117 protein-coding genes, 2 rRNA genes, 16 pseudogenes and 4 riboswitches (2 of these 139 cut by a window edge) are annotated in these 114829 nt (G+C 41.6%); of the genes and pseudogenes, 41 read left to right on the top strand and 94 right to left on the bottom strand.

The genetic code is table 11. The annotated features are described in order from the left end of the window. The 11 genes and pseudogenes from QNH10_RS06615 to QNH10_RS06565 form a co-directional block, all read right to left on the bottom strand. Positions 1-885: ribosomal RNA gene (locus tag QNH10_RS06615) — 23S ribosomal RNA — on the bottom strand; it reaches 2044 nt to the left of the window's first position. Between the two features lie 269 nt (positions 886-1154). After that, a 16S ribosomal RNA gene (locus tag QNH10_RS06610) occupies positions 1155-2704 on the bottom strand. The 16S and 23S rRNA genes sit together here, the layout of an rRNA operon. Positions 2705-3040: 336 nt before the next feature. Next, positions 3041-4375, bottom strand: coding sequence for an NCS2 family permease (locus QNH10_RS06605; RefSeq protein ID WP_283733985.1), 1335 nt, complete (start codon positions 4373-4375; stop codon positions 3041-3043). A gap of 113 nt (positions 4376-4488) precedes the next feature. Beyond that, a riboswitch (purine riboswitch) is annotated at positions 4489-4590 on the bottom strand. Next, entirely contained in the window at positions 4586-5971 is a 1386-nt protein-coding gene (gene guaA / locus QNH10_RS06600; RefSeq protein ID WP_283733984.1) for a glutamine-hydrolyzing GMP synthase, read from the bottom strand. It overlaps the preceding riboswitch by 5 nt. Positions 5972-6081: 110 nt before the next feature. Then, a riboswitch (purine riboswitch) is annotated at positions 6082-6182 on the bottom strand. A 31-nt stretch (positions 6183-6213) separates the two neighbouring features. Continuing rightward, positions 6214-7281 (bottom strand): DUF4129 domain-containing transglutaminase family protein, encoded by a 1068-nt coding sequence (locus QNH10_RS06595; RefSeq protein ID WP_283733983.1) that lies wholly within the window; start codon positions 7279-7281, stop codon positions 6214-6216. Between the two features lies 1 nt (position 7282). Next, positions 7283-8407, bottom strand: a complete 1125-nt coding sequence (locus QNH10_RS06590; protein WP_283733982.1) for a transglutaminaseTgpA domain-containing protein — start codon at positions 8405-8407, stop codon at positions 7283-7285. Further along, the gene (locus QNH10_RS06585) at positions 8404-8673 is read right to left on the bottom strand and encodes a hypothetical protein (RefSeq protein WP_283733981.1); all 270 of its coding nucleotides are present in this window, start codon (positions 8671-8673) and stop codon (positions 8404-8406) included. The genes QNH10_RS06590 and QNH10_RS06585 overlap by 4 nt, the downstream gene beginning before the upstream one ends. A 46-nt stretch (positions 8674-8719) precedes the next feature. Next, complete coding sequence (locus QNH10_RS06580; protein WP_283733980.1) at positions 8720-9616, bottom strand: DUF58 domain-containing protein; 897 nt, start codon at positions 9614-9616, stop codon at positions 8720-8722. Next, positions 9613-10563 (bottom strand): AAA family ATPase, encoded by a 951-nt coding sequence (locus tag QNH10_RS06575; RefSeq protein WP_283733979.1) that lies wholly within the window; start codon positions 10561-10563, stop codon positions 9613-9615. Before QNH10_RS06575 ends, QNH10_RS06580 begins: the two co-directional genes overlap by 4 nt. Before the next feature lie 158 nt (positions 10564-10721). Next, positions 10722-11546 carry an NAD(+) synthase gene (nadE, locus tag QNH10_RS06570; protein WP_283733978.1) on the bottom strand — a complete coding sequence of 275 codons (825 nt, stop codon included), beginning with the start codon at positions 11544-11546 and terminating at the stop codon, positions 10722-10724. A gap of 11 nt (positions 11547-11557) precedes the next feature. Next, positions 11558-13026, bottom strand: a pseudogene (locus QNH10_RS06565) (nicotinate phosphoribosyltransferase). A gap of 160 nt (positions 13027-13186) precedes the next feature. Between QNH10_RS06565 and QNH10_RS06560 the strand changes: the two are divergent. The 4 genes and pseudogenes from QNH10_RS06560 (at position 13187) to QNH10_RS06545 (ending at position 15584) form a co-directional block, all read left to right on the top strand. Then, a pseudogene (locus QNH10_RS06560) lies at positions 13187-13914 on the top strand (ABC transporter ATP-binding protein). After that, the gene (locus tag QNH10_RS06555; RefSeq protein WP_283733977.1) at positions 13911-14672 is read left to right on the top strand and encodes an ABC transporter permease; all 762 of its coding nucleotides are present in this window, start codon (positions 13911-13913) and stop codon (positions 14670-14672) included. The pseudogene QNH10_RS06560 and the gene QNH10_RS06555 overlap by 4 nt, the downstream one beginning before the upstream one ends. 79 nt (positions 14673-14751) lie before the next feature. After that, positions 14752-15210 (top strand): hypothetical protein, encoded by a 459-nt coding sequence (locus tag QNH10_RS06550; protein ID WP_283733976.1) that lies wholly within the window; start codon positions 14752-14754, stop codon positions 15208-15210. Further along, positions 15195-15584, top strand: coding sequence for a CPBP family intramembrane glutamic endopeptidase (locus tag QNH10_RS06545; protein WP_283733975.1), 390 nt, complete (start codon positions 15195-15197; stop codon positions 15582-15584). Before QNH10_RS06550 ends, QNH10_RS06545 begins: the two co-directional genes overlap by 16 nt. A 29-nt stretch (positions 15585-15613) precedes the next feature. On the opposite strand, the gene QNH10_RS06540 is transcribed toward QNH10_RS06545, so the two are convergent. Together QNH10_RS06540 and QNH10_RS06535 are read right to left on the bottom strand one after the other, a co-directional pair. Continuing rightward, on the bottom strand, positions 15614-15928 hold the full coding sequence (locus tag QNH10_RS06540) for a DMT family transporter (protein ID WP_283733974.1): 315 nt from the start codon (positions 15926-15928) through the stop codon (positions 15614-15616). Between the two features lies 1 nt (position 15929). Continuing rightward, positions 15930-16267 (bottom strand): annotated as a pseudogene (locus QNH10_RS06535) (DMT family transporter). A gap of 137 nt (positions 16268-16404) precedes the next feature. Next, a riboswitch (SAM riboswitch) is annotated at positions 16405-16509 on the top strand. 80 nt (positions 16510-16589) lie between these two features. Here QNH10_RS06535 and QNH10_RS06530 point away from each other — a divergent pair. Next, positions 16590-17798 (top strand): methionine biosynthesis PLP-dependent protein, encoded by a 1209-nt coding sequence (locus QNH10_RS06530; protein WP_283734579.1) that lies wholly within the window; start codon positions 16590-16592, stop codon positions 17796-17798. Here the strand turns inward: QNH10_RS06530 and QNH10_RS06525 are convergent. Continuing rightward, on the bottom strand, positions 17763-18332 hold the full coding sequence (locus QNH10_RS06525) for an NADPH-dependent FMN reductase (RefSeq protein WP_283733973.1): 570 nt from the start codon (positions 18330-18332) through the stop codon (positions 17763-17765). The two genes, QNH10_RS06530 and QNH10_RS06525, sit on opposite strands and share 36 nt — an antisense overlap. A gap of 281 nt (positions 18333-18613) precedes the next feature. Between QNH10_RS06525 and QNH10_RS06520 the strand changes: the two genes are divergently transcribed. Further along, on the top strand, positions 18614-19438 hold the full coding sequence (locus QNH10_RS06520) for a squalene/phytoene synthase family protein (RefSeq protein WP_283734578.1): 825 nt from the start codon (positions 18614-18616) through the stop codon (positions 19436-19438). A gap of 100 nt (positions 19439-19538) precedes the next feature. Further along, positions 19539-19754 (top strand): small, acid-soluble spore protein tlp, encoded by a 216-nt coding sequence (locus tag QNH10_RS06515; RefSeq protein WP_283733972.1) that lies wholly within the window; start codon positions 19539-19541, stop codon positions 19752-19754. A gap of 48 nt (positions 19755-19802) precedes the next feature. Here QNH10_RS06515 and QNH10_RS06510 read toward each other — a convergent pair. Both QNH10_RS06510 and QNH10_RS06505 read right to left on the bottom strand, forming a co-directional pair. Further along, positions 19803-21358: pseudogene (locus QNH10_RS06510) on the bottom strand (ABC-F family ATP-binding cassette domain-containing protein). A gap of 89 nt (positions 21359-21447) precedes the next feature. Next, positions 21448-21963 carry a hypothetical protein gene (locus QNH10_RS06505; RefSeq protein ID WP_283733971.1) on the bottom strand — a complete coding sequence of 172 codons (516 nt, stop codon included), beginning with the start codon at positions 21961-21963 and terminating at the stop codon, positions 21448-21450. A 110-nt stretch (positions 21964-22073) separates the two neighbouring features. Continuing rightward, positions 22074-22173, top strand: a riboswitch (purine riboswitch). A 73-nt stretch (positions 22174-22246) separates the two neighbouring features. On the opposite strand from QNH10_RS06505, the gene QNH10_RS06500 reads away from it, so the two are divergent. Continuing rightward, positions 22247-23431 (top strand): MFS transporter, encoded by a 1185-nt coding sequence (locus QNH10_RS06500; protein ID WP_283733970.1) that lies wholly within the window; start codon positions 22247-22249, stop codon positions 23429-23431. Here QNH10_RS06500 and QNH10_RS06495 read toward each other — a convergent pair. The 3 genes from QNH10_RS06495 to QNH10_RS06485 form a co-directional block, all read right to left on the bottom strand. Further along, positions 23352-23894 (bottom strand): hypothetical protein, encoded by a 543-nt coding sequence (locus QNH10_RS06495; RefSeq protein ID WP_283733969.1) that lies wholly within the window; start codon positions 23892-23894, stop codon positions 23352-23354. The two genes, QNH10_RS06500 and QNH10_RS06495, sit on opposite strands and share 80 nt — an antisense overlap. Further along, positions 23891-25192 (bottom strand): sulfate adenylyltransferase, encoded by a 1302-nt coding sequence (locus QNH10_RS06490; RefSeq protein WP_283733968.1) that lies wholly within the window; start codon positions 25190-25192, stop codon positions 23891-23893. Before QNH10_RS06490 ends, QNH10_RS06495 begins: the two co-directional genes overlap by 4 nt. A gap of 71 nt (positions 25193-25263) precedes the next feature. Then, positions 25264-25638, bottom strand: coding sequence for a spore germination protein GerW family protein (locus QNH10_RS06485; RefSeq protein ID WP_283733967.1), 375 nt, complete (start codon positions 25636-25638; stop codon positions 25264-25266). Positions 25639-25795: 157 nt separating this feature from the next. Here QNH10_RS06485 and QNH10_RS06480 point away from each other — a divergent pair, with 157 nt between their 5' ends. Next, a complete protein-coding gene (locus QNH10_RS06480; protein WP_283733966.1) occupies positions 25796-27046 on the top strand; it encodes a dicarboxylate/amino acid:cation symporter in 1251 nt (416 codons plus the stop codon). A 157-nt stretch (positions 27047-27203) separates the two neighbouring features. Here QNH10_RS06480 and QNH10_RS06475 read toward each other — a convergent pair whose 3' ends face one another. From QNH10_RS06475 to QNH10_RS06460, 4 genes and pseudogenes are all read right to left on the bottom strand, one after another. Next, positions 27204-28220: an LLM class flavin-dependent oxidoreductase gene (locus QNH10_RS06475; protein ID WP_283733965.1), complete on the bottom strand. Its 1017-nt coding sequence runs from the start codon at positions 28218-28220 to the stop codon at positions 27204-27206. A 118-nt stretch (positions 28221-28338) separates the two neighbouring features. Then, a pseudogene (locus tag QNH10_RS06470) lies at positions 28339-29521 on the bottom strand (NupC/NupG family nucleoside CNT transporter). A 406-nt stretch (positions 29522-29927) separates the two neighbouring features. After that, positions 29928-30791: a TolB-like translocation protein gene (locus QNH10_RS06465; protein ID WP_283733964.1), complete on the bottom strand. Its 864-nt coding sequence runs from the start codon at positions 30789-30791 to the stop codon at positions 29928-29930. A 16-nt stretch (positions 30792-30807) separates the two neighbouring features. Then, positions 30808-31509: a hypothetical protein gene (locus QNH10_RS06460; RefSeq protein WP_283733963.1), complete on the bottom strand. Its 702-nt coding sequence runs from the start codon at positions 31507-31509 to the stop codon at positions 30808-30810. 140 nt (positions 31510-31649) lie between these two features. On the opposite strand from QNH10_RS06460, the gene QNH10_RS06455 reads away from it, so the two are divergent. Then, complete coding sequence (locus tag QNH10_RS06455) at positions 31650-32456, top strand: MBL fold metallo-hydrolase (RefSeq protein ID WP_283733962.1); 807 nt, start codon at positions 31650-31652, stop codon at positions 32454-32456. Between the two features lie 44 nt (positions 32457-32500). Here the strand turns inward: QNH10_RS06455 and QNH10_RS06450 are convergent, their stop codons facing one another. From QNH10_RS06450 to QNH10_RS06440, 3 genes are all read right to left on the bottom strand, one after another. After that, on the bottom strand, positions 32501-32647 hold the full coding sequence (locus QNH10_RS06450; RefSeq protein ID WP_283733961.1) for a YjcZ family sporulation protein: 147 nt from the start codon (positions 32645-32647) through the stop codon (positions 32501-32503). A gap of 68 nt (positions 32648-32715) precedes the next feature. Beyond that, positions 32716-34149, bottom strand: a complete 1434-nt coding sequence (locus QNH10_RS06445) for a serine hydrolase domain-containing protein (protein WP_283733960.1) — start codon at positions 34147-34149, stop codon at positions 32716-32718. Positions 34150-34318: 169 nt separating this feature from the next. Beyond that, a complete protein-coding gene (locus QNH10_RS06440; protein ID WP_283733959.1) occupies positions 34319-34762 on the bottom strand; it encodes an SRPBCC family protein in 444 nt (147 codons plus the stop codon). A gap of 112 nt (positions 34763-34874) precedes the next feature. On the opposite strand from QNH10_RS06440, the gene QNH10_RS06435 reads away from it, so the two are divergent. Continuing rightward, entirely contained in the window at positions 34875-35198 is a 324-nt protein-coding gene (locus QNH10_RS06435; RefSeq protein ID WP_283733958.1) for an ArsR/SmtB family transcription factor, read from the top strand. 15 nt (positions 35199-35213) lie between these two features. Then, complete coding sequence (locus tag QNH10_RS06430; RefSeq protein WP_283733957.1) at positions 35214-35426, top strand: hypothetical protein; 213 nt, start codon at positions 35214-35216, stop codon at positions 35424-35426. A 48-nt stretch (positions 35427-35474) separates the two neighbouring features. On the opposite strand, the pseudogene QNH10_RS06425 reads toward QNH10_RS06430, so the two are convergent. After that, a pseudogene (locus QNH10_RS06425) lies at positions 35475-37051 on the bottom strand (FAD-dependent oxidoreductase). A 292-nt stretch (positions 37052-37343) separates the two neighbouring features. Between QNH10_RS06425 and QNH10_RS06420 the strand changes: the two are divergent. The 4 genes and pseudogenes from QNH10_RS06420 to QNH10_RS06410 all read left to right on the top strand — a co-directional run bounded on the left by QNH10_RS06420 (position 37344) and on the right by QNH10_RS06410 (position 40010). Then, entirely contained in the window at positions 37344-37814 is a 471-nt protein-coding gene (locus QNH10_RS06420; RefSeq protein WP_283733956.1) for a DinB family protein, read from the top strand. 76 nt (positions 37815-37890) lie between these two features. Beyond that, complete coding sequence (locus QNH10_RS21065) at positions 37891-38064, top strand: RAxF-45 family protein (RefSeq protein ID WP_430541098.1); 174 nt, start codon at positions 37891-37893, stop codon at positions 38062-38064. 115 nt (positions 38065-38179) lie between these two features. Continuing rightward, a pseudogene (gene abc-f / locus QNH10_RS06415) lies at positions 38180-39842 on the top strand (ribosomal protection-like ABC-F family protein); the annotation flags it as partial. After that, the gene (locus tag QNH10_RS06410) at positions 39816-40010 is read left to right on the top strand and encodes a hypothetical protein (RefSeq protein ID WP_283734718.1); all 195 of its coding nucleotides are present in this window, start codon (positions 39816-39818) and stop codon (positions 40008-40010) included. The pseudogene abc-f and the gene QNH10_RS06410, both read left to right, overlap by 27 nt. Before the next feature lie 68 nt (positions 40011-40078). Here the strand turns inward: QNH10_RS06410 and QNH10_RS06405 are convergent, their stop codons facing one another. From QNH10_RS06405 to QNH10_RS06395, 3 genes are all read right to left on the bottom strand, one after another. Further along, the gene (locus tag QNH10_RS06405) at positions 40079-40225 is read right to left on the bottom strand and encodes a hypothetical protein (protein ID WP_283733955.1); all 147 of its coding nucleotides are present in this window, start codon (positions 40223-40225) and stop codon (positions 40079-40081) included. A gap of 230 nt (positions 40226-40455) precedes the next feature. After that, a complete protein-coding gene (locus tag QNH10_RS06400) occupies positions 40456-40911 on the bottom strand; it encodes a DIP1984 family protein (RefSeq protein WP_283733954.1) in 456 nt (151 codons plus the stop codon). A gap of 37 nt (positions 40912-40948) precedes the next feature. Then, positions 40949-42535 (bottom strand): M2 family metallopeptidase, encoded by a 1587-nt coding sequence (locus QNH10_RS06395; protein ID WP_283733953.1) that lies wholly within the window; start codon positions 42533-42535, stop codon positions 40949-40951. A gap of 156 nt (positions 42536-42691) precedes the next feature. Between QNH10_RS06395 and QNH10_RS06390 the strand changes: the two genes are divergently transcribed. Beyond that, positions 42692-42853, top strand: coding sequence for a hypothetical protein (locus QNH10_RS06390; protein ID WP_283733952.1), 162 nt, complete (start codon positions 42692-42694; stop codon positions 42851-42853). A gap of 156 nt (positions 42854-43009) precedes the next feature. After that, complete coding sequence (locus QNH10_RS06385) at positions 43010-43282, top strand: hypothetical protein (protein WP_283733951.1); 273 nt, start codon at positions 43010-43012, stop codon at positions 43280-43282. A 12-nt stretch (positions 43283-43294) separates the two neighbouring features. On the opposite strand, the gene QNH10_RS06380 is transcribed toward QNH10_RS06385, so the two are convergent. The 15 genes and pseudogenes from QNH10_RS06380 to QNH10_RS06310 form a co-directional block, all read right to left on the bottom strand. Continuing rightward, positions 43295-43666, bottom strand: coding sequence for a nuclear transport factor 2 family protein (locus tag QNH10_RS06380; protein WP_283733950.1), 372 nt, complete (start codon positions 43664-43666; stop codon positions 43295-43297). Between the two features lie 15 nt (positions 43667-43681). Beyond that, a complete protein-coding gene (locus QNH10_RS06375) occupies positions 43682-44461 on the bottom strand; it encodes a phosphotransferase enzyme family protein (RefSeq protein ID WP_283733949.1) in 780 nt (259 codons plus the stop codon). A 20-nt stretch (positions 44462-44481) separates the two neighbouring features. Continuing rightward, positions 44482-44679, bottom strand: a complete 198-nt coding sequence (locus QNH10_RS06370) for a hypothetical protein (protein WP_283733948.1) — start codon at positions 44677-44679, stop codon at positions 44482-44484. Between the two features lie 136 nt (positions 44680-44815). After that, positions 44816-45352 (bottom strand): DUF5412 family protein, encoded by a 537-nt coding sequence (locus QNH10_RS06365; protein ID WP_283733947.1) that lies wholly within the window; start codon positions 45350-45352, stop codon positions 44816-44818. Positions 45353-45387: 35 nt separating this feature from the next. Then, positions 45388-46234 (bottom strand): annotated as a pseudogene (locus QNH10_RS06360) (DUF817 domain-containing protein). 28 nt (positions 46235-46262) lie between these two features. Beyond that, entirely contained in the window at positions 46263-46475 is a 213-nt protein-coding gene (locus QNH10_RS06355; RefSeq protein WP_283733946.1) for a helix-turn-helix domain-containing protein, read from the bottom strand. A 9-nt stretch (positions 46476-46484) separates the two neighbouring features. Further along, on the bottom strand, positions 46485-46961 hold the full coding sequence (locus QNH10_RS06350) for a DUF2975 domain-containing protein (protein ID WP_430541097.1): 477 nt from the start codon (positions 46959-46961) through the stop codon (positions 46485-46487). Positions 46962-47108: 147 nt separating this feature from the next. After that, the gene (locus tag QNH10_RS06345) at positions 47109-48317 is read right to left on the bottom strand and encodes an RtcB family protein (RefSeq protein WP_283733945.1); all 1209 of its coding nucleotides are present in this window, start codon (positions 48315-48317) and stop codon (positions 47109-47111) included. A 117-nt stretch (positions 48318-48434) separates the two neighbouring features. Further along, the gene (locus tag QNH10_RS06340) at positions 48435-48848 is read right to left on the bottom strand and encodes a YuzC family spore coat inner layer protein (RefSeq protein ID WP_283733944.1); all 414 of its coding nucleotides are present in this window, start codon (positions 48846-48848) and stop codon (positions 48435-48437) included. A 462-nt stretch (positions 48849-49310) separates the two neighbouring features. Beyond that, a pseudogene (locus QNH10_RS06335) lies at positions 49311-50116 on the bottom strand (YqhG family protein). Positions 50117-50133: 17 nt separating this feature from the next. Beyond that, positions 50134-51670 (bottom strand): annotated as a pseudogene (locus tag QNH10_RS06330) (DEAD/DEAH box helicase). Between the two features lie 292 nt (positions 51671-51962). Next, positions 51963-53357, bottom strand: coding sequence for a 23S rRNA (uracil(1939)-C(5))-methyltransferase RlmD (gene rlmD, locus QNH10_RS06325; protein ID WP_283733943.1), 1395 nt, complete (start codon positions 53355-53357; stop codon positions 51963-51965). 199 nt (positions 53358-53556) lie between these two features. Then, complete coding sequence (gene aspA / locus QNH10_RS06320; RefSeq protein WP_283733942.1) at positions 53557-54972, bottom strand: aspartate ammonia-lyase; 1416 nt, start codon at positions 54970-54972, stop codon at positions 53557-53559. A 216-nt stretch (positions 54973-55188) separates the two neighbouring features. Beyond that, positions 55189-55593, bottom strand: a complete 405-nt coding sequence (locus QNH10_RS06315) for a DUF1259 domain-containing protein (RefSeq protein ID WP_283733941.1) — start codon at positions 55591-55593, stop codon at positions 55189-55191. Positions 55594-55728: 135 nt separating this feature from the next. After that, positions 55729-56160 (bottom strand): hypothetical protein, encoded by a 432-nt coding sequence (locus tag QNH10_RS06310; protein WP_283733940.1) that lies wholly within the window; start codon positions 56158-56160, stop codon positions 55729-55731. Positions 56161-56362: 202 nt separating this feature from the next. Here QNH10_RS06310 and QNH10_RS06305 point away from each other — a divergent pair, with 202 nt between their 5' ends. The 6 genes and pseudogenes from QNH10_RS06305 to QNH10_RS06280 all read left to right on the top strand — a co-directional run bounded on the left by QNH10_RS06305 (position 56363) and on the right by QNH10_RS06280 (position 60856). Further along, a complete protein-coding gene (locus tag QNH10_RS06305) occupies positions 56363-56833 on the top strand; it encodes a hypothetical protein (RefSeq protein WP_283733939.1) in 471 nt (156 codons plus the stop codon). Positions 56834-56938: 105 nt separating this feature from the next. Beyond that, complete coding sequence (locus QNH10_RS06300) at positions 56939-58036, top strand: hypothetical protein (protein WP_283733938.1); 1098 nt, start codon at positions 56939-56941, stop codon at positions 58034-58036. Between the two features lie 343 nt (positions 58037-58379). After that, positions 58380-58547, top strand: coding sequence for a hypothetical protein (locus tag QNH10_RS06295; RefSeq protein WP_283733937.1), 168 nt, complete (start codon positions 58380-58382; stop codon positions 58545-58547). A 16-nt stretch (positions 58548-58563) separates the two neighbouring features. Then, positions 58564-58977 (top strand): hypothetical protein, encoded by a 414-nt coding sequence (locus QNH10_RS06290; protein WP_283733936.1) that lies wholly within the window; start codon positions 58564-58566, stop codon positions 58975-58977. Next, positions 58956-59240 (top strand): hypothetical protein, encoded by a 285-nt coding sequence (locus QNH10_RS06285; RefSeq protein ID WP_283733935.1) that lies wholly within the window; start codon positions 58956-58958, stop codon positions 59238-59240. Before QNH10_RS06290 ends, QNH10_RS06285 begins: the two co-directional genes overlap by 22 nt. Before the next feature lie 262 nt (positions 59241-59502). Beyond that, positions 59503-60856: pseudogene (locus QNH10_RS06280) on the top strand (arsenic transporter). Between the two features lie 493 nt (positions 60857-61349). Here QNH10_RS06280 and QNH10_RS06275 read toward each other — a convergent pair. Then, a complete protein-coding gene (locus QNH10_RS06275; RefSeq protein ID WP_283733934.1) occupies positions 61350-61550 on the bottom strand; it encodes a hypothetical protein in 201 nt (66 codons plus the stop codon). 121 nt (positions 61551-61671) lie between these two features. Between QNH10_RS06275 and QNH10_RS06270 the strand changes: the two genes are divergently transcribed. After that, positions 61672-62325 carry a cupin domain-containing protein gene (locus QNH10_RS06270; protein WP_381426435.1) on the top strand — a complete coding sequence of 218 codons (654 nt, stop codon included), beginning with the start codon at positions 61672-61674 and terminating at the stop codon, positions 62323-62325. Between the two features lie 61 nt (positions 62326-62386). Here the strand turns inward: QNH10_RS06270 and QNH10_RS06265 are convergent, their stop codons facing one another. Then, positions 62387-62887: an LURP-one-related/scramblase family protein gene (locus QNH10_RS06265; protein ID WP_283733932.1), complete on the bottom strand. Its 501-nt coding sequence runs from the start codon at positions 62885-62887 to the stop codon at positions 62387-62389. 163 nt (positions 62888-63050) lie between these two features. On the opposite strand from QNH10_RS06265, the gene QNH10_RS06260 reads away from it, so the two are divergent. Further along, complete coding sequence (locus tag QNH10_RS06260; protein WP_283734577.1) at positions 63051-64070, top strand: C40 family peptidase; 1020 nt, start codon at positions 63051-63053, stop codon at positions 64068-64070. Between the two features lie 30 nt (positions 64071-64100). After that, entirely contained in the window at positions 64101-64652 is a 552-nt protein-coding gene (locus QNH10_RS06255; RefSeq protein WP_283733931.1) for a hypothetical protein, read from the top strand. A 188-nt stretch (positions 64653-64840) separates the two neighbouring features. Here QNH10_RS06255 and QNH10_RS21060 read toward each other — a convergent pair. From QNH10_RS21060 to QNH10_RS06215, 8 genes and pseudogenes are all read right to left on the bottom strand, one after another. Next, a pseudogene (locus QNH10_RS21060) lies at positions 64841-65460 on the bottom strand (NUDIX hydrolase). Positions 65461-65742: 282 nt separating this feature from the next. Continuing rightward, a complete protein-coding gene (locus tag QNH10_RS06245; RefSeq protein ID WP_283733930.1) occupies positions 65743-67020 on the bottom strand; it encodes a TRAP transporter large permease in 1278 nt (425 codons plus the stop codon). Next, positions 67017-67514, bottom strand: coding sequence for a TRAP transporter small permease (locus QNH10_RS06240; protein WP_283733929.1), 498 nt, complete (start codon positions 67512-67514; stop codon positions 67017-67019). Before QNH10_RS06240 ends, QNH10_RS06245 begins: the two co-directional genes overlap by 4 nt. Positions 67515-67533: 19 nt before the next feature. After that, the gene (locus QNH10_RS06235; RefSeq protein WP_283733928.1) at positions 67534-68565 is read right to left on the bottom strand and encodes a TRAP transporter substrate-binding protein; all 1032 of its coding nucleotides are present in this window, start codon (positions 68563-68565) and stop codon (positions 67534-67536) included. Positions 68566-68692: 127 nt separating this feature from the next. Further along, a complete protein-coding gene (locus tag QNH10_RS06230; RefSeq protein ID WP_283733927.1) occupies positions 68693-69469 on the bottom strand; it encodes a hydroxymethylglutaryl-CoA lyase in 777 nt (258 codons plus the stop codon). Next, on the bottom strand, positions 69469-70674 hold the full coding sequence (locus QNH10_RS06225; RefSeq protein ID WP_283733926.1) for a CaiB/BaiF CoA transferase family protein: 1206 nt from the start codon (positions 70672-70674) through the stop codon (positions 69469-69471). Before QNH10_RS06225 ends, QNH10_RS06230 begins: the two co-directional genes overlap by 1 nt. Before the next feature lie 14 nt (positions 70675-70688). Further along, positions 70689-71348 (bottom strand): GntR family transcriptional regulator, encoded by a 660-nt coding sequence (locus QNH10_RS06220; RefSeq protein ID WP_283733925.1) that lies wholly within the window; start codon positions 71346-71348, stop codon positions 70689-70691. A gap of 227 nt (positions 71349-71575) precedes the next feature. Further along, the gene (locus tag QNH10_RS06215; RefSeq protein WP_283733924.1) at positions 71576-72076 is read right to left on the bottom strand and encodes a GNAT family N-acetyltransferase; all 501 of its coding nucleotides are present in this window, start codon (positions 72074-72076) and stop codon (positions 71576-71578) included. Between the two features lie 122 nt (positions 72077-72198). Between QNH10_RS06215 and QNH10_RS06210 the strand changes: the two genes are divergently transcribed. Beyond that, the gene (locus QNH10_RS06210) at positions 72199-73344 is read left to right on the top strand and encodes a glycosyl hydrolase family 18 protein (RefSeq protein WP_283733923.1); all 1146 of its coding nucleotides are present in this window, start codon (positions 72199-72201) and stop codon (positions 73342-73344) included. A 107-nt stretch (positions 73345-73451) separates the two neighbouring features. Here the strand turns inward: QNH10_RS06210 and QNH10_RS06205 are convergent, their stop codons facing one another. The 9 genes from QNH10_RS06205 to QNH10_RS06165 form a co-directional block, all read right to left on the bottom strand. Further along, on the bottom strand, positions 73452-74114 hold the full coding sequence (locus QNH10_RS06205; RefSeq protein WP_283733922.1) for a CBS domain-containing protein: 663 nt from the start codon (positions 74112-74114) through the stop codon (positions 73452-73454). A gap of 65 nt (positions 74115-74179) precedes the next feature. Continuing rightward, positions 74180-74854 carry a DNA alkylation repair protein gene (locus tag QNH10_RS06200; RefSeq protein ID WP_283733921.1) on the bottom strand — a complete coding sequence of 225 codons (675 nt, stop codon included), beginning with the start codon at positions 74852-74854 and terminating at the stop codon, positions 74180-74182. A gap of 14 nt (positions 74855-74868) precedes the next feature. Beyond that, positions 74869-75384 carry a nucleoside deaminase gene (locus QNH10_RS06195; RefSeq protein ID WP_283733920.1) on the bottom strand — a complete coding sequence of 172 codons (516 nt, stop codon included), beginning with the start codon at positions 75382-75384 and terminating at the stop codon, positions 74869-74871. A gap of 61 nt (positions 75385-75445) precedes the next feature. Next, positions 75446-76024 carry a hypothetical protein gene (locus QNH10_RS06190; RefSeq protein WP_283733919.1) on the bottom strand — a complete coding sequence of 193 codons (579 nt, stop codon included), beginning with the start codon at positions 76022-76024 and terminating at the stop codon, positions 75446-75448. 65 nt (positions 76025-76089) lie between these two features. Then, positions 76090-76434 carry a hypothetical protein gene (locus QNH10_RS06185; protein WP_283733918.1) on the bottom strand — a complete coding sequence of 115 codons (345 nt, stop codon included), beginning with the start codon at positions 76432-76434 and terminating at the stop codon, positions 76090-76092. Positions 76435-76497: 63 nt separating this feature from the next. Next, positions 76498-76746 carry a hypothetical protein gene (locus QNH10_RS06180; RefSeq protein WP_283733917.1) on the bottom strand — a complete coding sequence of 83 codons (249 nt, stop codon included), beginning with the start codon at positions 76744-76746 and terminating at the stop codon, positions 76498-76500. A gap of 1 nt (position 76747) precedes the next feature. Next, on the bottom strand, positions 76748-77629 hold the full coding sequence (locus tag QNH10_RS06175) for an ABC-2 transporter permease (protein WP_283733916.1): 882 nt from the start codon (positions 77627-77629) through the stop codon (positions 76748-76750). After that, positions 77620-77847 (bottom strand): hypothetical protein, encoded by a 228-nt coding sequence (locus tag QNH10_RS06170; RefSeq protein WP_283733915.1) that lies wholly within the window; start codon positions 77845-77847, stop codon positions 77620-77622. The genes QNH10_RS06175 and QNH10_RS06170 overlap by 10 nt, the downstream gene beginning before the upstream one ends. Then, a complete protein-coding gene (locus QNH10_RS06165; protein WP_283733914.1) occupies positions 77844-78674 on the bottom strand; it encodes an ABC transporter ATP-binding protein in 831 nt (276 codons plus the stop codon). The genes QNH10_RS06170 and QNH10_RS06165 overlap by 4 nt, the downstream gene beginning before the upstream one ends. Before the next feature lie 313 nt (positions 78675-78987). Between QNH10_RS06165 and QNH10_RS06160 the strand changes: the two genes are divergently transcribed. Then, the gene (locus QNH10_RS06160) at positions 78988-79377 is read left to right on the top strand and encodes a hypothetical protein (protein ID WP_283733913.1); all 390 of its coding nucleotides are present in this window, start codon (positions 78988-78990) and stop codon (positions 79375-79377) included. Positions 79378-79489: 112 nt separating this feature from the next. On the opposite strand, the gene QNH10_RS06155 is transcribed toward QNH10_RS06160, so the two are convergent. Continuing rightward, entirely contained in the window at positions 79490-80098 is a 609-nt protein-coding gene (locus QNH10_RS06155; RefSeq protein ID WP_283733912.1) for a DUF2935 domain-containing protein, read from the bottom strand. Between the two features lie 384 nt (positions 80099-80482). On the opposite strand from QNH10_RS06155, the gene QNH10_RS06150 reads away from it, so the two are divergent. After that, positions 80483-81274 (top strand): YheC/YheD family protein, encoded by a 792-nt coding sequence (locus tag QNH10_RS06150; RefSeq protein ID WP_283733911.1) that lies wholly within the window; start codon positions 80483-80485, stop codon positions 81272-81274. A 100-nt stretch (positions 81275-81374) separates the two neighbouring features. After that, positions 81375-81557 (top strand): hypothetical protein, encoded by a 183-nt coding sequence (locus tag QNH10_RS06145; RefSeq protein ID WP_283733910.1) that lies wholly within the window; start codon positions 81375-81377, stop codon positions 81555-81557. Between the two features lie 85 nt (positions 81558-81642). Here the strand turns inward: QNH10_RS06145 and QNH10_RS06140 are convergent, their stop codons facing one another. Both QNH10_RS06140 and QNH10_RS06135 read right to left on the bottom strand, forming a co-directional pair. Then, entirely contained in the window at positions 81643-82101 is a 459-nt protein-coding gene (locus QNH10_RS06140; RefSeq protein WP_283733909.1) for a hypothetical protein, read from the bottom strand. Positions 82102-82375: 274 nt separating this feature from the next. Beyond that, positions 82376-82576, bottom strand: a complete 201-nt coding sequence (locus QNH10_RS06135) for a cold-shock protein (protein ID WP_283733908.1) — start codon at positions 82574-82576, stop codon at positions 82376-82378. Positions 82577-82925: 349 nt separating this feature from the next. On the opposite strand from QNH10_RS06135, the gene QNH10_RS06130 reads away from it, so the two are divergent. Both QNH10_RS06130 and QNH10_RS06125 read left to right on the top strand, forming a co-directional pair. Beyond that, positions 82926-83669, top strand: a complete 744-nt coding sequence (locus QNH10_RS06130; RefSeq protein WP_283733907.1) for a hypothetical protein — start codon at positions 82926-82928, stop codon at positions 83667-83669. 5 nt (positions 83670-83674) lie between these two features. Further along, complete coding sequence (locus QNH10_RS06125) at positions 83675-83854, top strand: hypothetical protein (RefSeq protein WP_283733906.1); 180 nt, start codon at positions 83675-83677, stop codon at positions 83852-83854. 71 nt (positions 83855-83925) lie between these two features. Here the strand turns inward: QNH10_RS06125 and QNH10_RS06120 are convergent, their stop codons facing one another. After that, positions 83926-84369, bottom strand: a complete 444-nt coding sequence (locus QNH10_RS06120) for an SgcJ/EcaC family oxidoreductase (RefSeq protein WP_283733905.1) — start codon at positions 84367-84369, stop codon at positions 83926-83928. Positions 84370-84588: 219 nt separating this feature from the next. On the opposite strand from QNH10_RS06120, the gene QNH10_RS06115 reads away from it, so the two are divergent. From QNH10_RS06115 to QNH10_RS06110, 3 genes are all read left to right on the top strand, one after another. After that, entirely contained in the window at positions 84589-85263 is a 675-nt protein-coding gene (locus QNH10_RS06115) for a GDSL-type esterase/lipase family protein (protein ID WP_283733904.1), read from the top strand. 130 nt (positions 85264-85393) lie between these two features. Next, entirely contained in the window at positions 85394-85600 is a 207-nt protein-coding gene (locus QNH10_RS20515) for a hypothetical protein (RefSeq protein WP_347178007.1), read from the top strand. 44 nt (positions 85601-85644) lie between these two features. Further along, positions 85645-86118 (top strand): YybI family spore inner coat protein, encoded by a 474-nt coding sequence (locus QNH10_RS06110; RefSeq protein WP_347178006.1) that lies wholly within the window; start codon positions 85645-85647, stop codon positions 86116-86118. Between the two features lie 86 nt (positions 86119-86204). Here QNH10_RS06110 and queF read toward each other — a convergent pair whose 3' ends face one another. The 17 genes and pseudogenes from queF to QNH10_RS06025 form a co-directional block, all read right to left on the bottom strand. Beyond that, the gene (gene queF / locus QNH10_RS06105) at positions 86205-86693 is read right to left on the bottom strand and encodes a preQ(1) synthase (RefSeq protein WP_283733903.1); all 489 of its coding nucleotides are present in this window, start codon (positions 86691-86693) and stop codon (positions 86205-86207) included. Between the two features lie 17 nt (positions 86694-86710). After that, complete coding sequence (locus QNH10_RS06100; protein WP_283733902.1) at positions 86711-87301, bottom strand: VUT family protein; 591 nt, start codon at positions 87299-87301, stop codon at positions 86711-86713. Next, positions 87294-87944, bottom strand: a complete 651-nt coding sequence (gene queC / locus QNH10_RS06095; RefSeq protein WP_283733901.1) for a 7-cyano-7-deazaguanine synthase QueC — start codon at positions 87942-87944, stop codon at positions 87294-87296. The genes QNH10_RS06100 and queC overlap by 8 nt, the downstream gene beginning before the upstream one ends. A 167-nt stretch (positions 87945-88111) precedes the next feature. Continuing rightward, positions 88112-89425, bottom strand: a complete 1314-nt coding sequence (locus tag QNH10_RS06090) for an MBL fold metallo-hydrolase (RefSeq protein ID WP_283733900.1) — start codon at positions 89423-89425, stop codon at positions 88112-88114. After that, positions 89422-90759, bottom strand: a complete 1338-nt coding sequence (locus QNH10_RS06085; RefSeq protein WP_283733899.1) for an ABC transporter substrate-binding protein — start codon at positions 90757-90759, stop codon at positions 89422-89424. The genes QNH10_RS06090 and QNH10_RS06085 overlap by 4 nt, the downstream gene beginning before the upstream one ends. A gap of 95 nt (positions 90760-90854) precedes the next feature. Next, positions 90855-91379: a carbohydrate ABC transporter permease gene (locus QNH10_RS06080; RefSeq protein ID WP_283733898.1), complete on the bottom strand. Its 525-nt coding sequence runs from the start codon at positions 91377-91379 to the stop codon at positions 90855-90857. Further along, on the bottom strand, positions 91349-91678 hold the full coding sequence (locus QNH10_RS06075; protein WP_283733897.1) for an ABC transporter permease family protein: 330 nt from the start codon (positions 91676-91678) through the stop codon (positions 91349-91351). Before QNH10_RS06075 ends, QNH10_RS06080 begins: the two co-directional genes overlap by 31 nt. 12 nt (positions 91679-91690) lie before the next feature. Then, a complete protein-coding gene (locus QNH10_RS06070; RefSeq protein ID WP_283733896.1) occupies positions 91691-92569 on the bottom strand; it encodes a carbohydrate ABC transporter permease in 879 nt (292 codons plus the stop codon). Between the two features lie 7 nt (positions 92570-92576). Further along, positions 92577-93620 (bottom strand): ABC transporter ATP-binding protein, encoded by a 1044-nt coding sequence (locus QNH10_RS06065; protein ID WP_283733895.1) that lies wholly within the window; start codon positions 93618-93620, stop codon positions 92577-92579. 143 nt (positions 93621-93763) lie between these two features. Next, positions 93764-95317: a bifunctional metallophosphatase/5'-nucleotidase gene (locus QNH10_RS06060; RefSeq protein ID WP_283733894.1), complete on the bottom strand. Its 1554-nt coding sequence runs from the start codon at positions 95315-95317 to the stop codon at positions 93764-93766. A 363-nt stretch (positions 95318-95680) separates the two neighbouring features. Next, a complete protein-coding gene (locus QNH10_RS06055; RefSeq protein ID WP_283733893.1) occupies positions 95681-96028 on the bottom strand; it encodes a YciI family protein in 348 nt (115 codons plus the stop codon). A 37-nt stretch (positions 96029-96065) separates the two neighbouring features. Continuing rightward, positions 96066-96449 (bottom strand): YkvA family protein, encoded by a 384-nt coding sequence (locus tag QNH10_RS06050; RefSeq protein ID WP_283733892.1) that lies wholly within the window; start codon positions 96447-96449, stop codon positions 96066-96068. A gap of 317 nt (positions 96450-96766) precedes the next feature. Then, positions 96767-98879 (bottom strand): annotated as a pseudogene (locus QNH10_RS06045) (ATP-dependent Clp protease ATP-binding subunit). Between the two features lie 183 nt (positions 98880-99062). Then, positions 99063-99743 (bottom strand): hydantoinase/carbamoylase family amidase, encoded by a 681-nt coding sequence (locus QNH10_RS06040; RefSeq protein WP_283733891.1) that lies wholly within the window; start codon positions 99741-99743, stop codon positions 99063-99065. Beyond that, positions 99671-100063 (bottom strand): M20/M25/M40 family metallo-hydrolase, encoded by a 393-nt coding sequence (locus QNH10_RS06035; protein WP_283734576.1) that lies wholly within the window; start codon positions 100061-100063, stop codon positions 99671-99673. Before QNH10_RS06035 ends, QNH10_RS06040 begins: the two co-directional genes overlap by 73 nt. A gap of 535 nt (positions 100064-100598) precedes the next feature. After that, a complete protein-coding gene (locus QNH10_RS06030) occupies positions 100599-101012 on the bottom strand; it encodes a universal stress protein (RefSeq protein ID WP_283733890.1) in 414 nt (137 codons plus the stop codon). Between the two features lie 24 nt (positions 101013-101036). After that, entirely contained in the window at positions 101037-102446 is a 1410-nt protein-coding gene (locus tag QNH10_RS06025) for a SulP family inorganic anion transporter (RefSeq protein WP_283733889.1), read from the bottom strand. Between the two features lie 201 nt (positions 102447-102647). Here QNH10_RS06025 and QNH10_RS06020 point away from each other — a divergent pair, with 201 nt between their 5' ends. The 4 genes and pseudogenes from QNH10_RS06020 (at position 102648) to QNH10_RS06000 (ending at position 108131) form a co-directional block, all read left to right on the top strand. Then, positions 102648-104198, top strand: coding sequence for an NlpC/P60 family protein (locus tag QNH10_RS06020; RefSeq protein ID WP_283733888.1), 1551 nt, complete (start codon positions 102648-102650; stop codon positions 104196-104198). A gap of 168 nt (positions 104199-104366) precedes the next feature. After that, a pseudogene (locus QNH10_RS06010) lies at positions 104367-105829 on the top strand (spore germination protein). Further along, on the top strand, positions 105822-106916 hold the full coding sequence (locus QNH10_RS06005; protein WP_283733885.1) for a GerAB/ArcD/ProY family transporter: 1095 nt from the start codon (positions 105822-105824) through the stop codon (positions 106914-106916). Before QNH10_RS06010 ends, QNH10_RS06005 begins: the two are co-directional and overlap by 8 nt. Before the next feature lie 87 nt (positions 106917-107003). After that, entirely contained in the window at positions 107004-108131 is a 1128-nt protein-coding gene (locus tag QNH10_RS06000; RefSeq protein ID WP_283733884.1) for a Ger(x)C family spore germination protein, read from the top strand. Positions 108132-108344: 213 nt separating this feature from the next. Here the strand turns inward: QNH10_RS06000 and QNH10_RS05995 are convergent. Both QNH10_RS05995 and QNH10_RS05990 read right to left on the bottom strand, forming a co-directional pair. Further along, a pseudogene (locus QNH10_RS05995) lies at positions 108345-108936 on the bottom strand (NADPH-dependent FMN reductase). A 17-nt stretch (positions 108937-108953) separates the two neighbouring features. Then, positions 108954-109937 (bottom strand): ring-cleaving dioxygenase, encoded by a 984-nt coding sequence (locus QNH10_RS05990; RefSeq protein WP_283733883.1) that lies wholly within the window; start codon positions 109935-109937, stop codon positions 108954-108956. A 188-nt stretch (positions 109938-110125) separates the two neighbouring features. Here QNH10_RS05990 and QNH10_RS05985 point away from each other — a divergent pair, with 188 nt between their 5' ends. Continuing rightward, positions 110126-110413 (top strand): hypothetical protein, encoded by a 288-nt coding sequence (locus tag QNH10_RS05985; RefSeq protein WP_283733882.1) that lies wholly within the window; start codon positions 110126-110128, stop codon positions 110411-110413. Here QNH10_RS05985 and QNH10_RS05980 read toward each other — a convergent pair. The 7 genes and pseudogenes from QNH10_RS05980 to QNH10_RS05950 form a co-directional block, all read right to left on the bottom strand. Next, positions 110410-111422: pseudogene (locus tag QNH10_RS05980) on the bottom strand (S66 family peptidase). The gene QNH10_RS05985 and the pseudogene QNH10_RS05980 sit on opposite strands and share 4 nt — an antisense overlap. Before the next feature lie 119 nt (positions 111423-111541). After that, on the bottom strand, positions 111542-112252 hold the full coding sequence (locus QNH10_RS05975) for a hypothetical protein (protein WP_283733881.1): 711 nt from the start codon (positions 112250-112252) through the stop codon (positions 111542-111544). Then, complete coding sequence (locus tag QNH10_RS05970) at positions 112204-112407, bottom strand: hypothetical protein (protein ID WP_283733880.1); 204 nt, start codon at positions 112405-112407, stop codon at positions 112204-112206. Before QNH10_RS05970 ends, QNH10_RS05975 begins: the two co-directional genes overlap by 49 nt. Positions 112408-112690: 283 nt before the next feature. Continuing rightward, a complete protein-coding gene (locus tag QNH10_RS05965) occupies positions 112691-113143 on the bottom strand; it encodes a hypothetical protein (protein ID WP_283733879.1) in 453 nt (150 codons plus the stop codon). Positions 113144-113179: 36 nt separating this feature from the next. Then, on the bottom strand, positions 113180-113683 hold the full coding sequence (locus tag QNH10_RS05960) for a sigma-70 family RNA polymerase sigma factor (RefSeq protein WP_283733878.1): 504 nt from the start codon (positions 113681-113683) through the stop codon (positions 113180-113182). Positions 113684-113786: 103 nt separating this feature from the next. Then, positions 113787-114395 (bottom strand): FMN-binding negative transcriptional regulator, encoded by a 609-nt coding sequence (locus tag QNH10_RS05955; RefSeq protein ID WP_283733877.1) that lies wholly within the window; start codon positions 114393-114395, stop codon positions 113787-113789. 22 nt (positions 114396-114417) lie between these two features. Further along, positions 114418-114829, bottom strand: the 3' end of a protein-coding gene (locus QNH10_RS05950) for a GNAT family N-acetyltransferase (RefSeq protein ID WP_283733876.1). 473 nt of this gene lie beyond the right edge of the window; 412 of the gene's 885 nt are visible here — the last part of the coding sequence; the start codon falls outside the window, past its right edge; it ends in the stop codon at positions 114418-114420.

The raw sequence follows: 114829 nt of genomic DNA, 5'->3' as shown, positions 1-114829 counted from the left end.
AGGCTAGCCCTAAAGCTATTTCGGAGAGAACCAGCTATCTCCAGGTTCGATTGGAATTTCACCGCTACCCACACCTCATCCCCGCACTTTTCAACGTACGTGGGTTCGGGCCTCCAGTAAGTGTTACCTTACCTTCACCCTGGACATGGGTAGATCACCTGGTTTCGGGTCTACGACCCCATACTCATTCGCCCTATTCAGACTCGCTTTCGCTGCGGCTCCGCATTCTCTGCTTAACCTTGCATGGAATCGTAACTCGCCGGTTCATTCTACAAAAGGCACGCCATCACCCATTAACGGGCTCTGACAACTTGTAGGCACACGGTTTCAGGATCTTTTTCACTCCCCTTCCGGGGTGCTTTTCACCTTTCCCTCACGGTACTGGTTCACTATCGGTCACTAGAGAGTATTTAGCCTTGGGAGATGGTCCTCCCGGATTCCGACGGAATTTCACGTGTTCCGCCGTACTCAGGATCCACTCTGGAGAGAACGAACTTTCGACTACGGGGCTATTACCCGCTATGGCGGACCTTTCCAGATCGCTTCGTCTAATTCGTTCCTTTGTAACTCCGTATAGAGTGTCCTACAACCCCAGGAAGCAAGCTTCCTGGTTTGGGCTCTTCCCGTTTCGCTCGCCGCTACTAAGGGAATCGATTTTTCTTTCTCTTCCTCCGGGTACTTAGATGTTTCAGTTCTCCGGGTGTGCCTCGTTTACGCTATGTATTCACGTAAACGTACTGCCCCATTAAAGGCAGTGGGTTTCCCCATTCGGAAATCTTCGGATCACAGCTTACTTACAGCTCCCCGAAGCATATCGGTGTTAGTGCCGTCCTTCTTAGGCTTCTAGTGCCAAGGCATCCGCCGTGCGCCCTTTCTAACTTAACCTTTATATGGTTTTCAACACATAAACTGCGTCTAAACCACTGGTTGATTACCATTGTATAGCGATATACGTTGATAATCGTTAAAAAAGTATAAATCAATCACAAAAGTGATCGACTCGGTTGATTACTTGATGTTTTGTTGCTTCAATGTCGTTTTATCCAGTTTTCAAAGAACAAGTTTTGAAAGTCATCATAGAAGATGAACCTTCAAAACTGAACGCAAAACGTCAACGTATGAACCCAAGGTTCATATTCCGTAATTATCCTTAGAAAGGAGGTGATCCAGCCGCACCTTCCGATACGGCTACCTTGTACGACTTCACCCCAATCATCTGTCCCACCTTCGGCGGCTGGCTCCCGTAAGGGTTACCCCACCGACTTCGGGTGTTACAAACTCTCGTGGTGTGACGGGCGGTGTGTACAAGACCCGGGAACGTATTCACCGTGGCATGCTGATCCACGATTACTAGCGATTCCGGCTTCATGCAGGCGAGTTGCAGCCTGCAATCCGAACTGGGAACGATTTTATGGGATTGGCTCCCCCTCGCGGGTTCGCAGCCCTTTGTATCGTCCATTGTAGCACGTGTGTAGCCCAGGTCATAAGGGGCATGATGATTTGACGTCATCCCCACCTTCCTCCGGTTTGTCACCGGCAGTCACCTTAGAGTGCCCAACTGAATGCTGGCAACTAAGATCAAGGGTTGCGCTCGTTGCGGGACTTAACCCAACATCTCACGACACGAGCTGACGACAACCATGCACCACCTGTCACCGCTGTCCCCGAAGGGAAAGACATGTCTCCATGCCGGTCAGCGGGATGTCAAGACCTGGTAAGGTTCTTCGCGTTGCTTCGAATTAAACCACATGCTCCACCGCTTGTGCGGGTCCCCGTCAATTCCTTTGAGTTTCAGCCTTGCGGCCGTACTCCCCAGGCGGAGTGCTTAATGCGTTAGCTGCAGCACTAAGGGGCGGAAACCCCCTAACACTTAGCACTCATCGTTTACGGCGTGGACTACCAGGGTATCTAATCCTGTTGCTCCCCACGCTTTCGCGCCTCAACGTCAGTTACAGACCAGAAAGTCGCCTTCGCCACTGGTGTTCCTCCACATCTCTACGCATTTCACCGCTACACGTGGAATTCCACTTTCCTCTTCTGTACTCAAGTCCTCCAGTTTCCAATGACCCTCCACGGTTGAGCCGTGGGCTTTCACATCAGACTTAAAGGACCGTCTGCGCGCGCTTTACGCCCAATAATTCCGGACAACGCTTGCCACCTACGTATTACCGCGGCTGCTGGCACGTAGTTAGCCGTGGCTTTCTAACGAGGTACCGTCAAGGTACGGGCAGTTACTCCCGTACTTGTTCTTCCCTCGCAACAGAGCTTTACGATCCGAAAACCTTCTTCGCTCACGCGGCGTTGCTCCATCAGACTTTCGTCCATTGTGGAAGATTCCCTACTGCTGCCTCCCGTAGGAGTCTGGGCCGTGTCTCAGTCCCAGTGTGGCCGATCACCCTCTCAGGTCGGCTACGCATCGTCGCCTTGGTAGGCCATTACCCCACCAACAAGCTAATGCGCCGCGGGCCCATCCTGCAGTGACAGCCGAAACCGTCTTTCAGAGTTCTTCCATGCGGAAGAACCGATTATTCGGTATTAGCCCCGGTTTCCCGGAGTTATCCCCATCTGCAGGGCAGGTTGCCCACGTGTTACTCACCCGTCCGCCGCTAATATCAGGGAGCAAGCTCCCTTCAATCCGCTCGACTTGCATGTATTAGGCACGCCGCCAGCGTTCGTCCTGAGCCAGGATCAAACTCTCCATGAAAGAGAAATTCGAATAGCTCGAGTTTCTTGCTGGCATCATTTAAGATGTCAATTTCGAATCCGAAGATTCGTTTTGTTCTTTTCACCGACAGGGTCGGCTCCAGAACTTTATTTGTTGACGTTTTGCTGTTCAGTTTTCAAGGTTCATTTGTTTGTCTATTGCTGTCGGTTTTTGTCGTGCTCCCGACTGCTTTATTACTATACCAAATCAATTTAACTTCGTCAACACTTTTACTAAACTTTTTATCCAACCCCCCCCCTATCTTAGGAAACCCTTTATGTATGCAGATTACGACATATATAAAAGAACGGCTCAATAGAACCGTTCCGACAAAACTTACTTTATAAATATGAAGTAAAGAATAAAGATAATAAACATTGCATACATGATCGGATGGATTTCTTTTCGTCTACCAGCTAACAGCATAGTGATTGGGTAGAAGATGAACCCGATTGCGATACCTGTTGCGATACTGTAAGACAACGGCATGAAGATAATGACGAAAAATGCAGGGATTGCGATTTCGAATTTAGTCCATTCAATATTTCCAAGAGCCGACACCATAAGAACACCAACAATAATTAAAGCCGGAGCTGTAACTGCCGGTGTAATGATAAAGAGCAATGGTGAGAAGAACAAGGCTAAAATGAAAAGCAAGCCTGTTACAATAGAAGCAAACCCTGTTCGTGCACCCGCAGCGACACCCGCTGATGATTCAACATAAGATGTTGTCGTTGATGTACCGAAAATTGCTCCCGTTACAGTAGCCATTGAGTCTGCAAGCAACGCTCTTCCTGCACGTGGCAATTTGTCTTCCTTCATTAAACCTGCTTGAGTAGCAACCGCAACAAGCGTTCCTGCAGTATCAAAGAAGTCGACGAATAAGAATGTAATGACAATAACAAGGAATTGAGTTGTCATTAAAGACATAGGGTCTTGGAAAAACACATCAAAAGCCGCTCCGAAAGTCGGAGAAACATCTGGAACCTTATCTACAATTTTTGTTGGGACATCAATTAACTTCACAAACATCCCTAAAATGGTAGTCATGATCATTCCGTAGAAGATGGCACCATTGACTTTTTTCACCATCATGATCACCGTAACGACCAATCCAAAAATGGCAAGCAATGTAGGGCCCGCGGATAAATCTCCAAGTGCAACAAGGGTGTTTGGATCCCCTACAATGATATCGGCATTTTGAAGACCAAGGAATGTGATAAATAATCCGATACCCGCTCCAACCGCGTACTTCAATTGAGCAGGAATTGCATTAATGATCAGTTCACGTAATCCGGATAATGATAAGATGATAAAAATAATTCCTGAAAATAGAACGCCAGTCAAACCTACTTGCCATGGAATTCCGTAAGTTAATACGACTGTAAAAGCGAAGAACGCATTCAATCCCATACCAGGTGCAAGTCCAATCGGGTATCTTGCGATCAAACCCATAAATAAGGAACCGACTGCTGCGGCAAGTGCTGTCGCGACGAAAACGGCGCCTTTATCCATGCGCATCGCTTCAGGTAAATCTGGAACAGCTTCCAATGAAAGCATGATCGGATTAACCGCCAATATATAAGCCATCGCCAAAAACGTTGTTAATCCCCCAATAAATTCCCTGCGGTAATTCGTCCCTAACTTTTCGAACTCAAAGTATTTCTTCATAATTAACCGTCCTTTTAATATATTCAAAGTTTCATAGTGTCTTAAATAAAAAAAGAAGCATACGACACGTACTCGTATACTTCCCTAATGACAGTTAATTTAAAAGGATTTCTCCTATCTAATTCAACTATCGTAGTCGAAACATTTAAGGTGTTTCGGTAGAGACTTATGGGCCATATTCCCAAGATTATACGATGTGTTTATTAAGTTTTACTCCCACTCGATTGTGCCAGGTGGCTTTCCTGTAATATCGTAGACTACACGGTTGACGTGGTCTACTTCAGTTGTAATTCGCGTGCTAATTTTTTCAAGAATATCCCAAGGGATTCTTGCCCAATCTGCAGTCATGCCATCTACGGAATGTACCGCGCGAAGACCTACAGCGTAATCATAAGAACGTTTTTCGTTTCTGACGCCAACGCTTCGGATATCAGGTAGGATTGCAAAGTACTGCCAAATTTCACGATCAAGACCGGCTTTAGCAATTTCATCACGAAGAATCCAGTCTGCTTCACGGACAATGTCAAGCTTCTCTTCCGTGATTTCTCCTAAAACGCGAACTCCAAGTCCCGGTCCCGGGAATGGCTGGCGATGTACGATTTCGGAGGGAAGACCAAGTTCAGCACCGACTGCGCGCACTTCATCTTTGAACAGCGCCTTCAATGGCTCGATTAATTCGAATTCCATATCTTCAGGTAGACCGCCTACATTATGATGGGATTTGATGACTTCTTTTGTCGCAGTTCCACTCTCGATAATATCTGCATAAATTGTACCTTGTGCAAGGAAGTCAATTCCTTCAAGCTTCGCTGATTCCTCATCGAATACATATATGAATTCATTGCCGATGATTTTACGTTTTTGCTCTGGATCAGTTACGCCTTTCAGCTTGTCCAAGAAGCGTGTACGTGCATCCACTTTAATGAAGTTCATATGGAACTGATTGCTGAACGTATCTACAACACTTTCAACTTCAAATTTACGAAGAAGACCATGGTCAACAAAAATACAAGTCAACTGGTCACCGATTGCACGGTGGATCAATGCAGCAACAACCGATGAGTCGACGCCGCCACTTAGTGCGCAAAGGACTTTACGATCGCCAACTTGGGAACGGATCTTTTCAACTTCGATTTCAATTAAGGTTTGCATCGACCAACTTGCATTTGTTTCGCAAATGTCTTCAACAAAATGTTGGATTTTTCCTTTCAGATTGTCTGTTTTTTCGGCATCCGGATGCAGGCGCATGCCATAAAGTTGTTTTTCTTCATCGATTGAAGAGAAACCGTCTAACAGTTCTGAAGCTCCTCCAAAATGCTTCACAATGAATTGTGCCCCTGATTCGATTCCAAGGACAGGGATGCCTAAGTCGAACAATGAGGAATCAATGCTAAACATGTCTTCCTTTTCGCCACCGGCAAGAATAATTCCGACAGCTTGCATGCTTTTAAGTTCTTCAGCTGTTACTGTATGAGGGTGTAATTCACTGTAAACGCCTAACTCACGTATCGTCCGCGTGATCAGTTGGTTATATTTGCTACCGAAATCAATTACTACAATCTTTTCTTGTTCGATCAATAAAGGAGCCGTTGACAATTGATCCACCTCTTCCAAAGTAGTTTCCGATGCCTTTAAAATCAGTAAAGACGCGTTAGAAAGTACTTCCTTTCCACGCGTCTTACCATTCTACAATAGGCATAAATAGACAAATCCATCCATGCCATCATAGACAAGTCATTCACGGTGACTTGGTAGAACGTCCGAACCATATTATCAGACTTATACGAGGGCTATCGGTTGTTCATTTTTTCCTATCATACCCCTCGATTCAGTAAAAATCAACCAGTAGCTCTAATGATTAAATCTTCCCATATTTCCTGTAAACTTGCCCAATCTTGATGATTTGTATATCCGCCGTAAAGCCCTTGCTCATACACTTCGGTTAGTTTACCCATTTGTCTTCCGCCGAAGTAAGTATCAACAGTCTTTGCATATTCCGCAAGCGTCATGCTATCGGTTCTCATAATACCGAAACGTTCCAATTGCTTAAGTAGGCTTTTGTATTGTTTCGTGAATTGAACCCAATTCGGCTTTCTTTTTCGAAGGGAATGAACTAACAGCTTCGGAACCCACTTTCCGCGATTCCTGTAAATTAGCCAAACAATAAACAACAACGAGAGGATGCTTATAATTCCAACCCAAGCGTGTTTTTGCAAGTAATCGCCTACTGATTTCATGAAAGAACCAAAACCACCCAAGTCTTTTGCTTTAGCCACTGGTGTTTCATCCTGTTTTGGCTCCGGTCTTTCGCGTTCTTCCAAATTTGGAATTTCTGTGTCACTTATATCCGATTCAAGGTCATATTGGATATCGGCAGGATTAGAAAATCCGATGGTCGGTTCAAAAGGTACCCAACCGAATCCTGGAATATAAGCCTCCACCCATGAGTGTGCCTCATTGTTGGTGATTTTATATTCGATTTTCCCATTCGAGTTTGCCTTTCCTTCGCCCGGCGCAAAACCCTTTACCCATCTTGCAGGAATATCGACCGACCTTAGCATGACGACCATCGATGTTGAAAAGTTGTCGCAGTACCCTCTTTTCGTATCAAATAGGAACTGATCCACGTAGTCCTCATTTCCTCTTGGGATAGCTACATTTTGCTGATCATAGGAAAATCCGCTTCTTGTAAAATATCGTTCAATTGATTTGGCTTTTTCATAAACGCTCTCTTCTTTTCCTGTAATATCCATCGCGAGCTCCCGGACGCGTTCTGGTAATTGTTCAGGAAGCTGCAGGTATTCGGAGAGTTCCGGTACTTCGGAATCAGAATGATAGTTCTCCATTGTCACTTCACGCAACGCCTTCAGACTATAGGTTCGCTCAGTAAAATCGACACTAAACAATCTAAGTCATAATTTCCCCATCCTTTATCGCCCACAGCTGGCCGGTCTCCTCTTGCTTTTTAAGCAATACGTCTGTCCTTGCATGAACTATGGATGTCCCGTATGGATAAACGAGATAAGGCAATTGCTCCCTCATGCTAATTTCTGCATGTAGATTATTGTCGGCTTCAGAATAATCAACCTGTTGCAGAATAGCACCGGGTACATAAGTGACAGGCGGGTTTTCTACTAACTGTTGCTCCCAACCTTTTGAGGTATACGTATTTTTCGTTTCAATCCTCCAATACTGCTTCCGTGGGACCGTGGCTGTAAAGACTAACGTATCGTCTTCTGAAAAGGCACCGCCAAGCCTTGAATCATCGGAATCGTATCCACTTTTCGCGGCAGAGCCACCAGTTCCGCTCCCTTCGCCAAGAACTGCTGACTTCAAGAAAGGAATTGGATCCGCCCAGACTGGGTCTTTTTCAGGCATGAAACTTGCGAATGTACTGCTTACAATTACCGCAAATAATAAAGGGACTGAAAAGGCCGCGAACATTCCTGTATTCAATCTCCTGTCATGTTTTTCAGTTAAACGCGAAATGGTCAATAAACCGATTAATAATAGACCGGTAACCATAATGCGGAAAATTGCCGCGTCCGCAACATATGAACTGAATGTATCCAACACAGAGATGAAAAAGACCGTCATCGCATAAAAAAGCAGTATGCTCTTTCGCACTTCTATCCAATGTCGGATCAAGTAAATTGTCATCCATAAAAGTATGAAAAAGAGGACAGTCCGCATTGGATTTGTGATGCTCTGCCAATCACCACTAACAACAATTGAAAAGTTCGATAATAGATCCTTCGCTAAAAGGTTCGTGGATTCTTTTGTTAAAAAAATGGTGTGAAAAAAAACAAAATGAATCGACCAGAAAAGATAAAGGATACTCAATGGAACAGTTAGCCACCACTTCATCCCTATTAATCTAAAAAGAAAGGATAGTCCGATGAACCAAAGAAAAATCCCTATATATTCGGTATCCGTCAGTTCAATGACTGGCAATAGCCATTCCCATAGCAAAATAAAGGCGAGCGCATACATAAGTATAAGAAAGCGAATATCCGTCTTTCCGTCTTTCATAAATTCGCCACCTCCTTGAACGCATCGGAAAATTGCATTTTACCTAAGACATGAATTGTGATTCCCTTCGATTCCGCGTATCTAATCTGTTCCTGTAATCGCTCTGAAACCGGAACAGTTTTGTTTACGACAACAAAGCAAATGACGGATTTTCGATTTTTAACAAACCCCATCACTGATTGAACAAAAGGCCAATCCGGACTTCCAGTTACGAGGACAACACTTCCAGCAACAGCTGTAAATGTAAATGATTCTAATGGATTCACGTCCTCCGCAGGTATCGGCCTCACTTTTGCCAAATGCACAAAAACATCATGCAGCTGATCCGCAGAGTTGATGAATGGAAATACGGATGTTTCTGCCCCCGCTGAAAACGAATGCGATATTCGATTGTGTACCTGAGGCTTCCTCTACTATGGACGCCGTTAGTTCAACTTGTTCTTCGAAGGTTTCCGATTCCCGGTTGTCAAGCATTATGATAAGATCCTCCGACTGCCGGTCTTCAAATTCCTTCGTCATCAGATTTTGAGTGCGTGCGAATGATTTCCAATGAATCCAAGTGACCCGGTCACCTGCTTGATAATCCCGTACTCCCGTCGCCATCGTTGTATCCTTTATAAGAGAGAATGGAGACGCAAGCGATCCACGGTCATACTGGGCATTGATCGGGGCGTAATGCATCGGTGTCGTATTTGGGAAGACAAGGATTGTATCCTTTAAATCTATAAATCCTCTTTTTTGAATCCAGCCAAAAAAATCAGTTACTTCTATTTCGATTCCCTCGACAATATGTTCCCCTCTTGGCATACGTTCGATTTCATAAGACCATTCAACTTCTTTTTTAAATCCGAAGATAAAAATATGCTTTGTCCGGTTGTTTGCATTCGCCGCCAACTCGGAATCTACCCATTGTTCACTGGCTACGGTATAGAGCAATGGAAAAGGAAACGAACGATGAAGTTTAACGGTAACCGTTAGCTTCCCTCCACTCTTAACAACATGCGAACGTGTAATGCGTTCCGCCTTTATCGTATTAATCGGATAGACAAAGAGAATGATTGAATACAAAAGGAAGGGAGTCAACATATAAAATATCGTCCAGCTTACTTTCCCACCTTGAAACATCGCAAAAACATACACAGAAAAGAAGAGGCTGACGATGAACGCAAAGCGACCTGTCATCGATAGCAGTTTTCTTCCTTTGTTCATTTCAATTTTACCCGTTCAATCGGAACGCTAACTCGTGTAAGAATTCTCTCCACGATTTCATTCGCAGTTATTCCTTCATATTTTGCCTCTGATTTAAGGATAATACGATGGCCAAAAACAAACGGCGCCAAATACTTTACATCATCAGGCGTCACATATGTTCTTCCTTTAATCAGTGCATAGGCCTGGCAAGATTTCATGAGTGCAAGTGACCCACGCGGGCTGACTCCAAGGTACACATAAGGGTTATTGCGGGTTTCCGAGGCGCAATCGACAATATATGTTTTGATGGTGTCATCGACATTCACTTCTTTGACGGCTTGTTGAAGCTCAGTCAATTCCAGGATTGTTAGAACGGTTTCCAAATGGTCGATCGGTACAGTTTTTTCTGCACGAGCTAAAACTTGCACCTCCTCAAGCCTTTTTGGATATCCCATCTTTAATTTGAACAAAAATCGGTCCAATTGCGCCTCCGGCAATGGGTATGTCCCTTCGTACTCTATAGGATTCTGAGTGGCCATTACGAAAAACGGCTGTGGAATCCGAATAGTTTCCCCGTCTACAGTGACGGAAGATTCCTCCATGCTTTCAAGCAAAGCAGCTTGTGTTTTCGGAGAAGTACGATTGATCTCATCTGCTAAAACGATATTTCCTACAATCGGTCCCGGCCTGAACTCGAATTCCATCTCCTTTGGATTGTAGATCGAAACGCCCAGGACATCGGATGGCAATAAATCCGGTGTGAACTGTATTCGTTTAAAAGTGGCTCCTATCGATTTAGCCAATGCTTTTACCATCATCGTTTTCCCGACACCCGGCACGTCCTCAAGGAGTACATGGCCACCTGCGAGTAGAGCGGTTAAACTTAACTCCGCGATGTCCCGTTTACCGATCATTACCTTTTCGATATTCGCTAAAACTTTATCAATCTTATGTGCATGTGTCATTCTATTTCCTCCGTTTTTAGATTCTCTCTATTTAACATGTCCGAAAATTTACAAAATGTATCCTTATAATACAATAATTCTATAAAACCCACAACTACCGAAGAGTTTACACAATAAGAAAACCCGCTATCGAAATTAGGCGATAGCGGGTTTTGTATTCATTTCCAAAAATCATCAAAAATCGTAATAGGCATATGCCTCTTATGTTCAGACTTACGGTAAAGCTTTTCAATTGTTTCAAGTGCCAGCTTGGAAACTTGTTTCCCCTCAAGAAAATCATCAATCTCTTCGTAGGTGACACCGAGGGCAATTTCATCTGGCAAAGCAGGCTTGTCGTCTTCAAGGTCTGCAGTCGGTACTTTGATGTACAAATGCTCCGGGCATCCGAGTTCTTTCAATAATCGTCGGCCTTGCCGTTTGTTCAACCGGTAGATTGGCATCAGGTCCGCTGCCCCGTCCCCGAATTTCGTATAGAAACCAGTTAGAGCTTCTGCCGCATGGTCCGTACCTAACACGACACAACCAAGTGTGGCTGCTATGGAAAATTGGACTTTCATGCGTTCCCGGGCCTTTTCATTTCCTTTTGTATAATCGGAAATGACGATGCCTGCTTGAGCAAGCGCTCGTTCACTGGCGTCCACTGCTTCCTTAACGTCTACAGTGTATGTTACTGACGGCTTCATGAATTCAAGTGCATCTTGGGCGTCATCCTCGTCAAACTGTTTGCCATATGGGAGCCTTACGGCAATGAATTTATAACGGTCTGTCTGATTTTCCACATTCAATTCATCGACTGCCATTTGTGCAAGCTTCCCAACAAGCGTCGAATCCTGACCTCCTGAAATGCCAAGTACGAAGCCGTTGACAAATGTATTTTTCTTGGCATATTCCTTCATAAAGTCAATTGATTTACGAATTTCTTCTTGTGGATCAATATCGGGCTTGCTCTTTAGCTGAGCAATTACCTCTTCTTGGAATGTCATGTCTGGACCTCCTATTTCATCAAGAACTCATCGACCATCTCTTGTACTTCACGGATATTGCGCATTTTGTTATCCCAACATTTTTGACTTAGGTCAACAGGGTATTCTTCAGGATTCAAGGAGCGCTTATATTCATCCCATAATAAGTTCAAGTTTTCATGTGCATAGTTACGCATTTCATCCAATGAAGGATTCGTATAAATCACTTTCCCGCCTTCAACCACTTTTGTATGTAGATCGATGGCATCGAAGTTCGTCACAAATTTCGAGATGAATGTATGCACAGGATGGAACATTTTAATCCTTTTTTCGACCGTTGGATCTTCGTCATGCATTGTAATATAGTCGCCTTCAGCTTTACCATTCTCGCGATCAATGATGCGATACAGTTTTTTCTGGCCCGGAGTCGTCACTTTTTCAACATTGTTCGAAATCTTGATCGTATCTTCCATCTCACCATTTTCATTTTCAATAGCCACTATTTTATAGACCGCACCAAGTGCAGGTTGGTCGTAGGCTGTGATCAGCTTTGTTCCGATCCCCATGTATCGACCTTTGCCCCTTGGGCTTTCAAGTTCAGGATGGTGTATTCATCAAGATCATTTGATACGACGATTTTCGCATCAGGGAATCCTGCTGCATCAAGCATACGGCGCGCCTCTTTCGAAAGAAATGAGATGTCGCCACTGTCGAGTCGAATGCCGATGAAATTGATTTTATCCCCAAGCTCTTTAGCAACTTGGATAGCTGTCGGAATGCCAATTTTCAACGTATTGTACGTATCAACAAGAAACACACAATCCTTATGGCGTTTAGCGTATGAATGAAATGCCTCGTATTCACTTTTATATGCTTGGACCATAGCATGTGCATGTGTTCCAGCGACCGGAATGCCAAAACGTTTCCCAGCACGTACATTACTTGTCGCTTCAACTCCGCCGATGACAGCGGCACGCGCTCCCCAAACCGCAGCATCCATTTCATGTGCACGGCGGCTTCCGAACTCCATGACAACATCATCTTTAACAACTTGTTTGATACGGCTCGCTTTTGTCGCTATCAATGTCTGGAAGTTGACGATGTTTAAAAGTGCCGTTTCAACAAGCTGTGCTTCAGCGAGAGTCGTTTCCACCCGAAGGATTGGTTCATTGGCAAATACAAGTTCCCCTTCTTTCATGGAGTAAACGTCGCCAGTGAAACGTAGGTCTTTTAGATAGGTGAGGAAATCATCTTGAAAACCAAGTTCGTCCCTCAAATATACGATATCGCTTTCACTGAAATGAAAATCTCTTAAATAATCAAGGATCCGTTCAAGACCTGCAAAAATCGCGTAGCCATTCCCGAACGGCAAGTTCCTGAAGAAAAGTTCGAACACCGCTTTCCTTTCATGAATACCGTCCGCCCAATAGGATTCCGTCATATTAATTTGATAAAGATCGGTATGTAATGCCAAACTGTCGTCTGTATAAATCGAGCTCATGCCAAATCTCCTTCTTCCGCTTTCTAATGCTTACAGTATACACTATTTACCCAATTTCAAATGGGAAATAACATAAAGTAAAACTACATTGGATAGGTTGTCCTTATTCATTTATGGTAAAGTCTAAGGAAATCGTGCAAAAAACGGAGGTATGACCTTGATGTCTGCTTATAAGCCAGCACTCCATTTCAACCATGTTAGTTACACAATTCATGACAATTCCATCTTGAAAGATATTACCGGCTCCTTTCCAATGGGGAAAATCACGACTTTGGTCGGTCCTTCCGGTGCAGGGAAAACAACATTACTCAAGTTATGCAATGGCCTTCTTTCCCCGAATGAGGGTGAAATCTATGTTGAAGATCAACCAATCAAAGACATGGATCCTAATAGGTTGCGTCGCCATGTGGGTATTGTACTGCAAAACTCCCCGATGATTAAAGGGACAGTCTATGATAATCTGGCGCTCCCCTACATTTGCAAGGATTGGACTTACCAAGGGAAATTGCAATTGAACTGCTTGAATCGGTAGGATTGGGTTTACAGTTTTTAGATTTTAATGTAAATGATTTATCGGGTGGACAACGTCAAAAAGTATCGATTGGCAGGACTTTGGCCAATCAATCCGGGGTTCTTTTGTTAGATGAAATAACCTCCGCCTTGGATCGAGTTTCTTTGCAAGAAATAGAAGTTTTGATTCGAAGGATTCAACAAGAGCGGGACGTTTCAATCATCTGGATTACTCATAACTTGGAGCAGGCAATGAGGATGGCGGATTACGTTTGGGTATTAATGGACGGTAATCTGATTGAGGCGGGCAATGCCAATCTATTGAAAACTTCAAAGAACGTGAAAGTACAAGGGTTTTTAAAGGGGGAAGGAAATTGAGCTACTATGCATTATCCTTAACCCTTATTTTCGTACTGATTCCATTGCTTCTTTCTAAAACACTGAAATTGGGGCTTGAAAAGGATACGATCGTTGCCACTGTACGATCGATTATCCAGTTATTGCTTGTCGGCTATGTACTTAAGTTCGTCTTCGATTCGGAGAACTTTTTATTCATCATCTTAATGGTAGTTCTAATGATTGCCGCTGCGACGCAAAATGCTCGAAAGAAAGGGAAAGGGATTCGGGGCATTACATGGAAACTGATTGTTACATTTATAACCGTTGAACTGCTAACGCAAGGTCTTTTAATCGGCCTGCAAATTGTTCCACCCACCGCTCAATTCATCATTTCAATTAGCGGCATGTTAATCGGCAATTCAATGGTACTCTCCATTCTTTTCCTGAATCGTTTTTCTTCGGAAATTGAATCTAATAGCGATGAAATAGAGTTGATCCTTTCTCTTGGAGGGACGCCGAAGCAGGCCATTCATCAACAGCTCATCAATGCCATTAAATCAAGCTTGATTCCAACGATAGAAAGCCAGAAAACGATTGGTCTTGTTCAGCTACCTGGTATGATGAGCGGTCAAATAATAGCTGGCGCCGACCCTATGCAGGCAGTGCAATTCCAACTGATCATCCTCTTTCTTCTATTGGCAACGGCTGCCGTTACAAGTATCATGTTAGGATTTCTCTCTTACCCAACATTGTTTAATGGGAGGATGCAAATGATCAGAGCGAAACGGTTAAAATGAGATAGACTATTTTATCGATTCATATAACATAGTGACATATCATTCCAGTTCGCCTAAGATTAATCAAGGGGGTGTTTTCTTGTTTGAAGAGATGAAAATCCGTTATTTATTCGCGTTATCGGTTGTAAGTTTACTTGTTTTAGTTGTATTTACAGTTGGGGTCGGAGTTAACGAGGAGTTCTTCGGAGCTGCTGCAAATATCGTTATTTATGCGATTATACCTGCAATTTTTTTCGGGTATTATTTCAATAAGTATCCGAACGTGATTCGGGATACGGTTTTCTTCAAGGGGATAAAACCGTGGGGTCCAGCCATAGTTGGCATCGTCATTGTATCTATCGTACTCTCTTTAAGTTCATTTTGGTTGCTCGTCTTTGTCGTTGACCCAATACTCCCGGCATTTGCTGATTTTCTAATGACTGAAGTGCCAATGCCTACGAATCCCGTCTTATTGGTAACTGAAATTATTGCTATCACCATCTTGGGCCCGATTGTCGAGGAATTCGCTTCCGGGGAGTTTTCTTGCATCGCTTCATGAAGAAAACATCAATGTGGGGCGGTATTTTGATATCGAGCATCCTTTTCGGGGTTTTGCATGCCGATATGATCGGCGCTTTCCTATTCGGACTTATCGCATGTCTACTTTACTTGCGAACCGGAAACCTTTTACTACCGATTTTGATGCATATATTGAACAACACGCTTGCTGTGATCTCTTCATTTTTGCCAGCCTCATGGTTCGATGGCGTGGTTATCGCAACGCGTGAGGATATTATTAACAATGCTAGCACATTGTCTGTCCTACTTGTTATCAGTTCAATTTTAACTGCCTATATCGTAGTAAAATTAGGAAAAGGTTTATCGAAGAAAAGAGAAGAAGCAATGAGTGCACTTGAAACGATATCCGAGTGAGCGAAAGGGCGACTGAATCGCCCTTTTTTTCATCCAAATAATTTCAACCCGACTGCCCCACCGATGATTAAGCATAAGAAAAGGATCCGTTTCCATCCAGCTGCTTCCTTGAAAAACAAAATGCCCATCAAGACAGCCCCCGCAGCACCTAATCCAGTCCAAACTGGGTACGCAGTCCCCATCGGAATTTCACGCATCGCAAGCGATAGAAAATAAAATCCTATTGAAAATGTAGCGACAATTACTATCAATCGTTGCCATGACCTCTTTTGCAAATATAAGTTAATGGACATGACTCCGAAAATCTCGCCTAAACTGGCGATGACAAGATAAACCCATGCCATTTCATTCGCCCCCCTCTTCCACCGGGATTGACTCAACGGAAGTCATCTTTATCCCAATAACACCGACGATAATAATTGCAATGAAAAACACCTTCATGATGGAAAGCTCCGCATTGAAAAACAGAAAATCGACCAACACAATCGCCGCAGCTCCAGAACCGGTGAAAACCGCATAAACTGTCCCCGACGGCAGCTTCTCACATGCTTTTATAATTGCGTAAAAGCTGATGATGATCGCAACAACAGTCCCGCCCACTCTATGGCGGAGTCGGAATACCTAAGTCCAATCACCCAAAACACTTCGATGATCGCCGCCAATAAAACATAAAGCCAAGCCAATAAAAATCCCCCTCACCACTCAACATGACCCCATTATAGCAAATCATTTATAAAGTTATTTTCAGAGCTCTCTTGCAATCTATACAGAATCATGGTAATTTTAGATAAATCATTTTTCCAACAATTATATATTTTGTTTCTTATCAAGAGAGACGGAGGGATTTGGCCCGACGAAGTCTCAGCAACCAGCTCGATTTGGCATGGTGCTAATTCCAAAAGACGACCCGTCTTGAAGATAAGAAGATTGATCTCAACAACCGTTGAAGGCCCTCTTCTTATTCGAAGAGGGCCTTTTTATATCGATAAACCAAAGGAGATGGACATGTTGACAAATCATAGCATAAACACGAAATTGGTACAGTTAGGAAATCATAGCGATCCGAGAACAGGAGCAGTCAATCCCCCAATCCACTTCTCCACCGCCTACAAACATGACGGCTTAGGGCTCTCCACAGGATACGACTACACAAGGACGAAAAACCCAACACGGACAATCCTCGAAGAAGGAATTGCCAATTTGGAAAACGGCGACCGAGGCTACGCATGCAGTTCCGGGATGGCAGCTATCCAACTTTCCCTCTCCATCTTCAAGCCTGGAGATGAACTGATTGCACCTGACGACATATACGGAGGTACCTATCGTCTGTTCAAACAATATGCCAATATATATGGCATTACGACATTCTATACTTCATTTCAAAATGTAGAAGAAACAGAGAGGCTTATCACAGAGAACACAAAAGCACTTTTTATCGAAACACCGACGAATCCGCTTATGCTGGAAATAGATATTGAAAAATACGCGGCGCTTGCGAAGAAACACGGGTTGCTGTTAATCGTCGATAATACGTTTTTAACGCCTTTCTATCAGCGCCCAATTGAACTTGGTGCGGATATCGTCATCCATAGCGCGACAAAATACATCGGTGGTCATAATGATGTATTGGCCGGACTTGTTGTTGCGAAAGGGGAAGAATTATGCAATCTTTTAGGCGAAAACCATAATGCGATTGGCGCCACGCTATCCCCTTTCGATTCATGGCTTGTCGTCCGCGGATTAAAGACATTGCATGTACGGATGAAACAACATGACGCAAATGCAAAGGAGCTCGTCGCCTATTTGGAAAATGAACCGCTTATAGCGGATGTCCTTTATGCAGGAAAAGGTGGAATGATTTCCTTCCGACTTCAAAACAGCGAATGGATCGGTCCGTTTCTCAAGAACTTACACCTTATTACTTTTGCTGAAAGCCTCGGCGGTGTAGAAAGCCTCATTACATATCCGACGACACAAACCCATGCTGATATCCCTGAGGAGGAAAGGGAAAAACGTGGAGTGGACAAACGGCTATTGCGTTTTTCCGTAGGGTTGGAAGAAGCTGAAGATTTAATTGACGACTTAAAGCAAGCCCTAACAGCAGCTTCAAAATCCCCCGTTTTTCTAACTAATAAAAAAGGCCGCCTTGAGCAACTCAAGGCAGGCCATTTTTTAAAATTATGCTTGAAGTTCAGCAAACGCTTTAGTCTTTGAATAAAACTCGATAAAGTTGTTCACAACTTTATCCAAGAAATCAATCGTCGCTTGGTCTGTCAATTGTCCAATCTCATCGACTTTTTGTTGAATCGAACCAATGAATACATCATTTCCAGGCAAAAGTGCAGGTGAAAGCATCGGGTTAGAAAGTATTTGTTTTAAGTGTATTTGTGCACGCACTGTACCTAACACTCCCGCCGAAGCCCCGATCATGAATGCAGGCTTATCTTTTATAGCGAAGTTGCTTCGTGATAGCCAGTCGACGGCATTTTTCAATACGCCAGGAATCGAGTAATTGTATTCGGGAACAGCGAAAAGAATTGCGTCCGAATCCCTTATGTTATCCATGAATTCAGTAACGATTTCCGGAGGATTGCTTTCCAAGTCCACTGAAAACATCGTTAGGTCATTGATGAAAACAGGAGTGATTTCCAATTTTCCTACATACTTTTTCCTTAAAAATTCAACCACACCTAAATTGACTGATTTAGAACTTGTACTACCTATAATCGCCTTAACCTTAATAGTCATCTTATAAAATCTCCTTTATACATATCGTTTCCAGACCAAGGCAAGGTATGCATTAGAGCATATGCCATGAATCGAAAACTTTCCTTAGATAATATCTCATATTCAAAATACTTTCTCAACAAATTTAGTTGGACCTTAACTTTATTTTTTGTTCATTTGTAAAAATATTCTTTTAGATATTTCCTATCTATAGAATTGGCAAGTCCCTTAATGAATAGTGTATGATAATCATAATAACGCATGAGACGTATTTTCTTTTTTAGTAATGAAGGAGGATCCAACTGATGAACGAGGCAAAATTGCAAAAAGAAGCAATGCATATACTGAAGCTTACGAGCAGGACCTTTTATATACCGATTAAATTGCTGAATCCAACGTTGCGCAAGACAGTGGGCTCCGCCTACTTATGTATGCGTGCGATTGATGAAATCGAGGATCACGAGGAATTGCAGCCAGATAGCAAGCAGTATTTACTTCGGTCTACGAGTAAGCTTTTGCAGAACGATATATTTGATGTAGCCGCATACAGGGATTTACTGAAGCCGTATGAAAGTCTATTGCCTGAAGTCACGCTAAGGCTTGGCGATTGGCTCACCGTCTGTCCAGCCGGCATCGTTGAAAAAGTAAAAGAGTCGACTAGCATAATGGCGGACGGCATGGCGAAGTGGGTCGAAAAGAATTTTGTAATCAAAACGAAGGAAGATCTTGACGAATATACCTATTATGTCGCAGGCCTTGTTGGTGTGATGTTATCCGATATTTGGGAGCAATTTGATGGCACGAAAACGGATCGGGAACTTGCTATCGGGTACGGCCGCGGCCTACAGGCGGTGAACATGCTTCGCAATCAGGACGAAGATGCAGATCGCGGTGTGCATTTCATCCCGGATGGTTGGACACGAAAAGAGTTGTTCGAATACGCGGAAGCCAATTTGAAAAAAGCGGATGAGTATATCGAGTCCATTTCAAATAAAAACATTCTGTTGTTCTGCAAAATTCCACTGGCGCTGGCAAATAGAACGATAAACGCTATGCAAAGCGGACAAGAGAAAATGAACCGCAAAGAAGTTGAATCCACTGTGGAAGCGATTTTGAATGAACAATAATAAAACGACTTGGCCTTCTGAAGCCAAGTCGTTTTTATTCGTACATAATTACCCGTACCAAGGAAAGACTATTTCATTGAATAAAGAAGGAGGAATGAACATGCCTAGACCATTACCGAATGACTCTGCCGATAACGAGGAACGTCTGAAGAAGACGATCAGCAATATGGAGGCGGCAAATGAAGCCGCGAAAACTGCAGAGGGCAGTGAACTTGCTTCCATCAAGGAAAAGAACCAACACCGTAAGGAAGCGATAGCTGGGTTGGAAGAGGAAATCCATCAGGAAAACAAATCTAAGATCAACGGCTATATTTAAAAATAAGCACCCGAACGAATCGTTTGGGTGCCTATCTATTTATTTCAATCAAAACATCTTTGTCGTCCAATTTTCCCCATTCCAAACGCCCGTCACAACGCCTTCGTAGAAATCAGGTTCATGTGAAATGAGCAAAACGCTTCCCTTGTATTCTTTCAAAGCACGTTTCAATTCATTTTTCGCATCGACATCAAGGTGATTTGTCGGCTCATCCAAGACAAGTAGATTTGTTTCACGGTTAATGAGCTTACAAAGACGAACCTTAGCCCGTTCTCCACCACTTAATACTTTCACTTTGCTTTCGATATGTTTCGTCGTCAAACCACATCTCGCCAACGCAGCGCGAACTTCATACTGAGTGAAATGAGGGAACTCATCCCACACTTCTTCCAAGCATGTACGGTTATTTTCCGTCTTCATCTCTTGCTCGAAATACCCAATTTCAAGATGTTCCCAAGTTCGACGGAACCTGCAAGTGATGGAATTTCACCAAGGATACTTCGCAAAAGTGTCGTCTTCCCGATACCATTCGCCCCCGACAAAGCAATCTTCTGCCCACGCTCCATCGTCAAATCCAACTCTTTTGAAAGTGGCTCATCATATCCAATAACAAGACCTTTCGTTTGGAATAAATAACGACCAGGCGTACGGGCAAGTTTAAAGTCGAATTGTGGCTTCGGCTTTTCCGCATCCAGTTCGATGACTTCCATCTTATCAAGCTTTTTTTGCCGGGACATTGCCATTCGGCTTGTCGCAGCATTCGCTTTATTACGCGCGACAAAGTCCTTAAGATTCGCAATTTCCTTCTGCTGCTTCTTGAATGCGGCTTCCACTTGTTGCTTTTTCATCTCATGCACACGTAAAAACTCATCATAATCCCCTGCATAACGGGTAATCTGCTGATTTTCCATATGATAGATCAAGTTAATGACGCTGTTCAGGAATGGAATATCATGTGAAATGAGGATGAACGCATTCTCATAGTTCTGCAAATAATTACGCAGCCATTCGATATGCTCGACATCTAAATAGTTCGTCGGCTCATCAAGTAGAAGGATGTCAGGCTTCTCAAGAAGCAGTTTAGCTAACAAAACTTTGGTCCGTTGTCCACCGCTTAGATCATGGACGTCACGCTCAAGCCCGAATTCATCAAGGCCAAGTCCATTTGCCACTTCATCCACTTTCGAATCGATGATGTAAAAATCATTATTCGTCAGCTCATCCTGCATCTGACCTGTTTCTTCAAGAAGTTTTTCAAGTTCATCTGCATCGACTTCGCCCATCTTAGCGAATAGTGCATTCATTTCTGCTTCAAGATCATACAGGTATTGAAACGCTGTTCTGAGTACATCACGGATGCTCATCCCTTGCTGCAAAACGACATGTTGGTCCAAATAGCCAACCCGCATTCGCTTTGCCCAAGTGACATTTCCCGCATCGGGCTCAAGCTTTCGGGTGATGATATTCATGAATGTGGATTTTCCTTCCCCATTCGCACCGATTAGTCCAATGTGTTCTCCTTGTAGCAAACGGAATGATACATCCTCAAAAATCGCCCGATCCCCGAACCCATGACTTAAATTTGTTACTGTTAATAAACTCATATGTTGTACACCTTTTCCTTCGTTAAATTTGCATATGTCCCTCATTATATAGCGATTTCTTTATTCGGGATAGGTATTATTTATCTAAATCAAATGCTATTTAGTACGCCTAATGTTAGGAGGACACTATGTAGGAAATCAGGAATCTCCTGCATATGCTCTTCGTTGATTTTCGTATTGAATTTCACTTCGATCAAGTTGAGGTAACCAGGTGATTCATCTCCGTATTCGAAACTTAACGTTTGGGTGACTTTGATGTCATTTTCCCAAATGACATTTAATGCTTCCTCTATTTGCCGGCATTGCTCATCCACCTGTTGAACAGATTTCGTGAAATGCAATGTCAATGAGCAGCCGGGATCTTTATCCGGAGTTTCCAATATCTCATCTGCCAGATCTTGTAAAGAGGTCTGCAATACAACTTCCGCCGATACATCCTTCTGATGGAGAAGCGTAAATTGAATGGAAAGTTTCCTTGTAAGAGTGGCGAAGTCCATCAGATCCGATCGATTACGTATTGTAACTTCTCGATCAATCGTATCTAAATCATAAATTTTATTTTCAAATGCTACTTTTAAATTTTCAAAAACTGTCGGATCATACATAAGGGTACCTCCAATGAATGTCGTATACATTTCTTAATATAATCATATCGAGTCGCGAAAAGGAAATTTTTCTTGAACTATTTGTCGAATCATGTTAGATTGGAGAATGGAAAATTTCATACGATTATATATGTATAACCTCAATAATATGGTTTGAGGGTCTCTACCAGGAACCGTTAAATCCTGATTACAAAAGTAAAACTTACTTTGTAATCGGGTTTTTTTATTTTCCGAAAATTATTTCGCGGAATGCGCACAGTATAGATGAGTAGGAGGAATTTCAATGGATTTTAGAGTAATCATTCTTGCCATTTCTACGATTACAGTCGGTCTCGTTGAATTGATTGTCGGAGGCATTTTGCCGATTATTGCAGATGATTTAAACGTTTCAATCGGGACAGCCGGGCAGCTCATATCGGTCTACGCCCTCGTGTTTGCCATTGCTGGACCGGTTTTATTATCTTTGACTGTGAAAATTGAAAGGAAAAAACTTTATTTATATACAATGGCTGTCTTTTTTGTCGGTAATATTATGACCTTTTTCAGTCCCACTTTTACATTTGTCATGATTGCCCGTGTTATCACTTCCATGAGTGCAGCACTTCTTATCGTTCTTTCCTTGACGATTACAGCGCGGATTGTCGATGCCCCTCGCCGTGCGAAGGCGCTCGGTTATATTGTTATGGGAATTAGTTCTTCCCTCGTATTGGGTGTGCCACTCGGTATTCTCATTACGAATGCGTTCGGATGGCGCAGCGTCTTTTTAGGGATAGCCGTTCTTTCAATCGGTTCTTTCATTCTGATTTTTTTCTACCTTGAGAAGGTTCCAAGCGGTGAAGTTCAGCCACTTTCTGCGCAAATAAAAGCACTTGCGAATAAAAAAATAGTTTTTGCGCATTTGGCGACGATGTTCATGTTAGCCGGTCATTATACTGTTTATGCATACTTGACACCATTCTTGGAGACAAATTTTAGCCTGAACCAATACTGGATCAGCATCTGCTATTTCCTTTTCGGGATTGCAGCGGTCGGAGGGGGTGCACTTGGGGGTAATCTTGCAAACTGGATTGGTTCGAAGAAAAGCATCCTCATTATAATTGGCGCTTTCGCTTTGGTTCTTTTCATATTGCCCTATTCGACATTCTCATTCACGGTCTTCATTGTCATCTTGATGTTTTGGGGCACTTTGAGCTGGGCTCTTTCGCCACCGCAACAAGATTATATTATCCAGACAGACCCTGCTTCTTCTGACATCCATCAAAGCCTCAACAATTCTGCTTTACAGATTGGGATTGCGGTAGGTTCGGGAATTGGCGGTTTCGTATTGGGCCAAACTGATTCGGTTACCAGCACAGCGACTGTCGGAGGCGTTGTTGTCATTATCGCTTTCATCTGTGCAGTAATCTCCTTATCCATCGGGCGTAGCAAGATGAAACATGTGAAAGAAACTTCAGTTGATTATCAATAAAAGATGAAAAGAATTCCACCAGGCTTCTCCTGGTGGAATTCTTTTTTTTCCGTAGGCTCGTCACTTCCGCGATAACGTTTATAGGGCAGTGCATTCCAGGAACGATAATCAAAATCATTCGCCGAAGCGCTTTCGGGATATCCTTAAGAATCTTTTCAGCGACATCTAACTCTCGTTCCGCTTCTCCCTTGTCCTGGTACATGAATTCGTCTGAAGCTGTGACAGGAGCTTGTTTCACCTTCTCCTTAAGATCATTAATGACCATTTCCTGCTGGGCAATTAATGATTCGCGGGCATTCATCACCCATTCAGGTTGCATATTTCGGTTCGTATCGCCTACGCTGCTATATTCTTCGAAAATCTCACGATAAATCCTATCTGCATTTGCACGGACATCTAAATTTGCTGCCTCAAGATCGAAATTCGTCAACTCTTCCACTGTCAAAGGCGTTTTGCGCTTCATGCCACCAAGCCTTGTTTGATTGAGGTAGAACGGAAACATGCTTTTAATCGTTTTACCGACTGGTGAAATGGAGTTCTCGAATTCATCGAGCCCTTTCGGTTGGACGCCTTGAATGGCAATTCTTGCGGATTCCGACGCACAATTTCTTTCGGTGGCATAATTCCGTGGCGAAGCATTTCCCGAATGCCTGTGCCGGAAATATTGATGCGATATTTTTCGTCATGCGGGCAAGATTGCGCTGTCGCTGGAGTGTCACAACGTGTGCAATAGAAGACTTCATGGAATAACCTAACCTCGATCCCAAGTTCTTCGGGCTTGAATTGATCAAAAATACTATGGCTTGCGTATTTATCGTAATAATCCCCGATTCCGGCATGATCCCGGCCAATTAGCGCATGTGTACAGCCGTAATTTTTCATAATCAATGCGTGCAGCACGGTTTCACGAGGACCAGCGAAGATATATGTCACACGGAGTGGTGCTAGTATTGAACGACCTTTTGGATAATATGTATCCAATACTGCGCGATAGGAAAGCATCCGGAATTCATGACGCGTATACTCACGCTTCGCCATCTCGACTAATGGCTGCAAAAGCAACCCGTCAATTTCTTCCAATGCATTTTTATGAATATATTCATGACCTCGGTGCAATGGATTCGCCCCTGTTATGAAGCCTGCAGTGGAGCGGAACTTTTTCACTTCATAAAATTCATGCCATGTATCTTTCGGTTCCAAACGCAGCTTTTCAAAGGGACCCCAATCGACGCGGTTAAGTAAACGGATCTTACCACCCAACGCGACATTCCCCATCCTTCTATAAATCGCGTCAACTCCGGGATGATTGCGATCCGTTGTGCCAAACAAATGGGCGGCGCGATAGTCTTTATCGTATGCAAAGATATCTTCAATCTTAAGAATGGCCACCGGTTCATTAATTTCGTTGGATAATGTCACTTCATCTCCAACAGAAAGCGACTTTATGATCTCGCTATTTCGGTTACCCGTCGGTGCGAAACTGAGTGGAACTGGCCAAACCGTCCCATCTGTTAGGCGTCCTTTCTCCAAAACGGATTTATAATCGTCTTCGTTCATGAAGCCTTCATTTGGTGATAATACACCCGTCGCAATCATCTCAAGCGTGATGACCGCCTCAAGATCCACCATAATTGACGGAAGCTGCTTTGCCCTAACAAGTTCGTCGTCCCTTTCTTGACCAGTCAACACCTTATCAACTAATTTACCGCCATGAGGCTGTTGCGGATAATTGGCAAATTTGTTTTCAGTGATATTCAACATTCCCTCTCCCCCATTAAGAACAAATTAGTATGCGTAAAAGGCCCTTTTAGGAAGAGCCTCAGCGTTTCATATCAATGCTTTTTGAATTTCCCCATATTCCTTCCAATCAGCCAAAAAAGACCACAAGTCATTAGTGTCAATACAACCGTCATCTTGCTTCGCGTCGATTTGAACTTCACATGTTCCGGAGTAACTTCATACACGCCGACAGGGTTAATCTGGAATCCACCACCGCCGCCATTATTTCCTGCGCCGTCTCCACCCCCGCCGAAACCATACCTAACCTTTGCAACAGGAATTACTTTTGTCAATCCGACTTCAATCGGATCACCATACACAAGCGTTACATCCCTATGTTTTGCAAATTTTTTGAATAACGTCGCTACCGGCGTCTCAATATGCTCCTTTTGCTTTTCAACAGCCTGCTCTAACTCTTTCAACATCATCGCAACATCCCTCCCTGCTATACCTATTCGCCATCCGCCTCAGACATTCCTTTTGATTTTTAGGGTAAAGGAAAGGAAAGCATTTTATTTGGACACACTTTACGTAGTAACTAAACGATTCACTATTCAAATTTACCAAAGGAAGGAGAACCGCTTGATGAAAAAATTTTGGAAATCATACCTTCATGCTTCACTAATCCTAAAAATATCAATTGCCCTTGTACTTGGCGTAATCACGGGTTTCATTTTAGGAGAGCAGGCCATCGTGCTTGCGCCATTAGGGGACTTGCTCCTTCGATTGCTTACATTCCTCATCATCCCACTCATTCTGTTCACGTTAATCGTCGGGGTGAATCAAACAAATATCGCAAACCTTGGACGAATGGGTAGCAAAGTATTCATTTATTACACAGTAAGTTCGGCTGCTGCTATTGTTGTCGGTTTATTTGTCGCAAGCATCCTTCATCCAGGTTCGGGTATGAAGCTGACGGGCAATGAAACATTCGATGTCCCAGAAAATCCTGGTATCGTCAATGTATTACTGAATATCGTGCCTTCAAATATAATTACTGCCTTTACGGAAATGAACCTTCTTGGAATCATCTTCACAGCACTTGTCTTTGGGATTGCAATATCAGCAATGCGTTCTTCCAAGAACCATGTTGAACTTGGGAATTCACTTCTACAAACCTTTACTGCTTTGAATGAAGCATCATTAATTGTATTGAAAGCGATTCTTCAATATGTGCCAGTTGGGATATTTGCGATTATGGCAAAAACAGTGGGAAGCCAAGGAATTGATACGCTCATATCTCTTGGAGGAATGATTGGGGTCTTTTATATTGCATTGATCATCCATATTTGCCTTTACATCATCCTTCTTCTCCTTTTCAAGATCAATCCTGGTCACTTCTTCAAGCATGCTCGGACGCCAATGCTTACGGCATTTGTCACGCAAAGTAGTACTGGTACGCTGCCACTTACATTGAATGCGGCCAAAAACATGGGCATATCAAGGAGTTTATATAGTTTCAGCATTCCTCTTGGCGCAACGGTAAATATGGATGGGGCTGCTATACGGATTGCCGTTTCAGCTGTATTTGCTGCCAATATTGTTGGGACGCCACTGAGTTTTGGTGATATGTTGATGGTAGTGCTTATTGGGACACTCGCTTCTATTGGGACGGCAGGCGTTCCCGGGGCCGGTATCGTCATGATTGCGACTGTATTTGTGCAACTTGGACTACCGATGGAGGCGGTTGCACTATTGACTGCGATTGACGCACTTGTGGGGATGGGTGCGACCGCGTTGAATGTGACAGGAGATTTAGTCGGTACCGCGTTAATTGACCAACATGAGAAAAAGCATGGGTTGGATAAAGGTATAGAAAAAACCGAGAGCATGTGAAGTTCTCGGTTTTTTGCTTGATTCATGGGATTTATGCGTGGCTGACAACGATTTTGCGTGATTCAGCGTGTTTATGCGTGGCTGGATCGGATTATGCGTAATTCAATCGATTTATGCGTGATTTAGCCAATTTATGCGTGTTTGCATAATACCTGACTTACCCCATCATGTCAGCGACAAGTTCGTAGGAACGGAGTCTTTTTTCGTGATTGTAAATTCCCGAACTGATGATGAGTTCATTGGCTTTTGTCGCTTCAATGAATGCTGCCAATTTCCGCTTGACCGTTTCGGGACTTCCGACGATTGTCGAAGGCCATTCTAATAGCTCACCAATTGCGGCTCTCTCGACGTCTGAGAAGAATGTATCTATGTCATCGACTGGCGGCATAAGCTTCGATGAAACACCTTTTCGGATGTTCAAGAATTGTTGTTGATAGGAAGTTGCCAAATGTTGTGCTTCATCATCAGTTTCCGCGGCAATGATGTTGACTCCAAGCATGACGTATGGCTCTTGAAGTGCTTTTGATGGACGGAAAAGCTGATGATAGAGCTGCAATGCATGCATTAAATATTGAGGTGCAAAATGACTTGCGAATGAAAATGGAAGCCCGAGATCTGCAGCAAGCCGTGCACTGAAGTCACTTGATCCTAAAAGCCAGATCGGGATATCTTGGCCTTCGCCTGGAATTGCGCGGACGCGAGCAGATGGATCGTACTCGAAAAACTGACGCAACTCGGCCAATTGCTGCGGGAACTCATTGCCGCTACTATTTAAAGTTCGACGTAATGCGTAAGCCGTTGCTTGGTCGCTTCCTGGTGCACGTCCAAGTCCAAGGTCAATTCGATTAGGGTACATCGCTTCAAGAGTCCCGAACTGCTCCGCGATTACAAGAGGTGCATGATTCGGAAGCATGACACCGCCTGAACCGACACGGATTGTTTCTGTTGCGCCTGCCACATGTCCGATAATGACAGATGTCGCAGAACTGGCGACGCCCGGCATATTATGATGTTCGGCAAGCCAGAAGCGGTTATAGCCCCATTTTTCTGCATGTTGAGCAAGATCCACACTGTTTTTAAAAGATTGGCCCACGGTACTTCCCTCATTGATCAGCGCGAGATCAAGAATTGAAAGCGGGATACTGTTAAACTTCTTTGCTGAAGGGTTGATCAACTTCGCTCACTCCCCAATATTATATTTTATATTCTCTTCATCATAATATCGTTTCGACATACCGATATCCAATTAACGAACTCAAAAAGCCGGACATCATAATGATGTCCGACTTTGATTACCCTAACATAATTCCTGTAATTGCGGCTGTCAAAAGGCTGACCAAAGTTGCGCCGTAAAGCAACTTGATACCAAACTTTGCAACAAGGTTCCCCTTCTCTTCATGCAACCCTTTCACCGCACCGGAGATATTCCGATTGACGAAAAGTTGGCGAAGGAGACAAGGAATACAGAGATGATGCCTACTGTCCTTTCAGAAAGGGAGGAGGCGATATTGCCCAAGTCGATCATCGCAACGAACTCGTTCGTCAATAGCTTAGTTGCCATGATTGTTCCGGCTTGGATGACTTCAGAAGCCGGGATGCCGACAAGGAAGGCTAACGGTGCAAAAACGTAACCAAGTGCGACCTGGAAGGTGATGCCGAATGCACCTTCGAAGATGCCGTTCACCATGCCGATTAATGCTACGAATCCGACGAGCATTGCGCCAACGACGATTGCGACTTTAAAGCCGTCGAGTATATACTCCCTAACATTTCAAAGAAGGACTGCTTTCTTTCTTCCTTCGTCTCGATTCTGTCCTCTTCAGGAGTGACTTCGTATGGGTTAATAATATTCGCGATAATGAACCCACCGAATAAATTCAATACAAGTGCAGTAACAACATACTTCGGATCGATCATCGTCATGTACGCACCAAGAATCGATGCCGAAACGGTGGACATGGCAGATGTACACATTGTGTATAGACGGTGTTCGGGTATGTTAGGCAGCAGTTTTTTAACTGAAATAAAAACTTCAGATTGCCCAAATATGGCAGAGGCTACGCCGTTGAATGACTCTAACTTTCCGAGTCCGTTGATCCTGCTTAATAGCAATCCAAGGAAGTGGATGATGAGAGGCAAGAGTTTAATGTATTGCGCGATACCGATGAGAGCAGATACAAAAACGATTGGCAATAGGACATTCAAGAAGAAGGGGCTCATCCCTTCATTCGCCATTCCTCCGAATACAAAATTGATTCCTTCAGCTGCAAAAGCTAAAAGATAATCGAAGATGCTGGAAATCCCTCGGATGATGAATAGCCCAAATTCGGTATTCAACAGAAGGAAAGCAAAAACAAGTTGCAGGACAACCATTGTTACTACTGGTCTGATCTTTATCTTTTTCTTGCCATTGCTCACTAAGTACGCAAGGATAAAAATAACAAGCAATGCCACAATAAAGATGATGAAATTCAAAGTAAATACTCCTCTCTAGATGCCTTAAAATATTGTTATGGAGCGGAAAAATATGTAAACATTCTCTTTCCGATTAACACTTTTATAAATAAAGTGCTCTTCATTATAAACCGTAAAAACAGATCTGGCACCTATCTCAAATTAGAAAGAAACTTCCGCATATCATTAGTTATTCGACAACTTTCCGTTTATATACAAAAAAACGGTGACAAGCAAGGAACATATTCACTGTTCCGTTGCCTGCCACCGTTCGATTACCATTTAATTTCTTTTACGTCTTTGCCATCGACACTCATTTGGTAGATATAGAAGTTGGGTTGACGTCCTCCAAAATTACGGTCAACGAGGAAATAGATCTTCCCGTCCGGACCTAAAAGTGGTTTAGATGCAAATTCCTTTAGGTTGGTCAGTTGTTTCGTCTCATAGGTCTTATAGTTGAACTTGAATAATTCATATTCAAATATCCCATTTTTCCCGTACCGCCAACAGCTTGATAAACTATCTTTTCTCTTTCTGGTAAAATGAGGAAGTCATATATATCCTCTTCACCGACAGGATTACTTACGACCGTTTTCTTATTGGGCTCGTTGAGTGGGATTTGAAAAATACGTTGTTTGGAAGCAAATAGTTCTTCAGCTGTTTCTACGTTTTCATCATCGTCCATTTGGACAAACACAGACTCGTCGGTTGCCGACACTTGGAGCGATTGCATATTATACTTCTTCAACTCCGTGTAACGATTTTGCGTCTTGTCAGTTAAATCGTAGCTATAAACGTCAAAATCATGGGGGTGCTTGCCCGTAATTGGTGAGTAATTTGTATAGACACCAGCCTGCAGGTAAAACAGGAGGTTGGAATTTTTCGGATCAAATGCAAGTTCAGTTATTATATTTTCGGATGAAAACAAGGACTCATCCGAATACATTTCCATATTCAATATGCGTATTTCGCTACCGCCGCCCGCATCCAGCTCTTTGTCGGAAAGTATGTAGGCGAGATTCTTACCGTCTTTACTGAAACTGATATCGAGAATCGTTTCTTCAACAGAAAACTGGACGACTGGCCCATTCCTTCCATCGGTCAGATAAATGCCTGCTTTGCCATCCTCAAATTCGATATAAGCGATTGTACCGTCAACGGATACATCAAATACACCGCTTAAACCTTGTTGCTTCTCATTCTCGGATTTATCGAAAACCAGACCAAGTACTATGAAAATTGCGGTTACAACTCCGATTATACCGAGCAGTACACCATGTTTTTTATTCATTATCCTTCCCCATTCCTTACATCCCAATTATCCAAAGTACGATTCCTGTTACAATCACTGCTGTTTGGATGAATACAATGGCGTATGCCGCGGCTTTCTGTTGATTTGCCAATAACTTCATTTGCAGCGCATAAGACAGAATCCAGCCGATAATCGGTACGAATAGCATCAAAAATCCTAGTGTTGCCTTTCCTGAGAACAACAGAAATGCCCATAAGAAGAACAGGGTAACGAAGACTAAGAATATTCCCGTTGTGATATTAATGAAATGCAATCGTCTCGCATCTTTCATCAATGGTTTGTGTGTCGATGGAAAATCATAGATAGTCGTCCGATAGACAAGAACTATGGCTAATAGCAATAACAGTGCAGCAATGATTGACAATCCGGTGGAATAAGGCCGATCTAAATCAGATGCTAGCAAAAATCCATAGAAATTGATAAAAATATGGACGAGCAACAAACTGTTCATCCAAAAACGACGATTCCATTTTGCTAAAGGGCGTACCGTAACAATAAGTATAGTTGTACTAATAAGGACAGCTAAAATAAGCCATAAGATATGTGCATCTCCCATAATGAATAATTGGCATGCATATACACTATAGGCGAAGAGCAATGATGTTAGTGATAGCGTCAGCATCATCCCTTTTTTAGAAGGGGGCACCGCTTCTATCAACTTTTCTCCGACTTCCCGTTCCGTCCCGAATTTAGTCATCGCGCTTCGAATAGCCTCCTCTTCAATGTTATTCGTCTGACAAGTAATTCCATTATACGATACTGCATATCTAATTTGAAACATAATGAGTAGTCATTCACTTCGTGATAATCTATGAGTAGATGAAAAGGGGTGGTAGGATGTTTTTAAAACGGGAGTCAGTCGTAGATAAACAGAGTAATGTCCGATTCATAAACGGGAGGTTGTCCTTTGCAAGTGTGCGGTTGAATGTTCATTGCTTTGAAGTTGACGGCGTGTTGATCGATACAGGCGCCCATGCATTGTCTAAAGAGTTCAATGCATTTTTTACAGAAGCTGACGTGGATCAGGTCGTCGTCACCCATTCCCATGAAGACCATACTGGAGGTGCAGCACATTTACAAAAGATATATGGATTGCCGATTTTAATGAATGGAATATCGATTGAGGAATGTCGTCAGAAGGCGGATTATCCATTGTATCGCCAGTTATTTTGGGGGAAGAGGCGACCGTTTCAAGCGAAGCCCATCGGGGAAACTTTCACCTCCAGGAACGCAACATGGGATGTAATTGAAACACCAGGACACGCAAAGGATCATCTATCTTTTTTGAATCAGGAAACGGGACAACTCTTTTCCGGCGATCTGTATGTACATCCCAAAACGAAGCTTATTTTACGCGAGGAGAGCATTCCACAAATTATCTCGTCACTTCAACATGTTTTAACTTATGACTTTGAAGAGTTATTTTGCTGCCATGCGGGCTATGTGAAAGATGGTCGTCGGGCTTTGCTCAATAAGCTTAGTTACTTACAAGAACTACGGGATAGAATATATTCGCTCGAAAAACAAGGATATGGTGAACAGGAAATTCACTCCCTCATTTTCAAAAAGAAATACCCCATGACAAGATTTTCTTCAGGTGAATGGGATTCAATCTATATTGTCCGATCAATTCTCAACAAATAAATAGGTGCACATTTTTAAATGTGCACCTCCTTGTAGACTACCTATTAACAGTAACCGTATCCTCCACCATAGCCGCCATATCCATCGCACCAATACGACGCTCCGACAATAATCAAAAGGATGAACAATACAACGATTAACGTGAACCCCGAACCGCACTCTTTACCCACACCGCCAACTTCTTTCGACATTTTATCAACACCCCCAAATCACTTTATGCACTTATACTATGTGACATAAACACAGCTGTACATGACAGTCACCCATGTGATTCAGTGTGCGAAATTTCAGGATTTGCCTTCATAATATGCCTGCCGCCATATACAATCCGCTCAATTTCGCCATTTGGTTGTTCGATAAACTGCAACACTCCATCATTTTCATCTTCATCAATAAAAATATTTTTCCCTATGCACTTTAACGTCCGGATCACTTCATTCGATTCGACACTTAGCCGATCGTCATTTAGTGTCACCTTCACATTCATCCCTTCGCTCGAAATATAGGAGCCTACAAATTTACTAAGTTCATCCACTCCAATTTCTTGGACTTCAACTGTTTCAGATGAGGCTGCGAGTTCCCTACCTTCCGTTATGTTCATGACACTCATCAGTAAATCTCCGGCGGGAACATCAGAGACGTTTGTCAAAATAACACCCGCTTTTTTCTTCTCGACAATTGCACACATGTATGAAGAAACACCCTTCAATCCACCTCCATGGCTGACCAAAGTGGAGCCGAAATAGTCAGGAATGATTCGCAATCCATAGCCATAACATCTGTTAGGCTCGTACTCTACATGCGGATGAATCATCTGCTCGATGCTTTCCTTCGACAAGATCCGCGTTCCGGCCACAACACCTTCATTCCAATACATTTCCAAATACCGTAAAATATCACTAACTGTCGACTTCAAATAACCGACTGAACGCATCGAAGGCGCATCCCACCAGAGCGGAGCTTCGTAAACATGCGACCCATCCTTCGCTTTCATGTAAAGAGTCGTTACACTCTCTTTTTCATCCAATAACTCCATATCGAAGAAGCTGTTTTTCATCCCCGCAGGTTTCAAAATTGTTTCCTCTATAAATTTCTCATAAGGCTGTCCACTCACCTTGCTTGTAATAACGCCAAGCAATCCATATGAATCATTGGAATAGCTATAAAATCGCCCAGGTTCGCCAAGCCATTCAAACTCATCGTTAGCCATAAAGCTTAACATCTCGTCATATGTCTCAATATGAGGACCAGGATTATTCAACAAATCTAATCCATAATCCTTCGCGGACGGATCCTGCTCAATGCTATTTTTCCGTGCATACACATGCGTAGCAAGCGGCGGATAGCCCGCTGTATGCGTCATCAGATGGTGAAGCGTAATCTGCTCCACTTGCGTCTTAGGCTTCTTCAACTCAGGAAGATACTCAACGATTCGATCATGCACCGATAACTTCCCGTCCTCCTGAAGCTTCATAATACCGGCACTCGTAAACGACTTCGTCATCGAAGCAATGCCAAAAACCGTATCCCCCGTTACTAAAAGCCGCTTCGCTACATTCCGATACCCAAAACCTTTCTCATAGCTTTTCTGTCCATTTTCGCTAACACCAATCATCGCCCCCGGAATTAAATGCTTCTTCACATACACCTCAGCATGCTTTTCAAACGATTCCATTGCAATGATCCCTTTCATTTGAATCCCCCCATAAGAAATAATCTCTAAACATCCCCAAATACGCATAAATTTAGCGAATCACTCATAAATCCCCCGAAACAAGCATAATCCGCAGCAAACGCGTATAATTCCCTACAAAAGTCCATAAAACGCTTCAAACAAGCATAAATGCTCGCAATCTATTAGTTCAGTGAACCAGCGAAGCCCTCAACGTAGTAATTCCATTCTCCAAATACCCTTTCAGGCAAGTGAGCATATACACCCAGCCTCCTGTTTGCCCCACCATTTTACTTACAACATCAGGATCATCCGCTCTTAATCCAGATTCAGTCACTTCAAGGATTGTGCTCTCCTCATCTACTGCATTAAACACAAGCCTAACGGTCGTTTCTTGATCTTGACCTCCCCAAATGAAAACAATTTCCTTATTCTCCTTGACACTCAATACATGGATATCCCCTTCGGCACCATATTCCTCGTACCTCCAAGTGATTGTCTTACCTTGTTCAACCCTGCTTGTACCTGAAGAAAACCAGTAGCCGCCCATCTTCTCAGGGTCTACAATTGCCTCAAATACTACATCCACCGGTTTATATATTTTCATTTTTGACGTCACATTCGTATTCATCATCTTCAACTTCCCTTCATATCCAATCTATTTTCCTTTGTACATATTCGATTTATTCTTAAGAAATCCTTTTTTTGTTTGTACTTTCCAACGACCTGTAATATAATACTTACATATGATACATTTAAATGAAGGCGATGACTTATTAGCGGTTTTAGAAGCCCTCTCCAACCCGCACCGCTTGAAAATTATCGCGGTGTTGTCGGAAGGGCGACAATACGTCAGCGAATTGGCGCGTCTACTTGGAATGAGTAGGCCTCTGCTGTATTTGCATCTACAAAAGTTAGAGGAGGTCCAATTGGTCACAAGCAATATGGAGATTTTAGAAAGTGGCAAAGCGGCGAAATTTTACGCGCTTACATCATTCCATTTTGAATTGAACGAGGATTTGGTCCACCGTTTAGCGCAAACGCTTACGATGTCGAAGAAAAACAAATAAAGGAGGGAAATTCAATTGGGATATTTAGGTTTATTAATGGCACTTTTACCCATAATTATCTTTATTGCAATAATCATTTTTATCGTGAAAACAGTAAAAGGCTTTGAAAAAAGAGCCGAAGAAAAACTGGCACTTGAACGAGAACAAAATGCAATTCTTCAACAAAAAATGAGTGAGATGAATACCCGGATTACTTCAATTGAAAAGATGCTAAAGGAAGTTGAATAAATGAGAAACAACCCATCTCAGCATAATGCCGAGATGGGTTGTTATCATTTAATACCCCGAGTCTTCCGAGGTCAAATTATCCATCATCGTATAATCATACTTCTGCAATGGTTTCTCAGCAGGTCCCTCAATCACTTCACCAGTAAATTTGAATCTTGAGCCATGGCATGGGCAGTCCCACGTCTTGTCACCGTTATTCCATTCGACTTCACAACCGATATGCGTGCAAGTTGTATCCACAATATGGACCTTCCCGTCATCATCACGGTATGCTCCCTTTCGGTGCCCGTCGAGTGTGATGACCGCACCCTCACCCTTCGCCAAATCTTCCGGTTTCGTATTCGGGGAATCGAGCTTCCCTTTGATTAATTGACCAACGACGTTAGCATTTTGAACGAGGAAATTCTTCAAGCTTGGGTGCGCATAAAAGCGGGATGGAGTATACAGTTTCTCAAACTTATTTTCCTTTCCTGTTACCATATCCCTGAAAAGCAATGCCGCTGCTGTTCCATTCGACATCCCCATTTCCGGAAGCCAGTTGCAATCAGGATATTTGGATTCCCAGACGTTATCTCGCCGATATATGGCAGTTTATCCAACGTGACCAAATCCTGAGCTGACCATCTGTTCGTAATCTCCTTGAGCCCTAAAACTTCTTCGCCAAACATCTCCAATGCCCGATAATGATCCATCGTCTCCACCGGACTTTGACCGGTTTTATGATTCTCACCGACGATGAGCACCAATTCTTCGCCGTTGTCCATAATCGACCGTAAAGAACGGGTCGGTTCATCCGCGCTTATGAAGATACCCGGCGGGAACTTTTTTTGTGATTTAACTGCGAGGGCATATGATCGATCTGCATACATCCTCGTAGAATAAAGACCCGTTCCTTCGTAAAACGGAAAATGGGTGCAAATTAAAACATGCTTCGCCGATATTCGCTTCTCTTCACGTGTCAGGACAACCGGACGCTCACCCGTTTCAATATTAACTGCAACCGTATCCTCAAAAATCTGTCCACCGCTTTTTTGGAATAAATCAATAAGATGCACCAAGTACTTTGTCACATGAAATTGTGCCTGATCCTTCATGACAAGTACGTTTTTCACATCAATATCAAAAGGCATGCTATCGACTAATCCGCCTCTGATCTGTAGCCTCTGATACGCTTCCGCTTCCTTTTTAATCTTTTCGGCATATTTATCGCTGACCGAGTAAATATACGCATCCACACTTGTGAAATCACAGTCGATTCCATTTTTCTCAACCGTTTCTTTTATGAATTCCAAGGCTTCCATATTCGCTTCATAATATAATCTCGCCGTATTCCTACCCATATTATGAATGAATTCATCATAAATCAGATCATGCTGCGCTGTAATTTTAGCTGTCGTGTTCCCGGTCGTCCCGTTCAACACTTTATCCGCTTCAATCATAGCGACTTTCAGACCAACACTCGCCAATAAATAGGCTGATGTAATACCCGTGATGCCCGCTCCAACGACAATAACGTCCACATCAATATCTTCCTGTAAACTTGGAAAGGTTGGAAACTCGACACTCGTCCTCCAATATGGCTCCGGATGCTCTGGAAGTTTTCCATTCAGTTGATCATTACTCATTCTTAATCCTCCTGTACTATGTACTGAACATAGGCTTCCCATTTGTCGGGAGTACATATACCTGTTGGATTGAGATAAAGGGAAGAATCTGCCCCTGTAAAATGGATATAGCTTTGAATTATTAGAGACAACAGCTGACGTACTACGATTGCAGGAATCAAAGTCATTTTATACGCCCGTGACCAAGCCCTTCCTCAGTTTTGGTCATTGGTATTTTTTCGCCCTCAAAAGTATGACACTCCCCTCCCCATTCGCTATACTTGTTTAGGAGAAGAAAAAAGGAGTGGTTCATATGTATCGTAAAGTTGAAGATTACGTTGAAGATTGGAACGCCTCAGCTAACGGAACACTAAATGTCATTAAAGCAATAACGAATGACAAATTAGATCAGGCAATCGTCGAGGGGCATAGTACTCTTGGCTGGTTGGCGTGGCATTTAGTGGGATCAGTCGGCTTTTTTGGTGGCTTATCTGGATTGAAAATCGAAGTACCTGCACATACTGAGCCGGTACCTACAGATGTGACAGAAATCGTTGCAGCATATGAAAAAGTGATGGCATCCATGGAAAATGAAATAGCGAACCTTACAGATGACTCGTTGACTGAAAGAGTTCCTGCATTCGGAACTGAAATTTCGCGCGGTAAGTTGCTACGCACATTTATCGATCACCAAACGCATCACCGCGGACAAATGACAGTGTTGTTGAGACAAGCTGGTCTTGCTGTTCCTGGTGTAATGGGTCCGACGAAGGAAATGCAATAAGTAAATCCGCCACCCCCTTTGAATGTTACTTTCAAAGGGGTTATTTTTCAGCAATTTAAAAAACTAATTGCTTTGAATGAAAAACTATGTTAAACTTTTCTCACTATTAGCGAGCGGAGGTGAGGATGGAATGTTGGACACTGTGTATGCACGTGAGACTCTATTGGAATATTTAGCCACTTCATGTGCGATTACTCATGAAATTGCCCACAACGGGATAGGTATGCCCTTTTTTAGACAATTTCAGTAATCACACAGCTGTTTGGCACTTCATTCCTTACATGAATTTTAAGGAGAAGATCGCATAAACGCGGTCTTTTTTTGTTGCCGAATTTCGTGTGTAAAACGAGAGGAAGCGGAAAACGATGATATGTACAGTACAAAATATAAGCAAGATGCTTGGCGGAAATACTATTTTTGAAGATTTATCTTTGGACGTTAAAACCGGTGAAAGATTGGGTGTCGTTGGACGTAATGGAAGTGGGAAGACGACTTTATTCAAACTGATTGCAGGAGTTGAAACGCCTGATAGTGGGTTCATTCATTTTAAAAAAGGGATGACTATCGGGTATTTGGCGCAAATCCCATCATTCGCAAAAACGACGACAGGATTGGATGTCCTTTACACAGCATTTGAGGGTTTAAAGGAAATGCAATCTCAAATGACCGATCTTGAGATTAATATGGCTAACGCAGGTCCCGACGAAATGGAAAAGCTTTTAAAACGTTACGGTGATTTGCAGGAAACATTCACGAATCGCGATGGGTATTCGATGGATTCCGAAGTCGCCAGTATAATCACCGGCTTACAATTAGGTCCGTTTGTTAACAGGACTTTCGATCAATTGAGCGGTGGTGAGCAAACGAAAATCATGCTTGGACGGCTTTTATTGACGAAACCAGATCTGCTGCTGTTAGATGAACCGACAAACCATCTCGATCTTTTTGCAGTGGAATGGCTTGAAGAGTTTTTGAACGCATATGCGGGCACAGTTGTCATTGTTTCGCATGACCGATATTTTCTTGATTCTGTTGTCACTAAAATTGCCGACTTGGAAGATGGTGAGATTCGGATTTATCATGGTGATTATTCGTCTTTTGTCATAGAAAAAGAACAACAACTGTTGAGGGAGTTTCAGGAATACGAAGAACAGCAGAAGAAAATTCGGAAGATGAAAGAAGCTATCAAACGGTTGCGCATATGGGCGAATGAAGCGAATCCTCCGAATGCGGGACTTCACAGGCAAGCGCGCAATATGGAACGTGCGCTAGAACGAATGGAAAAGGTTCGCAAGCCGTTGATCGACCCGAAGAAAATGGCTTTGACATTCGAAGCTGCACCTCGAAGCGGGAAAGAAGAAGTCGTTGTAATGGAGGCAGTGTCGAAATCTTTCGGCGAACAGAAGTTGCTTACGAATGCAAATCTGCATGTTTACTGGAAAGACCGGATGGCAATTGTCGGGCGCAACGGCACCGGAAAATCAACCATTTTGAAAGCCCTTTTAGGTGAATTACCTGTGGACAGCGGGATGAGCAAATTAGGAAGTAATGTGAAGGTCGGAAGCTTGTCTCAACACTTTGAAATCGACAATCCAAAGGCTCGATTGATAGATGTGTTTCGAGATGAGGTGAGTGTCACTGAAGGCGACGCAAGGCATATTCTTGCAAAATTCATGTTTTACGGTCCTGATGTATTTAAGCGGATTGCTGATTTGAGCGGCGGCGAGAGAATGCGGTTGCGGCTAGCGCAATTAATGCATCAGGACATTAACTTCCTTGTGTTAGATGAACCGACAAACCATCTGGATATCGAATCGCGCGAAGTTTTGGAGGAAGCACTTGAAGATTTCCCTGGCACAATTCTTGCCGTTTCACATGATAGGTATTTCTTGAATAAACTTCCCCAGAACGGCGTGGCTTGAAAACGGGACCTTAACAACTTTTGAGGGACCTTTTGATTGGGCTCGTGAAAAATGGCGGGAATTTGTTAGTACGGAAGAAGTGAAACCGGCGACTACCGTCAAAAAGAAAGTGCATGCCGCAAAGCCGCTGGATTTGGAAACCGAAATCTTGAAATTGGAAGCCGAAATTGCTTCTTTAAGGGGGCAGGCAAGTGATAGGCAAGTATCTTTGATAACGGATTTAGAGAATAAGTTGGCATCCTATTATGATGTATGGCTTGCTGACGCGGAATAAGGATTGATTCAGAAAAACGTCACGGCATCTTGGTGTCGGGACGTTTTTTCTTGATTCAATAGATAGGCCTAAGGTAATGATACGACGATATATCCGTTGATTTGACCGATAACTTTCGGGAAGTGACCGATAACTCCCGGAAACTGACCGATAACTCTCCGAAAGTGACCGATAACTACTTTACCAATCAAAAAAGCACCTATGCCCTCAAGCATAGATGCCTTCCTCCCCTATTAAGGAGCCCCATCCCACCCTCACTGACTTCGCAAATTAGTGCATGGTCGTTACAATAACAATCTATTTGTACAAATGTCACGGTACTGGGCTTCAATTGTTCATGACGGATTCGAACCGATTGGTATACCCCATCTACCTACCATTGAGTCCGACTTTCCCAGTCGGCGGGTTTGCACTCACCTTTACGAAAAACAGTTACCGACTTACATTAGATTAAATCGATACTCCAATTCAATCCTTGAATCTTCGTGTCCATTTCCCTAAACTCTTTTGATAATTGGTCCACCTGCTTTTGAATTGCCTTGACGTCCACCGTGCTGATGATTTTGATCTCAGTGCGGCTATATCGATCATTTCTGACAGACGCTTCTTCCGCAATTTTCCCTAACATCAACCGTTTATCCCAGATTTGATCACGCTCTGCCAAAGCATCCGCAAGCGTGCGTGTTTCGTCGAATTGAATGGAACAATTCGTTTTATTGATGCGCTTGATTAAAAACGTTAATTCTTTCATAATGCCGTCTAACTCAGCAAGCATCGCGTTCGGATCCTCCGAGGGTTCCTCTCCCTCTTGGATTTTTAGGTTCATGCTGATCCGTCTTTTCAGCTGCTCGATTCTCTTCTGGTAATCCGCCCGCGTTATCAATGCCTCTGCAAGCTTCATCCAATCCCCTCCTTCATTCGAATCGGCTTTGATTTAATCAAACCAAAACTTTCTCTACAAATTGCTCAATAAAATATTGTGGATTCAACTTCTCGCCAGTCGTTCTTTCAATCTTGTCATTCCACGAATAAAGCGCACCCGGTTTAAAATACTCATCCATTAAATACGCCCCGACTTCCGGTGTAAACATGTCTTCGGAGATATTTTTTTCAATATAAGCATGTAGTTGAGAAGTCGTCAGTTCACCCAATAAGTAGTTTTGATAATAAACCGGAGCAAGCGTAAAGTGGATTTTCGCTGCCCAATGTGGGTAGTCTTGCCCCTCAGGTGGGTTGACAAATTGCACGTTTTTGACGATTTCCCACCATAAATTATTCAAATCCTGGTCAGGGTTTTCGTATAGCTCGCGCTCAAAGAATGAAAACGCCATGATCCAGCGTCCTGCGATAAGCATTTGCTTACGCAAGGATTCATTGATAAGCGGCTTTAATTCCTCTACTTCAGCAGCGTCGAGTCCTAAGAACTGCTGGAGCCAAGCTGGATCTTTTCCGAATCGACCATATAACATTGCAATCGCTTCTGTTGTCAGCGTATGCGCGCAAGATCTTAACAGGAATGGAAGTGTCGGATCAACGTATTTGAAATAAACGGCATGTCCGAATTCATGTAGCATTGTAGTCGACCAATAATCAGACGGAGCGTTATTGCATAATACGCGGATGTCGCCTTCGCGGTTAAGGTCCGTGCAAAATGCGTGCTGATTCTTTTTGTCTCGAGGATATAGATCGCTGTTCGCCAACATATCCGTAATATCCATCCCCATGCTCTTGAACGTTTCAATCGTCAATTGCTCGAGATCCTTCCCATCGTAGAACGGATCCAAGTCCAAATCCTTGGATGGCGGTGCCTCCTGGAAGAATGGGTCGGCATAATGCCAAGGTCGAAGATTGTCTACCTCAACACCAAAACGCCCTGCCAATTCCCTGTCCATCTCTTGTTTCATCTGGCGGAATGGCTCATCGGAAAGTTCCTTCAGCTTATGGAAGATCGAAAAGATCTCGTCGCGGTCAAGTTCTTGATTCTCGAAACTCATTTGGTGATAGTTTTCGTATCCTAATGAACGCGCGACTTCGTTCCGTTTTCTGACAAGGGTTAATAGCTTTTCCTCTACTTCCTTCCCAATCTGCTTACTCGCATGCCACGCTTCTTCACGTTCAGCTGAATCATTGCTCTTGATCAAAATCTGTCGAACGTCATTTTCGGATACTGATTTTCCATCAATTGTTGCACGGAATGTATTAAATATGCCGATCAATTCCGTAGAGCGCTCCACCAATTCTTTTAAATCATCTGCCGGAATCTGTTTTCCTACCATGTACGTATGAAGAGTTTCTAGCTGGCGACGCTGAATTGTCGTTAAATCGTCTTGGGCAAGGTACGCCTTTACTTGCTCAAAAAGCTCCGGATTTGAAAGATAGACGTTCGTTGCATTCTGCGCCTCGGCCGTCTTTTTATTCCATTCATCTTCTCCAGTCGTTGAAGCCATCCAGGAACTATTTGCTCTTGTAATGTGAAAATCCCTAATTGCATTATTTTGCTCCTCTAAAAACTGTTCAACTGTCATGCGCTCTTCCCCTTTTCTATTTCGTTCTTACATTATTCGACAAGTGTAGTGAAAGTTCCTTTTATGAAAGTGGATTGGAATGCATACATCCTTCATTCCCGAGCATAGTAGACGTAGGAGGTGACGATTTCATGAAAAACAATAAAAAGACGATGAATGAAAGGACTCATAATAGTTTTCGAACAGTATAAAAGAGGTCTAAACACGAACAGCAATACGAATAACCCTGGTGAAAACCGCACTCAAGAACTTGCAGAGGACTTTGACGTGAAAGGCGATATATACGATACACCACTAAAACGCGAAAAAGAGAAATAAGAGTCAAGCTTACATCAGAAAGCCATCCTTGGCTTTCTGTTTTATTTTGCCCGATTGTGATTCATTATTTGGATTGTCCTACTACGTTCTAAATTCCTGCCCCCTTCATAGAATGAATGGAATCTACTATTAAACTATCAAAAAGGGGACAAGAATATGTATTCCATTCACTTCTATGAAAATAAAACATATGTACTCAATCAAGCATTAAGAACAATTCCTGCTATCGATGAGAATGTAAGAATTAAAGGGCGGAATGGCAAAGTGGTCGATGTTCAGCAAATGGATGAAAACCGATATTTTGTCTTTGTTGAATTCGAGGTAATTGTAGATAGAAGCAAAAAGGTAGAGAGTGATCCGAAAGAGAAGAAGATAAATAGAGATTTATGGGCAGGCAATCATAAATTGTATGATTGCCTGCCCATTTAGTTGGTTCTATTATTAAAATATACCATTCTCGTTTGGTGAATCTTCCTGTACTGCTTGCCCGACATCCCACATTTCAACAATTTTACCTGCTTCAAAACGGAATATATGGACAGCGGCCCCTCCGAAATCCTCAGGATTTTGTTTAATATGGGAAAACACCATTACCCGATTTCCCTCTTCAATCGATTGTTTTACTTCAAGTGTCTTGTTTGGGCTCATGCCATCATTCTCTTTCATCGCTTGCTTCAATGACTCCATGTCCCCGGGAAAGTATGGGTTATGATGACGAAGATCCGGACTTACATACGTCTCATACGCCTCGTCAATCTTTCCCGCGACGACTAACTGAAGAAAATTTACTGCTTGTTCTTTTAATAGATCCATATTATTTGCACCCTCTCAATTAAATAAATACTTCACTTTTTCGAGCTCTTCTTTGTATGGAATAATTCCCGTGATACAATTCCCTTTTAACTCTTCTAGTTTATTTGCCTGCCAGTCCATCATATCATCAGGAGCCCACTTTAAAACAAATAGCAAATAAAGATAAACTTCTCGCATCTGTAAACAAACTTGAAGTTGTTCATACATATCCGCATTCAGTTGTCTTTTCATAGAATAACCCTTCAAAAAAGATGAGAGAAATTCATACGGAAAGTTTTTAGACTCAGGGTGGAATGACATTCCCGTCCATAAAGCATGATAGATGGAGACCGCCAGATCCTGCATATAAAAGTGATACGTGCAATCATCAAAATCATAGAAAACAAAGCCATTTTTATTCAGATGAAAATTACCCTGGTGTAGATCATTATGGATTAACCCAAACGTTTCAGGGGTCCTGCTCCACGTAGCCATTTCATTTATTAGTTGTTCAAGTTTACCTTTTAGCCACGCATCAGCAATGGTAGTTTTCTTCCTCTCTTCACTGTCCAAATAGACGTGACGATTGATCCCGGATATTTTCACATTATGCATGTAAGCTATTTGCCTACCCCATTCATGGAAGAATTCCTGATCCCATTCATCGGGATTCATAACATCTATTGGACTGCCATCCGTATGCTCAAAAAAGGCAACCCAATATGCATTTTCATCGGTAGCTAATTCGAAAATCATATCGTATCCAGGAATTTTTTTGGGCTTTGCCACCTGTGCCCCTGCATCACTTAGGGCCATAATCCAATCAAGCTCCGACTTTATTTCCTCTTTGTCCTGCAACTGTGCAAACTGAGACGGGCTACAAGTTTTTCATTATTAGTTGTAATGATAAAAACATAATTATGGTACCCATCCGACGCAGGGACTATTTCCACCTCTTCATTGTCAAACAGATCTTTCAGCTTGTTAATTAAGACTTCTTTTTCTCCTTGCATCATAGCCAATTCCCACTCCATAACATAATTGCTTTCCACCTGTCGTACCGTTTAAATTCGACACTAAATGTTGAAATCCTTTTAAGGATGAATCAAAAAATCCGTTGCAGGGAAAATCCCACAACGGATTGCTTTTGATTTTTATTAACAACAAGAGTTAGTCTTGATAACATGTATCATATTCATTTTTCATGAACCAACTTCGACACGCTAATCCCCTGTCATGATAAATCTCATGCTCTACATCCAATTTGATGCTATTGCTTTTATAAGGTCCCGCGTTGGTAATGAATATCGTTTTGTCATCTACCCAGTCAATAAGAATATTGTCATTTGCATCGCTATAATAAATTACTTTTTTGTTATTATCTTCATTATGGTTTGTTATCTCCACCCACATATTCACACCCCCCGCTGCACCACCATATGGTTCGTAATACGCATTAGCAGTATATTTCCCAGTGGGTGACACAACAGGACCTGGTCCGTTTTGGATGTACTTTTCATCGATATCGTCAAATGTAAAGAAATAGACTTCAAATACATAGATTGAGAACACCAATACAATCCCAACTAACATTGCAACCATTAACTTTTTAGGAAATGGTTTCTTTTTAATTAATGAAATTATTATCCTAACTGTAAGGATTAAAAATATAATTACCATAACGAAGGAAATTAAAAGACCAAACAAAATTAAAATAATAGCCACCCCTTTTTATAAGCCATTTACTCCCCAGTATTTTGTGTCTTTCCTTTTACAAGTTTCAAAGTAGCGACGATGAGAAAGCTAACAATCACTAATAAAAGCCATGAACTCACCTTCCCTAAGTGGACGAGACTCCATGCATCGGATTGGTTCGGATATTTCCAAGCTCCGAAAAATGTTGCGATATTTTCAGCAATCCAGATGAAAAATCCGATGAGCACAAAAGATAGAGCAATCGGCATTCGATACCTTTTTCCACCAACAACGTAAGTGACCCATGAACGCCAAAAAACGATAATCACAAGACCAGATAACCACCAACGCACGTCAATCCAAAAATGATGCCAAAAAAGTTCAAGTAAATTGCGGACGCAAGAGGGACGACTACCCAAAAAGGTGGCCATTTAATAAGTTCCACATCCACCCTACGCCACGCCTGGCAAAGATAGCTCGCTACACTTGCATACATGAATCCGCTATACAAAGGCACCCCCATCACTTTGGAATACCCTTCCTCCGGATAAGCCCAGGAGCCCATATTCACCTTGAATAGTTCGAGTGCCAGACCGATGAGGTGAAACAATGTAATGACCTTCAGTTCATCCCGTGTTTCTATCCCGAACGGACCATCCACCATTGTATCAAAACGAAAATGATGAGCAGCCAATCATACCGTGGCAGAAAAGGGAGTGGGAGAAATTGTGTAATAGCCAAAGAGGCAAAAATTACGACAGGAAACAGGCAGGATAGTGCCTGTTCCCAACCAAAACGAAGAAGTTGTTGGGATGCTCTTCTAACCCTAATCACAAAAGGACTTTTTTTAGATAGACGTAAATCCTGCTTCGAATAATCGCTAATTTGGCTCATAAGTTCACCACCAGATCATTTCTTTTTCTTACTCTTCACCTTTTTGATACTCCAAAATATCCCCTGGCTGACAGTCTAACGCCTTGCAGATTCCTTCCAACGTTGATAATCGGATTGCCTTCGCCTTGCCATTTTTTAAAATGGAGAGATTGGCCATCGTAATCCCAACCTTTTCCGACAGTTCTGTTACACTCATTTTTCTTTTCGCTAACATCACGTCAATGTTTATAATAATCGCCATGTTTTCACCTCAGACCGTAAATTCGTTTTCTGATTTAATTTCAATGGCATCTGTCAGAAGTTTTTGAAGTACAGCAGCAAAAACCGCAATGACAAATGAAGCAAAGATGATAACCAATCCGATTAAAATAATGCCCGGTGCATCATCCATTTCCCCATGAGATAAAAAAGTGGCATGCCTATCACGTATACGCCACAGATAATAAGTGCACAGTATTTGATATTCTTTAATGCTTTCACAGATAAATCCGAGAAGGCTTCTCCCTATCGATATACCCAACAGCTTAAAGGCCTGGTATAAAGCAAAGTAAAAAGGGATTGCCGACGCATATAAATCGATCACTACAAGGTATCTTAAATAAGGCATTGTCGGATAAAGTTCCGCTGCGAATTCCCCAATTTCTGGCACAACAAATATGCAAATGGCAAGAATCGGAATCCCCATAAGAACAACAGCCAACTTTAAAAAGAGTGTTTCGCGTTTCATAAAATGCACCTCACTAATTTAATATAATTTGACTTTATCACGCAATTTATCGAATTACAATAAATATATGTTGAATAGGGATGTATTGTTATTGTTAATGAATAAAAAAAAGCCAATCAACCGGAATGTGATTGGCTTTTACGTATTTCAATCCTTATACGGATCATATTCATTCGCACCAGCCATGCAAACTCCGACTGGTTTCAATATATGGAGGACATCAATCGTCTCTTCATGTGCATCTAACACATCACGCAATTTGCGATAGACAAACGGACTTTCATCTGTCCCTCCGCCACGCAATTCGACGCCGTACTTTTGAACGGCTTGATCCATACGTTCTTGTGAAATTTTCCCACCGGACCGTGTTCGGGTTTTCCAGTTCATCCGGCCCGCCGCTTCTGTTCGACTCATGATTCGGCCAGCTCCATGGACTGTGCTAAAAAATGAATCTGCATTTGCTTCGTTCCCTTTTCCACGGACGATTACAGAAACATCACCCATACTGCCACCGATGAAGCCTAATTGCCCTGGTGCTGAAGGAGTCGCCCCTTTACGGACAACGACGTATTCCTTGCCGAAATGAGTCTCTTTCCAAGCGTAATTATGATGATTATGCACCTCAAATTCGGAAGTCGCGCCTAAAATCGAGAGAACTTCATCGATTACGTAATTCCTTCCGGCATATGCATATTTCCCACTTAACGTCATCGCACGATAATAAAGATCGCCCATTTCGCTGTTCAAATCAATTAATGTCGGCGCTTGCTCCATGCTTTCACCAGGTGCCCGGTCTGAAAATCCCCTACCACTCGCCAAGTTCAAGAATCCGCTCGCCGTCTTATGGCCGAATCCCCTGCTCCCAAAATGATTGGCGATCCACACATCACCTGTTTCTTTCTCCACTAGTACATCAACAAAATGATTCCCGGCGCCAACTGTCCCCAATTGATCTTTTGCCAATTTCTTCAGCCGATCATGCTCCTGCTTACCTATTTCCTTAAAGACGTCCCAATCCGGATCATCAAATAGTTTATGATCCACCCTTTTCATATTTTTCATCCCAACACCGAAAGAAATGGATGAAGCAATTTCATCCATAATCCGGGGAAGATCCTTTTCGATTTCAGACCACTTCAGATTAGTGCGAACCGCCTTATTTCCGCAAGCGATGTCATAGCCGACCCCCGATGGCGAAATTTGCCCGTCATACACTATAACGCCGCCAACCGGCTGACTGTATCCATAATGTCCGTCAGCACATAGCACACCGCCTGCTACCTGTCCTGCCCGTAAACAATTTTCGAATTGACGTAATGTATTATCATCATGCACACCAAATATCTTTTTCTTCATCCCCTTATCCGTCCTTTCCGTTTCAGTATCTTCCATTGTTCCATATATACGTACTAAAGAAAACAGCAATGCATGCCAAAAGCTTTGGGATGCATTGCTGTTTCCATTTAAATATTATTACCAACGAAGGTTCAGGATCACCTTACAGCATACGCCGCCCTTATCGTCTTCTTCTTGAAGCTGAATCCGAAATCCATCGGGTGTGTACTTCGTCTCAAACTTGGCAGTGATTCCCGCGGAGGTACACATTTCGTCTACTTTTTTTTGATTAGATTGTTGTGCCGAAGTCATCAATTCATGAGCGAACGTTTCAGATTCTGAAATTTTTTTAATTAACAGTTCTGCCTGTTTGATTAAATCCAAAGAATGCTTCGCAGAGTTGGTGAACCGGGTTGTTTGAACGGGTGGATAGGGGTTTGGATCACTTGGTGACGCTGTCGAGTTTTCTCGAACAGCAAGTGGGTCAGTAACTTGCTGTACAACTAATGGATAGGCTTCATGAATACTGTAAGGGAAATACCAATAATGCATTGGTTCTCCTCCTTTATTGCAATCTCTACAGTATATGCGAGGAGGAATTTCCATGTGTGAGGCGCCTATTACCTAAACATCTATTTTCGGAAAGTTGCTGCACTTCTACGGGAAGTCGACGCACTTTTATGGGAAGTTGTGGCACTTCTGCGGGAAGTCGAGACACTTCTACGGGAAGTCGTAGCACTTCTATGGGAAGTTGCAGCACTTCTATGGGAAGTCGAAGCACTTCTACGGGTAGTCGAAGCACTTCTATGGGAAGTCGCAGTGCTTCTATGGGAAGTCGAAGCACTTCTATGGGAAGTCGAAGCACTTCTACCGGAAGTCGTAGCACTTCTATGGGAAGTTGCAGCACTTCTATGGGAAGTCGAAGCACTTCTACGGGTAGTCGAAGCACTTCTATGGGAAGTCGAAGCACTTCTATGGGAAGTCGCAGTGCTTCTATGGGAAGTCGAAGCACTTCTATTGGATGCCTACATTAGTTTGCAAATAAAACAGACCGCCATTGATAACCTCGACTTTCACCTTCGTCTCATACTGCTCTTCCATCGCTTTCTTCTCACCCTCATAGCACTCGGGCCGATTCGCTTCATCAATATCTCTGTAAAAATACTCCAAAACGAGCAAGTCTTTTCGAAGTCTTTCCTTCGCTTCTTCCGCCCATGTATGATCATCATGTAAGATTTGGTTTTCAATCACAGCATCTAACCGCTCCAAGGCACGTAACGGTTTAATAATATATGGCACGTGGAATGTGTTCGGCGCAATCGTGCTTTCCAAATTCAAATGACTAATCGATTCCTGAAACCCATTTATAATGGCACCTGTCAGCAGATTAATGCCCAACGAATAAAGGATTTCCTTTGTCCGATCACTGGAGTACGTTATTTTATAATTCACGCCAACCCAAGGTGTCAATATCGTTTGCTCTCCACTTTGATTTACATTCTTTTCGTACATTTGCACAAATGAGCCAAGCTCCTTTGTCACTTTGAACAATTGGTTAAGACGGGGGGAACCGTAATGAACAACCTCCCCGCAATACTTTCAGTAAGTCTATTTTTATCTGTGATTAACGTAAGCTGTGCCGGATTCGGTTCATCCCCCGTACTCTCCAGGTACTTCCAATAAAAAGGCCGGTTCATAATTCGTTTATCCATTTCAATCGTCAATTGTACATTTAGAAAATCATTGCTTTCCCGAAGAATTTCACAATTATTCTCCTGGAAAAACTGCCGAACATATTGATGAATCTGTTGAGGGTACATACGCTACCTCCTTGTTGTTAGATCGACATTTTAAATGTCAGGATATCATCCAACTCGCCCACCACTTTTTCAAAGACGCCAATTTTCACATTCAGCAACTCTAATATATGGTCCTCAATTGTATGTTTGATGGCTAAATTGTATATATTAACATCATGCTCTTGTCCCAACCTGTGGACACGACCAATCCGTTGTTCAAGCTTCATCGGGTTCCATGGCAAATCATAGTTAATGACATGATGGCAAAATTGGAGGTTTATCCCTTCACTACCGGATTCGGTTGCAATTAATACTTGGGCTTTTTCTTTAAATAACTGCTTCATCCACTCACGTTTACTTTTGCTAAATTGGCCATTGAACGGGACACTGATGATTCCTCTTTCGTATAGATAACTTTGCAAAAATGATTGACTTGCACGGTACTCCGTAAAGATAATTACTTTCTCGCCATCCGTTTGTTTGATAATTTCATAAGCCTTTTCCGCTTTGGTATTTCGATCAAGCTCGGATAATTTCAGTATAATCTCATCTGTGAAAGAGATTTCTTCAGATTTCGTACATTTTTGTCGCATTTCATTCAACGTAAGGAATGCTGCATGTTTACTACTGCATATTTCTTTTTGTAAGGTAATCATCGAAAATGCACCGAAAATACGGGGGAGACATGCTTTAGTTCCGAAATCATATCGTACACTTCTTTTTCCTTATCACTGAACTCAAGAGGGATGATTTGAACGCGACGGTTCGTCCATTCAATTCCCGTGTCATGCCGAGAATTCCTAACCATTACTTGATTTATCAATTCTTTTAAAAACTCGTCTTCCTCTACATTATGTTTGCTTGCGGAAAATACGGATTGGAACGTCTCAAAATTGCCTAAATGACCCGGTTTTAATAAAGAAATTAAGTTAAACAGCTCAAAAACGTCGTTTTGAATCGGTGTTGCAGTTAGCAGTAAGCAGAATTTCTTTTTTAGGTTTTGAACGAATTCATAGTTTTTCGTTTTGGGATTTTTAATTTATGGGCCTCATCAATGATGATCAAATCATAATCCTGGTTATAAATATTTTCTTTATGTGGGCTTCTTTTCGCCATGTCCATACTGGCGATAACAATATCGCAATAACTCATGTCGTATTTTTTATTATATTGCATGACAGGAATATGGAATTTCCGGTTCAGTTCTTCGATCCATTGGTTAATTAGGGAAGCAGGGACAAGAATGAGAGCTTTTTTCACAAGCCCCCTTATTAGGTACTCTTTTAGGATCAACCCTGCTTGAATGGTCTTCCCAAGACCAACCTCATCGGCAAGTATGGCTTTCCCATTCATCCGTTCGATTACCGTTTGTGCTGCCTCCAATTGATGAGGGTAAGGCTTTAGTTCGGGTAAAAAGTTTGGTGCTTGAAGGCCGTTGAAGTCTTTGATCAATTTTGCCTTTTCCACCTCATAGCACATTTTGTATAATGTCCAATTATCCCATGCTTGGCGATTCTCTAATCGTTCCTCGAAGCCCTCTTTCCATTCGGACGATCTTTCAATTTTCATAAACATCCCCTCATCCGATATTTTCTTGTTAGAATGTCCAAAAATGATATTACTATGTGTTTGTAAGGTTTTAGACAATAGATTTAGATGGAAAAGGGGTATTTGCGCAGGAAATTTCCTTCGAAAAGCAGATATCGTTCAGTTTCCGGAAGTTATCGGTCACTTAGATGGAGTTATCGGTCACTATCCGTGAGTTATCGGTCAAGTTCACAAAGTAATCGTCGTTTCAGGACCTTTAACCTAACAATAAACCCATAAAAAAAGCCCTCTTCCATTAAAGAAGAGAGCCTCCATTCATTTATTCTGCTTCCAACGTCAACAACGCAACGCATTCCACATGTACAGTGTTTGGGAAAAGGTCAACCGGCTGAACTTTTTGAAGTTTATAACCGAATGGCACCAATTCTGCAATGTCCGTTGCGAATGTGTCCGGGTTACATGAAACGTAGACGATTCGTTTCGGCTCTGATCGCCCAATGCGGCGCATCACTTTGCCGCCAGCGCCGCAACGCGGTGGGTCAACTAACAATATATCCGCCAAGCCCCAGCTTTCATGGATTTCGTCTATTCCTTTTCGTGCATCGCGGGCAAGGAATGTTGTATTATGCAAATCATTATCCAATGCATTTCGTTTTGCTGATTCAATCGATGTTTCGACAATCTCGATGCCAGCCAATTCTTTCACTCGAGCGGCAAACGGCAATGAGAATGTACCAACACCACAAAATAGGTCAATCATTTTTTCATCTTCCTGCGGCTTGCCCATTTCAAGTGCAAGGTCGACAAGCTTCTGTGCTTGAACCGGATTTGTTTGGAAGAATGTATCGAACCAAAGGCGGTAACGGTATCCGCCTAATTCATCATAAATGAAATCACGTCCTGCCAACACGTGAGTATCTTCGGATTGTGTACGGTCTGCCAAATCTGTATTTACATGCCATAGCAAACTTTTCACGTTGGGAAACTTATCGGAGATCCGGTCAATCAGATTTTCCACTGCTGACGCGAGTTCCCCAGTTGGAGCTTTTGTCGCAAATAATGAAAGCATGATTTCGCCTGTTTCAAACGATTCACGTACCATCAAATGACGGAGCAGTCCTTCATGTGTGTCTTTATTATATCCAGTAAGGCCAAAGCCTTTCACCCATTCGCTCACTTCCATCGTTGCATCAACCATGTTACGGCCAGCAATCAGGCAAGTTTCAAGAGGGATGATTTTACGGAAATTCCCTTGCTCATGCAGGCCAAGATTTCCTTCAGGTGAAAACGTAAATTCCATTTTATTGCGGTAATGCCAATGGTCGTCCATGCCGATTGTATCCTGAACGAGGTCCGGATCCATACCAACACTTTGAATTGCTTCTTTCACATGATTCGTCTTATGCTTCAACTGGCCTTCGTAGCTCCAGTGCTGCCAAACACAGCCGCCGCAAAGTTCGAAATGCGGGCAAGGTGCTTCTACTCGGTCCGGGTTCGCGACCAAGATTTCTTCAGGCAAAGTCTTACTCCATCTCATAGACGGATTATCCACAACCACTTGTACAGTTTCTCCCGGCAAAGACTGCGGAATGATGAGCTTCAACTTTCTCAGGTTACCCTTTTCATTCTCCCGCCAAATTGCTGCCTGGCCATTTCCTTTATCGTCCAAACTGTGAATTTCAGCAACAATTTTCTCTCCTACAATAACGGTCAACTGATGATTCTCCTTTCGAAATTTCCCTTATCTATTAAAAGGCCGTCTATCTACGGCTTGTCGACTTCTGCAAAAAAAGTGACATACTGCCCTATTATAACGGATTTCGATTGGATTCACCAGATTGCGAATCAATTCAAACTAAAAAACCCTCAGTCGAATTCTCAACCGAGGGTGTTATACAGCGTTATTCAATTTCTTATGAATGCACGACGCCTTCTCTTTTCATTTCTGTCATTTGATAAGGGTCCAATAACTTGTTCAATTCATCCGCAGTTAGGACATTGTAATGTAGGCAAAGTTCCTTGAGCGGAACGCCTGTTTCAAAAGATTCACGTGCGATTTTTGAAGACATTTCATAGCCGATATATGGAGTAAGCGCCGTAATTGTACCGAGGCTTCTTTCCACATAGTTTTGCATTTGCTCAACGTTCGCTGTGATTCCACTAATGCAATATTTGCGGAAAACTTCGATACCGTTGTTCATAACAGTCAATGACTGCAATAGATTGTAGACAAGAACTGGCTCCATGACGTTCAATTCGAATTGACCAGCTTCCGAAGCAAGGCTGATTGTATGATCATTACCGATTACCTGGAACGCTATTTGGTTCATCACTTCAGCCATAACAGGATTCACTTTTCCTGGCATGATGGAAGATCCAGGTTGTCTTGCAGGAAGATTGATTTCATTCAATCCGGCTCTTGGACCTGATGCCATAAGACGTAAATCATTAGCCATTTTTGAAAGATTGATCATACAAATCTTTAAGGCCGATGACAATTCTGTGTAGACATCAGTATTTTGTGTGGAGTCGATTAAGTTTGCAGCAGATTCCAAAGGCAAACCACTGATCTCACGTAGATGTTCAACCGCTGTTTCAATATATTGTGCATTTGCGTTAAGTCCTGTACCGATTGCAGTTGCGCCCATGTTTATTTCAGAAAGATGGATTCTTGTCCTACCGATCCGTTCGATATCACGCTCAATTACACTTCTATATGCACTGAATTCTTGACCAAGTCTAATTGGAACAGCGTCTTGGAGATGGGTTCTTCCCATTTTAATAACTCCATCAAATTCCTGTTCCTTCATTTTAAGCTCTGCAGCAAACTTGTCCATTGTTTCAAGTAACTGATTGACCAATTGCTGTGTGGCAATTTTAATAGCTGTCGGGAAAGCATCATTTGTTGACTGGGACATATTAATGTGGTTATTCGGGCTAATGTAATCATAGTCACCTTTTTCACGGCCCATGATTTCAAGTGCACGGTTCGCAATGACTTCATTGGCATTCATGTTGAATGAAGTTCCTGCGCCCCCTTGAATCGGATCGACGATGAATTGGTCGGTTAAAGTTCCGGCAATTACCTCGTCCGAAGCCTCAACAATTGCAAGACCGATATCCTTTGGCAGATCATTGACAAGTACATTCGAAATGGCTGCAGCTCTTTTGACAATACCAATTGCTCGAATCAACTCAGGATGCATACGCTCCTTTGTGATTGGAAAGTTTTCTGTTGCCCGTATCGTTTGAATTCCATAATACGCGTTACCAGGAACTTCTTTCTCACCTAAGAAATCCTTCTCGACCCTACCAGTTTGAAATGTCATTTTACCCTTTTCCTCTCTATTCGTACATCGCCAAAAAGGCGTTATATGTAATATGCCCGAGCAAAAAAAATCCACGCCCGGTTTCCATATACATCGTACGCCTTTTAAGGGAAGAATGCTATCGTTTTTTAAATAAATATAAGGGTAAACTAAAATTGTCTATCTAACTGCCAACTACAGGTAAAATACTTACGGAAGTGCCTTTCACCAAAGCTATTAAGAAATAGGAGGACTGCTTAAAAACCTAAAGGAATACTCCATTTTCCTTGCGAAATCAAGTGGTGGTTCGACTGATTGTACGTGGATATACATGATTAAAGGGGACGTATATAACCAGTGATTATGCAATGCGCTGACTATCAATCCCTGATTGAGAAGGGAGTGCATGAATGCAGGAATTTCCTCCTGCAAAATCGCCATTTCCGTTAAGTTCAATGCGTTGCCATTGTGATCGAGAGACTCGAATAGTACGCCTACAGGCAAGACTGATGTGCTTGCCTTACCTTGCACTGTCGCTTTGAACGTCCGATGAAGAGCCACACGACAAACACCATTTTCTGTTTTGCTTTTACCCTTTAAAATATCTCCAAATTGCTTACAGATTGAACTGTTTTGAACCATACATCTCATCTCCCTAAAACGATTTTGCAAAGCGCAATTCAAAAAGAATCCAACCATAAGTTAATATGATTGGATTCTTTTTTGTTAGTTTAATCATTTGTAGTGAGTTTACGAAGTTGTTTCACACTGGTACGATTAGTTTTCCTCTTTATTCTTGTCTTCTTTTTTCTTTCCATCTTTTTTCTTGTCTTCTTTGTTCTTGTCTTCTTTGTTCTTGTCTTCTTTGTTCTTTCCGTCCTTACTCTTTTCATCTTTTTTCTTGTCTTCTTTGTTCTTTCCGTCCTTTTTCTTTTCATCTTTCTTCTTTACATCAGTAGTTTCTTCAACATCTGCAGTTTCTACTGTTTCAGCACCCTCAGTAGTTAGTTCAGGTTCAGCTGCAGCGGTTTCAGCAGCAAGAACGGCAGCAACAGCGGCTGCGGCGGCAGTAGCAGCTGCAGCTGCAGCAGCAGAAGAATCAGTTTCGGAAATTGCAGCAGCGGCGGCTGCGGCACCGGCTGCGGCTGCAGCGGCTACGGCTGTAGATAATGAAGTCTTTAAATGTTTATCTTTGTTTCCTTTCGGCATATAAATCCCACCTTTGAATTAGAGTTTAATATCATTGTATTCAACTGTTTATAAACTGTGTCTACAATACCTAAAACGTCTATTGCTGCCCAACTAAAAGCTAGGAAATTATAATTAAATGACCTATTTAGGCATCTGTCCATTAGCACGATTAACCCAAGACACATATAAATATGGAGATACTATTAAAGGAGGTAGACAATTGAAGAAGGATATGATCGAAACTCTCGTCGATAAAGTAGTTAAAGTCGACAGAGGAGGACCCGAATCTCGTATTGGTAGAGTGTTGGCTGTTGAGGACGATTTCTTCACGCTGTTACATGATGATGAAGGCATCATCTATTATAATACACAGCATGTTAAGAGTGTAACGTACAATTCGAAAAGCCAAGCTGATTTTGAGTATGATCTTCCAAGGAATTTCAAATACCTTAAAGCTTCAGATTTTAAAGGTATTCTGCAGAAATTAACACTTAGATGGGTGAAAATTAACCGTGGAGGCCCTGAAACGTTAGAAGGCGTAATGGATGTCGTCACTGATGATTTTGTAACAATTGTTGCAAATGAAGAAATCATCCGGGTTGCCCTCTTCCACATTCGCAATATCAGCTACGGTGTCAAACTTGAAAAATCCAAAGCTGACGAGAATAAAAATAAAGACAACAGTAGATAAGTAAGGTATGGCAATCACTCATAAGGTTGCATACGATCATCTGAGACATTCGTCGCTTCAATACATTTGAAGCGACGATATTCTTATGAAGGAGGCGCTCAGAAATTGCGAGAACCAGAGTTTGTTAAAGTATTACACGACCTTGTAAATTCAAACATCGGTTTGTTTTTGTTAAATCAACACTTTCTGGAAGGCGTTTTGTTAGCTGTTAAACAAGATCATGTTGTAATGGATAAAAATCAAAAGGTTCACTATATTTCACTTGAACATATTAAAACACTATCGAAGAACTCAAAAGATCATAGTGAAAAACCGAATCCTGTCCCTTATCTCGAAAGTCAGCTTTTCATAGATATATTAAGCGATTTGAAAAACAGCTATGTTTCCATTAATGATTCCGAAAAAGATGCACATTTTGGCGTATTGAGCAGAATATCCGAGGATCATATCGTCTTGATCAATCATGCAGAGTTACTATACATTCCTATAATTTATATTTCGAACATCCATGGCGTAATACCTGAAGGTCAAATTCATCTTACAAATCAAAAGAGAAAACTAACAAACCAACAGATTCTTAATGATGATGAAGAAATTAAGGAAGAGCTACAGGATATTGTTCTGCAGCAAGAGATTGATCACACTCAAGAAATTGTCCAACAGCAGGATGCTGACCAACTTCAGGTAATTGTCCAACACCAAGTTATTGATCAACCTCAAGAAATTGACCAACTGCAAGTTATTAACCAACTTCAAGAAATTGTCCAACAGCAAGAAGTTGACCAACTTCAGGTAATTGTTCAACACCAAGTTATTGATCAACCTCAAGCAATTGTCCAACAGGAGGACGTTGTCCAACCTCAGGATATTTTCCAACACCAAGTTATTGACCAATTTAATGAAACTACCCAACAGCAAGATATGTTGGAAAGCCATGAAGTTTTCGATACTGATGAAGAAGCTGAACTACAAGCTGTCGGAAATATAAACGTGGATACTAATGAAACGACAGAATCATTCAACATTATGTTGGAAAAAAGTCAAGAAATTCAAAACGAAGATCAAATTGTTGAAGACTATGAAGGCATTTATTCAATAAATACATTTGACGAATTAGAGAATGAACTACCAGAAGAAATTACACTCCTTGAACAGGATGCACATAAAGTAGTCGTTGAGGTAGATGAATATTTTAGAAATTAGATGATTGGGGAGAAATGGAATCCTCGTTTATCGAAGATTCAGTGGGACTTCTTTCCTTTTCCGATCCATTAGGTTACGAAAGACGTTTTCCTCTATCCTTCTCAAAAAACAGGAAAAATGACAATCGTACAAAAACAACTCAAACAGACCAAACCAATGAAAAGGACTCTTTTTTTCGCTCAACGAACTTTCAATTCAGTTAAACGATCACTCTAACTTAGGGGAATTACTTGACCGTCCTACGTTTGAGAATCGTGTTGGAGAGAACGATGATATTACTGGGTTTAAAAATGAAGTGCCACAGCCTTCTAAAACCACTCACTCATCAATAACGATTATTAAAATGACTATAGAAGAAGAAAAAGCAATGTTAGAAGAGCAATTCTTTTCTTTAGCGAAGCATGCAGCTAACTATTCACAAAACAATCGGAGTAAACATCCCGTTGATGAACAATACATTTCTTTGATGAATCATGCAGCAAAAATGTATCGTCAATTAATTGATAAATAAAGAAGGAGATAGTTAAGTGAATAAAATTATTCAAAGTCTAGTTAAGGAAATTATTCGAATTGAGGTTTCTGGGAAGAGAATTGTTGGCGGTTCTCTTATTGACGTAGGAAGCGATATGATCGTGCTTTTTAACGGAATGGATTATATGTATATTCCTTTAAATCACATTCGCAGTTTCGAGGCGAGTAGTGAAAATGAAAACAACGTTCAAACACCTACAGAGTTACCAAGCATTGTCGCTGAAGAAATCCAGGAAGACTTATCATTTGAACAGGTTCTCACGAAGGCAAAAGGAAGGCTTGTTGAAATCTATGTGTCAGGTATCCAATCCTTGCATGGAACAATAACAGGTATAACGAAAAACTATATCGTATTTCAATCCCCATTTACAAAAAGATGTATATTGCATTGGAACATATCAAATGGTTGATCCCCTTGGCACAAGATTATAAACTTTACGGGTTGGAAAACAACTTCGTCCCCTCACAGTCAAATAATGAAACATTCAGCGATACCTTCGAATCCCAAGTTGAACAGTTTAAGAATAAAATCGTTTTTTTGAATGTAGGAGAGCGTGAAAGCTTCATAGGAAAAATAAATAACGTTGAACAGCAAATCATTGAGTTTCAATTAGCAAATGCAGCCAAGATATTCTTAAACCTACGTCATATTAAAACGCTTCACGAAGTGTAAAACGGTTCAATTTTACATGGGATTCTTTTATTGGAAATCCTTTTTCAGGCTGACGAGAAATTATCGACAGCCCTTTTTTTTTGGACTTGCCCATCATAGTATCATTGCTTGTCCAAGTCAAAAATACCCCAGGGTTGTACAAAAATTTTCATATCAGAGTGGACATACATCTCGCTTCGCTTACCTTGAATTGAATATACATACAAGGAAACGGATCAACACATTACTGACGAATAAAAAAAGAAGGGAAATGTGCATATGCATGAGTTTTCAAATTGCAATAACAAGTATGGTTTTCCTACTGACAATGTCAGTCATATTTTGGAGACCTAAAGGATTGAACGAGGCATGGCCTGCATCGGTAGGAGCAGGATTCATCCTCATAGCAGGAATTGTCTCGTGGGAAGACATAGTAGATATCATCAGTAAAATTGGTGGTGCCTCCATTACCATTATCGCAACGATTGTGATGGCTGTTATACTGGAAAGTTTCGGATTTTTCCACTGGTCAGCAGCGAAATTAGCCAAACTTTCAAAGGGATCGGGTTATCACCTTTACTGGAACATTCAGTTACTCTGTTTTTTAATGACACTTCTATTTAATAACGATGGTAGCATCCTCATTACAACACCTATCTTAATCCTTCTACTAAAAAACATTCAACTTAAACCCCGACAACAAATACCATATCTGTTATGTGGTGCACTTATTGCGACGGCGTCAAGTGCTCCCATAGGCGTTAGTAATATCGTGAACTTAATAGCATTGAATATCATTGACATGTCACTTTGGATGCATACGGCAATGATGTTTGTCCCGGGAACATTAGGATTGTTGTTCATGTCATTCCTAATGTACATTGTTGTAAAGAAAAATTTGCCGAAAAAGCTGCCTGATTCCATAATGGATATTGAAGAATCCTTTTTCATTAAAAACTTTCATCCACTTAAGACAAAACTGCCTGTCGAAAAAGCGCAAACGTACAAGATTAATGTTAAAAATCTTGCTATTTGTCTTCCTCATGCGTTGTCTTCTATTTGTTGCATCTTATATTAACGTTCCCATTGAAATTGTTGCTGTGCTTGGATCGGTCTTCCTGCTTTTGTGGAGATGGTACCATTTACGGACGAATCCGGTAGACATCTTGAAAAAGACACCTTGGCATATTCTGATTTTCGCATTCTCCATGTACGTGATTATCTACGGTCTGCATAATGTTGGACTTACAGCTTTTCTCGTGCAGTTATGTGAACCGATTGTCAATCAAGGAATATTTCAAGCGAGTTTCACCATGGGTGGATTGGTGTCAATCCTTTCCAACTTCTTCAATAATCATCCGGCTTTGATGATTGGGACAATTACATTGACTGAAATGGGGTTAGACCCAATCACCTTAAAAACCATTTATCTGGCAAATATTATCGGAAGTGATATCGGATCATTGCTGTTGCCAATTGGGACATTAGCATCCCTCATTTGGATGAGTATTCTAAGAAGAAATAATATAAAAATCAGCTGGAAAGATTACTTGAGTGTATCTTTAATTGTAATCCCCATCTCAACAATCGTAACGTTGGCACTGTTATTTTTCTGGATACAATTAGTGTTCATCTAATTGTACTTGCGAGTAAAGTATTAGATTAAATTCAAATGGAAATTGTTTCATACGAATTCCATATACTCTGCAGCATTTGTGCCAAATAAGGTACCGAGTAAGAAATTATGTAGAGTAGCATCATAGAGCTTTATGTTAGATACATTTATCTCAATTTATCGTGTTGTTCTTTATATGTATATGTAGACCACTTAAAAATGGCACAACATTACTCGTTTTTCACGAAAATTGAAGAATAAACAGAATCTGTTAATGCTCATGATCATCTTCTTGCTCTTTCAAAATGTTGAGTAGAGTAAAACGATCATTGGTGGATTGCTGACAATCCTTTAGTGTATAACTATATATTTGCTCACCACCTCTTTTGCAAGATTGTCACATGACAATCTTGTTTTTTTGGGGTTGTCCCCCCGATTCTTGTTTTTTGATCGATCGACTTCCAGATTGAAAACAGATCCATCGAAATTCACATTGTATAAAGTCGGATTTCCATCTAACGCATAATTTGTAATTCTGACCTCGGCCGTGTCCCCCTATTTACATCCTCCATAAATTCTTCAAACCGAGCAAAGTTGTAAATGGGCCCATGCATATTTATGACGTCTCCGTTTTTTACCGCTTTTTCACTATCATACGAACCGGCTGATAAGATGCTATTCATCAACAATAAAACAATATATATTACTTTTTGCATTTTATCCCCCTTTGTCTACTAACTGCCTCGTCCTCAAGATATGCGAAAAGCGGCTATTTTAGCACACCCCCCGGGACATTCGCATAGTTTATGGATATGACTATTATTCCTGAAGGAGGACGTGTCTTTGAGTAAGAAAGATGTGGATTTCAAAGATCCAAAATTAATATATGCTTTCGATTTGGCACAGAGCAGGTTTTTCACTAAAAATGACAGCAATTATATAAATGTATTAGGTAGCGAACAAATGAAAACCCTTGGCGACACTTTATTACTCGATGTGTTTTTAAGTGCTGAAAATGGCGTAGAGCCTCATTACCATTTTAATGCGTCTGAAGTAATTTACTGTATTAGTGGAGAAACAATTGTTTCAATGATTAATCCAACAACGAAAGAATTAAAAGCTTACCGAATCCGTCCCCAACAAGCTGTGAATATTCCACAGGGATGGTGGCATTATTTTACGGCAAATGCCGATAACACACATGTCCTTACCATTTATGACACACATAAGCTTGAAACTGTCTGGGGTTCTGACATCCTTCGTTTGACACCTCCTCAAGAGTTCGCCAATGCCTATTGCCTGGACGAAAGACAGATTCAACAAGTACTGGCGCCAATCAAAGATACAGTCATAATAGGGCCGCCAAAAGATTGCAATAAAAATAAGGAAGACAATACCTCTAAGGCTCAAACTATTCCACCGAGTTATCCATCCTATCATCCAACCTACTACCCGGCCCGCTATCCATATATGCCTTATTACGGAAGGTAATCCAATTTAGCTGGATGAAAAAGGAGCCAAGTTGGCTCCTTTTTATATGCAGATATAGCATTTACATATTGGGTATTGATGATGTAACTGAAGCCTGATCCGCTTTCGCGCAGTCAATTGCAACGACAAGCGCTACAAGAAGAGGTTCCATAGTTTCGTTTGCAATATCTAACTGGTAGCTATCGCCCCATGTGAACCACTTCTTGCTGACGGATCCAATGCTTTCTCCATTTTGTAGCACTTCGAAATCCATGTCCCACCAATTCCCTCGTACTTCCATTCCAGCTGCGTCAATTGAATACCGTGCTTTTAGAAAGGAGAATTGCTTCTTAATCGTCACACTTTCTTGGCCATTCACCTCAACGAAAAAGGTAGGTAGGAAACTAAATATCTTTTTCGTTATCAATGCTACTTCACGCTTCGATGAATCCATGATGGAAAACGTTTTTGGAATCTGCATGAAGCTACCTTCCACAAAATACACTTCATTCTCTTGGTCGTCCTTTACAGTAAACTTATCTTTTAGACTTAACATCTTTTGTTTGATATACAGCTGTCTCATGTTAGTCCTCCTTGCTTATTAATTTAGTATACGAATTTGCCGATCATAAGTTTCACTAAAACCGTAATCGGCAAAAGGCCTCAATGAGTCTATTGAAAATTCAATTGTATTGTATAAAAATTCTCATTATACTATTGGTAGTAGGAATTTAATGAATAAGGGTGTGCAGAGTTTGAGAAAGCATTACATTATTTTTTTCTTAGTCTTTCTATTTCTTTTTACGAATACACCTAACAGTTATGCTGCAGGCAATTTTTGCTTTAAAGCAAATAACACAAATAAACATATTGTAAATGTAGCCGTTACAACCTTATGGGCGGCTCCAAACTCCACACGCAAAGTTGATAACCCATCAATTTCAAAACCTGTCGATCTATCGAGTTGGACAAAAAACATGAATTACGAGCAGAAGTTAGGGTTGCTCGGAAAGATTGAAACACAAGCATTGTACGGACAAGAGGTAACAGTTTTAGAAAATAGAGGCAATTGGTATAAGATCGCAGTCACAGAACAAGCGAGTCCTAAAAATAGTAAAGGGTATCCTGGTTGGGTACCAAAATCCCATATCACAGAAACCTATTCTAATTATGAAGAATGTGATATTGCAATTGTAACTGCAAACAAATCGCATTTATATAACACGACTTTCCGAAATTCAAAGTTTTTAGAGATAAGTTTCAACACGATCTTGCCAGTTCTTAAGGTAGAGGATAATTGGATACAAGTCCAAACACCGCAACACGGGATTATGTTTATACAAAAGCAGGATGTTAAAGTCTTTTCCAACTATAAAAATATACCTAAGCCGACACAACAAGATCTAATAGATACAGCAAAAAGATTCTTGGAGCTCCCCTATTTATGGGCCGGGGTTTCTGCATATGGATTTGATTGCTCGGGTTTCACGTATAGCGTCTATAAGCAACATGGCATTTTGATCCCACGTGATTCTTCCGTGCAGGCAAAACAAGGAGAAGCTGTTTCCAAAAACAACCTACAAGCTGGGGATCTATTATTCTTTGCTCATAATAAAGGAAAAGGTGCCGTTCACCACGTTGCTATGTATATCGGGAATGGACAAATGATTCACTCCCCTAACTACTCAAGATCTTTGGAGATTATATCGATAAACACTGCACCATATAAGTCAGAGTATGCCGGTGCAACGAGGTATTTAAAATAATTTTAAGGTACCTAAAGGAGTGAAATGAAATTGATAAAGATTTTACATCAAAAGAGAGGATTAAGCGTATTTTTAGTCGTAATTTGCCTCGTTTTTGTGGGTTGCTCGAAACCTGATGAGCAAGAAGAGAACCGAGAAACTATTAAAACGGTTATTGGATTACAATTGAATGCACCCAATGAAAAAGCTATTATCCTAAATTACATGTCAGACAGTTCGAATGATAATGCTATGGGACTCGACGAATATACCGACTATTTGAAGGAAACATATGCAGCTTATTTTACGCAAAGCACTTTCGAGCAGTACGTGATGATGAATGAACTTGTAACATTCCATGAAGCCGCCGTTAAATTCGATTATCAACTTCAGGTGAACAATATCGAGGTAGCACAAAACAAAGTGACAGCGACGAATTATGATTTCATCGTCAATCTTGATTATGTGAATAAAGATGGGGAAAAGACAGCTATTCAGTTAACAGGTATTGCGATCATGCGCGATGACAAAATCGCTAAGATTTCGTATATTGGAGATAAAAAAGTATTAAGAAGCTTGCTAAGCGGAGGACTGACGGAATAAATGAGCGCTTGTGTGATTAAACGAGCGCTTTTTGGAATAAACGAGCACTTTTTGAAATAAACGAGCGCTTCCCGAAATAAACGAGCGCTTCCCGAAATAAACGAGCGCTTCCCGAAATAAACGAGCGCTTCCCGAAATAAACGAGCGCTTGCATTTAACAAGCGCTCACTGATAGACCTTTCATCTATCTATTTCCGAATACTATCAATAAACTGCTTTAAAATCCTCGCGGTCATTCCCCAAATCGTATAGTTTTCATACTCGAAAAACCATTCTTCAACAGAGCGCGTCCTCCATTGGTAGTTGGCACCATTCCGGATCTTATCGTAAGGAAAATTTATACAAGGCGATAAATCCACCTGAACTTCATGCATATACGGTTCGTGTTCGAGCAGATATTGTAGCGGTACAATAAAAACTTCTTCCACCTCGTTTTTATTATAGAACCGAATAATTTTCTCATAATCTATGATTCCGACAAACGGATAGACGACAAATGAGGGAGAAGTAATGTACGGACTTAACGGCGCAAGTACTTCCACAGAATCCGGGTTCACCCCAAGTTCTTCATGTGTTTCCCGCAAAGCAGCAAAAGAGGGGATTCGTCCGTAGGGTCAATCCGGCCGCCCGGAAAGCAAATGTCGCCGGGTTGCGTTCTCATCTTGGAGGAGCGGACTTCGAATAGCACACACCATTCCCCCTTTAGCTGAACAAGTGGAATTAAGACGGCTGAACGGAAAGCCGTCTTCTCACCGATGAATAACTCTTCGTTCGTCAGTAATCGTTCTCTCCATTTTTCCTGATCCATAAAATCATCCCACCTTTCGCAGCAATCCACAGCTGTTTCTTTCTATTATATCAATAGTTACTGCTTTTTAAGAAGAGGGACAACTAAAATAGTAAGGGAAACAAAAAGAGGAACCAATTAAAAATAATCGGTTCCTCCCTATTGGTCTATCAACCTTCTCCTTCTACGATAACTGCTTTACCTTTCAGCTTTAACAAGGAATAGCTTGTTAAAGGAAATTAATGAGCCCTTGCGCGAAAAGATGAAGAAAGCCCACGTGTGAAATCTCACCGTGGGCTTTGCTTATTTAATGTCGCTATGGACGAGTACTGTCGCGATTTCAGGGAAGAAGGATAGTACGATTATGAAAACTAGGATGATTATCGCGTAAGGGATAACGCCCTTGACGATTTCACTAATCGTGTTTTCTTTGTCTAATCCCTTCAAGACGAACAAGTTCAGTCCGACTGGCGGTGAAATCAGAGCCAGTTCCATATTGATAACCATAATGATAGCAAACCAAATTGGATCGAAACCAAGTGCTATGATGATCGGATATAGAATTGGCAATGTAATAACTAAAATCGAAACGGTTTCCAAGAACATTCCAAGGATCAGCAAGACGATGTTAATCAAAATGAAGATGATCCATGGTGAAACGTCTTGAGATGTTGCAAAGTTGACAATGCCCTGTGGAATCTGAAGGATTGTCAGGATATAGCCTAATAGCATTGCACCAATGATGATGAATAGGATCATTGCATTCGTCTTCACTGTGGAAACCAAGATTTCCTTTAGCGTTGTCAAATTGATATTCTTATAAACAAAAATTGCAATTGCGAAACTTAGTACAACGCCGACAGCAGCTGCTTCAGTCGGTGTGAAAATACCTGTGTAGATTCCGCCGATGATAATGATTGGCAGCAGCAAGCCCCATATTGCCTTGCGTGAGGCTTCCAGCCGTTCACCCCAAGTTGCGGGTATGTCTTTAATATGGCGCGTTTGGTATGCAGAGAAAATCATGAAAGTGATTGTCAGAATTGCTCCAGGGATTATTCCCGCTATGAAAAGTTTACCAACGGATTCCCCAGTAACAGAACCATAGATGATCATTGGAATACTAGGTGGAATAAGGATTCCAAGTGTTCCGCCCGCTGCTAATAATCCTAATACATGTCGTTTGTTATATCCTCTACGTACCATTTCCGGAAGTGCCACTGAACCAACAGTAACAGCAGTCGCTACACTTGACCCAGAAATCGCAGAGAAAACCGTACAGCAGAACAATGTCGCAATAGCGAGTCCACCAGGGAAATGCCTGAACCATCTGCTCGCCATTTCATACAAATCCCGACCGACGCCACTAACGACAAGCACCTGGCTCATTAACACATACATCGGCAACGCAGTAAGCGTAAAGTCATCTAATGACTTATACGAAATAATCGGAATCTGCATGAAGGCAAATGTGCCTCCATTAAAGAAATACATCCCTGCTACTGCCAGTAAACTAAGTGTAAAAGCCACTGGTAACCCAATGAGAAGAAGAATTCCCATACCACCTGTAAAAAATAGATTCATAGGTGCTCCCCTCCTCTATGGATGCCGCCGTCGATAATCTGCAAAATGAAAGCGATACATAACAGCACGCCCCCGAATACGAGGAGGGATTCCGGTATATACATCGGAATCCTTAACAGTGATGCGGATGTAACCCCTAAGTTGAATGTCTTGATGACATGCAAGTAACTATAAAGTGTAAAGATGATGCTAAACACCAAACCAAGAGAATTCGTCAGGTATGCTAGGATAGTTTTAAAACGATCATTTACATTATTAATCAATATATCAACTGTAATATGTGAATAGGTCCGAACCGCATAGGCGCTACCTAAAAAACAGCTGCCAATGATTGCATAGATGGATAGCTCAGTCGCCCAAGAAGTTGGTTTATGGAAAAAGGATCTCGAAACAACTTCATAGAACGTCATCGCTGTCGTGATTAAAATAAGCACACCCGCAATGTAAGCGCCCCATCTGACAAGCAGATCCAAAAAATTATAGACCTTTTTCAAAGCGGTTCCCCCAAATCTATTATTTCTTGTCTACCAACTCAAGAAGCTCTTTACCAAGATCACCAGCGTTTTTCACGAATACATCACGTACAGGAGCTGCAGCGTCTTTCCAAACGTCCAATTCATCTGCAGGAACGTAGTAAACTTCCATTCCTTTTTCTTCAAGGCCTTTTGCGGATTCAGTATCTTCTTTTTCAGCTTGTTCACGAATCCACGTTTCTGTTTCAGCAGCCACTTCAGTCAAAAGATCTTGTGTCTTCTTAGGAAGGCCATCCCAGTAGTCTTTATTGACAGCTAATAGGAATTCAAGATATGCATAGTTATTAACCGTCAAGTATTTCGTAACTTCATCATATTTACGTTGAAGCATCGCAGTTGTACCTGATGTTGCACCATCGACAGTATCACGTTGAAGTGCCATGTATACTTCTCCACCACCCATGAATACTGGTGATGCACCATATGCTTTGATCAATTCTGATGGTAAGTCTCCGATACTTCTAATCTTCAAGCCTTTGAAATCTGCTGGCGTTTTTAATGGACGCTTGTTGTTCGCGAATTGAACATAACCATAGTCAGCAAATATTAACACTTTCGCACCTTTTTCTTCCATTGCACCTCGAAGCTTGTCGCCAAATTCACCATTTACTGCTTCACCTACAGCAGCATAATCGTTGAAAATATAAGGAACATCGAAAACTCCCATTGCAGGCACAGTTGAAGACCAAAGCGTCGAAGAGTTCACACCCATTTCAACACCGCCCGAAAGAATCGATTGGTTCATGTCTTTATCGCTAAGCAATTGCCCCGCCGGGTAAACTTGCACATTCACTTTACCATCAGATTTCTCGATTACCTTTTTCGCAAAATCTTCGATACCAACTGCGACATGGTGATCTTGAGGTAAGTTATAAGCAAGTCGGATTGTCGTTTCTTCATATCCGTCCCCACTATCAGCTGCAGCCTTATCATTCGATTTCTCATTGTTGCAAGCAGACAATACTACCATTCCAATAATTGTTACAAACAAACCTACCATCCATTTTTTCATACTGTTTTCCCCTTTTCCCTTTGTTTTTCCACATGTCGGATACGACCTAACGGATTTTTTGTTGAAAGACTTGCCGCATAATCAGCGGCGCCCAACAGTTTTCTGAAATCGACCCCTGTCGGGATATTCATCCTTTCGAATAAATAAACAAGGTCCTCTGTCGCCAAATTACCTGCGGCACCTGGCGCAAATGGACATCCCCAATGCCACTCGCAGATGTTTCAAATATCCTAACCCCTGCCCGATAAGCCATATATGCATTCGCGAGCCCAAGTCCGCGTGTGTCATGCAAATGGATGGCAACTGGAGTGTCACCTGCAATGTCAAGTACCCTTTTCATCAGCCTTTCGACGTGATCCGGAGTTGCAATTCCAATCGTGTCCGCAATGCCGATCCTATCGACGCCGGCTTCTTTGACACGTCGGACAATCTGCAGTACTTTCTCTTCATCCACATCCCCTTCATAAGGACAGCCAAAGCTGACAGCTACCGAGAAGCAAGTTTTAATGCCGTCCCTTTTCGCTTCATCCAAAACAATCAGGAATTGGGACATGTTATCCTCAATGGACATTCCGATATTTTTTGCATTGAAAGTTTCCGTTGCTGCACTGACCCAATTCACTTCAGACAAACTGTGATCCTTTGCTCGCTCGTATCCTTTCAGATTGGGGATCAAAGCAGTTGTTTCAAGGCCTTTCCTATCGGCTATTGCCTGAAGTACATCACTAGCATCCGCCATTTGAGGTACTTTCAACGGATGGACGAATGAGGTGACCTCAACCTTATGGATACCCGCATCGGCCAACATGTTAATAAGTTTCAACTTTTGTTCTGTTGAGACCAGTTCTGGCTCAATTTGCAAGCCATCTCTTGGGCTGACATCTATAATTGTGACTTCGCCCATCAAATGACCCCCCTCTCTTTTAGCTGCTTTATTTCTTCAGCTGATATCCCAATGAAATCTGTGTAGATTTCTTCGTTGTGGGCACCTAATTCCGGACCATTCCATTCGATATCTCCCGGTGTTTCGGAAAGCTTTGGTACAATTCCTGGCACCAACAATTTTTCACCATCCGAAAGAACGATTTCTCTCAACATATCGCGGGCCTGATAATGTTCATCTGCGATAATGTCCTGAACACCATAAATCGGCCCGACTGGTACAGAGGCCTCATCCAATAGTCGCTGAACTTCCTTCAGTGGATATTGCAACGTCCATTGCTCAATTTCATGGTCGATAAATTCCACATGATCTGCACGCCCTTGATTTGTTGAATAACGTGGGTCATTGGCCAAATCCTCCCTACCCATTGCAATCATTAAGCGCTCAAAAATGCGGTCTCCATTTCCGCCGATGACAATATGCTTTCCGTCCGCGCATTTATAGGTGTTCGACGGCGCGATTCCAGGTAAAGTAGTCCCTGTCCTTTCTCTCGCCTGCCCCGTCAAACCGTATTCCGGAAGAATCCCTTCAAGCAGACTGAATACCGCTTCGTAAAGAGCAACATCAACGACTTGACCTTTCTTTTCAGGGTCCTCGTCTCTTGCACGCAATGCCATCAACGTTCCAATTACCGCGTATAAGCCTGCCACCATATCCCCGATTGCAATTCCTACTCGTACCGGGGGACGATCTGGATACCCCGTCAAATAACGTAACCCGCCGATTGCTTCTGCCACACTTCCAAACCCCGGTTTTTCTTTATACGGTCCCGTCTGACCATATCCAGATATCCTGGTAAGTATGATGGATGGGTTCACTTCCTTCATATCCTCATAGCCAAGACCCCATTTTTCTAAAGTGCCCGGCTTGAAGTTTTCGAGCACAACATCAACCTTACTGATTAAAGACTTTACAATCTCCTGCCCCTCAGGATCACGAAGATTGATTGTAATCGCTTTCTTATTTCTACTTTGGACATACCACCAAACAGATGTATCCTTATGCATCACTCGCCAATTTCGAAGGGGGTCTCCGTTTTTGGGTTCTTCCACCTTAATGACTTCTGCTCCAAACTCCGCAAAAAGCTTTCCCGCAAATGGAGCGGCTACCACATTACCTAATTCAAGAATTTTAATGCCTTCTAAAGGCTTCCTTTTGTTCGACACGGTTGCATTACCTCCTACTTGACAGCTAATCTCGTAAATAATTGATAATCATGTTCGATATGCTGCCTCATTAATTCCCTTGCCTGCTCTGGTTTTTGATTCGCAATCGCTTCAAAAATCTTTAGATGATCTTCATACGCTTTCTCCGCGTATCCTGGATTGGCCTCTAAAATCACTTTTCTGTAGAAGCTGTTTACACCTCTTAACTGCAGTATCATCGAAACGAGAAATGGATTTTTGCTTGCATAGACGATCAATTCGTGAAATTTAAAATTGACATCGAGCAAATCTGTAAAATTATCATTTGCCATTTCCTTTTTCATTTCATCAACATAGGATTTTAGTTCCGCAACTTCAACATCATCTCTGCGTTGCGCAGCATAAAACGCCGCAAGCGACTCCATTTCCACTCGGATTTCGTACAGGTTACGAAAATCATCTACAGATGGATTGACGACGGTCACTCCCCCAGTCGTATGTACTTCCAATAATCCATCCTTCTCAAGCATTCTCACGGCTTCCCGGATAGGGCTTCTGCTCACTTTTAGTGTTTCAGAGATTTTCTCTTCTATCAGTCTCTCTCCCGGTTCAATTTGCCCCATAATGATTCCGTTTTTCAAATAATCATAGACTTGGTCTTTCAATGTCGTTTTCTGTATAACGAACTGTGACATACAGACACCTCAATTCTTGTCGACTGTATACGGTATACTACTTATCGCCAGAATAGAACAATAGTTTACACTTGTCAATTTTATTTTAATATAATGAACTAACATACGATGTAGTCGAAGTTGATGTGACATTTATGGTAATTCATATATTTGAATAAAAATAAAAAGCAGCCGACTAACCATTCATGTTAGCGACTGCCCATTTCTTCTTTATGCAAGTGTAGGTACTATCGTTCAATCCAAAATCTCCTCACAACATTGCCATGCGGTTCCGTAAAGCTTTCATCTTCCACTCCGCCATTCTTTATAATGACAGCTGCCGAACCGATATTATCTTCATTGCAAGTGACCAATACAGAGTTGATACCTAACTGATCAGTTATCTTCAAAGCTTCGGAAAGAAGAAACGTCGCATACCCTTTTCGACGTTCCGATGGACGGATCCCAGCCCCAATATGGCCATCTACTTTGCGTAAATAATCATTTAGGCTATGCCGGATAGTAACCGTTCCTATAATTCGGTCGTTCCCATCTACAAGGAAGTAATTCGAATTGGGTACCCCATTGTCCTGCCCTGCTTCCTTTTCCTTCAACTCTATTAGATAATCCTCGTAAGAAAGGTCCTCTATCAAACGAAAACTGCTTGGATTGATCTTCTCTTCATCCCAATCCTTCATATAGGCAATGTGTTCCGATTTCCATTTCATTGATGGTCTTTCAAGCCGCATTCAAATTCCCCCGTTCTTATGCCCATTTTAGCATTCATCTTGCTTGGATTCTTTGAAAATGATGTCATCCCAAATTCAATTGGAATACCCTACAGGAGATGAACTGTAAGGAGAGAAGTGAATTGCAAATTCATGTCGTTAAACAGGGTAATTCAGTATGGGGAATTTCTCATCAGTATGGCGTTACTATGGATCAGATAATTGAAGCGAACCAATTGGAAAACCCCAATGCACTGGTCATTGGGCAAGCTCTTGTCATCCCGACCGTTTCCCAGTCAACCGTCCCGAAGCCGGTTATTGATGTAAACGCCTATACGATTAACACAGGAGAAACAGGTGCTCGGGAAATTCAAGAAGTCGGCCAGTACCTAACTTATTGGATGCCATTTGTTTATAGTGTGAAAGAGGATGGCACCTTAACGACGCTCGATGATACGGAAATGCTGAAATCCGCTTTCGCCGAACAAGTCGTTCCAATAATAGCTATTACAAATTTCAGTGCAACGACTGCTGGGTCCGACCTTGCGCATACTATACTTTCAAGTAGTGAACTTCAGGAAAAGGTCATAACGAATATACTCGCTGTCATGAAAGAGAAAGGTTATCAAGGTTTAAACATCGATTTCGAAAATGTGTATCCTGCCGACCGAGAGCATTACAATCAGTTTTTACAACTTGCGGTTGATCGATTACACCCAGAAGGATACTCGGTATCATCAGCGCTTGCCCCAAAAACAAGTAGTGAACAACAAGGTTTACTTTATGAAGCGCATGATTATGAAGCGCATGGCAGGATTGTAGACTTTGTCGTGTTGATGACATATGAATGGGGCTATCGAAAGGGGCCTGCTCAAGCAATTTCACCCCTCAATGAGATAAAAAAAGTTCTTGACTACGCTGTCACAGTCATTCCAAGAGAGAAGATTCTGTTCGGTTTTCAAATTTATGCTCGTGACTGGCTTCTTCCTTTCGTTCAGGGGTCGGAAGCTGAAACATTCAGCCAACAGGAAGCGATCCGCCGAGCAATCGAACACCAAGTAGCCATACAATATGATGAAACAGCTCAAGCCCCGTTTTTCCGTTACACTGATTCAGAAGGACGCACCCATGAAGTTTGGTTTGAAGATGCACGCAGTGCACAAGCGAAATTCGATATGGTAAAAGACTATAAACTTCGAGGCATCAGTTATTGGGTCCTTGGATATCCTTTCCCACAAAATTGGCTCTTACTTGGAGATAATTTCACAATACGGAAAAGAGTCGAATAAGATTTATGAAATAAAAACAGTAGGAGATTCAGTGTCGAACTGAACCTCCTACTGTTTTTTTGATACTCATTTTATTTTCAATAAATCAAAAGGCGTTATGATCCCGATCAATTCCCCTTCTGGATCTGCGTTTTCTGTAATAAGCAATGCTTCCAAACGTGTCCCCCTTGTAATCGCCCGCTTGAAATAGTCATCGGCTTCATACACAGAAAGGTTTTTTTCGACAAATTCAAACGACTCTTTCCGTTTTTCATAATTGTAAACAGAAGAAAGTGTCGGTATTTCCCGGGAATGGAACCTTTTGTCGATTGACCGGCTAACCAATATGTAATGCCTGCAGCTGTAATCAAGCCCTTGAATTTCCCATCCTCATAAATTGGTACTTGGCTGAACTTATTTTCATGCATTAAATCCAAGGCGGCGAATAGGGAATCTGTGGATTGCAATGTATGCACTTTGCAACCGAAAAGGGCACCCACACTAAGTGGATTGCCTAATTTCTCCTCGATTTCTTCGATCCGTTGGACGATTTCATCATGCGGTTCAGCAATTACAAAATCTACCCCTGTTCGATGATGAACAATCGCATTACGCAAATCCCCAAATTCCCGCAAATCATCTTCATATTTACGAACAACAGAGTTTTTAATCTTCACTTTATCAACAAGGCGATAAAATGGAAAATATCCCTCCTCATCCACTTTCGCCGAAAGTAATTTCTCAATCCGATTATACGCGACGATAAAACGATCGGAATTCTTAACAGTCATCTTCGGTCAACTCCTTCAAAGAAGTATACCCAGATTTCTTAAAGGAATTAGAGTGAATAAAGGAATTAGCCAATGTGCTTCATCGCCTCACGACGGCTTAATGGCTTTAAAGTAGTCTCACCTACAAATTCCCTAACCGCTTCCGGATTCGTTTTAGCATACTCGCGCAAAGCCCAACCAATCGCCTTTTGAATGAAAAACTCATTTGATTCGGCATGTTGCCGTACAATGCGAAACAACAAATCTGTATCTGTTTGATCTTTGAATTTCAATTGATGAAGGATTGCAGAACGGTTTGTCCACATATTATCTGCATCAGACCAGTCTAACATTACATTCTCACCATAGTTCCTATCAAGTCTAACAAGCTGTCCGACGAATGTAGGAGCTATCGAATCCACACTATCCCACCAGGACTTTGTTTCGATGAACTGACGAAGTACCGGAAAATCCTCCGTCGTCAAATGCTTCTTCATCTTATCGATCAACCCGATTGCTGCATATTGATATTCACGCTCCAGCAAACCATATAGCTTCCATGCTTCTGAAAAAAGTGCCTCGGGCTCTGGTAATGCATATTCAAGAAACTGCTCACGCATCAATGCCTTGCGCAAAGGGCTTTTGATCCCTAAAAACGGGAAATGATTTTTCATATATGCCTTCATTGGACCAGCTTGCTTCTCATTGCGGTTCGCTTGGAATTTCTCGATGATTCCTTGGTGATTCCATGTTTTCTTCATTGACGTCACTTCCTTTAGATATCAGCTAATACGACTTTACGCAAGTTCCCCACATGATTAGCGTTTTTCTCCCATTGATCCATAAGTTCAATTTGCTTCATCTTCAATTCCTCGTCCGGCTCAGCAATCACTTCAATCCGATTGAATTTCTCCTCGAAAATTGCAGCATCCTTCATCTTTAAAAATCCCCCAAATCCCTTATCGTCATTCAACAGCCAGACAACCCGTTGAATCTTTGCAAATAAAATACCGCCCGTACACATTGGGCATGGCTCCAAAGAACTGTAAAGGGTGAATTTTTTATTATGTATTTTCGCGTCAAATACAACTTCACCCGCATTACGAATTGCTTCTATTTCCGCATGTGCCGACACGTCCTTATTAGGATGAACCCGATTTCTTCCCGTTGCAATGACATTGAATTCCTCGTCAACGAGAACAGCTCCGACAGGATAGGTATTATCTTGTAAAGCTAACTTAGCTTCATCTAAAGCCATATTTAGGAACCCTTTATCCACATCAGTAATCATTTATCCCCCTCTTTTCATAACGGAATGGCGTCTCCTCAATAAGGTAGACGCCACAACATAATTATTCAACTACAAATCTCCTAAATCGCAAATAACATAGACCAATTGCTATTACTCCAATCATCCCTAAAACCATTAACCCATTACCTACTGTAATCGCTTCGTTAAAATTAACTACGGCAAACTCCCGATTCACGACTCTATGAATATCGACATAGGTGAATGGATTATAAGGCGCTTTTGACAGAACTGTCATCCCGAAGAATGTGACGATAAGTAAAATCGCCGCGTTGACAGTCGGGCTTTTAATGAAGAGCGACAGAAGGTAATAGATTGAAAACATGAATACAACCAAAACAATCGTCAAAAGAAGCACCGTACCGAAATATTCCCTTAGAGTAATAAAATGAAACATATCCGTCCATTCATTTAATATTGTTGATTCAAACCCAAATGGGCTTTCAGCTGGCCCATCGTAAATTAATACCGGATATTGCAAGCTGCCAACACCAGACGTGAACAAACTTGAAATCAGAGGCACACACAGAATAAATACAACAAAAATAACCGTGAACAACAGACCACTGAAATATTTAGCAAAAAAGAGCTGTCGTTTTTTTACAGGAAGTACCGCATACAAGTTCAAACTCCTTCTTTTCTTCGTCGCTTCGGAGGAAACGTTATTCCCAAAGACAAAGCAGCCTATCAGAATAATGAACGGAATAATGAAGGCGGGGATAACTTGATATAAAAAATAGAATCCCTGCTTCCCGTACCGTTTTGTACCCATTTCCCACATTTCCAATACCTTGCCGTCATGGTTATCGTACATGGTTGGATGATAAGGGCAAAACTGTCCCATTGCACCATAGGTTCAACCCCTATTTCCGCCACCAGCCTTCTCTCTTCCGCAGATGCCCTTACCGTAAACATCGAAACGTGTTGATCCATAATCGAGTGCACAGGAAAGTTCTGGCTCTTAGAGGTTACGGCAAAGTAATTCAACTGTTCATACTGCTTTTCCGAGATTGCCGCCCAATTACCATCCATAATGTTGTCCCATTGAAAACTTTTTTTCTTCAAGCATTTTTTCATAGATACTAATGCCATGCTCTAAATCAAGAGCCTTTGCGCTTTCCCGGCCTCCTTTGCCTCTTCAAGATCTATCCGATCCTTTGCAAGTTTTTCAGGAATATCGATTTGACTTGTTTCCAAATCAAGCATTCGAGTCTTATGAACTCGTTCTGCTACGGAATAATTAAAGAAATAAAACGCCGCTATCGCCACGACAGATAGAATCACCGCTACCCAAATCGATTTCTTCTTGAGCATCTTTTTACATTCAAAAAGAAAGTACTTCACTTCACATCCCCCGCTTTCGGTTGACCATAATTGTAGCCACTAACAATGCCAACAGTGCCACTCCTAAGACCGGTATTCCGGCAGGGAAATATTGTGGTGTTTGCAAAATGGCTTGGTCGACCATTTGATACGTGAATGGATTAGACATATTTTGAATCCCATAACTAGTAAGAAGCCAACCACCAGCCATGATGAATAACAAAGCCGAAAACGTGACGATTGTATTGCGGAATGTATACGCCAACAATAGAAGCAAACCAACAGAAAACGTCATAAAGCTGAAGCTATACAGGGCAGCCTCGACTAAATACTTCCCTGAACTAATAAATGTATCTTGACTTGTATAAATAGGATATTGAAAAATATTACCTTCCGCTCGGCCTAACAGTTCACCCAATAAATACGAACTCCCAAAAATCAGAGCTAGCCAAAGAGCACCCCCTGAAACGATTGTAATGAACTTGATGAACATATACTCCAGTCTCGTCATCGGCAAGGTTAATACTTGACGTATTGTATTGTCATCAAACTCTTTAGTCACAATAAGTCCCAATACGAAAAGCAACATGACAAAACCAACAGGATTCATGACTAATGAAACAACTTTTTTCATAAAGATTGATGTCTGGGTGGATAAATCAAAATCTTCCTTAGGTAAATTTCTTTTCAGTAATTCCTCATTTAATTTAATGATTCGTTCCATATCAATTAAACTTACTCCGAAGTACGCACCATCGTATATAGTGTACTGAATGGCGGTTTCATAGACTTCGATTTCAGTCTGTAACTCCGCCCGCCAGTCACCGCTATTAATTGTACCTATTAATCTTTGTAACCCTTCTGAAAGTTCCGCCCCAAAATGCAATAGTCCGCTTAGACCCATGGATGGTCTCTTTTTATGTTCTTCTTCCGCTTGAAGAAGCTGTCGGCTGACATCTTTACGAAGTTCCGTGAAATACTCAGTCTTTTCACTTTAATTTGATCCTGCGACATATGGTTATAGAAAAACAGACCGAACACAAAGACGAATGTGAGCTGCATAAAGATTGGAAACACTTTTAAACGGGTGATCTTTTTCCACTCAAAAAAGATCTTTTTCATGAGCTGGCCTCTGAAAAGATCTCTTTATACAGTTTTTCCGATCCCGTTATTTCTTTTTGGATATCCAAAATTCGAATCCCTTTACCCTTAATGAGTTCTATGACCATGTCCAATTGTTCATTACCCAACTGAATTCGAATTCTCTCTGAAGCAAATTCAACATCATACCCATGCTCTGTCAACATGCGATGAGCAAGTTCATGATTTGAAAGCACAAACTCATAGTACGTATTTTCGTAGTTATTCATATCGACTTCTGTCAGTTTCCCGTCTTTCAGGAATAAGATCTGTTTAGTCACGCGGTCAATTTCGGATAGATTATGCGATGATAAAAGGATGGTAGCTCCTTTCTCAGCAAGTTCCAATAAAATTCCTCTCATTAAAATGGCACTTGTCGGATCCAAACCATTTAACGGTTCATCCAATAGTAGCAGTTTCGGCTCATTAATGAGTGCCATCGCCAATAGTAAATGCTGTTTCATTCCAAGAGAATAGTTGCCAACCGTCTTCTTCAAATAGCTTTCCATTCCGACATACTCTGTCACTTCTTTGATTCTCTTTTTATGGATTTTCTGCACATCGCATATATATTTCAGATGATCATACCCCGATAAATAATCAAATAAAACCGTATTGTCCTGAAGAAATGCAACCTCCTTGAATACGGATGAATCCTTATTCGTCTTCCCCACCAATTCAACAGTCCCAGAAGTAGCTGGAAGAATATTTGTGATAACATTTAGAAACGTCGTTTTCCCTACCCCATTCGGACCAACCAACGCCCATATTCCAGGTGCATCAATCGTTAGACTAATTTTTTCAAGCACTTGGTGATTTTTATAACCTTTCGATAAATCATGAACAGCTAAATAGCCATCTTTCTCCCCCTTCCCAATTTCCCTTCATGTTAACATACTATTTAAAAAATGGGGGGGTGGTGGAAAACTTTGTTCCATGCACAAAGCTTAACATTCCCCAAATTGATGTTGCATGAATACAATAGTTAATATCCATGAAAGGAGAATTATGCATTATGTCAAATCAAGGAGAGCTAGGGGGCAAATTTTCACACCTTCTTATCTAGTGAGTCCTGTGGGTCCGGATCTTAGCATTCCCGAACTAGAGAGCAGTGACCAAAGCATGGGTAGTTATCAATCGGAACAGCAAGATACTCACCCCGCCCTATTCGGACAAAATCAACTAAAAGGCGGTTTTGGCCCGGTCTATGCTATACCAACTTATCCAGCGCATTATAGCCATGGTCAAGGTGTAGGAGGTTATCAATCGCAACAGCAAGATACCCATCCCGCCCTATTCGATCAAAATCAATTAAAAAACGGTTTTGGTCCAGTCTATGCCATACCAACTTTCCCGTGGAATCACAACCACAGTCAAGACACAGGAAATCCCAACTATCATCATGGTCACGTGCATGGCGTGGGAGGTGGTCAGCAGCCTATAATGACACCTTGTTGCTGGTATAATCCGTGTTATATGTATCCTATGCATGGGCACCACTTTAATTGTTGAAAACATGGTAGTAGACTCCAAAATACAAACTATCAAAATAAGAACCTATTTGAGGATTATTTCAAATCGGTTCTTATTTAAAAGATTGAAAGTCACGATGCACGGTAGGTTATCATGTTATTCTATCTTCCTCTAAGTTTCTCCATAGATGGTGGGCTTCCCTCGCTATATGTTCCAACAAATCCGGCGGGGATGTCGTGGCGATAGCACATGTTTTGATGAGTTCGTCAATTTCTAATTTAAATGCTTCCAAACTCTTGGCCTCTTTAATAATCACATTCTTAAATTGTGTTAAAATCGGCAAAGTTTCTTTCCTTGGGGTACGTATCATTGTTTGAAGTGCGACTGCCTGCAAATACAGACGCTCAAACTTTTGCATCATCTGCATCACTTGGAAATTCACGTCGTAATTCGATACGTCCGAATAATGAAGAATATAGCCTAGATGATCTGCCATTTGCCTTAACCAAAAAACGCATTCGTGTATAATTGCATCTGAGGGCGAAATCTTACCGCTTTCAATTAATTTATAAACCCTCGAGGACTCCTCAGATTCTCGTACCATGTGGTCAATAAGCGACACTGGTGTCGCAATAATAACATCACAGTGTAGAGATTTATCCATCGTGTATGCAAGAAGACTGTGAAATTCGCTTGTAGCATGTTGGGCCTCGATAAGCAAAGTACCAATATCTCCTTGTTTTTTTTCCGCCTTTTCCATACCTTACCCAAGCGCTGAATATTATTTAGATTTGCACGCGCCAATTCCGTTTCATAATGGCTTATTTCTCTGTCAAAAAACCGGCCGTGATCATAATCATTCCGTAACCAGAAAGCGATGATCCATAGGTATCCCTTTCATAATTATCCGTATACGCCATAATCCCTCTCCTTCAGCATTCTATTTTGACTCAATACCGACCAATTGAATTATATTCGTCGTAGTTTGTCCACTATGCCTAAGTTAAGATGATTTGTACTTCCTTTCCAAAAAATCCAGAAGCATTTATTCCGCATGAATAAACTAACACTATAAAGAAGTTGCAATAGCCACAGCAAAGAAGATTAAGGACAAACAGTCACAAACGGAAAGGAAAGGAAATAGATGAAGAAATCATTGGGGAAATGGGAGCAAAATTTATTATTAAAACAACAATCATTAGTCTCAAAACATATTCCTGAAACCACTTTATACAGCGAAAATAATTTGAACGAATTATTGAATCGTTATCAATCTGTATACGTGAAACACGATACTTCCGGTCAAGGAAGGGCAATCGTAAATATTCGTAAAAGCATTGGCGGGCATTACTTCGTGAATGGGTATACGATTCAAGGAAAACGCGTCAAAAAAACCTTCGCAAGAGTGAACGAAATAAAGCAACTGCTTCATCCTTTTATAAAATTGGGTAGAGAAAGCGGCCTCTATATTATTCAGGAGGATATAAAAAGCTTCACTCTTAATGGACAACCTTTTGCGATTCGTGTTCACGTTCAAAAACTTAAGGGCGACTGGGTCGTTGGCGGGATGTTCGCAACATGCGCGAATACTAAAAAAGGCCGTGGGACTGAAAGTGGGATAGCGAATCCCTACAGGGACGCCAAAGTAGTGACTATTTCCGAAGTATTATCACAAACTGTGTTAAAAAACAAACAGGAGGAAACAATTAAAAAGTTAAAGGAAATTGCAATCGCGGCATCTGAAGCAGTCCATTCCGTCTTACCCCGTAGAGAATATGGTGTTGACTTCGGGATTAATCAAGAGGGGAAACCTTTTATATTCGAAGTGAACTCTACACCAGGCATCGATGAATTCGCACTAATCGAGAATATGGCAATTTGGAAACGAATTGTTGAAATACGAAGAATGCAGAATAAATTTATGGCGTCGAGCTAAAAGAAATTGGAGATCAATGTGACCAGCATTTGAAGTTTATGTATTTCTATGGGAAGTTGAGGCACGTTTATGGGAAGTTGAAACGCTTCTACGGGAAGTCGTGGCACTTCTATGGGAAGTCGAAGCACGTTTATGGGAAGTCGAGGCTCTTCTATGGGAAGTGGAAGCACTCCTACGGGAAGTTGCAACGCTTCTATGGGAAGTTGAAGCCAAGGTGCCGGGTTCTAAAACAATTTCAAAATTCAATAGGAACCCGGCACCGGAAGTTGTTCAGCCTTCATAACGTACGAATTCAATTTCTTCCTGTTGAAGCTTCTTGAAAAGAGTATTGTGGAATATGCGCATATGCCGATTTTCGGGTAGCGTTATCATCTCTTCATCCTTAAAATAGAAATCGAACTTTGGGAACCCACCATCATGCGGGACCTGACGATATCCGACCCACTCAATTTCACTCCACGTATAGTGCTGATTAGCCTCCGCCATCCCCGTTTAAATGAAATGCCATCCGTCGCCACACCTACATAACGCCCGGCTCCGTCTGCCATAAACAAAATTGAAATCAGAATACAAATAGCAGCAAGCCATTTCGACTTTTTACTTACTGACAGCACCCAAAGTAATAAAGTAGCCATAAAAAGAAAAAGCACTCCAAGTCCGTACAACAGATACACCTTGGCAGGAACAACAACGACCCATGTATTTGGCTCTTGGTAAAGCGAATTGGCAATAAATGATGGTACCAGCAAAAGAAAAACAGGAGAAATCACTAAAATCCCTAACGAAATTGCCATGAAAATGTGGCGCGTTTCATTTTGATTCAACAATCCATCCACCCCCCAAATCGTAATACGTAACATCACCGAATTGGTTTCAAATTAATAACAAAGAATTACGAAAACAAACAACAACCTTTTCGCTTTAGCTACGTTAACTTTATAAAGAGGCAGTGATGAAATAATTATGACGAATTGAAAAAGATCACTCCAGATATTTGGAATGATCGCGAATGGGTGAAGAAATTGGATGGACTAACAAATGAATAATTTGCTGTAGAGGCAAAAAAAAAGACCCTACGAATAGGGTCTTTTTGGGCTATTATTAAGCTTTTTGAACGTTTGTTGCTTGTAGGCCGCGTTGTCCTTGTTCAACATCGAACGTTACACTTTGACCTTCGTCTAAAGATTTGAAGCCATCGCTTTGGATAGCTGAGAAATGTACGAATACGTCTTCTCCACCTTCGCGCTCGATGAATCCGAAACCTTTTTCTGCATTAAACCACTTAACTGTACCTTGTTCCATAATTGTTTGCCTCCTAATGTGTATATCCACACAAAATAATACTATCCTTGCTCAAAACCTTAGACGAAAAACAAAATATATTCAGATAAAATATATTCTCATCTGAAATAGCAAAAATAATTCTTCTTAAGAATAACACGTATTTAATTAAAAAGCAAGCAATATGATCGTTAAAGATAATTGTTAAAAAAACAATACTCAATACGAAAACTGTTTACCGGAAATTTTAGAGATCAGTTTACAAAAATGATTCCACACTCATCGGGAAATTCATTACTTCCACCCTTCTCATAACAAATTATTATTGCCCTATGTATATTGCATAATGAAAAGAATGGGAGGTTTCATTATGCAAATCTGTTCCACTTGTTCCACAACCTTTTCGGAAGAGCCGTTGCGTGCTGACGACGGCTTTTTTTGTTCTGAAGTTTGCTTGCCTGAAGGCGCTCTTGATGAGTTGCATGCCATCTCCTATGTCGGCATTTTGGAGTCGTATAGGGATTATGTTCATCGGTACGGTCATTTTTCTTCATTGTCTGAACGTGATGAAGCGCTTGAAGAAATTGCGTTTTTGAGGGATTCAGCATTTGTTTATTTCGCCGAAAACCCCGGGCATTTTTACATCCGGCAAATCCATTATCTTCATGACCGCATTTATGAATTGTATGATAGGGTGTTCTCTTATTTCGGGGATCTATCACGATATGAGGTGTTCCAAGGTCTTCATTTAACATGGCATAACTTGCCCGCAGACCAGTGCGACAGAATCATTCAAGCTCTGAACGACTGGCTAACAATTGAGGAGCGGAAGCCGCATATTTCTTACAACGACAATTTGAATTCCGAAACAGAATATCGCAACATTATCTCGTTCCCGGATGAATTGCTTTACCCCAATCCCTTTATTGAAGCACTTTATGAGGAGGCTGTCACAGCGTATGGCGGGCCCGGTGAAGAAATGGAAGAGCATATAAGTCTTGAACGAATGGCTATTTGTCCATCATGTCGATACCCTGAACCTTTGGAAGAATTTACGGAAATTGAGGAGTTGAAGCAGTTTGTCTGTGAAGGCTGCTCAACGTATAGGTGGTGAGGCTGATGAGAAAACTCATTTATTGTGTTTGCAGAAAACGCGAGACTGTTTGGGAGGAAGCCTATAAGAAAAAAGAGGAACAGAATAAAAGTGTTAGTGTTCGTCGCGAGGTTGTGGAAGAATTGGCTGCCAAGGGAATGTCTAAAGTGGAGGTTCGGGAAATTGTGTTTGGTTTTGGATATTAAGGAGATCGTATTCTCTAAAAGCCCACTGTTTACCTAACAAACAGTGGGCTTTTGACTTAGTAGTCCGCTCTTTAGAGTAAACTCCTTAACTCATCGGTCATTTTCTCAACCAATTCCGGTCTTCCATGAAACTGAGCCGGCGTATTTTGAAATAGTTCAATTTGCCAAGCATCATCCTTTTTCACTGCAACAAGAGTTTGATGAGCATTTACTTTGGGTTCAATATCGCTTTTTCCTGGTGGAATCATACCTGCAATTGCATGTAAGATTACTGTATCAGTTCCTAAGGATCGTATTGATTTAACTTTTGTTATAAAAGGTGCGGTTGGATGGTTTTCAAATATAGGTATGAGATGAGATAAAATCTCATCTTTCCCAACCACTATACTTCCATCAAATCCAATTTGCACGCCCTGATTTGAAAATTGATTGGCCATACTTTGGGCATCACGGTTATTCCATGCATCAATTAAGTTCTGATAAAGCTTTTGGATTTCATCTTTTATTGCTTCCATGGCTATTTCTCCTTTTGTTACATATTTCGTTGCAAAGGCTTTTGACCCAAAAGGGGGACAAGTCATTCCTCATTCAGTGCCATACCTGCGACTTCAACCATTCCTTTATGATACTCTTTCGTTCCCCCATTTATAAAGGATTTCTTTAATTGTTAGAGAATAATGTAGTAATAGAACGAACTTGATACACAAGATTTTTTAAAAATGGGGGAACTGAATATGAAAGTGGGATTGGTTGGCGATAGTTTAACAGAAGGGCGTCCGGGGGTGTCTTTTTCAAAAATTCTTCAGAAGCAATACCCGCATTTAACCTTCGATAATCTTGGAAAACCAGGTGAAACTGTAAGGAGCTTGCATGACCGGTTAATCAAAACTCCGATTGATTCCGATTATGATCTGATTTTTCTTTGGATTGGAGTGAATGATGTATATTCCAAGCTGTTGAAAGTTCAAGCCCAACCGGTTTCAAGGGATCTTGAAGAGTTTAAAGATGTCTTTCAAAAAGTAGTGGAAGTCGTTCTCCATTCCTCAAAACAGGTAGTAACTGTTTCCCCGGCATTGGCAGGAGAGAATCTGAACAGCAAACCGACTAATGATCTTGAGGTCTTGACCGAGGCCATACAACTTATTTCAAGCAACTATCCACAAGTTGAATTTTTAGATCTGCAATCAGTGTTTAGGGAACATCTTAAGAAAGTTACGAGTTCGGACTACCTGAACACAAAAGTTATGAGGGTCATGATAGACGCCCTATTTTATAAGGATCCTATACGAATCGATCGACTTTCAAACAAAAGAGGGCTTCATTACACGTTGGACGGCATCCACTTAAACAGCAGGGGTGCTGCGTTAGTTGCAGAAGAATATGCAAGGTTGATAGGTGCTGGATTATGAAACAATTCAGGGTTCAATTAGAACCTGAAATTCCCATACCTAATTGGTAATCCCCTTTCCAACCAGTATCAATCAGCCCAATCCCCATAGGATAGATTATAACAATAGTCTTTATGAAAAGGGGCATGTAATGAATAACTCTCAATTTCGTTCTGCTATAGGGCAACCTTTTATTGTAGCATCAGCCAATGGGGATGTAACAGGTGATAAGATAGTTGATCAAATCTATTTGACTGGCACAAAAACGGCGGATAGTCCATTCATTCAAAATATAACTCTTCACATTAGGGACGGCCGAACTGGGGCTGTGACGGCATTCCGCTTCATAATAATGTAGGTTATAATCCGACCTTGTTCTTGGGCGATTTCACAGGTAACGGTGTGGATGAGATATTGATTGGTATTACTACAGGTGGCAGTGGTGGGATTATTAATTATTACATTGTTTCCTTTGTCGGGAATCAAGCAAAATTCCTTTTTGATTCTGATGTTTATAATAATCACTTCCAATATGACGTCACTTATCAGGATAATTATAAGGTTGAAGTTGTCAGCAGACCCAATAACGAGAGATATATTATTGATATTTCAACCAGGGATGCAAGTTATTTAAATGAAATCTATGATCGGAACGGCAAGCTAAAAAGCCCGATAACTGGTTTTGTGGACCCATTAAGCGGCTTATATCCGGTGGATTTTGATTCGAACGGGGTCTATGAGCTTTTAGCTTATCAAAAGATTTCCGGCAGATATCATGCGGATGGCTTAGGTTATATTATGAATACATTGGGATGGAAAAATAATGGGTTTCTATTGCAGGAACAGTATTTAGGCATATTCGGCGCACAGATGTAGTGTATATCAAACAATTAGCAAAACCCCTTCAACCATTTTACGGCTGAAGGGGTTATGTTAACGGCTCTAACGCTCTTTCATTCTACTTATCGATTATCAACGTTCTCCGGATACATATCATGCTGCATGAGTCGGTTCATCGCCATTTCTTCAAACATCGTACCTAACTTTCCGTAATTGCAATACGGATCGATGGAGATTCCGCCACGTGGTGTGAATTTGGCCCACACTTCAATATAGCGTGGATCCATCAGTTCAATCAGGTCATTCATAATAATGTTTACACAGTCTTCATGGTAAGCTCCGTGATTCCGGAAACTGAACATGTATAGTTTCAACGACTTGCTTTCCACCATACGGACATCCGGAATATACGAAATATAGATGGCCGCGAAGTCCGGTTGGCCAGTCATCGGGCAGAGACTCGTGAATTCTGGAATATTGAATTTCACAAAATAATTATTATCCTGATGTTGGTTTTCAAATGTCTCAAGTATACCCGGATTGTAGTCATAGTTGTATTCCGTGTTTTGATTTCCCAACAGTGTAAGGTCTTTCGTGTCACTTTGTTTCATTCTGAATTGCCCCTTCCTTATCGTGTTGCCCGCACTTGTTGCGGCGTTTTATGTGATAGTTCATCTGATATATTCGGTTCATAAATGCCTAATTTGATAACAAAATGCCTGATTCCACCAGCTACGATCAGCTGCATAAGCGTTTTCGCAACCCACTGTCCCGCAATCGCATAGGGAACAAGCTCCCAAGGTACATACTTCAAACCTAACGGGCCGATTCCTACAATCACGAATATGGCCGAATCAAGAAATCCTGCGATAATTCCGGAATACATGACTCGCTTAACGAAAGGCAGCTTGAAGCGTGTGTAAATTTCCGTATCGACCGTCTCGGATATGATAAAGCTGAGCGTCGATGCAAATACGACCCATAGTGCGTCACCTAACAAATGGCTTGTGATCGCAGATATTGCAAGTGCTGCGACAATCAATAGATACGTTTTCTTACGACCAAATCGATTTTGGACCATATCCCGCATGACTAACGTCAATCCAATGAACAACGTTCCATAAGGGATGATGAATAATCCTAATTCCATCGGCGCAAATTTAGCTGTAACGACGTTGGCAATTACGATGGAGAATAAGTAGATGAGAATCCTAAACATGTGCGCGACCCCCTGTCAGGTACGCATCATGGCCTTGCTTTCGTAGTTTACAAGAAGGACACTCGCCGCATCCATCAGCAATGATACCGTTATAACAGGTTGTCGTATTCTCTCTGATGTACGCCAACTTGCCCATTCTGTCCGCCATCTCCCAGACATCCGCTTTCGTTTTCCACATTAACGGCGTATGGATCTCGAAGCGTGCGTCCATCGCAAGATTCAGCGTGACATTCAATGATTTGATGAAATCATTGCGGCAATCAGGATAGCCACTAAAATCAGTTTCACTCACACCTGTAATGACATGCCTTGCTCTAACTCGCTTTGCGTAGATCGCTGCGAAGGATAGGAAGATATGATTCCTTCCCTCGACAAACGTATTCGGAACTTCACCCGTCTCGTCAATCTCCATATCACTGCGTGTCATGGCATTGTCCGTCAGCTGGTTCAGCAAATCCAGATCCAGTATCTTATGGGGAACCCCCAAATCCTCTGCAATCTTCTTCGCCGAGTCCAATTCCGACGCATTTCTTTGCCCATACAAAAAAGTGACGGCTTCAACGTGATCAAATGTCTCCAATGCCCACAGAAGACACGTCGTTGAATCTTGCCCGCCACTAAATACGACTACCGCTTTTTCCATTATGTAATTCCTCCCTAGTTTTTATTATAGAGGGGATGGTTTCGAACCCTCTTACTATGAGTATAGCTGAATTTGTTATTTGAAGATAGCGTTTCTTCATAGAATGTTTTACGCTAAACTTATCCTATAATAAAAGACCGGATGCTCGAACATCCGGCCGTTACAATTCACTTTGAGGAAGGTCCTATTTCTTTCAAAAGTGTCGAAATTGGATAAATGACCCCTGTTTGAGGCAAAAATGTCTGATTTGGCCCTTGCAACAATTCGGGTGTAAAACCGTGTAGCGGAATTGTTACTTTTGCTTGCATTGCATCTGCGAGCCATTTTATTTGCGCGGCTGATGCATGGCCGGATACCCCAAGAACAACGAACCCCATGCCGAGTTTGTCAACCCACTCCAACAATCCCTCATACATAGGATCAAAGCTTCCTAATGGCACACCATTCGAATGAACGTATGTAGCTCCTTTTACAGGCAGGTCCAGTAACGTCATCATCTGATGATAAGAAGATTGGAGCCATACTTGTGAAAAATCACTATTTAATTCTTCAACCGTTATCGGTTCAATCGCATGGATTTGATTGCTGACATTTGAATCATCCAGCAAATAGCGTACATGTGATGCTTCCATATTGTATGCCTGCACCAAATAAGCTGTTTCAGGCTCGAAGACAATGATTTTCCCTTTTTGTCTTGCCGCTTCTATTAATATCTCCAAACGTCTCACGTTTCGGTGATAAATATTGAAAACAATCGAGGTCGAATCAATCTTCAGTAACGCAGGGATTAACTCATCTGCTTCACTTTGAATGACTGGATTTTTATCGAGAAAATCTGCTTGTACATTCGTCGTTTCAATAATTAAGATGTCCGGAGATCCTGCTACATTTGGTAAGTTTGCAGTCTCAACATCGTCCCCATGTAAACGCACATCTCCCGTGTAGACTATCGTTGTATCCGGTGTTGTAATCCGAATCGCGGACGTCCCTGGCGCATCATGATTGACTGGGAAAAACTCTACTTGTATATGCGCAGACACTTGTATCGGCTGATGGAACGGAACGCTCTTCACTTGCCTATCGACATCTACAGATTCTTCCCCAATTGCATGCAAGTGTCCATACAATGCTTTGCTCTCTTCACTCATAATGATCGGTATATCTGGATGGACATACTGCAACAAACCGATATGATCTAAATGTAAATGAGAGATGGCAATTGTTGTATCTCCTGTTAATTCATCCGATCTAAATAGATTTGGAATCGAAGGGAGAACACCAAGCTGTTTCAAATCGGAAATCACGTGCTGAGGGCGCAATTGAACGCCCTTCAGCAAGTTATTTTGAAAAACAATTCCAAAATCTGCTATCAATCTTTCGTTCTTATACGTTATTTCAAAAATAGTTCCGCCAATTGTTTTTAAGCCAGCATAAAATTGAATGGTCGTTTGCCCATTTTTAAAATCGTTTTGTTCCATCATTTTGCTTGATCTAACGCTTCTTGCGCTTTCTTGCTCATTGCTTCTAACGTTTCGGCTGGCGTTGCACCTTCAAATAGCATCTTATCTAACTCTACAGAAATTGCATTTTTCATCGCGTACGATCCAGGTAAGCGAACATCGATGAATCCATCCGCGTATTGGGCATTCCCTGCTTGGTAAGCTTCGTATTCTTCAATGAATGACAGCCAGTCTTTCCCTTGTTGAGCAGATTCACGTACTGGTAGGTATCCTGTTGCTTTCGCCCAATCTACCGTATTTTCAGGAGTAATCAAGTATTTCATGAATTCAAATGCAGCTGCTTGTTCTGCTTCTGTGCTATTCGCAAACATCGTAATGTTCGTTCCTTGGAAAGGAGCTGCCGCTTCGACATCTTTCGGAAGTGGAGTTGTGGACCAGTTCATGTCTCCAGCATCTTTTGCAACGTATGCTAGACCTGCGCTTGAACCAATATACATAGCAACGTCACCTCTCGTGAATGGGCCTGATAAGTACCCATCCTCACCAGCCATACGTGCTGAACCGTCTTTCAGCATTGTATTGATAAATGTTAATGCACGTAGACCTGCGTCAGTGTTAAATAAAACTTTTCCTTCTTTTTCATCAACAAAGTCTCCACCTGCTTGTTCAAACCACATGCTAATTTCATGCGCCAATCCGTTTTCAAAACCCATACCTACAACTTTTTTGCCATCGATTTCTTTTGTTAAGGTTGTTGCGGCTGCTGCTAACTCATCCCATGTCGTTGGAGCAGTCAATCCGTTCGCTTCAAAATAATCTTTGTTGTAGAAAAGAACACGTGTCGATTTGTTAAATGGTAAACCTAACACTTTATCGCCAAATGTATTATCGTTTCGGAACACTTCGCTAATGTCTTCATAGCTTGCATCCGCTGGGAAACCATTTTCAGCATTAATCATTGGTGCCAAGTCTACTACTAAATTATTTGCATTATACTCTGTCATCCACTCTGCATAAGCTTGTGCAATTGTCGGAGATGTTTTTGCTTTTGCTGCTGCAAGTAACTTTTGAGACAAATCATTGTAGCTACCTTGGTTCACTAATTTCACAGTAATATTTTCATTTTCTTCACTGAATTTTACCGCTGCATCTTCCAACCATTTCTCATGGTCACCATTCATCGCATGCCAAAATTCAACTTCTACTGGTTTAGTTGTTTCTTTTTTTGCTGTTTCTGTTGTTTTTGAATCTCCTGTTGCTGCATTTGAAGCATTGCCCTCTTCTTTATCGTTGCCACAGGCAACTAGTAACACACTCACCATCATTAAAAATACGAATAACGATAACTTTTTCATGTGTAATTCTCCTTTTTTTATGTTTTATCAAAGTAGAGTGAAGACTGTTCAATACTTCAAAATCCCTACGCAACACCTCCTCAAATGTCCGCTTATCATCCTTTAATACCAGCTCCTGCAATGCCTTTGATAATATATTTTTGTAGGAAAATAAATAAAATAATCATTGGCAAAATAATCATTGTAGATGCTGCCATTAGTAGTTCATACACAGTTCCGGCTTCCGTTGAAAAGCTTGTTAACCCGACAGGTAACGTTCTCATTTCCTTTGAATTTGTTACAATTAAAGGCCATAAAAATGCGTTCCATGACCCAATCGCTTTCAATAAAATAATCGTAACGATCGCTGGTTTCGCAATCGGAAGCATTATGGACCATAAAAACCTGAAATTTGTGCATCCATCCACACGGGCTGCATAGTTTAACTCTTTCGGGATTTTCATGAAAAACTGTCGCAATAAAAAGATGGAAAATATGCTCGCAGTCCACGGGATGATCAGCGCCTCGTACCGATCAATCCAACCTAAATTCGAGAGTAAAACAAAATTTGGTACAAGTAACACTTCACCGGGAACCATCATCGTTCCAACTAATAGAGCAAAGAGAACATCCTTCCCCAAAAGTTCAATTTGCTAAATGCATAGGCGGCTAAAATGGTTGTAATAACCTCACCAAGCGTACTAAAGACCATGACAATGACCGAATTTAAAAAGTATGTTGCAAAAGGTGATTTCTTAAATGCTTCTACATAGTTATCGAAACGAAACGTTTCCGGAATCCATACAGGCGGCATCATCATGACTTCGTTCCCACTTTTAAGTGATGTAGAAATCATCCAAACGAAAGGTAATAGCATTAAAATGCTGCCGATCCCTAACAGACCGTATATAAATGTCTTCGAAAGAGGACTCGTTTTCATGTTCTTTCTCCCTTAATAAGTGATTTTTTTCTTACTGATATAAAACTGCAGTAATGTAAAAACGAAGATGATGGCGAATAGAACATACGCCGCCGCCGAAGCGACTCCAAAATTCCATTCTCCGTAAAATTTATCGAACACATAATACACAACGGTTAATGCACTATTCGATGGTCCCGCTTTTCCGTCAAACAACGCATAAATTTCGTCAAACACTTTAAATGAACCGATAATCGAAATAATGGAGACGAAAAAAGTCGTAGGTGCCAATTGAGGCAGTGTGACATGTAAAAACCGATTCCAAATATTGGCCCCATCAATTCTTGCCGCATTGTAATAGGTGTCGCCAATTGTTTGTAAACCTGCGAGAAAAATAATGATGTTATAACCGAGCCCTTTCCAAATCGATAGAATAATTAGGGAAGGCATCGCCCATTCCGTACTTGTTAGCCATTGAATTGGTTCGACTCCAAACCAACTAAGAAAATAGTTCATAATTCCGTAGTTTGAATGAAAGATCCATCGCCATACGATCGACACGGCTACGACACTTGTAACGAAAGGAATAAAATAAATCGTTCTGAAAAATTTATTGAGAAACGTGATCGAATTTAGCATTAAGGCAATCCATAAGGATAAAAGAATGGAAACAGGTACAACACCGAGTACAAAGATAAATGTATTTTGCAATGCTTTATGGAAAACGGCATCATTCCACAAATAGACGAAGTTATCAAAACCGTATCGATGAACAACATCATTGAAATAGTCGTACTCTGCATAAAAACTCATAAAGAATGACTTAATCATCGGATAAATGGTGAATACCCCGATTATGAGCAATGCTGGAAATAGGTAAAGAGCCGCTTTAGTTGTATCTTTGAGTTTCATCGTCCCATTACCCCTTTACGTAGATTCTTTCTCCCGATTTTTGGAAAATCCGAATGTCTGCTTGATTGGCTTGAACATGTATTACTTGTCCAACTTCTACATGCTCTTCTTTTTGAAGGAAGAGTCGTATTTTATCCTCATCGGTGCCGATAACAGCAAGCGTGTCTTTGCCGATTCGCTCTACATGCTGCACTTCTCTATGAAGTCCCGATTTTGAAAGGTATAGATTTTCAGGACGAACAGCAATTTGTACCGGTTGATCTGGTGCTTCAAAAGAAATGTCATAACCAAACGGAGTTTTTAGTACACCACTTACAATTTCCCCTTCAAAATAATTTATTGGCGGGGATCCAATGAAGCTTGCCACAAATTGATGATTCGGCTCATCATACAAATTCTGAGGAACATCAAATTGCATGAGCTCACCTTGGTTCATCAGGAGAACATGGTCTGATATACCAAGTGCTTCTTCTTGGTCATGTGTAACAAAAACAGTTGTAATTTTAAGAGCTTGTTGAATTCTTCTAATCTCCTCCCGCATCGTTAAACGCAAGCGGGCATCTAAATTCGACAGTGGTTCATCTAATAATAAAATTTCCGGTTCCCTCACTAAGGCACGTGCGATCGCTACACGTTGCTGTTGCCCACCCGATAACATACTTGGTTTTCGATCTAGTAAATGATCGATTTCAACAAGTTTAGCCATTTCGATTGCCTTTGCTTTAGCTTCTGTTTTTTTCACTTTATGCATCTTTAGAGGGAACATAATATTTTGTAAGACTGTCATATGGGGATAGAGAGCATAGTTTTGAAATACCATCCCAATGCCCCGTTTCTCCGGAGTTAGCTTTGTGACGTCCTTGCCGTTAAATAAAATCGCTCCGTCGGTTGGTTCATAAAGTCCTGCGAGCATATATAGCGTCGTACTCTTCCCACAGCCACTAGGTCCTAATATTGAGACGAGTTCCCCTTTCGGAATCGTGACATTCAGTTGATTTACTGCAGTTGTATTTGAAAATTTCATAGAAATATTCTGTAATGTAATGGTCATCGTAATGCTCCCTTACTAATTATTGTGCAGCAGTTCAGTATAGCAGTGAAATTGTTGGAGAAAGTTGAGTTACTGTAAATTTCCGATAAAGGTTTTGTAAAGAAGAAAGGAGAGTTGATAGGCTCAACTCTTCTTAGCTCTTCTTACCAGACAACTTTCCAATTGTGATTGACGGTTGCTTTAACTGTTTGTCGATTGAGAATGTAGCTCGTAATAATTTCAGTCATATCCAAAGGTATCTCTTTGACAATTGGCTTATCTTTGAACATCGCGTAATTCCCCCCGCCACCAGCACGGTAATTATTCATCACGACTTGATACTTACCGTCCAAATCAATGGGCTTCCCATGATACTGTAAAGTGGTTACTCGTTCTCCAATCGGGTTGCGAATATCCAAAACGTATTCAATCCCTTCCCACATGTCGTAATTATAGTGTTGAGGTTTCGGGTGGATAAACGCGGGGTTTACTTTAAGTTCCCCTGATTCATTCAACATAAAATACGATGCACTTTGTTTAAGTGCATCTTTAATATCTTGTCCACTAACAGAAAGCACTTTTAGCGTATTTGGAAACATATAATTCGATATAATGTCTCGCATTGTGACATTTGGTCTAAAACCTGGAGATAGATTGTTAAATAACGATGTAGAAGAAATGTCTACTCCAGCAGCTTCCATTTGCACTTTGTTAATAAATTCAATAGCAGGATGCTCACATGTTCTTACTGAAAAAGCATCCGTAATGACCATATCGCCTTCTATCTTCCCGATTGGCTGGTCGAGCCATTTTTGTGTTTGTGCTTCTACATTTGATGTTAGTTTCAAAATTTCCTGATTTGCTTCCACTTCTTCCATTTGTAATAATTCGGAAGCTTTATTTATTATTTCATTATTCTCATTTAAGGTCAGGGTCACTTTCCCCAACATTTGCCCGTTATTCGATGGTTGCACGATTGCTACACCATTCACATTTCCTGTCAACGCGCGATGTTGATGCCCTGTCAGCAAAACATCGATTCCCTCGACTTCATGACAGATCGCAAATCCTTGATTTTCTCCTGTTTGTGGTTCAGTTGGTTCTCCAGTTTCGAGATCACGTTCAAAACCTCCGTGGTAAGAAACGATCACTACGTTAGGACTTTCCTTTTCTCGAATATGAGCAACCCATTTTTTCGTTTCTTGAAGACTGTCTTTGAATTTAAGCCCTGCTATATTCTGTTCGCTTTCCCAGTTAGGAATGTAATGAGTAGTAACTCCTAAGATCGCTATCTTTACGGAATTTATCGTTTTTATCAAATAAGGTTTTCCAAAGTAAGGCTCACCTGTAGACTCAGAAATGATATTGGCAGACAGCCAAGGGAAATCTGATTCCTGTACCGCACGATCTACTACGTCCATACCATAATTAAATTCATGATTTCCAATGATTGCTGCATCGTACGATAAGTGATTCAATACACTGATCATCGGGTTCTTTTCATCTTTTAAAAATTGAACATAATAATATGTTAAAGGCGTACCTTGGATGAGATCTCCATTGTCAACTAAAAGTAGTTGTTCATCCAAAGCTCGTTCTTGCTTTATTATTGTCGCAAGTTTCCCAAGTCCGACGTCTGCTGCTTCGTTCGTTCCATAGTTCAGCGGATAAATACTTCCGTGAATATCGCTAGTTTGTAGAATTGTTATTTTTTTCATAAATTCAATCTCCCAGTTTATGTTAAAAATCAAGTTGAAAAGTTATACTGAAAAACCTATATCATCATAACAAATTAAAAAAACAAATCATCAAAACTTACAAAAAAAATACAAATAACTAACAATAAATTTACAAACAACTGCGCAATACACATTTATGACAATTAAAGAAAAGTTATAAAAATGCACAAAGAAGCCAACCAAATACTGATATATGGTTGGCTTCTTTCATTTCTATTATGCATTTGCAATGTATCATCTGAATAGGACGCTCCACAGGCACCTGAAAAAAACTAACTCCCTCCAAAACCTTTTCACGACTCTGAAGAAGTTCTAATGCTGAGCTACATTCTCAAATGCTCATTACTCAAATACTTGCCGCAGCTCAATTTGCCCATCGCCAAATCCTTGTGGATCCGGCATCCGCATGGCCCACTCGATCGCTTCTTCCCTCGACTTCACATCAATAAGAATGAACCCTGCAACCAAATCATCCGAAAATGGCCCATCCGTGACTACAGGCGTTCCCCCTTCTTTTGGATAGGAAAGGCGAATCCCATTCGAACTTGGATGAAGCCCTTTCGCCATAATTCGCACGCCTGCCTTCACTAATTCCTCATTGTACCTCGTCATGGCTTCTCTGAGCTCTGGGCTCGGAAGATTTCCGGCTTCCGAATTCTTCGAGGCTTTGACAATCATCATAAATAGCATTAAAAACTCCTCCTTTTTTTAAAAAGTAAAGCAGCCGTTAGTTGAAGAAGCTATAGATTTTAATAACAAACCAAATAATAATGAGACTCCATACTGATACTATTATTGAACCGACTATCCAATTCTTCGGTTTACCATTTTTCATCTTTTCCTCTGCCTTAACTTCACAATCAGTTAATACATTCCTCGGTATCATTTTCAACGCAAACCATATCCCTATAGGAAGGAGAATCACGTCATCTAAGTAGCCGAGAATAGGTATAAAATCTGGTATTAAGTCAATTGGACTGAACGCATAAGCAACCACACAAGCAGTATAAAATTTTGCATACCAAGGTGTTCTTGCATCTTTATAAGCATAGTAAAGTATAAATATCTGTCGTTTTAAACTTTTCGCCCAATCCTTCATTTTCTCAAACATGTAATCTCCTAATAATCAATAGACTTTATTTTCATTATAAAGCATCCATTGAGGATTTCTCCAAGTAGTCCTCCAATTTCACAAATTCCCTCTAATGTACTCTCTTCTTTACGCTATCTAATTCGTTACCGTATCTTGAATTCCTTTATTCTTTTAGGGTCCCTTTTAGGTGCCTATACGCCACGCAAATATGATAATTCAAGAAGATATATATATGCACAAAGAAGCCAACCAAATATTGATATGGTTGACTTCTTTCATTTGTATTATGCAATTGTAGTGTATTGTCTGAATAGCGTGCTGCATAGGCACCGAAATTAAGCTTTACGTACAACAATCTCTTCATCGACAACGTCGACATGGACCTTTGCAATATCGTCTTCTTCCAAAATGAGATCCGTTAATGGATCTTCGATTTTGTCTTGGATAACTCTGCGAAGTGGTCGTGCTCCAAAACGTTTGTCGTAGCCTAAGTTTACCAATTCCATTTTAGCTTCTGATGAAATTGAAATTGTGATGTCGTTTTCTTCAATCGCTTCTTCCAAATCAGCGAGCATCAAGTTTACAATTTCGAGCAAATTGTCTTCTGTCAGTTCATTGAACTGAACAATCGCATCGAAACGGTTAAGGAATTCAGGTTTGAAGTAGTTTCCAAGTGATTCAAGCATGGAGACGGATTCATGTGCGGTTTGATTGAACCCGACACTTACCTTTTTCTCCCCTGTTCCAGCGTTGCTTGTCATGATGATGACAGTGTCTTTGAAGCTCACTGTTCGTCCGTGCGAATCGGTTAATCGACCATCTTCCATAATTTGAAGGAACATATGTTGAACGTCAGGGTGCGCTTTTTCGATTTCGTCAAACAGTAGAATCGAATAAGGGTTGCGGCGGACTTGTTCCGTTAATTGGCCTGCTTCTTCATGTCCTACGTAACCAGGAGGTGAACCGATAATTTTAGAGACGGCATGTTTCTCCATGTATTCACTCATATCGAGGCGGATTAACGTGTCGCGGGAACCGAATAGTTCCTCCGCTAATATTTTAGTAATTTCTGTTTTACCGACACCTGTTGGACCGACGAATAGGAAAGATCCGATTGGACGATCTTTTGATTTTAATCCTGCGCGGCTACGACGGATTGATTTAGCAACTTTATCAGCCGCTTCTTCTTGCCCAATTACCTTTTTACGAAGATTTTCTGCAAGGTCTTTCATTTTTGCTTGTTCCGACGCTTGCAGTTTTGTCACCGGAATACCTGTTTTTTCTTCCACAATTCCCTCGATGTCTTCGACAGTCACTTCATATTGGGATTCATCGTTATCCTTAACATCCTCAAGTTGTTGACGTAATCGAATTTCTTCTTGACGTAAAGCTGCCGCCTTTTCATAGTCTTCTGTTTCTGCCGCTTGTTCTTTTTGTAGGATGATCTCTTCAAGGCGTTTTCCGATTTGCTCAGCATCTGCTGATGACTGTTTAAGATTCAAGCGGGCTCCCCACTTCATCCATCAAATCGATTGCCTTGTCCGGCAAGAATCGGTCTTGGATATAGCGTTGTGATAATGTGACGAACGCCCGAATCACTTCATCGGAATAACGTACTTCATGGAAAGCTTCATAACGATCTTTAATGCCGTGCAAGATTGTAATTGCGTCTTCCACAGAAGGTTCTTTTACGATAATCGGCTGGAAGCGGCGTTCGAGTGCGGCATCTTTTTCAATTTGACGATACTCTTTCAACGTCGTCGCACCAATCAGCTGCATGCCACCGCGTGCCAATGCAGGTTTCAAAATATTCCCGGCATCCATTTTGGAACCTTCTGCTGATCCCGCACCGACAAGTAGATGGATTTCATCGATGAATACAATGACATCTGTACGACTCTCGATCTCCTCGATTAATTGTTTCATCCGCTCTTCAAATTGACCGCGAATTCCAGTGTTTGTGACAAGAGATGCTACATCTAAGACGTAAATTTGTTTATTCAACAGTTTCGCAGGCACGTCTCCTTCATTGATTTTCACGGCGAGCCCTTCTGCAATAGCTGTTTTACCAACACCCGGTTCCCCGATGAGTACCGGATTGTTTTTGTTTCTTCTATTTAATGTCTCGATAACGCGTTTCACTTCCTGATCGCGCCCGATGACAGGGTCAATTTTCCCTTCCTTAGCGTCATTCGAAATATTTCTTCCAAGTTGGTCTAACAGGCCATTCCCTTGGTTTTCATCAATTTCTCTAACTTGCGTATGTGCTCCCTGCTTGCCGTTCGCTTGGAAAAATTGATTTGCATCATTTCCAAATGACGGCATATTCATTTGTCCTTGTATCTGTTGGAAACAGGTATGACACATATGCAACTGCATACGTTGATGATTCAGTTGTAGCCGAAGGCTCATTGTTGCTTCGTTTTTACCACAATGTTGACATTTCATAAGCCATTTCCTCCTTATATAGTTCGTTCATTTATATTGTTTGACATTGACTATCTTTGACTTATGTTTTTATTATACACTGACCTTCTTTGACTTTCAAGGTTTTTGATTGATTTATTGATAAAATAAAAAACGATGCTGCATTTTAATGTTAATAAAAGCAGCACCGTCTTTTGTTTTCTTTTAAAATTCCTCCGCTTGTTTCAGCATGAAGGCGCGCAATACTTCCGCCCCTTCCATCAGCTGTTCCATTGTCGTATACTCTGCTGGATTATGACTAAGTCCATCTTTGGACGGGACGAAAATCATGCCAGTCGGACAGAGCGCCGCCATATTCATGGAGTCATGTCCCGCTCCGCTTGACATTTCAAGATAGGACACTCCTCTTTCTTCGCAGATTGATTTCAATTCAGCCACGATTGTGCTATCCATCTGAACAGGTTCTTCTTTCGACATCTCATCCATCCAAATGTCTAAGCCTCGCGCTTTCGACACATCGTTAACTGCAGTTTTTAGTGCAGCCACTACTCTTTGTCTCGATTCACGGTTCGTCCCTCGAATATCGACGTAAAGATCTGCAGTACCTGGCACAACATTCATCGCCCCAGGTTTCACTGAGAAGACACCAACCGTACCGACTGTACCATACTCAAGCTCCGCAAGTGCCGCCTTTTCAATGGATAGTGCAATTGCCGCTCCGCCAAGCAGGGCATCGTGGCGGTAATCCATCGGCGTCGTACCGGAATGATCTGCTGTCCCATCGATATGAACATGAAAGCGGACTGGAGCTGCTATGGCAGAAACAACACCGATTGCCACCCCCTGTTTTTCAAGAACAGGTCCCTGTTCAACGTGCAACTCCACAAATGCCTTGATTTCATCCCAAAGCGTTTTGCCAAATGAACTTCTTCCAAATCAAGCCCATTTTCTTTGAATGCCTGAAACAATGTAACACCGTTTTTGTCGGTCAGTGACCTCGTGTAAGCGGGGTCGAGGCGACCTGTCATCGCTTTGCTGCCAAGAGTCGATGCACCGAAGCGGGCGGATTCTTCGCATGCGAAAATGATGACTTCAAGCGGATTCTCCGTTTTAACGTTCTCATCCGTGAGGGAGCGCATGACTTCAAGTGCAACAAGGACACCTGCTGTCCCATCAAATTCACCTGCGGCGTAGACGGAATCGATATGTGAACCTGTCGCGACAACAGGTAAGTGGGGGACCTTCCTTCCCTACGCGCAATGACGTTTCCCGCGTAGTCGATGCGAACTGTTAGTCCTGCGCGTTCAAACTGCTTAATTAAAAAGTTGCGGGCATTCCGTTCAGTTTCAGTGTAAGCCAGCCGGTTGATGCCTTCACCTTCGTCTGTAAATCTCGCAAGTTCTTCAAATGACTGACGCAATCGATCCAGCTTCATGGCAATTCCCCTTTTAGTTTTATCTTTATTTAAAGTATCGCAAGTTACATTGAGGAAATCAAACTGGTTACCTGCTCCTATGGGGAGTCAGGGTACTTCTATGGGAAGTAAACACTCTTCTACGGGAAGTCGGAGCACTTCTATGGGAAGTAAACGCACTTCTAAGGGAAGTCGGGGCGATTCTATGGGAAGTCGCAACACTTCTATGCGAAGTCACCACCCTTCTACGGGAAGTCTGCATCCTCACCCATACAAAAAACGCCCTATGAAGGTCATCCCCTCTTAAGGCGTTTTCATCCTCTTACCTACTTCACAACCGTCACAGGGCAATTCACATGTTTCATCACTTTATGACTGACACTTCCAAGCACCATTTCTTGAAAAGCATTCAACCCACGGCTGCCAAGGACGAGCTGATCCATCGCCTCGGAATTCACATAGTTTATGATTTCCTGGCTCGGATTTCCTTTCAGCACTATCATGTTTGCTTTCACTCCGGCATCACGCGCCATGTCCAAAACTGGTTCCATTTTCTGCTTACGTTTCACTAAAAGACTTTCCTCATTTTGCGATAAAAGCCGATCATCTTTCGCTTTATTGTAATCCGCGACAAAAATGACATCCAATGTCGCCTCCGGGTATAGCTTGGCAAGTGCAATGGCGTGCCTTGCAGCACGTAGAGCGTTTTCTGACCCATCAATGGCAACAGCAATTTTCATGTAGATTCCTCCCTTTTCGTACTCCTATTGTAACTTTGCGTATAGTTGTTCACTTGAAGAGTTCAGCCCCCGGATTGTTACCGTTACTCCTTCTTCCTCAAGCTTCTGCTTCACTTTAACAATCGCCCCAACAGCGGATTCATCCCATAGCTGGCTATCTTCAAAGTCAATAATGACTTCCTTCTCCTTTACGTCACGAAAAGAATGGATGAATTTCGTAGTGGAAGCGAAAAATAACGGTCCTTTTATCTTATATATGTTAGATTGAGGCGTCACAGTCACGCGAGATATTTTCGATACAAAAAATAGTGAACTCAGAATGACACCGACTACAACACCGATTGCAAGATTATGCGTGTATAAAATAATTGCAACGGTGATGAGCATAACGAGCGATTCCGTTTTTGGCGCTTGCTTCAGAAACTTGAATGAGCCCCAGTTGAATGTTGTCGCTGCGACCATGATCATTACACCCGCAAGAACGGGCATCGGGATTTTCACGACAACATCTCCTAAAACGATGATCAAAAACATAAGGAAGACACCCGCTGTGAAAGTGGATAAGCGGCCGCGACCACCTGATTTGATATTGATCATCGATTGGCCGATTAATGCACATCCTGCCATCCCACCGAAAAATCCTGTGAAGAAGTTCGCGATTCCTTGTCCACGTGCTTCCCGATTTTTATCGCTCTCTGTATCGGTCATGTCGTCCAATACTTGGGATGTTAGCAATGATTCAAGTAGACCGACAATCGATAACGCCAGTGAATATGGGAAGATGATTTTCAGCGTTTCCAAGTTAAAAGGAATGTCCGGAATGAAGAAAGTCGGCAACGAATTCGGCATCTTTCCTAAATCGCCAATTGTCTGTAGCGTAACGCCGCTCATCAGTGCAATTCCCGTCATGACGACAATTGCGATAAGTGGTGCGGGAATTGCTGTGAAGAAACGCGGTACTGCGTAAACTAAAATCAAAGTCGCGATAGCGAAGATAAATGTCATTGCGTCTTGACCCCGCAAGTAAGGAAGCTGGGTGATGAAGATCATAATGCCAAGTGCATTCACGAATCCTAACATGACGGAATTCGGGATGAAACGCATCAAATTCGCGACGCCAACCCCCCCGAGGATAAGTTGAATAATTCCAGTCAAAACGGTCGCTGCCAATAGATATTGCAAGCCATGATCTGCCATCAAGTTGACGAGAACTAACGCCATTGCGCCGGTGGCTGCTGATATAAGCCCCGGACGCCCTCCCACAAATGAAGTGATAACGGCAATTGCGAATGAAGCATATAACGCGACACGCGGATCCACGCCTACGATGAACGCGAATGCTAATGCTTCAGGAATGAGTGCCAGTCCCACAACAATTCCTGCCAGTATATCGGCTCGGATATTTCCGAACCATTGTTGTTTCAACGTATGCAAGTTTTGTTCCCCTTTCTTGTTGTCTATACCATGCATACTTTTATGGATGCAGTAAAGATCGATTTTTATCGTTCTATTATAACAGAATGGCTTCACATTCACTCTGTGTATACAACTATCTAATCATCTTTCCAATCCTACATCATACAATTGTATTTACTGGAAAGTTTCTTTTTAGAAAATACTGAAGGAGATGGTGCCTTGAAAAAAACTGTGCTCGGCCTTTTGTTTATCGTTTATTTTCTCTTCGCAAGCGTTTATGTTCATGCTGCCTCCCCTACATCTTCGGACGTTCCCACCACCCATTCTGCAAGCAAGGAAATTGAATACCTTGTCAGCACCGGAATTCTGACTGAATCTCCAGCATTCGGTATCAATAAAGCCATCTCACGTATTGAAGCTGCTGAAATGATTGTTAAAGCGTTAGGAATTGAAGCAGAAGCGTTACCTAATGTTAATTTCATTGATGTTGACCCTGAGGATGAATTTTACACCATCGTTCAGACAGCGGTATCTGCGGGGTTCATGGTTGGGAATGGAATCGGAGAGTTCATGCCCGAGGCTCAGTTGACACGGGCACAGGCCGCTTCTATTTTGGTTGCCGCATTCAAAATGCAAGGAAAATCCGAATCGCAATTCCGTGATGTTCCTGCATCCTATTGGGCGAGTGACGCAATCGGAATTCTTATAGAAAATGAAATTACATTCGGTTATTCGGATGGAACATTCAGGCCAAATACTTCATTGACAAAAGGACATTTCAGCATATTTTTAGCACGAATTCTTAATCCGGAATTCAGAATTCGTCCCGCTTGCTACTCAGCTGAAAGCAAAAAATCGTATGCCATTAATGTACCGGTGACGAACGTTTGGCGTTCACCGGGTAAGACATGCCCAATCGATGAAATTTCAATCCAAGCAAATCCGGATATAAAAAAATGGACGTCCCAATTGACAATTCCCGACAAGAATTGGCTCATAGGAAGGACAGATACGCAAGTCTTATACGGAGACGCTGTCGAGATTATTAAAACGAGCGGAAACTGGCATTATATCGCAATAAAGGACCAAGCGAAGACCGGCCATACGAAAGGCTATGAAGGATGGGTACCGAAATCGCATGTTGCCGCCTCCGTTATCGGCAATACGGACTGCCCAATTGCCATCGTGAATGCAAAATTCGCCACACTTTACAATGTACCTAAATGGGATGACAAGCAGAAATGGCTTGATGTAAGTTACTCAACAATCTTGCCCGTCATAGCAGAGCATGGTGAATTCCTTGAAGTTTTAACAGTTGACGGCAGTACGAAATTCACGTTAAAGCGGGACGTTAGCGTACATTTTAATTATGCGGCAGTTCCGAAACCGACTGCGAAAGACATCGTCGACAGCGCCAAACAATATTTAGGACTCCCTTACGTCTGGGCAGGGATTTCCGCTCTCGGCTTTGACTGCTCGGGCCTGACCTATTCCGTCTATAAAAACCACGGTATACTTATTCCGCGTGATTCCTTCGTTCAAGCAACTCAAGGAAAGGCGGTTAGCCGCAGTCAACTGCAACCGGGGGATCTACTGTTTTTTGCTCATAACGGGGGCAAAGGCCAAGTCTACCATGTGTCGCTATATATTGGTGACGGAAAGATGATTCATGCCCCAAACTCTTCTCGAAGTATCGAGATCATCTCAATTGACACGCCATTATATAAAAAGAACTATTCCGGTGCTCGGAGATATTTGGCATCAAATTGAATGTATCCACCTACTATCCTTCAATGTTGTGAATAAAACTGCTAAGTTTCGACAAGTACTGTTCATACCTGACATATAACTGGAGGAGTTAAAGTGGGATCTCCCAAAAACAGTAACCCTTCGAATGACGAAAAGAAAGTGGAAGAATCCTTTTCCGATAACTTTGAGATGAATGTAAGTCTTATAAAAGAAGCATTCTCTTATCCGACCAATCAATCGCTGAAACTAAGGAATATTTCTATGCTACAGGGAAAGAAAGAAGGAGTAATTCTTTTTCTTGAAGGTACTGTCGATACAAAGACAGTTGAGGAATATATTATTGAACCACTATTTAAGGTACGTGATCCATTTGAAGATATGGATGTTTTATCCCTTCTTGCCGATAGTGTGTTAGCCACGGTCGGTACTAAGAAAGTAAAGAAGTTGCAGGATGCTGTTAAAGATATATTAGGCGGCAACACCTTAATCCTGATCGATGGCGAGCACGAAGCATTAACGGCGGAATCTACCGGTTTTGAAAATCGTGGTGTCAGTGAACCGACAGTTGAGAACGGAGTCAGGGACCGAAAGAATCGTTCAACGAATCAATGGCTGTCAATCAGTCATTAATCCGAAAACAGATTAAAGACAGTCGGTTACTATGCGAATTAATGATGGTTGGAAACAACTCAATCCAAGAAGTCTCGATCATGTATATAAAAGGCGTAGCGGATGAGGAACTTTTGAATGAAGTGAAAAAGAAGATTGAAGGAATCGAAAGTGATTTGATCCAAAACCTTCCTATATTAGAACAGTACGTAGAAAGTAGAGCCTATTCATTAGTTCCCTCGACACTTTTAACGGAACGACCAGATAGGGCATGTTCCTTTCTTTTAGATGGTCATATTGTGCTTTTAATGAATAACTCACCTTTTGCCTTAGTCGTTCCTGTCACTTTTTGGTCCTTATTCCATACGATTGAAGACCAATATCTTCGTTGGGCGTATGCGAACTTTATTCGAATCATTAGTTTAATATCAATTTTCATTGCTCTCTATACACCTGCAACTTACTTGGCGATTAGTACATTTCATGTTGAGATGCTACCACCCGATCTTCTGTTTGCTATTGCAGCGACGAGGGAAGTCGTTCCCATTCCGGTTCTATGGGAAATTATTTTACTGGAGATTGTTTTTGAAATTCTAAGGGAGGCAGGCATTCGGATTCCGTCCGTGATTGGCCCAACGATTGGCATCGTTGGAGCACTTATTTTAGGACAGGCTGCGGTCCAGGCGAACCTTGTTAGTCCTATCCTTGTGATTATTGTCGCAATAACGGGGTTGTCTTCATTTGTAATCCAAGATTTGAATTTAGGTTTCATGATAAGAATACTAAGATTTGCCTTTATTTTCATCGCGAATTTCATGGGCTTTTTCGGGATATTCTTGGCCACCGCCTGTTTGTTTGCTTATATGGTTTCATTGAAATCATTCAATGTTCCTTTTTTCGCACCTTTCGCTCCTTATTTTCAATCGTCGAAAGGATTGATTTTCCGCCCACCAGTATGGAAGCAGATGCTGACCCCTTTTTATTCGAACAGTAAAAACGATGAAAGGGGTAATAAGCCGAAAGAAGGTTCAAGCGATGATTAAGGTTAACGACGGGAAAATAAGAAAAAGAGAATTAGCAGGCATCCTCATTTTTTTATTTGCTATTCAAGCGATGGATACCACCCCAGACTTGCTTTTTAAACTTGGTAAAAATGCGGCTTGGATGATTCCCATTCTTTCCTCCTTCGTCACATTGATCCCTTTCTTTGTTCTGTTAGGGATAGTGAAAAAGCGGAATATGGGTCTAACTGAACTTATATTTACTCTCATGGGAAAACGGATGGGCACCTTCGTTATACTACTATTTTTTATCATAATATTTAGCTCAACGGTGATCAATAGTAGAAGCTATACGGATGTTTTCAACACAATGTTTTACCCGAAAACCCCCATTCCATACCTATATGTCATGCTTATTGGCGCATGTTTTTACATCGCGAAACGCGGTTTGGAAAATATCGCAAGAACTGCTTGGATTTTCACACCAATCGTGTTAATTTTGATGTTTTCACTTGTAGGGTTTGTTTATGATGATATTGCTTTAGTTCGAATTTATCCGATTGCCGGCCCGGGCCTAACAACAATTCTGAAGGAAAGCGTAGTCTATAGTTCAATCTACGGGGAAATCATTTTGCTCTTTGCACTTTATCCTTTTATCCAAAAGCATAAAGATATGCGGGTTGGTACTTTGTTTGGATGGATTATTTCAGTCATGTCCGTTGTAGTATTCATGATCATATACACAGCAGTTTTTGACTATCCCGCAAGTCAAGATATCGCATATCCTTTTCAACAATTAAGCCGAATGGCAAGAATCGGGACAATTAGCCATCTCGAATCGATTTATTTGGCCATAGCAACGATTGCTTCGGCTATTCACTTTTCGATCTACTTATATTTATCGGCATTTTTCTTATCAAAAGTGCTTCACCTAAATAAATTCGAACCTCTATTGTTGCCCTTGGCCGGTCTAACTGTTCTTCTTGGAATGATTTCACCAAATATCTTTATTGGAAACGCACTTCGGGAATATTTAGTTCGTTCAAGTTCATTTTTCCTATTTTTTTTCCCCTTCATCTTATGGCTTCTACATCTTCGGAAGGGAAGGTTAACAAATGAGAAGGCTTAAATTTTCTTTCTTGTTGTTTGCCAGTGTTTTTATCCTTGCCGGTTGTTGGGATAAAAGCGAATTGGAGGAAGAGGATATGTTGTCGTATTGGGAATCGATAAGAGTAAAGAGGATCATATGTTAGATGTGACCTTTCAAATTGAAAATCCGCAAGTAGGATCCTCAAGCCTGGCTATGGCACAAAATGAACCTCCCAGTGACATTTTAACAATTACAGCGACGGATATTTTATCCGCGAAAGAATTGGCAAATAGCTCTGTTTCAAGAAAACTTGATCTTTCACAGGTGGAAACCATCATTATCGGAGAAGCATTTGCAAAAAGTGATTATTTCCACAACGTTATCGCTTCATCCTTACGCGACCCGGAAATACGGAGGAAAATGATTATGATTGTGAGCAAGGAAAAAGCACGGGAATTTATTGATAACAATCATGCTAAGTTAGAAACGCGTCCGCATAAATATTATTCTTTCATGAGGAACAGATGGAAGGATACAGGTTATGTTCCAATTTCCGACTTAAATCGATATTTACAAAGGACATCTGGCGCCTTATTTTTGGCCATTTATGCCACTTCTGAAAGGGATGAAGAACGTCGGAAAAATCCCGATAATTATGTAGCAGGACAAGTCCCGCAAAAAGAGGGTGATCCTGTTCAAATGATTGGTTCCGCAGTATTTAAAGACGGTAAAATGATTGGTACTTTAACAGGTGAGGAAACAAGAAGTGCACTTCTGATAAGAAAAAAAAGTATGGCCCATCACTATATCGATTCGATTAAAGATCCCAAAAAGGAAGATCTTATGATTTCCGCAAGGGTTTTAAAGGAGGAACAGGCAAGATTTAGGATAGACTTAACAAAAGACCACCCCGAATTGTATATTACAGTGCCTTTGAGAGTTCAAATTCTTTCCACTCCAAGTGGAATTGATTACGCAAGCAATGAAAAAAACCAGGCACTTTTAAAAAGGGATATTAAAAAAGATCTTGAAGAGAAAACTTCAAAGCTGATCAAAAAAACAAAAGAAGAATATCATGCTGAGCCTTTCGTTTGGTACGAAGAGGTGCGTCGTAAATTCCTGACTATGGAAGATTTTATAAAATACGATTGGCAGAATAAATATCGTGATGCACAAATTCATTTGGATTTCGAAATTACAATAGAGAGTTTCGGTAGCACACTGAAACCCCAAAAAATAAAACCGAAGGAATGATTGCTTTGCCAATTCCATTGGTATGCCTCTTTCTATATGTAATGGTATATACAGCGAACTACGGTCGTCTGATATGGGGCTCCGGCAATAAATTTGCAAGCATAATTGTTTTTTTAATGGCGGCAATGATACCCGCTCTTTTGATTGGACTTACGTTCTTTAGTTAGAAAAAACACAAAATGTGCTAAGTGCACATTTTGTGTTTTTGAATGATTATTGACGAATTGTTTTCAATGCTGTTGACCAAGGAATAACTTGATCCAACATTTCGTTTACAGAATTCGCTTGTACCTCAGCCGGTTTGAACTCTGTATAGTTTTCGAAGTCTGTGAATAATGATAGTGCTGGGTGTACGCGAACATCCGCAACTAATAATTCACCTAGAATACCACGTAGGTGTTCTGTCGCACGAGCTCCGCCTACTGAACCGTATGAAACGATACCTGCAGCTTTGTTGTTCCACTCTTCACGTAAGTAATCCAATGCGTTTTTAAGTGCTCCAGTGATGGAGTGGTTATATTCTTGAACGATGAATACGAAACCGTCTTGTTTCGCGATGATTTCAGACCATGCTACCGCACCTGTTGCTTCGCCTTCACCTAATAGTGGTAATTTATAATCTGCGATATCGATAATTGTGTAATTTGCATCTCCGCGTTTATCCGCTAGTTCTTTTTACCCAAGCTCCAACTTGTGGACTTACGCGTCCCTCACGTGTTGATCCTAAAACAATACCTATATTTAAATTCGTCATTGTTGTTTCCTCCTCTTGTTGTCTTCCGAATAATTTATCAAAAAATCCCATTTTTTCTCTTCACCTCCTTACAAGTATTCTTTTTCAATGTTTCGCGTGCTGCGAACTGTGTCGATTGGTCTTACCAATCTCTCAATTTGCTCCCGTTTTCCTTCAAGGAATGGCGGCAATGATAGCTTTTCTCCTACTGTTTCATATGGCTCGTCTCCCATGAAACCAGGGCCATCCGTTGCCAATTCAAATAGGATACCGGGTGCTACACGTGTATAAATTGATTCGAAAAAGAACCGATCAATATAGCCCGATGTATTGAAACCGAATTGTTGCAAACGGTCATTCCATGCATTCAATGTGCTTGTATCTTCTACCCGGAAAGCTGCATGGTGCACTGTACCAAAACCTTGGCGACCATTTGGCAACATAATGTTATGTTCCACAATGACTTGCGCACCGTTTCCGCCCTCACCGACTTCAAATAAATGCAGCGATCCAGTTTTATCGATTTCTTTGAACTCCATCGCTGTCTCAAGCACCTTTTTAAAGTAATCGAATTCCGCGACGCGTATATGGAGTGGTCCCAATCCTGTTATAGCGTATTCAAGAGGAACCGGACCATTTTGCCATGGTGTACCCGTGGCCACCCCTTCGTTGTTCTCATCCGAGATCAACATATATTGTTGCTCGTCAAAGTCAATGAATGAAATGGTCTTCTTTCCGAACACTTCTTTGATTCCATCGTTTTTCACGTTATATTTTTCGAAACGCTTCACCCAATAGTCCAATGCTGCGTCTGACGGAACACGGAATCCCGTTTTGTAAATTTCATTTGTCCCGTGCGTACCTTTCGGTATACCAGGAAAATCGAAAAATGTCATATCTGTACCCGCTGCCCCTTTATCATCCGCAAAGAACAAGTGGTACGTTTGGATATCATCTTGGTTCACTGTTTTTTTCACTAAACGCATACCCAATGTATAAGTGAAGAACTCATAGTTTTTTTCCGCGCTACTTGTTATGGCAGTAACGTGATGAATACCTTTTAATCCGTTCATTCGACTCTCTCCTTTTCGTAATTATAGTTAAATATCTTTATTTCGAGATATAGAAACAAAAAAAATTTCTTCCCGATTATTATATTCTGCTCAATTAATACTCTAAATCTAAACTATCTTGAATTCAAGGTAAATCTTAACATGCATTTTGGGGAACGTCAACAGTTTAGTTTTGACCTGTTTTAAAAATGACAAAGAACCCAGACCAATATAGGTTTGGGTTCCATGGTTGCCTCCACTATTGTCTATGGGAAGTTATCGCCATTCTACGGGCAGTCGAGAGCATTCTATGGGCAGTTGCCACCGTTCTATGGGAAGTCACGAGCATTCTATGGGCAGTTGCCACCGTTCTATGGGAAGTCACGAGCATTCTATGGGCAGTTGCCGCCGTTCTACGGGAAGTCACGAGCATTCTATGGGCAGTTGCCACCGTTCTATGGGAAGTCGCAGCATGCCTACACTTTCGCATCCGTTAATTAAATTGTTGAACGACAGTCCCCTTCCCATTCTCCATTTTCACTTCAGCGGATGCTCCGTTGACGAATGTAATTTGGGGTGGGACGTGTCCGCAGTCAATATCATAGATAACTGGAATGCCTAAATCCTTGGTAAGATCTTCGTAAACGTCCTCAATTTCATAATTCTCTACAGGCTGATTTGCAGGGCTTCTCCCAAATAGAATGCCGGAGCAATTATCGAACCAGCCGGCGTACTTCATCTGAACAAGCGATCTGCGCAAGTCAGTGGTAGAAAGTTCGCAGTTCTCAAAGTACCAAATGATTGGTTCATTGTTGATGAATTCCTTTTGGAAGGACGCGACATACCCGTAAGGCGTCCCATCAGATGTCGGATGACATCGATACATCCCCCAAGTAGTCGGCCTTTCATTTCAATAGGATTATCAGATGTTGGCTTCCATTCTGTCGGTTCCGTTAGATGGAAAACCCAAGGGGACGGATTGTCATGCTGCCACTTCTTCTGATAGTGTTCTGAGGAATATTGGGTGACTGCTTCACCGGATTCCGTCTGCAATACAGAAAGCCACATCGATGTTGTTGGGTCGGATTGCTCCCCACGTAAATCAACTAAATTTGTTCCATGAGCTGTTGCAATACCCGTTTTTAATGTCAGTGCAAGAAGAAGTGCACTTGTGTCCGAATAGCCTAAGATCCACTTCGGCCGTACTTTTTCGAAATCAATATGCTCCAAGATCTCGATTAATAATTCCCCGCCCCAAGGTGGAAAAATGAAATCGATTTCTTCATCTTGCAACATGGTATTCAATTCCTTCGCACGTATCCGTGCAGGAGCCGACTTCGCCTTTTCTTGCGTCCATACCGTTTCCCCGATAACAGTACGGAAACCATTTAAATGCATACGTTCGACTGCCTGTTTTACGATACCCTCGAGTTCTCTTCTTACCCCGGAAGACGGGGCAGTGATACCGATTGTTGCTGAATCCGGCAAATAAGGATATTTGATCATCATGCATTCCCCTTTCCTTTTCCTGATTATAGCAATCTCTTGTTTCGATTGGTATGAAATATGAATTAACTTCAAAAATGCCTGTTAGCAAAAAATATCGCTAACAGGCATCGACCAAATCACCTTAAAAATACATTCACACCTTCCGTCCAGTCGCTAAACGCATTATTATCACCGTTAAATGTATAATAGATTTTTTTCACTTTCGGACTCTTGAAAACTGCTTCATTCAAAACAGCTATCAGTTCAGCTTGATCAGCCCATGCTGCACCAATCAGCTCCCCGAAATGTTGAAAGTCCACTACGGCAATACCCTCATTATTCAAATAAGCCCCATGTAACGTGTCCTTCAGCCTCGCATCGAATAAATCCTCGCGGGCTAAAACAGTTTCTACTTCACTTTCAATACGAAGATTACGCTCACCGAATTCGTCCACATCGATGATGCCGCCATATTCGACATCCGTCAGTTCCGGTGCCTTTAATTCAACAACTTGGAAAACTGAATCCTCTCCGCCTTCTTTCGGAAGCTGCCAGATGGCCATATTTCCACGGATGGAAGGGAATTCACCTTCGCCGATTATCTTAATTTCTTTCCGCATAAGTGAATACACATAGATTTTATGACCGCTTTCCCAAATGACAAAGTCCTTGCCGATATCGAAGCTGTTGATATCCCCATTAAACACTTCAGCTTCTTTCCTACCGAATTCAACAGGCATTACAACAAGCCTCGTTTCACTCGTCTCGGTTTTTTCCTGCCAAACGACGTATTCATCATTCACTTTCGGAAACATGAGCTCAAACTTATTTCCTGTCCTTGAATCCACTTGTCGTCGATCCAGCGAATATTAACGAATTCATATCCTCCATAATCGGACCAGACAAGATAATGATCTGAAATTTGAGGGAACGTTTCCATATATGTGGTCTCATCAACAGTCACAAGTTCACGAGTATCCAAGTCGTACACTTGAATCGCCACTTTATCCTCCCTGCTACAGGTTCCACCCATGTCAAAAGATTTTCACGGGTGCTAAGGGAAAGTCGGGGATTCACGATATGCGGATTCCCATAGCCAGCGACCTGTTTGGAAAATCGAATGAGGTTTTTCTCGTTTGTACTCCGATTCAGCGCATAAATTCTCCATTCATACTCACCGTCTAATGTCCCGGAATCCACCCACGTAATCCATTCATCATTCACTTGCCCATCACTTAATTCCCCGGCTATTTCCGATTGGAAAGTTTCATCGAACTGTTGCGTTTTCAAATTGTACTGAAACAAATCAAAGTCGAATGAACCGGAATCTGAATCTGGAACTTTGTCGCTCCCCGACCAGATGACTGTATCGCCATGAATGTCTTGATAATGAACTTCCTTCTTCCCGTCTCAATTGTGTAGCGATTCCAGATGAAATTCTCTATATCGACAGCTTCTTCCGTCGGCAGTGACACTGGCGGATTGATTTCTTGTGGAGGCTCTTCTGTTGCGAAAAGGCCAATTTCCTTTCCAGCGATTCCACCTAAAATAACAAGGAATGCACAAATGGAAATAGCGGTAAGGAATGCTGGCAACGGATTGAACCGTTTCGCGGGTGCATCGCTTTTCATTTTCTTAATGCCGTTTCGAATTCTGTGTTTATCCAACTCCGTAAAATAATCGTCCTGCGAAATGACGTTGTCTAATTTTTCTTCTAACCCTTTCAACTTCTCATCCATTAACCTCACCTCTTTCCATTTGCTCCAACGGCATCCTCAACTTCTCCCTTCCCGGTGCAGCCTCACTTTCACCGTACTTTCACTAACCCCCAAAATCTCACTTACTTCCTTGATTGATAAATGCTTATAGTAATAAAGCAAAATCACTTCTCTATAAGGCACAGCTAACTTGAGAACAAGATCGACAAGTTGCTCGCTTTCAAGCTTTTCAATGACTTCATCTTGAGGTCCTCGCCGGCTTGATTTCAATAATTCCTTTATATTTTCCTGCACGGTGATCTTTCGCATATGCCAGCTTTTCAAGTAATCTTTACACTTGTTAATTGCAACCGAATAAATCCATGTCCTAATCGAAGACTTTCCTGCAAATGATCCTAACTTCAAGTAAATTGTTATGAATATTTCCTGCGTTAAGTCTTCCGCCGCAGGATGATCTTTTACGTATGTATAGATAAGTCGTTTAATCTCTTCACCGTATTCATCCATAAGAAATTCAATTTGCTCATCTCTACCCATTCCCTCCCAATCCAACTGTCCCATGTCCTCCCCCTTCCTTACCTGTTAGACGACGCTCGGTTTGTATCGGTTACAAAATGATGCCTGCCACCGGCAACATTCCAATCCGGGGGCAGGCATCAAGTTTTCATTTCTTATCCATTACATCTGCTAGTTGCTGCGAATGAGGATTTCCTTCTTTACGCAATTTGTCAATGATGTTGTTATAATCGGTCTCATTTCGATTCTGGCTTAATTTATATGCAGCCTGGATTTCATCCACTTTGATCTTAAAACCGACGATACCTTTTAGTTCATTTTCGATGAGCTCAAGCGAAAGTGTATCCCATAGAACTTGATTTCCCCGATGTCCTTCGTATTTAGCCAGCATTCTTTTCAAGTCTTCTATCAATTCATCTCTTGTTAGAATGCTTGCTTTGCCATAAAGATGAACCGCCTGATAATTCCACGTCGGCACATTTTCATGGGAATACCAGGAAGAAGAAACATACGCATGCGGACCCTGAAGCATGACTAAGACTTCCTCGCACGTATCGAACGTCCTCCATTGAGGATTTCCATAAGCCATATGCCCGGTAACATACCAATCATCGCCTTCTTGGATGAACCCGAAAGGCAAATGAGTCGCAATCGGTCTCCCTTTTCTTGTCGTGACAAGTGTCCCAAAAGAATTCTCCTGGACAAAGTCTCGGATTTTTTCTATATCAGTTACCTTAAAGTATTTTGGAATATACATAGGCTCCCCCTCTCCCTTATTTTTAACGAGGTAAACTATATGTCGTTTGTTCCATTCCCGGTAAAAAGCCTAAGTCATAATAAAGTGACTCCGCTGGATTGCCTACAGTGACAAAAAGGCAAACCACATCATGTTGCTCCTTTAAAGTAGATAAGGAGTGTTTCAACAATTTGGACGCTATGCCTCTACCCCTGTAGTTTTTATCAACGACAATATCATAAACTAACGGAAGGTCTTCCCATATTGAAATTAGGCATGCTCCGACTAATTGTTTTGTATTTTTATCGAAGATAAGGCGAGAAGCTTTTTGCAATAACTCCTCCCCGTTGTGCTTGAAATAGTAATCCAAGTCTGATCTTTGCTGCTCGATTGTATTTTCTGTTGGATGGCCGATTCTGTCAGCTCCTGAATAGCATTGGTATGAAAGTTGAGCA

Source organism: Sporosarcina thermotolerans (assembly GCF_030067815.1).
GTDB classification, from domain to species: domain Bacteria; phylum Bacillota; class Bacilli; order Bacillales_A; family Planococcaceae; genus Sporosarcina; species Sporosarcina thermotolerans.
This window is presented reverse-complemented; position numbering and strand designations above follow the sequence as displayed.

What these genes read in the sequence shown, in the direction of transcription:
- QNH10_RS21065 (WP_430541098.1), top strand. Translation starts at nt 37,891, where the DNA reads ATGAAAAACTATGTTAAACTTTTCTCACTATTAGCGAGCGGAGGTGAG.
- QNH10_RS06420 (WP_283733956.1), top strand. Translation starts at nt 37,344, where the DNA reads ATGTATCGTAAAGTTGAAGATTACGTTGAAGATTGGAACGCCTCAGCT.
- aspA (WP_283733942.1), bottom strand. Translation starts at nt 54,972, where the DNA reads ATGACATTTCAAACTGGTAGGGTCGAGAAGGATTTCTTAGGTGAGAAA.
- QNH10_RS06275 (WP_283733934.1), bottom strand. Translation starts at nt 61,550, where the DNA reads ATGCAAAAAGTAATATATATTGTTTTATTGTTGATGAATAGCATCTTA.
- QNH10_RS06295 (WP_283733937.1), top strand. Translation starts at nt 58,380, where the DNA reads ATGACTATAGAAGAAGAAAAAGCAATGTTAGAAGAGCAATTCTTTTCT.
- QNH10_RS06185 (WP_283733918.1), bottom strand. Translation starts at nt 76,434, where the DNA reads ATGGATGGTAATTGGGCGGCAATCTCGGAAAAGCAGTATGAACAGTTG.
- QNH10_RS06590 (WP_283733982.1), bottom strand. Translation starts at nt 8,407, where the DNA reads ATGAAAGACGGAAAGACGGATATTCGCTTTCTTATACTTATGTATGCG.
- QNH10_RS06170 (WP_283733915.1), bottom strand. Translation starts at nt 77,847, where the DNA reads ATGAAAAAGATCTTTTTTGAGTGGAAAAAGATCACCCGTTTAAAAGTG.
- QNH10_RS06115 (WP_283733904.1), top strand. Translation starts at nt 84,589, where the DNA reads ATGAAAGTGGGATTGGTTGGCGATAGTTTAACAGAAGGGCGTCCGGGG.
- QNH10_RS06030 (WP_283733890.1), bottom strand. Translation starts at nt 101,012, where the DNA reads ATGAAAATTGCTGTTGCCATTGATGGGTCAGAAAACGCTCTACGTGCT.
- QNH10_RS06440 (WP_283733959.1), bottom strand. Translation starts at nt 34,762, where the DNA reads ATGATGAATACGAATGTGACGTCAAAAATGAAAATATATAAACCGGTG.
- QNH10_RS06070 (WP_283733896.1), bottom strand. Translation starts at nt 92,569, where the DNA reads ATGAAACTCAAAGATACAACTAAAGCGGCTCTTTACCTATTTCCAGCA.
- QNH10_RS06200 (WP_283733921.1), bottom strand. Translation starts at nt 74,854, where the DNA reads ATGAAGAAAACATGGAATCACCAAGGAATCATCGAGAAATTCCAAGCG.
- QNH10_RS06450 (WP_283733961.1), bottom strand. Translation starts at nt 32,647, where the DNA reads ATGTCGAAAGAAGTTGGCGGTGTGGGTAAAGAGTGCGGTTCGGGGTTC.
- QNH10_RS06075 (WP_283733897.1), bottom strand. Translation starts at nt 91,678, where the DNA reads ATGAAAACGAGTCCTCTTTCGAAGACATTTATATACGGTCTGTTAGGG.
- QNH10_RS06395 (WP_283733953.1), bottom strand. Translation starts at nt 42,535, where the DNA reads ATGACAGTTGAACAGTTTTTAGAGGAGCAAAATAATGCAATTAGGGAT.
- QNH10_RS06065 (WP_283733895.1), bottom strand. Translation starts at nt 93,620, where the DNA reads ATGACCATTACATTACAGAATATTTCTATGAAATTTTCAAATACAACT.
- QNH10_RS06235 (WP_283733928.1), bottom strand. Translation starts at nt 68,565, where the DNA reads ATGAAAAAATGGATGGTAGGTTTGTTTGTAACAATTATTGGAATGGTA.
- queC (WP_283733901.1), bottom strand. Translation starts at nt 87,944, where the DNA reads ATGGAAAAAGCGGTAGTCGTATTTAGTGGCGGGCAAGATTCAACGACG.
- QNH10_RS06390 (WP_283733952.1), top strand. Translation starts at nt 42,692, where the DNA reads ATGAAAGGACTCATAATAGTTTTCGAACAGTATAAAAGAGGTCTAAAC.
- QNH10_RS06160 (WP_283733913.1), top strand. Translation starts at nt 78,988, where the DNA reads ATGGGTAGTTATCAATCGGAACAGCAAGATACTCACCCCGCCCTATTC.
- QNH10_RS06445 (WP_283733960.1), bottom strand. Translation starts at nt 34,149, where the DNA reads ATGAAAGGGATCATTGCAATGGAATCGTTTGAAAAGCATGCTGAGGTG.
- QNH10_RS06135 (WP_283733908.1), bottom strand. Translation starts at nt 82,576, where the DNA reads ATGGAACAAGGTACAGTTAAGTGGTTTAATGCAGAAAAAGGTTTCGGA.
- QNH10_RS06205 (WP_283733922.1), bottom strand. Translation starts at nt 74,114, where the DNA reads ATGACTGTTAAGAATTCCGATCGTTTTATCGTCGCGTATAATCGGATT.
- QNH10_RS06530 (WP_283734579.1), top strand. Translation starts at nt 16,590, where the DNA reads ATGTTGACAAATCATAGCATAAACACGAAATTGGTACAGTTAGGAAAT.
- QNH10_RS05960 (WP_283733878.1), bottom strand. Translation starts at nt 113,683, where the DNA reads ATGGGACAGTTGGATTGGGAGGGAATGGGTAGAGATGAGCAAATTGAA.
- QNH10_RS06055 (WP_283733893.1), bottom strand. Translation starts at nt 96,028, where the DNA reads ATGCTATTTATGATGATTGTCAAAGCCTCGAAGAATTCGGAAGCCGGA.
- QNH10_RS06505 (WP_283733971.1), bottom strand. Translation starts at nt 21,963, where the DNA reads ATGTATGATCCGACAGTTTTTGAAAATTTAAAAGTAGCATTTGAAAAT.
- QNH10_RS06460 (WP_283733963.1), bottom strand. Translation starts at nt 31,509, where the DNA reads ATGACTAAATTCGGGACGGAACGGGAAGTCGGAGAAAAGTTGATAGAA.
- QNH10_RS06265 (WP_283733932.1), bottom strand. Translation starts at nt 62,887, where the DNA reads ATGAGACAGCTGTATATCAAACAAAAGATGTTAAGTCTAAAAGATAAG.
- QNH10_RS06150 (WP_283733911.1), top strand. Translation starts at nt 80,483, where the DNA reads ATGAAGAAATCATTGGGGAAATGGGAGCAAAATTTATTATTAAAACAA.
- QNH10_RS06495 (WP_283733969.1), bottom strand. Translation starts at nt 23,894, where the DNA reads ATGAAGCGCAAAACGCCTTTGACAGTGGAAGAGTTGACGAATTTCGAT.
- QNH10_RS06435 (WP_283733958.1), top strand. Translation starts at nt 34,875, where the DNA reads ATGATACATTTAAATGAAGGCGATGACTTATTAGCGGTTTTAGAAGCC.
- QNH10_RS06485 (WP_283733967.1), bottom strand. Translation starts at nt 25,638, where the DNA reads ATGATGTTGAAAGAGTTAGAGCAGGCTGTTGAAAAGCAAAAGGAGCAT.
- QNH10_RS06155 (WP_283733912.1), bottom strand. Translation starts at nt 80,098, where the DNA reads ATGGAAAAGGCGGAAAAAAAACAAGGAGATATTGGTACTTTGCTTATC.
- QNH10_RS06130 (WP_283733907.1), top strand. Translation starts at nt 82,926, where the DNA reads ATGCAAATCTGTTCCACTTGTTCCACAACCTTTTCGGAAGAGCCGTTG.
- queF (WP_283733903.1), bottom strand. Translation starts at nt 86,693, where the DNA reads ATGAAACAAAGTGACACGAAAGACCTTACACTGTTGGGAAATCAAAAC.
- QNH10_RS06605 (WP_283733985.1), bottom strand. Translation starts at nt 4,375, where the DNA reads ATGAAGAAATACTTTGAGTTCGAAAAGTTAGGGACGAATTACCGCAGG.
- QNH10_RS20515 (WP_347178007.1), top strand. Translation starts at nt 85,394, where the DNA reads ATGAATAACTCTCAATTTCGTTCTGCTATAGGGCAACCTTTTATTGTA.
- QNH10_RS06490 (WP_283733968.1), bottom strand. Translation starts at nt 25,192, where the DNA reads ATGTTGAATATCACTGAAAACAAATTTGCCAATTATCCGCAACAGCCT.
- QNH10_RS06100 (WP_283733902.1), bottom strand. Translation starts at nt 87,301, where the DNA reads ATGTTTAGGATTCTCATCTACTTATTCTCCATCGTAATTGCCAACGTC.
- nadE (WP_283733978.1), bottom strand. Translation starts at nt 11,546, where the DNA reads ATGACATTCCAAGAAGAGGTAATTGCTCAGCTAAAGAGCAAGCCCGAT.
- QNH10_RS06230 (WP_283733927.1), bottom strand. Translation starts at nt 69,469, where the DNA reads ATGGGCGAAGTCACAATTATAGATGTCAGCCCAAGAGATGGCTTGCAA.
- QNH10_RS06540 (WP_283733974.1), bottom strand. Translation starts at nt 15,928, where the DNA reads ATGGCATGGGTTTATCTTGTCATCGCCAGTTTAGGCGAGATTTTCGGA.
- QNH10_RS06195 (WP_283733920.1), bottom strand. Translation starts at nt 75,384, where the DNA reads ATGATTACTGATGTGGATAAAGGGTTCCTAAATATGGCTTTAGATGAA.
- QNH10_RS06355 (WP_283733946.1), bottom strand. Translation starts at nt 46,475, where the DNA reads ATGGCGATTATTATAAACATTGACGTGATGTTAGCGAAAAGAAAAATG.
- QNH10_RS05965 (WP_283733879.1), bottom strand. Translation starts at nt 113,143, where the DNA reads ATGGATGAGAAGTTGAAAGGGTTAGAAGAAAAATTAGACAACGTCATT.
- QNH10_RS06085 (WP_283733899.1), bottom strand. Translation starts at nt 90,759, where the DNA reads ATGAAAAAGTTATCGTTATTCGTATTTTTAATGATGGTGAGTGTGTTA.
- QNH10_RS06400 (WP_283733954.1), bottom strand. Translation starts at nt 40,911, where the DNA reads ATGAAGCTTGCAGAGGCATTGATAACGCGGGCGGATTACCAGAAGAGA.
- QNH10_RS06090 (WP_283733900.1), bottom strand. Translation starts at nt 89,425, where the DNA reads ATGATGGAACAAAACGATTTTAAAAATGGGCAAACGACCATTCAATTT.
- QNH10_RS06480 (WP_283733966.1), top strand. Translation starts at nt 25,796, where the DNA reads ATGAAAAAATTTTGGAAATCATACCTTCATGCTTCACTAATCCTAAAA.
- QNH10_RS06525 (WP_283733973.1), bottom strand. Translation starts at nt 18,332, where the DNA reads ATGACTATTAAGGTTAAGGCGATTATAGGTAGTACAAGTTCTAAATCA.
- QNH10_RS05985 (WP_283733882.1), top strand. Translation starts at nt 110,126, where the DNA reads ATGACAAAGAACCCAGACCAATATAGGTTTGGGTTCCATGGTTGCCTC.
- QNH10_RS06405 (WP_283733955.1), bottom strand. Translation starts at nt 40,225, where the DNA reads ATGCTTGAGGGCATAGGTGCTTTTTTGATTGGTAAAGTAGTTATCGGT.
- QNH10_RS06175 (WP_283733916.1), bottom strand. Translation starts at nt 77,629, where the DNA reads ATGGGTCTAAGCGGACTATTGCATTTTGGGGCGGAACTTTCAGAAGGG.
- QNH10_RS06465 (WP_283733964.1), bottom strand. Translation starts at nt 30,791, where the DNA reads ATGAATAAAAAACATGGTGTACTGCTCGGTATAATCGGAGTTGTAACC.
- QNH10_RS06375 (WP_283733949.1), bottom strand. Translation starts at nt 44,461, where the DNA reads ATGGCCCTAAGTGATGCAGGGGCACAGGTGGCAAAGCCCAAAAAAATT.
- QNH10_RS06385 (WP_283733951.1), top strand. Translation starts at nt 43,010, where the DNA reads ATGTATTCCATTCACTTCTATGAAAATAAAACATATGTACTCAATCAA.
- QNH10_RS06350 (WP_430541097.1), bottom strand. Translation starts at nt 46,961, where the DNA reads ATGAAACGCGAAACACTCTTTTTAAAGTTGGCTGTTGTTCTTATGGGG.
- QNH10_RS06125 (WP_283733906.1), top strand. Translation starts at nt 83,675, where the DNA reads ATGAGAAAACTCATTTATTGTGTTTGCAGAAAACGCGAGACTGTTTGG.
- QNH10_RS06370 (WP_283733948.1), bottom strand. Translation starts at nt 44,679, where the DNA reads ATGGAGTGGGAATTGGCTATGATGCAAGGAGAAAAAGAAGTCTTAATT.
- QNH10_RS06515 (WP_283733972.1), top strand. Translation starts at nt 19,539, where the DNA reads ATGCCTAGACCATTACCGAATGACTCTGCCGATAACGAGGAACGTCTG.
- QNH10_RS06580 (WP_283733980.1), bottom strand. Translation starts at nt 9,616, where the DNA reads ATGAACAAAGGAAGAAAACTGCTATCGATGACAGGTCGCTTTGCGTTC.
- QNH10_RS06345 (WP_283733945.1), bottom strand. Translation starts at nt 48,317, where the DNA reads ATGAAGAAAAAGATATTTGGTGTGCATGATGATAATACATTACGTCAA.
- QNH10_RS06005 (WP_283733885.1), top strand. Translation starts at nt 105,822, where the DNA reads ATGATTAAGGTTAACGACGGGAAAATAAGAAAAAGAGAATTAGCAGGC.
- QNH10_RS06310 (WP_283733940.1), bottom strand. Translation starts at nt 56,160, where the DNA reads ATGCCGAAAGGAAACAAAGATAAACATTTAAAGACTTCATTATCTACA.
- QNH10_RS06245 (WP_283733930.1), bottom strand. Translation starts at nt 67,020, where the DNA reads ATGAATCTATTTTTTACAGGTGGTATGGGAATTCTTCTTCTCATTGGG.
- QNH10_RS06060 (WP_283733894.1), bottom strand. Translation starts at nt 95,317, where the DNA reads ATGAAAAAAATAACAATTCTACAAACTAGCGATATTCACGGAAGTATT.
- QNH10_RS06050 (WP_283733892.1), bottom strand. Translation starts at nt 96,449, where the DNA reads ATGTTTGAGAAAATGAAGGATTGGGCGAAAAGTTTAAAACGACAGATA.
- QNH10_RS06575 (WP_283733979.1), bottom strand. Translation starts at nt 10,563, where the DNA reads ATGACACATGCACATAAGATTGATAAAGTTTTAGCGAATATCGAAAAG.
- QNH10_RS06315 (WP_283733941.1), bottom strand. Translation starts at nt 55,593, where the DNA reads ATGGTTCAAAACAGTTCAATCTGTAAGCAATTTGGAGATATTTTAAAG.
- QNH10_RS06120 (WP_283733905.1), bottom strand. Translation starts at nt 84,369, where the DNA reads ATGGAAGCAATAAAAGATGAAATCCAAAAGCTTTATCAGAACTTAATT.
- QNH10_RS06455 (WP_283733962.1), top strand. Translation starts at nt 31,650, where the DNA reads ATGTTTTTAAAACGGGAGTCAGTCGTAGATAAACAGAGTAATGTCCGA.
- QNH10_RS06380 (WP_283733950.1), bottom strand. Translation starts at nt 43,666, where the DNA reads ATGGATCTATTAAAAGAACAAGCAGTAAATTTTCTTCAGTTAGTCGTC.
- QNH10_RS06215 (WP_283733924.1), bottom strand. Translation starts at nt 72,076, where the DNA reads ATGCGGCTTGAAAGACCATCAATGAAATGGAAATCGGAACACATTGCC.
- QNH10_RS05955 (WP_283733877.1), bottom strand. Translation starts at nt 114,395, where the DNA reads ATGTATATTCCAAAATACTTTAAGGTAACTGATATAGAAAAAATCCGA.
- QNH10_RS05990 (WP_283733883.1), bottom strand. Translation starts at nt 109,937, where the DNA reads ATGAACGGATTAAAAGGTATTCATCACGTTACTGCCATAACAAGTAGC.
- QNH10_RS06220 (WP_283733925.1), bottom strand. Translation starts at nt 71,348, where the DNA reads ATGTCACAGTTCGTTATACAGAAAACGACATTGAAAGACCAAGTCTAT.
- QNH10_RS06340 (WP_283733944.1), bottom strand. Translation starts at nt 48,848, where the DNA reads ATGCATTATTGGTATTTCCCTTACAGTATTCATGAAGCCTATCCATTA.
- QNH10_RS06500 (WP_283733970.1), top strand. Translation starts at nt 22,247, where the DNA reads ATGGATTTTAGAGTAATCATTCTTGCCATTTCTACGATTACAGTCGGT.